This is a genomic window from Pseudomonas sp. Sample_21 (assembly GCF_004307525.1).
Taxonomy (GTDB): Bacteria; Pseudomonadota; Gammaproteobacteria; order Pseudomonadales; family Pseudomonadaceae; genus Aquipseudomonas; species Aquipseudomonas atacamensis.
The window spans coordinates 1-113,182 of sequence record NZ_RCNZ01000115.1 but is presented as its reverse complement, the minus strand read 5'-3'; the positions used below and the strand labels follow the sequence as shown (position 1 = coordinate 113,182).

Below are 113,182 nucleotides of genomic sequence, written 5' to 3'. Positions count from 1 at the left end.
CTGCCAGTCACCGCAACACAGTGATCAAACCGCCCACTGCAATATCAACCAACTGTTCGCCCCGCTGATCAACACAAACAGCCCCCAGGCCAGCACCCGCGTGGGCCAGCGATTGACGAACGGCCCCATCAACTGCCGGTCGTTGGTCATGCGAATCAGCGGGTACAAGGCAAACGGCAGTTGCAGGCTGAGCACTACCTGGCTCAACACCAGCAGCTTGCCGATAGCGCCATCACCGAGCAGCCATACGCCGATGAACGCCGGAATCAGCGCCAGCCCGCGGGTGATCAAACGCCGCTGCCAGCACGGGATGCGCAGGTTCAGATAGCCCTCCATGATCACCTGCCCGGCGATGGTCCCGGTGAAGGTCGAACTTTGCCCCGACGCGAGCAGTGCCACGCCGAACAGCACACTGGCCAGCGCACCGCCAACCAGTGGGTCGAGCAGGTGATAGGCGTCCTGAATGTCGACCACATCGGTGTGCCCGGACTGGTGAAACGCCGCCGCTGCGAGAATCAGGATCGCCGCGTTGACCAGCAGCGCCAGGGCCAGCGAACCGATGGTGTCGATGCGCGCCAGTTTCACCGCGTCCCGCTTGCTCGCCAAGTCCTTGCCGATCATCCGTGTTTGCACGATCGATGTGTGCAGATACAGGTTATGCGGCATCACTGTGGCGCCGAGGATGCCGATGGCCAGATACAGCGGCGCCGCATCGCTGATCGCGGACAGCGAGGGTTTGAAGCCCAGCGCCACGTCTGGCCAGTACGGTTTGATCAACAACAATTCGACGAAGAAACACACGCCGATGGTCGCGACCAGCACCAGCATGATCGCTTCGAGACGGCGGAAGCCCCGGTTCTGCAGGGCCAGCACCAGCAGCGTGTCGAACGCCGTCAGAGCGATACCGAAGGTCAGCGAGCAACCGAGCAGCAAGTGAAACGCGAGAGCGCAGCCAAGCACTTCGGCGAGGTCGGTGGCGATGATCGAGATTTCCGCCAGCAGCCATTGCAGGCGCGCGGTCCGCGTGCTGTAGCGCTCGCGGGACAACTGCGCCAGATCGCGACCAGTGGCGATGCCCAGCCGCGAACACAGGCACTGCACGACCATGCCGGCCAGACTCGCCAGCAACACGACGAATAAAAGACTGTAGCCAAAACGCGAACCGGCCTCGATCGCGGTCGCCCAGTTGCCCGGGTCCATGTAGCCGATCGACACCAGCAAACCGGGACCGGCGAAACGCAGCACACGTTTGAAGAACGAGGCAGTCGGATCGACCGCAACACTGCCGGCCACTTCCGGCGGGCAAAACGGCGCGGTGGCGATTTTGGGCAAACTGAATTTCACGCACACATCCAGAAACAAAAACGGGAGCCCGGCAGCTTAGTCGTTTCGCCTGATGCCTTGAAGCGCAAAGATCGCTGATCCTATGGGTTCACCCCCAACAACTGCTCGCGCAACTCGGGACTGCGTGTTCGCGGATCCAGCCAGATATCGAAAAACGCCTTGGCAAACTGTGGATCCTCAATCTCATGCTGGAGCTTCTGGCCGACAAAAAACCGCGCGCCCTGCCCCGGCAGATACACGCCGGTAATCCGCGTGCCGGCCTGAACGTCGACAAACGATTGCTGCATCTGCTTTTGCCAGCCGGCCAATTGCGCTGAAGTGACCCGAGGACCGGCCAGGCGTTTGATCTCATCGACGCTGGTGCTGACCAGATCGTCTCGCGAAATGTTGCGCCGGTAGATCAGCTCCAGGGCAAACGGCTGGCCGTCCGCCAGAGGCCGCGCGGCACTCCACAAGCGCGCGCTGTAAACATCGAAGCCGAACACGCTGAAATCGCCACTGCCGATGATTTGCGCGCCCGGCACTGCGTCCTGCCAATTGGCCCATGTCGGTGTGAGCAACAGCGCCCATAAACCGATGCCACAACAGCCACGAACGAGCTTGGGTGTTCTGTTCATCGCCGTATCGTCTCCGCTGCATTCTGATGATCAAAGCATAGCCGGATTCGCGCCTGAATTTTTGTATACAAAAATTGCGAACATAGGCAGCAATCTTTAATCGGCAGTGCTAACGTGGCTCATCCTGACCCGATGGAGACACCCGCGTGCTGATCCTGAAACTGCTGCTGATTCCCGGTTTTCTCCTGCTGATTTCCCTGGCGGGCAAACGCTGGGGGCCGAGCGTGGCCGGGTGGCTGTCGGGATTGCCGGTGGTGGTCGGGCCGATTCTGTTCTTTCTGGCGATCGAACAAGGGCCGCAGTTTGCCGCGCAATCAGCGGTCGCGGCGCTGTCGGCAATGTTCGCGATGATCGCTTTCTGCATCACCTATGCGCAGGTGGCGCAGCGGGCGAACTGGCCGTGGGCGTTGACCATTTCACTGGCGGTGTGGGCCGCGCTGGCGGCGGTGTTGTCGGTGATCCCGGCGTCCTTGCCGTTCTCGGTGATTGCGGCAGCGGTGGCACTGCTCGCTTCGCCTTATCTGTTCCCTGAGGTGCATCCAGTATTGAACGGGCCAGCACCGAAGTCGGACAAACTGATCTGGCGGATGATCGCCGGTGCGGCGCTGACGCTGGTGGTGACGATGCTCGCCAGCACCGTCGGCGAACGCTGGAGCGGCCTGCTCGCGGTGTTCCCGGTGCTCGGCAGCGTCATGGCAGTGTTCTCGCAACAAACTCGCGGCCCGGCGTTTACCGCTGCGTTATTGCGCGCAACGGCGACCGGCATGTATTCGTTCTCGGCGTTCTGCCTGGTGTCGGCCCTGACGCTGCCGAGCATGGGCCTCAGCGGTTTTGTCGTAGGCGTGGCAGTGTCGGTGGCGATGCTCGGGGTGACCCGGCGTCTGCTGGCGCGGCCAGTGGCCAAGGCGCAAGCGCAATAACCGCCCGGACGAATCGCGCTGGAACGCCCGGCACGCTCCGTGGGATGATCGCCCGCCTTGCGCGACCATTCACCGGAGATTCACATGTCATTGTTGAGCAAAAAAGCCGTCGTTCTGATGCTGGCGGCCGTCGCCGGTTTCGCCGCGATCAACGCGCACGCCGCCAAGGAAAAGGTCAAAACCGAGAAGGTTACGCTGCTCGACGGCAAATTCGCCTTCGTCCTGCCCAAAGGCTTTGTCGCTGACCCGCTGCCCACCAGCCCGAGCGGGGCCAAGGGCACGATGTACACTAACCAGACCACCAAGACCGTGGTCATCGCCGCCGAAAACCAGATCCCCGCAGGCCAGAACGTCAAGGACAACGACGGTGAGTTTCTTGACGGCAGCGTGTCGAGTTTCATCGACGATCAGCGCAAGGCCCTGCCGGACTTCAATAAACTCAGCGAGAAAAGCCTGACCCAGAAAGGTACCGGCCTGGGTCTGCGTCAGGTTGACAGCACCGCCACCCAGGGCGGTGGCCAGACGCTGAACACCACATTGCTGGCCGGCTCGGGGACGAAGATGGCGCTGGTGCAGGTGATTTCCCGCGCCAGTGACAAGAAGGGTCACGATGCCTTGGTCAAAGCCATCGTCAAGGATTGAGCCGCTGCAACCAGCCGTTCAAATCGCGCAATTCGGCCGCACTGATGCTGTGGCCGACGCCCGGATACGCGTGAAATTCGGGCTGGTAATCGAGCTTGTGCAATAGCGCGTTGGCCTCGGTGCCGTGACGGTAAGGCACCGGATCATCAGCGGTGCCGTGGCCGATGAAAATGCTCAGCGGCAGTGACGCTTGACCGGGCTTGAGTTCGGCTTTGAGCACCGGCAACAAGCGCCCGCTCAACGCGGCAAACCCGCCCACGACCGCTGGCGCGCGCAGGCCCACTTCGTAACTCATCATCGCGCCCTGGCTGAAGCCGATCAGGTACACCTTGTCCGGCGCGGCGTGATATTTCTTCGCCGCCTGGGCGATAAAGTCGCGCAGCTTCTGGCCGCTGACCTTCAGATCATCGGTCTCGCCGTTGTAGGCGCCTTCACCCTTCTTGCGAAACCACTGGAAACGTCCTTCACCCAACGTCATCGGTGCGCGCACCGACAGGTAGTTGTACTGCGCCGGCAGCTGAAATTTCATGCCGATCAGATCGGCCTCGTTACTGCCGTAACCGTGCAGGAAGATCACCAGCGGACGTGGTTCAGCGTCGGCGTGGACCTGTTCGAGGTATTTGAGCGGCAGGTCGGATTGCAGGGTGGTTTGCGCGTGGACGGCGGTGGATGCGAGCAGGGTCAGCAGGGCGAACAATTTGAGCATTGCAGCGTTCCTTCACAGAGTGTCGGGTTCGCGGGGAGCCTAACATTCTCGGCTGAGGATCCAAATTTTGTGGAGTGGCTGATGGCCCTTTCGCGAGCAGGCTCGCTCCCACCGTTAAAATGCGTTCCCCCTGTGGGAGCGAGCCTGCTCGCGAAGAGGCCCGCACCTTCACCGCAACCTGTCAGTCGTTCGTCAGCTTGCCGGTACGAAACGGCACCCGCCCCGCCACTTTCGCCTGCCAGATCCCCGGCTCGGTATAGCGCCCGCGATCAATCGCGAACAGCACCCCGCTGGTGCCGGCGCGCACGGTGGTCACGCGATCCTGCAACGGGTCAACGACCTCGAACAGCGCATCGCCCTGCTCTACCCACTCGCCGGCATTGCGCAAGAAACTGACCACGCCGTGGTGCGGGGCGAACAGGTATTCGGTGCCTTCGAACGGCAGACCTTCACAACATTCGCTCGGCGCCGCCGGCCATTCGCCGCTGATGAAACCCTGCTCGGCGAGAAAACCGAGGATCGCTTCGCAATTGGCCTGAGCCTGATCGACGCGGGTGTCGCCCATACTGCCCAGCTCCAGCGTCGTCGCCAGATTCGCCGCCGGAATCGCCGCGTTCGGGAACGCTTTGGCCAGACGCAGCCACGGCGTCGAGCACGACTCATCGAACGAGCTGCCGCCGGAGTCCTCGCAGAGCAATGCCACACCCGCCTTCAGCCGCGCCGCCAGCGATTGCCATTGCGGCCAGTGTTGCGGCAGCGCGTAGAGGTGAATCGCAGCGTCGAAGTCGCAATGCAGATCGAGGGTGATGTCGGCGTCGCAGGCGTGGCGCAGCAACAAGCGGTGCAAGGCTTCCAGTTGCGAGGCCGGCGCCGGCAATTCTTCGAAGACCTGAGCCATGGCCTGGCGGATCAGGGCGACGTTGGCCTCGGCATCCGCGCCCAGACGCTCGCCCACCAGCGCTGCGACCGGGGCGCTGAGTTCGACGAATGCGCGGTTGAAATTCTTGCCGCTGCCCAACTCGAAGCGGCCCATGTGATTGCCTTGCAAATGCTGATCCAGGCCGATCGGATTGGCCACCGGCACCAGTTCGATAACGCCCTGCAAACGGCCCTGCCGTTCCAGTTCGTTCAAGCGCAGCTTGAGTTCCCACGCGGTGCGCATGCCCGGCAGTTCATCGGCGTGCAGGCTGGCCTGGATATACACCTTGCGGCTGCCGGCGCCGTAGCGAAAAACGCTGAGGGAGCGCTCGCTGCCCAAGTGGCTCCAGGGCAGAACGTGGTCGATGCGTTGCATGGAAAACTCCTTAATAGCTGGGTTATGCAAATCCCTGTGGGAGCGAGCCTGCTCGCGAATGCGTCAGGTCAGACGATGACGAATGTCAGACCGCTTTCGCGAGCAGGCTCGCTCCCACAGAGAATTTCCATCAATAAAAGAACATAAAAAAAGTGGCCACCGCGCAAACGGGGCCACTTTTTTTTCACGGCGTATTAATGGCCGTATACGTCAAAGTCGAAGTACTTGTCCTGGACTTTCTTGTACTCGCCATTGGCGCGGATTTCGGTGATGGCTTTGTTGAATTGCTCAGCCAGTGCGGTATCGCCCTTGCGCACGGCAATGCCAGCGCCGCCGCCGAAGTACTTGGCGTCTTCGTAGGTCGGACCGACGAATTCGAAGCCTTTGCCGGCGTCGGTTTTCAGGAAACCGTCGCTGAGGTTGACCGAGTCGGCCAGCATAGCGTCGATACGCCCGGACACCATGTCGAGGTTGGCTTCCTGCTGCGAGCCGTAGCGCACCAGTTCGATCCCGGCCGGAACCAGCACTTCGGTCGCGTAACGGTCGTGAGTACTGGCGCGCAGCACGCCGACTTTCTTGCCTTTGAGTTCGGTCAGCGGGTCTTTCACGCCCGAGCCTTCCTTCATCACGAAACGTGCCGGGGTGTGGTAGTACTTGATGGTGAAATCGACGTTTTTCTTGCGATCGTCAGTGATGGTCATCGACGACAGGATCGCGTCGATCTTCTTCACTTTCAGCGCCGGGATCAGGCCATCGAACTCTTGCTCGACCCACGTGCATTTAACCTTCATCTGCGCGCACAGTGCGTCACCGATGTCCACGTCAAAACCAGTGAGTTTGCCGTCAGGGGTTTTCATCGAGAATGGCGGGTACCCGGCTTCGATACCGATGCGGATCGGCTTGGCGTCTTCGGCCACGGCGGTCAGGGACAACATCGACAGTGCCAGGGCACCGAACATCACTAGCTTTTTCATTTATTACTCCCGTGCGGAGGCTTTTATTGGCAGCTTTCGAGTCAGCGTTCGGTCATGGCGTTCTAACGGCAAAAACCGACGTGGCCGGCAGTCTATGGCGGCGCGCACGGAGGCAATTGTTTTTAAGCGACAATTACTTACAGAACATCGGCGCACGCATTGACGAGGGTCAACGCGTGCGCCGTGGTGGTGCGAAGGCTGTAGGACACTGCCCTTTTCAGGTCAGAAATATGCGTTTTTTTGTTTGGGACTCTCTATGTCCCGACACGAGATGCGGAGGGCCCATGGCGGCGAGATCGAAGCGTCAGCAGGCGCAGCTGATCGCGGTGTTGGCTGCTGAAACCGCGTTCAATTCGAAACCCTCATCGAGCCATCCGGTGACACCGCCGATCATCTCCTTGACCGGATAGCCCAATGCCGCCAGCTTCACCGCCGCCTTGTTCGCGCCGTTGCAATGCGGCCCGGCGCAATAGACCACGAACAAAGTGTGTTTCGGGTAATCGGCCAAGCGCTCCGCCGTGAGCAAGCGGGTCGGGATATTGATCGCGCCGGGCACATGGCCGCGCTCGAACGCCAATGGGCCGCGCACATCCACCAGAACAAAATCGACCTCCCCGGCCTCTTGGCTACTGAACACGTCGGAACAATCGGTTTCGAAGGTCAGACGATTGCTGAAATGCATCAGGGCAATCGCCGAAGGGGCGGCGGGAATTTCGCGAACCAGGCTGGTCATGCTGTGTTGCTCCTTTGTCTGTGGGGGATGAACAGACTTTATCGAGACGGCGCTTGCCGCTACAGTGGCGCGCAAGACACCGACCGGGAGATTTCCGCCAAATGCCCACTCACCCCAATCTGGTTGCCATTCTGGCCTACGACGGCCTCTGCACATTCGAGTTCGGCATTGCCGTCGAGATCTTCGGCCTGGCCCGGCCAGAGTTCGATTTCCCTTGGTACGAACACGCGATAGCGGCAGTCGATCAAGGCCCGATGCGCGCCATGGGCGGGATTCAGGTGCTGGCCGATGGTGGCCTGGAACTGCTCGCCGCAGCGCGCACCATCGTCATTCCGGGCTGGCGCGACCGCAACGCCCCGGTACCGCCTGCGCTGATCGACGCGTTGCGTCAGGCCCATGACCGAGGCGCGCGGTTGGTGTCGATCTGCTCGGGCGTGTTCGTGCTCGCCGCCAGCGGCCTGCTCGACGGCCACCGCGCCACCACGCACTGGCGCTACACAGGTGAACTGGCGCAACGCTTCCCGGCGATCGAGGTCGATCCGGACGTGCTCTACGTCGACGCCGGTCAACTGATCACCTCCGCCGGCAGCGCCGCCGGCATCGACGCCTGCCTGCACCTGGTAACCCGCGACTTCGGCACGCAGGTCGCCAACGCCGTCGCGCGGCGATTGGTCATGTCGCCACAACGCACCGGCGGCCAGGCCCAATTCATCCCCACCCCGGTCAGCCCGACACCCCGCAGCGACCTGTCGCGCATCATGCAATGGGCCCGCGAACGCCTGCACGAACCACTGGAAGTCCGCGATCTGGCCAGTGAAGCGGCGATGAGCGAGCGCACCTTTCTACGGCGTTTCACCGAAGCCAGCGGGCAAACGCCCAAGGCCTGGCTGCAACATGAACGCCTGGCGCGAGCGCGGGAGCTGCTCGAGAGCACCCATCAACACACCGAGCAGATCGCCCAGCGCTGCGGCTATCGCTCGGTGGAGAGTTTTCGTGTGGCGTTTCGCAGCGTGGTGGGCGTACCGCCGTCGGTTTATCGGGAGCGGTTTGGGCGGTAGGGTAAGGCGATGATGGCTTGATGCAGCGCTGGTCGACATGCAGTTTACTGGCAAACGCCGTCAACTCTGTGGGAGCGAGCCTGCTCGCGAAGGGGCGGCAGGCACACGTCTCGTCAATCCGTTAACAGCCAAAAAGGACACAGCTGCGCCAATGAAACTCACCTACCAAAACCCGTCAATAGATCATGATGAATCCGTACGATTACTGGCCAGCGGCGCTCAGGAGAATGTCATTTGCGCACTGATTTCCATTGGCTTGAATGAACCCGATGGCAGTTGGGCAGAGGAAATCTGCGCCAAGTATCTCTCCAGCGAAACCGAAGCGATCGCTGCCTCTGCCATCACCGCCCTGGGCCATATCGCGCGTCGACATGGAAGACTGAATACCGAAACCGTTTTGCCGGCGCTCGAAAACGTAAAGCGTCGGATGCCCTCGTTGCAGGGCGTCATTGAGGACACGATTGACGATATAGAGATGTTCACCTGAGCATCCGAAGTTGCAAGCGTCTGGATGAGGGTTGCTTCATCCAGACGCACGTCAGACCTCAATCCTCCCGCGTCAAAACCTCCAGCAACTCAATCTCAAACAGCAGATTCGAATTCGGCGGGATCTTGCCCATGGTCCGCTCGCCGTAGCCCAGATGCGCCGGTACCAGCAATTTGCGTTTGCCGCCGACCTGCATGCCCATCAGCCCCTGATCCCAGCCTTTGATCACGCGGCCAGTGCCGATCACGCACTGAAACGGTTTGCCCCGGCTCCAGGACGAGTCGAATTCAGTGCCGTCTTCCAGCCAGCCGGTGTATTGGGTGGTGATCAGCGCGCCTTTCACCGCGGCTTTGCCGTCGCCCGGTTGCAGGTCGATGATTTGCAGTTCGTCTGTCATGTCGTTGGCTCTTGAGATGTTCGCAGGCGGCGTTTTTCGCAGAATCCGGCGTCGATGGCAATCCATGGAACCGAAAACACGCCTTGCCGCTCACATGTGTATCGACATCGTATGACGACAAGGATGCTTAGATGACCGACTCTCGATTGCTGCGCAGTTTCATCCCGCCCTACATTCTCAACCGCATCATTGCCCACGGTTCCGAGCCGCAGCGCAACGCCGCGATGCAGACGCTCAATCATGTGCGCAGCCTGCTGCCCAACCCCGGCCGTCCTTCGCAGCCGCCGGCGCGGGCGATTCTGCCGGAGGCGAGCAAGCCTGGCCTGGCACGGCGCAGCGTGCATGATGCGCAGAACAAAATGCTCTTGCCGGGCATGCCGGTGCGTCTCGAGGGCCAGCCGGCATCGGGGGATCCGGCGGTCGACGAGGCTTACGATGCGCTGGGCGCCAGCTATGATTTCTTCTGGAAGGTGCTCGGTCGCGACTCGATCGACAATCAGGGATTCGCGCTGATCGGCAGCGTGCATTATGGCCAGGGCTACGAGAACGCATTCTGGAACGGCGCGCAGATGGTCTTCGGTGACGGGGATGGCGAAATCTTCCAGCGCTTCACCCGCTCGCTCGACGTCATCGGCCATGAATTGGCCCACGGCGTCACCGAAAGCGAAGCCGGGCTGATTTATGCCAACCAGTCCGGCGCGTTGAACGAGTCGCTCTCGGACGTATTCGGCGTGTTGACCAAGCAGTACACCCTCGGCGAGACCGCCGAACAGGCAGACTGGTTGATCGGCGCCGACCTGCTGATGCCACAGATCCAAGGCAAGGGCCTGCGCTCGATGTCGCACCCCGGCACGGCATACGACGACCCGATGCTGGGCAAGGATCCGCAACCGGATCACATGCGCAAGTTCGTCATCACCAGCGAAGACAATGGCGGCGTACACATCAACTCCGGCATTCCCAACCGCGCGTTTTACCTGGCAGCCCGAGCGTTTGGCGGCTTCGCCTGGGAAAAAGCCGGACGCGTCTGGTACGACACGCTGTGTGATGACCGTTTGAAACAGGACGCAACGTTTGACGCGTTCGCAAAACTGACGATCAACCACGCCGGCGAGCGCTTCGGCGCCGAAGCAGCCGACACGGTGCAGCAAGCCTGGGCACAGGTCGGCATCGAATAATCCGAGGAGACTGTATGAAAACGCTACCCGAGCTGGATAAAGATTCCGTTTTGCGCGTATCTCGCCAGGGTGGCGTTGCAGCAATTCACAGCCTGAGCCGCCCAAGGGAAATCGAATTCGCACAATGCGACATCAATCAGCGCTCAAGGATCTGCTCGGTGCTCGAAGGTTGCCTGCCACTGGACAGCAGCGAATCGGGCCGTGGGGATCAGCGCTTCTACCAGATTGAAGTGCGCTATCAGTCCGGGGAAATGGTGTTGAAGGTACCGGAGGACCGGGCGCCTGGGGAATTAGTGAGTCTGTGGGACAAGGGAGAGCTTGTGTAAACGCTCTCCCCCACGGTCAAGCTATTTCTCGACGGGTTGCATCTCGACAATCGTACCGTTGGTGATCATCACCATCACGTACTTGTCGTTGATCTGCACCCACTGCGCCTGCTCGATCGGTGCTTTCAGACCTTTGGCTTTCCAGTTCTTCAGCGCCTTGTCTTCGCGCTGGTACATTTCTGGCGCGCGGTCGTTGACCTTCAACTGGCGGTCGCTGGTCGGCGATTGCACGGCGGGTTCGCTGGAGGTTTGCGCCGCTTGAACAATGGGTGTGATTCCGGCAATGCCCGCAACAAGGGCCAGGCTGGCGATTAGGGTTTTGCTGTTCATCGGTGAACCTCTTTCGGATAGGTAGTACCTGAACTCCGACTGCGCGGCGCGGGAAACATTCCTTGTTTTTGTGCCGGAGGTGGCCGTAAGAGGCCTTGTCCATCAGACCGCCATCGCTGGCAACTCGAAACGTCGCATCGCAGCTCCCACAGGGTTGGTGTTACACCACAGTTTTTGACCTGAGTTCCACTCCCACAAGTCTTGGCGGACGCTGATTCTCTGATCACCACCGATCCCCTGTGGGAGCGAGCCTGCTCGCGAATACGCCGGCACATCCGCCATCGTCGCCAACTGACGGAAAGCCTTCGCGAGCCGGCCCGCTCCCACAAATGCGCCAAACACCGAAACCATTGATCCGCCCCACGCATCAATCCATGCCAACAATGCAATTAACAGATTGTTACATCTGCGCCACCATCCACCTCAATAAAAACCGTGCGCCGCCTCTCCGTAGCGCACGTCATAAAAGCGGTGGAGTACTTTTCTATGACAGCCTCAATCCCAACCAACGGCTCGCGGGCCGGTGCCATCTTCCGGGTGACCTCGGGCAACTTCCTCGAACAGTTCGACTTCTTTCTGTTCGGCTTCTACGCCACGCAGATCGCGGCGGTTTTCTTCCCGGCGAGCAGCGAGTTCGCCTCCCTGATGATGACTTTCGCAGTATTCGGCGCAGGCTTCCTGATGCGTCCGCTCGGCGCCATCGTGCTCGGCGCCTACATCGATGACGTCGGCCGTCGCAAAGGTCTGATCGTCACCCTGTCGATCATGGCCAGCGGCACGATATTGATTGTGCTGGTGCCCGGATACGAAACCATTGGCCTGTTCGCCCCGGCACTGGTGCTGATCGGGCGACTGCTGCAAGGCTTCTCGGCCGGTGCGGAATTGGGCGGTGTTTCGGTGTATCTGTCCGAGATCGCCACGCCGGGTCGCAAAGGCTTTTTCACCGCTTGGCAGTCGGCCAGTCAACAAGTGGCGATCATCGTCGCGGCCGCGCTGGGCTACGGTCTGAACCAGTGGATGGAGCCGCAAGCCGTGGCCGCCTGGGGCTGGCGCATTCCGTTTTTTGTCGGCTGCATGATCGTCCCGTTCATCTTCTTCCTGCGTCGTAATCTGGCGGAAACCGAAGAGTTCGCCGCGCGTAAACATCGCCCGAGCATGCGCGAAGTATTCCGCACCCTCGGCCAGAACTGGGGCGTGGTGCTCGGCGGAATGCTGATGGTCGCGCTGACCACCACCGCGTTCTACCTGATCACCGTGTACGCGCCGACTTTCGGCAAAACCGTGCTGCACCTGAGCACTTCCGACGCGCTGCTGGTGACGCTGCTGGTGGGTGTGTCGAATTTCTTCTGGCTGCCGATTGGTGGTGCGTTGTCTGACCGCATCGGCCGTCGTCCGGTGCTGATCGGCATGGCCTTGCTGGCGCTAGCCACGACTTATCCGGCGCTGTCGTTCCTGGTGCAGGCGCCGAGCTTCACCAACATGCTGCTGTCGCTGCTGTGGTTGTCCTTCATTTACGGCTTGTACAACGGCGCGATGATTCCGGCGCTGACCGAAATCATGCCGGTGGAAGTGCGCGTCGCCGGTTTCTCCCTGGCCTACAGCCTGGCTACCGCGATCTTCGGCGGTTTCACCCCGGCGATGTCGACTTTCCTGATCCAGTACACCGGCGACAAAGCCGCGCCAGGTTATTGGATGAGCATCGGTGCCCTGTGCGCCCTGTGCGCCACGCTTTATCTGTACCGCCGTGCCGGTGGTCGTCTACAACCTGTCGCGGCCTGAGGAATACTCGCCATGAAAAAACTCTTTACTGTCACCGCCCTGCTCGCCGGTCTCGCGTTCAACTTCGCGGCCCAGGCCGAAGAACTCAGCGTGATGACCTCCGGTGGTTTCACTGCCGCCTACAAGATCCTCGGGCCGAAATTCGCCGCCGCCACCGGTAACACGCTCACCACCAGCCTCGGCCCGTCGATGGGCAAGGCGCCGGAAGCGATTCCCAACCGTCTGGCGCGCGGCGAGCACGCCGACGTGGTGATCATGGTCGGTTACGCTCTTGATGAGCTGATCAAACAAGGCAAGGTCGACCCGGCCTCCCGCGTTGAACTGGCGGATTCGCGAATCGGCATGGTGGTGCGTGAAGGCGCGGCGAAACCGGACATCAGCAGCGTCGACGGCCTGAAGAAAACCCTGCTTGATGCGCAGTCGGTGGCCTACTCCGACAGCGCCAGCGGCGTGTACATCGAGCAGCAGCTGTTCAAGAAACTCGGCATCGAAGATCAGTTGAAACCGAAAGCCAAGATGATCGCCAGGATCCCGGTCGGCTCGGTGGTTGCCACTGGCGACTATCAGTTGGGCTTCCAGCAGGTCAGCGAATTGCTGCCGGTGCCGGGCGTGAGCTTCGTGGCGAAAATTCCGGAATCGGTGCAGTCGGTGACGCGTTTTGCCGCTGGCATTCCGGTCAAGGCCGAGCATCCAGAAGAGGCCAAAGCCCTGCTCGCCTACCTCGCTGCACCGGCCGCTCAGGCTGACGTGCAGGCCACCGGGCTGGATTCGGTCAAGCGTTGATCATTGGCGGCTGGACGCGCATTTCCACGACCAGCCGCTCCAGTTCCAAAGCCGCCGGGGTCAACGTGCGATCCCGGCGCTTGATGATGCCGACACTGCGCATCACTTGCGGCTCAATCAGTGGCACCCGCGTCAGGATCGGATGATCCGGCCCGGGCATCGCCATCAACGGCACCGCCGCCACGCCCAGCCCCGCCTCCACCAAACCGATCATCGTCGTCACATGCCGCGTCTCGCAGATGCTCTGCCGCTGCGGCACCACCCCGCCCAAGGCCTGATCGAGCAGAAAGCGATTGCCCGAAGTCTTGTCCAGCGCGATGTAATCCTGTTGATAGAACTCGTCCCAACTGACGCTGCAGCGCCCGGCCAGCGGATGATCGCGACGACAGGCGACAACGTAGCACTCCTGCACAAGCGGTTCGCACTCGACTTTGGCATCCTGCGTGCCGAGAAAACTCAAACCGAAATCCGCCTCGCCATTGACCACCGCGCTCAACACATCGTGGGCGCTGGAATCGAGGACTTTGACCTTGATCCGTGGAAACTGCTGGTGATAGCGCGCGACCACGCGGGGCATGAAGTAGTACGCCGCCGACGGCACGCAGGCGACGGTGACATGGCCCAGACGCGTCGAGGCGACTTCGCTGATGCCGAGCAAGGCAATGTCGAGATCATCCAGCAAGCGCTCGACGCTGGGCATGAAGCCGCGCCCGGCCTGGGTCAGGCTGACCTTGCGCGTGGTGCGCTCGAACAATTTCACGCCGAGGGCGTCTTCGAGCTTTTCGATGCGCCGGCTCAGCGCCGGTTGTGACAGGCGCACGGTGTCGGCAGCCTTGCGAAAACTGCCCTGCTCGACCACCGCGCGAAAGGCTTGCAGGTCGTTGAGGTCGAAGTTGATGGCCATGGCGTTTCCGGAAATTGATGCGCAGGGGTTATAAATGTAACCAGTTGATGCAAATTATTACAGACCTGATGAAAGCTGCCCTTGTGGGAGCGAGCCTGCTCGCGAATGCGGAGCATTAGTCAATGCATAGGTGACTGACCCACCGCATTCGCGAGCAGGCTCGCTCCCACATTGGATCTCGAATGGTCTGGAGACCGCGTAACCCTTATCCTTGTCGCCCCGCCGTACCCGTAGTCAGGAGTCGTTCCAATGCCCCATGAAGGCAATCTGTTGCAAGCCGCTGTCGTGTTTCTGTTCGCGGCAGTGCTCACCGTGCCTTTGGCCAAACGTCTGCAACTGGGCGCTGTGCTCGGTTATCTGTTTGCCGGGGTGATCATCGGCCCGTCGGTGCTCGGCCTGATCGGCAATCCGCAAAGCGTTGCGCATATCTCCGAGCTGGGCGTGGTGTTGCTGCTGTTCATCATCGGCCTGGAGCTGTCGCCGCGCCGCTTGTGGGTGATGCGCAAATCGGTGTTCGGCGTCGGTCTGGCGCAGGTGCTGTTGACCGCATCGGTGATCGGCGTGCTGGCGCTGTCGGTGTTCGGCCAGCCGCTGAACAGCGCCATTGTGCTGGGCCTCGGTCTGGCGCTCTCCTCCACGGCGTTCGGCCTGCAAAGCCTCGCCGAACGCAAGGAACTGACCAGCCCCCACGGGCGTCTCGCGTTTGCGATTCTGCTGTTCCAGGACATCGCCGCGATTCCATTGATTGCCCTGGTGCCGATGCTCGCCGGTGTCGATCACCACACCAGCACCGCCGACGATATTCGTCACAGCTTGCAGGTGCTCGGCGGCATTGCCGTGGTGGTGATCGGCGGGCGGTATCTGCTGCGTCCGGTGTTCCGCGTGGTGGCGAAAACCGGTCTGCCCGAGGTATCCACTGCCACCGCGTTGCTGGTGGTGATCGGCACGGCGTGGCTGATGGATCTGGTCGGTGTGTCGATGGCGCTCGGTGCGTTTCTCGCTGGTCTGCTGCTGGCGGATTCGGAATACCGGCATGAGCTGGAAGCGCAGATCGAGCCGTTCAAGGGCCTGCTGCTCGGGCTGTTTTTCATCAGCGTCGGCATGGGCGCCAACCTCAGCCTGTTGTTGAGCGCGCCGATCACCGTGTTGGGCCTGACCCTGCTGCTGATCGGTCTGAAGTTGCCGCTGCTGTTCGTCGTCGGACGTGTGGCAGGAGGATTGAACAAAATCAGCGCAATTCGCCTCGGCATCGTCCTCGCTGCCGGCGGTGAGTTTGCCTTCGTGGTGTTCAAGATCGGTCGCGATCAGGGCCTGTTCGAGCCGCGTCTGTACGACCTGCTGGTGCTGACCATAACCCTGTCGATGGCGCTGACGCCGTTGCTGCTGTTGATTTGCGCACGGCTGGTCAGCCCGAAAGTGCAGCCGGTGGAAGTGCCGGAGAAATTCCGCGAAATCGACACCGAAGCACCGCGCGTGGTGATTGCCGGCATGGGCCGGATGGGGCAGATCGTGGCGCGGATTCTGCGCGCGCAGAACATCAAGTTCGTTGCGCTGGACACCTCGGTGGAAACCATCGAACTGTCGCGCAGCTTCGGCGGTGTGCCGGTGTTCTATGGCGACCCGATGCGCCCGGAAATCCTTCACGCGGCGAAGGTTGGCGAGGCGGAGTATTTCGTCATCGCCACGGACGATCCGGAGACCAACATCAAGACTGCCGAAGTGGTGCACAAGCACTATCCGCACATGAAAATCATCGCCCGCGCGCGTAACCGTCAGCACGTGCATCGCCTGGTGGATGTCGGCGCGGAAGCAATTCGTGAGACCTATTATTCGAGCCTGGAAATGAGCCGGCGCACGCTGGTCGGCCTCGGTCTGACCCAAGCCCAGGCCGATGCGCGGATCAAGCGTTTCAAGCATCACGACGAACAGGTGCTTGAGGCGCAACACGCCGTCTACGACGACGCCGCCAAAGTCCTGCAGACCGCCCAGGAAGCCCGGGCGGAACTGGCCAAACTGTTTGAATCGGATCAGCTCGAAGAGGAAGCCCGCAAATTCTGATCGTGCCTTTCGCAGATCCAACTGTGGGAGAGAGCCTGCTCGCGAAAGCGTCGTGTCAGTCACCCAATACTTCACTGACAGATTGCATTCGCGAGCAGGCTCGCTCCCACAGGGGATTCGGTCAGGCCAGTTCCAGCGCGGGCACTGGCTCGACGCCTGCAACCGCAAACCGATCCGCCAGAAACGGTGTGATATCCAGCGGCAGCGGTTCGTCATTCACCAGTTTATCCAGCAGCACACCGGTAATCGCCGACGTCAGAATGCCGGTGCGGAAGTGCCCGCAAGCATTCAGATAACCCTCGATCCCGCGCATCGGCCCGAGGATCGGCAACTCATCCGGTGAGCCCGGACGCAGTCCCGCCCAGGTGCGTTTCAGGTTGACGTCCGCCAGCTCCGGCAAACAGCGCACCGCGCCCTGCACCAGCCCGGCGATTTCCGGGTAGGTGGTGGTGACGTCGAAGCCTTTGTCTTCGGTGGTGCTGCCGATAAGGATTTCGCCGTTATCCTTCTGCGCCACGTAGCAATCGCTGGTGGTCAGGCAGCCGTTGAGGATTTTCGGCATGCGCTCGGTCAGCAGGATCTGCCCTTTCACCGGTTTCACCGGAATGCGGATACCCGTCGCCCACTCGCTCAAGTCCGCCGCCCAGGCACCGGCGGCGTTGATCAGCGTCTTGCAGTGAAACACGCCCGCTTCTGCCGTCTGCACGCCGGTCACGCGAGTGCCGTGATGCAACACGCCGGTGACGTTGGTGTTGACGAAGATGTCGACGCCGTTCTGCCGCGCGCCTTCCATGTAGGCATCAGCGAGGCGAAACGGGCTGACCTGATGGTCGCAGAGAAACTCCAGCGCCCCGCGCGCCTCATGGCTGACACTCGGTTCAGCCGCGCGCAACGCCGCCTGATCGAGCCAGCGCACTTGATCGGCCAGATGCGGAATGCAGCCGACGATGTGCTCGGCGTAGAGCCGGTCTTCGTCGTCATAGATCACGAATTTCAATCCGGTCTTTTCGAACTTGCAATCCATGCCGTGATTGTCTTTCAGCTCGCGATGCAGCGCCGGGTACAGCGCGTTGGACTGCAAGGCAAAATCGAAAAACGACTGCGGCAGAATATGCGGCGTACTGGCGTCGACCGCCACCGCTGCGCCCTGGGTTTCGCGCTTGCGGTTGGCCGACATCATGCGAAAGAAAATCACCCCGCAGCCGAGGCCGACCGATTCGCCGATCGCCCATAAACCACCCGCCGAAGCGCGGGTCGCGTTGCCGGGGCGCTTGGCGTCGATCAGCGCAACTTTCAGATCTTTGCGCTTGGACAATTGGTAGGCGCAGGAGGCGCCGATCACGCCGCCACCGGCAATGACCACGTCGTAGAACTTACTCATGGCAAGCGCCCTCCTTGCCGAGAGTCTGGAACGCGGAAAACGGCACCGGATCAATCGGGAAGCGCGGGCGCAGCCAACCGACATCCTGACGTCCGGTGGCCTGGCGCAGGCGATCGCTGCAATAGCCGACGCACATCCGCCCCTGACAATCGCCCATGCTCACGCGGGTGCGCATTTTCAGGCTGGCGATGTCTTGCACACCCTGCTCCAGCGCCAGATCGATGTCGGCGCGGGTTGCGTGCTCGCAGCGACAGATCACCGTGTCGGCTGCGGGCAAAGCAATCTGCCCGACACCGCGTTCGGTGTAGCGATCCACCGCCGCACGAAAGCGCACGATGGCTCTGAGTTTGCTTGCGTAGCGATCACTGCGCACCCGGGCGAGCTCGGCGTCGAGCACGCCGCGTTGCAGCAGGATAGAAGTGGCGGCGATCTTGCCGGCGAGCATCGCCGCTTCGCCGCCGCGGATCCCGCCCATGTCGCCGGCCAGATGCACATGCGCGACGCTGCTTTGCTGCCAGACATTGGCGTTGGCACGCAGGTAGCCGTCGTCGCTGAAGCGGTGATCAAGGCCCATCTGCTGGCTCAATTGCGTGCGCGGAATAAAACCGTAACCCACCGCCAGCGTCTGCGCTTCGAAACGCTCGACCCGCGACAGATCCGCCTCCCACGTCGACGAATACGGCGCGACGCTGACGCTTTTCAATTCGCCCTCGCCGTGGGCTTCGACCACCCCCCAACCGTAGTTCATCGGGATGCCGTGCAACTTGAGGTAAGCGAGCATGCTCAAGCCATCGAGGAACAGCTGCGGCTTGTTCAGCAGCGCCAGACTCTCGCGGGCGATCCTGCCGAATGCGCAAGCCTCATAGACGCCGGCGACGCGCACGCCAGACGCATGTAACTGGGTCGCGACAAGCGGCAGCAACGGCCCGGTGCCGGCGATGATCACCGGCCCTTGCGGCTTTACCACGCCACTCTTGATCTGCAACTGCAGGCCGCCGAGCAGGATCACTCCCGGCAACGTCCAGCCGGGAAACGGTACGCTGCGTTCATGGCAACCGGCGGCCAGCAGCAGTTGCGGATAAGCGATCTCGTGCAGCTGTTCATCGCCATCGAGCACCACCAGAGCGCGAGTGCCTTCAGCGCCGACCACCCGATGGTTGAGGCGCACGTCGATCAGCCCTGACTGCTGCTGAAATTCACCGTGCAGTTTGTCCAGTGCTTCGGAATAACGCGGGCCGAGATAATCCAGCTGCACGCCATCGCGCAACGGCCCGCGATAGACCACGCCGCCGAGGCGCGAAGCCTCTTCGAGCAAGGTGCAGCGCACGCCGTGGCGCGCCAGTTCGATGGCCGCCGCCATCCCCGCCGGCCCGCCGCCAACGATCAACGGTTGCAGGCTCATACGACCTCCTGCGCGACGACGCGGTTGATCTGGGTTTCAATCAGCATGCCGTCGCGCACTACGGTCTGGCAGGCGCGGCGTTTGTGGCGACCGTTGATTTTCACCAGGCAGCACTGGCACACGCCCATGCCGCAATAGGCGCCGCTGATTTGGTCGTGATCGTTGCGTGCAATCTGGCGCACGCCGAGGGACTGGATGACGCTGAGAACGGTTTCGCCGATGGCGGCGCTGACCGCTTGGCCATTGATGTGCACGGTCATGTCCGCCTGCACCAAGGGCTGGATATCGAAGGTTCTTTCTAGGCAGTTCATTACGGTGTTCGTCCGTGAAGATTCAGTTGAGGTTGTGACAGCTCCTTGCTGCACTACGCCTCGTCGACGCTTTTCTTGCTGTGTTTTCAACGTCGACGCGGATACTTCGCCAGCGCAACAAGGTGCGCGACAAGCACTGTAGCTCATACCTCAGCAAAGGCCTGGATCATTTACGGTAGGCGATATCGCCAAGGGAAATATTGATCCAGGCCAGTGAAAATGGCGGGATGGAAACGGTTAGTTGGAGAAGACGAACTGGCCCCGCAGAAAGCAAAAAAGCCGCTTTCACCCGAAGATGAAAGCGGCAGAGGCATCCTGCCTCAGAGGGATCAGTGTACGAACAGGGCGATCAGGATGATGATCGGGATCGGTACGCCGAGGAAGAACAGCAGTAATGAGCGCATGGTGACTCTCCTTTTTAACGGACCGGAGTGGTAGTGGTGTAGGTGTCGACTTCAACGTACTCGACCGCATCGCGACGACGACCGCCGAAGGTGGCTGCCAGGCTGGCGAAGAACGCACCGGCCAGCAGCGCGACGAACATCCACAGCGAGGTGTAGGCAGCGACTTTCGCGGCGGTGTCGGCAGCTTGCTGGGCTTTCAGTTTCGCGTCAGCGATGGCTTTCTGGGTGTTGGCGTAGATTTCGTCGACACGACGTTCAGCATCGGCCTGGCTCAGGTTGGTACGTTGCGACACCAGTTGTGCGAGGTAGGTGCGGTCTTCGGCGCTGAGCTGACCGTTGGCCAGGCTCTGAGCGAAGATGCGGGTCACGGTGCCGCGTGCGGCGTCATCGCTGACGGCAGCCGGACGGTCGTCACGGAACAGGCTGTCGACGAAGTAGCCGTACTGATCGCTGTCAGTATTGGCTGCGGCAGAACCGGCGGCCTGGCTCATGGCACCGGCAGCACCGCCGACGACGTTAGCCCCAGCCTGCACACCGCCGCTGACGACGCTGCTGACCGAACCGACCACCAGCACAGCGGTGACCAGTGTGGCGACGCACCAGGCGAGGAAGCCGTGGGCGGTGTCGCGAAAGTAGACTTCGTCACCGTGCATGTTCGCCCATTTCACCCGCAGACGACCGGCAATGTAGCCGCCCATGCCGGAAGCAATGATCTGCGTCACCGCCAGCCAGACAATCGTCGAAATGCCCAGGCCCTTGGCGCTGACGCACTCTCCGGCCCACGGTGAAACCGCCGAAAAGCCCAGACCGAAACCGAGCAGCACGAGAATCATCGACAGCGCAGCGGCCGCCGCAGCACCGGCAAAGATCGCGCCCCAGGACACGCCTGAGACGCTGCTCGACTCTTCCACGGCAGGATAATAGCCATCAGGGGATCTATTCATTGTTGTACTGCTCCAGGCATGAAAAATGGTGTTACAACTCGTCAGGTGAGGAATTGCAGTGACCGTGCCAGTTACAGAAACTAAATAAACTCTTTATTTTCAATAGGTTAGAAAGTTTGAACTTCGCTGATCCGTGCAATTTGCAATAAATGGTCAGAGCCTGCGGGTTTTCTGCATTGATGACTGACTGGCAAATCCGATCAGTTCCGATTCACCGTCGCGACGAAGATGAAAGTTAATTTAAAGCGTCACGGTAAATTCTTGGCAAAATGCTGCCATTCCGTTTGAACCGATCAGCAGGCCTGCCTATGACTCGTATCTTGACCATCGAAGACGACGCCGTGACCGCGCGGGAAATCGTTGCCGAACTGAGCAGCCACGGGCTGGATGTCGACTGGGTCGACAATGGCCGCGAAGGCCTCGACCGCGCCGTGAGCGGCAACTACGACCTGATCACCCTCGACCGCATGCTGCCCGAGCTGGATGGTCTGGCCATCGTCACCACCCTGCGCACCATGGGCGTGGCGACGCCGATTCTGATGATCAGCGCCCTCTCCGATGTCGATGAGCGAGTGCGCGGTTTGCGAGCCGGTGGCGATGACTACCTGACCAAACCGTTCGCCACCGATGAAATGGCCGCGCGGGTCGAAGTGTTGCTGCGTCGGCAAAACAGCGTCGCCACCCAGGCCACGACATTGAACGTCGCCGACCTCGAACTCGACCTGATCAGCCATGAAGCCCGCCGCGCCGGACAGGTGCTGACGCTGCTGCCCACCGAATACAAACTGCTCGAGTTCCTGATGCGCAACAGCGGCCAGATTCTGTCGCGGATGATGATTTTCGAAGAGGTCTGGGGTTATCACTTCGACCCGGGCACCAACCTGATCGACGTGCACATCGGCCGTCTGCGCAAGAAGATCGACGCAGCCGGCAACGTTCCGCTGATCCGCACGGTACGGGGCTCCGGCTATGTCATTGCCGAACCCGTCTGACGGCTGGCGTTCCTCCAGCAGCCGCTTGCTGGCGCTGTACAGCTCGCTATTCGTGGCCTGGAGCGCGATCCTCATGGGGGTCATGTACTACGAGGTATCCGGCTACCTCGACAAACTGGCTAAACATTCGTTGATGCAACGTCAGCATCTGTTTTCGCATTTTCGCGGCGAGCAACTCGAAGACGCGCTCGCGGCCAGCATGACCTTCGATATTCGTGGTATCGACGCCTATGGTCTGTTCAGCGCTGACGGCGTTTACCTGGGCGGCGCACTTCAGCAAATTCCCGAAGGACTGCCGCTCGACGGCAAGATCCATATGCTCGCCGAGTGCGCCGATTCCGACGATCCGACTCTGCCCAGCGACAGCTGCGATGCTGTGGCCACCCAGACTCGCGACGGGCGCTGGCTGGTGCTGCTGCGTGACAATGGCTCGCTGTTCGCGGTGACGCGGATCATTTTGCACGCGTTGTTCTGGGGCGTGTCGCTGACGATTATTCCCGGGGTCGCCGGTTGGCATCTGCTGCGGCGTCGACCGCTGCAGCGCATCCGCGCGATCCAGAACAGCGCCCAGGCCATCGTTGCCGGCGACCTGACGCACCGCTTGCCGCTGTCCAATCGCCGCGATGAACTGGACATGCTCGCCGCCATCGTCAACGCCATGCTCGAGCGCATCGAGCGCTTGATGAACGAGGTCAAAGGTGTCTGCGACAACATCGCCCACGATTTGCGCACGCCGCTGACTCGCCTGCGCGCGCAGTTGTATCGGATGCAGCAACAGGCGGGCGAAGGTTCGCAAGAAGCGGCGCAACTGGATCTGGTTCTGGCTGAGGCGGACACGCTAATGGCGCGGTTTCGCGGTTTGTTGCGGATTTCCGAGCTGGAGGATCGCCAGCGCCGCTCAGGTTTCGTCGAACTTGATCCGGTGCGTTTGCTGGAGGAGTTGCACGAGTTCTATCTGCCGCTGGCCGAGGAAGGCGATCTGCGCTTTCAGTTGAACATGCCGGAGACGCTGCCGCCGCTCAATGGCGACCGCGCGTTGCTGTTCGAAGCGTTGGCGAACCTGCTGAGCAACTCGATCAAATTCACCCCGCCCGGCGGCACGGTGATGTTGCGTGGGGTCAATGCAGGTGGCCAGACGCGGATCGAGGTTCACGATTCAGGCCCGGGGATTCCCGAGGCTGAACGTGAGGCGGTGTTCCAGCGGTTTTACCGCACCGAGGGTGGCCAGCCGCAAAGCGGTTTTGGTCTGGGACTGTCGATTGTCGCAGCGATTGTGAGCTTGCACGGCTTCAGTCTTGAAGTCGGCAGCAGCGATCTGGGCGGGGCGAAACTGGTGCTGGATTGTCGGCAGAGTTTGATCAGCCAGGCCTGACGTCTCGCGCCGATCGTTCCCACGCTCCGCGTGGGAACGCCTCAAGGGACGCTCCGCGTTCCGGCTTTCGAAATGGGACGCAGAGCGTCCCGGGCTGCATTCCCACGCAGAGCGTGGGAACGATCTGCGTCTCAGGTCGGGTAATTCGCCCGCAAGGCTTCGAGCCCGCCCTGATAGATGCCGTTGAACAACGCCACCACTTCTTCATCGCTCACGCCGACCGCATTAAATCGCCCCGACCACGTCACCCGCGCGCCCTGCCCTTGGGCTTCAACCTTGATCGTCGCCAGATAATCGCTGGCCGGAAATGGTGCCTGTTCAATCGAATAGCTGTAAGTTTTTGCGGCGTTATCGAATGTCTGCAGACGTTCGACCACTACGCCGCCGTCAGCGGTGTGCAGGGTGCGCACTCGCCCGCCTTCGCTCAGTTCACTGTGGGTGATCAACGGCAGCCAGTCCGGCAGCGTGTTGAAGCCGCCGATCAATTGCCAGACCTGATCGGCCGCGGCCGGGATGTCGATGGTTGCAGATGCTGTTGGCATAAAACCTCTCTTTCGGAAATTTCAGATAGTCAGGCTGTCGACCACACCGCCATCGACGCGCAACGCTGCGCCCGTGGTGGCCGAGGACAGCGGTGAAGCAATGTACGTGACCAGATGCGCCACTTCCGAAACATCCGCCACGCGCTGGATGATCGAAGTCGGACGGGCCCTGCGCACAAAGGCGTCGGCTTCGTCGCGCACGTCGCGCCCGGATTCGGCGGCCGCGTCTCTGAGCATGTCCTGCAGGCCGTCGGTGAAAGTCGGTCCCGGCAGGATCGCATTGACCGTGACCCCGGTGCCAGCCAGACGTTTGGCCAAGCCGTGGGACACCGCGAGGTTGGCGCTTTTGGTCACGCCGTAATTGAGCATGTCCGCCGGCGTCGCCACCCCGGATTCCGATGACAGAAAGATCACCCGGCCCCAACCCTGCTCGACCATTGCCGGCACGTAATGCCGCGCCAGGCGCACGCCGGAAATCACGTTGACTTCATAGAAGCGCGTCCACTCACTGTCGGGAGTCTCGAAGAAATCGACGTCGTTGAAGATGCCGAGGTTGTTGACCAGAATGTCCGCGCGCGGCTCGGCGGCGAAAAGCTTTTCCGCGCCCTCGGCCGTGCCCAGATCGGCGCTCAGACCACGCAACTGCGCGCTGGGCACCGCTTGGCGAATGCTCGCCAGCGCCTGCTCGACCTTGGCCGTGTCGCGACCGATGACCACCACCGTCGCCCCGGCTTCGGCCAACGACTGGCTGATGCCCAGACCGATGCCGCCGGTACTGCCGCTGACAATGGCCAGTTTTCCACTCAGATCGATCTTCATGCGTTTACCTCGTTAGCAAGGAGTTCCACCGCGCTCGACTTTGGCGACGATTTCACAAGCATGGATCAGCGTAGTTGCGATATTGCCGGCATGGTTGAGCTGCCGACCGGTGACGGGGATGTTGTTTGATTGACGATCCCCTGTCTCTGGCAGACCGTAGCCCCTCACCCTAGCCCTCTCCCGGGGGAGAGGGAACCGACCGAGTTGTGCTGAATTTGCCGTCGACCTGAAAGACCATAGCGATTATGGATTCAGAGAAGACCTTTCACGTCGGCGTATTACCTGAATATCCCCCGGTCAGTCCCCTCTCCCTCCGGGAGAGGGCTAGGGTGAGGGGCATTTTGGAACAGATCAGATTTCCGTCAGACGAAGCAGACCATCGGCGCCGACCCTGACGCCGATCGCATCGTAACTGGCCAACGTCGCATGCGCCGTTTCGATCGGGTGCTGGTGCGTGGTGGTGATGATCATCAGTGCAGCGCCCGCCGCTTCCGCAGCCTGAATGCCAACCGTGGCGTCTTCAAAAATCAGACAGTCAGCCGGCTCGACTCCCAGCTTATTTGCAGCCAAGAGATACCCCGCAGGATCAGGCTTGCCAGCCTTTACATCTTCCGCCGTGATCATTACCGCCGGCTCGGGGATACCCGCCGCCGCCATCCGCCGCAACGCCAGATCGCGAGGCGCCGACGTCACCATCGCCCAACGATTTTTCGGCAGCGCGTTGAGAAAGGCTGCCGCCGCAGGAATCTCGACAATGCCTTCAACGTCATTGATTTCCGCTGCGGTGATGAACGCTGCTTGTTGCTCAGCATCCAGCCCCGGCAGATTCAGCCGAGTGATGGTGTCGATCGCCCGCGCGCCATGGATGGTCGGCAGGAACGTCTCGACATCAACGCCATGGCGCACCGCCCACGCTGACCAGATGCGCTCGGCGGCGGCGATGGAGTTGAGGACGGTGCCATCCATGTCGAACAGGAACGCGCCGAACGCGCGATCAAAAACCGATGCTTGTGCAGACAAAAGAACAAATCCTCTGACAGTTGGCCGGGCAGGCTGGCCCGGCAATGTAGCACTTGTCAGTGCAGCTGCGGGGCCTTGGATTTGAACGCGCTTTCCACACAATCGAGCAACTGACCGATCGCCCACGGCTTCTTGATGAACGCCACCGAATGCTTGACCCCGGAAGTCTCGGGCGTTTCATAGCCGGACATGACCATCACCGGTTTCTCCGGCCAGCGGTCGCCGAACAGATTGGCCAGGTCCGCGCCGTTAAGCGTGCCGGGCATGGTGATGTCGGTCAGCAACAGCGCGACGTCCGCTGCGTGCTTTTCCAGATACAAGGATGCGGCGTCGGCGCTGGTTTGCGGTTCGACCTTGAACCCTTCCTCCTGGAGAATTTCGCAAAGAAACTCCAGAATCAACGGATCGTCCTCGACAACCAGAATCAACCCGCCAGGAAGGTGCGCGCTCGACGTAGGTGTAGGGCACATGAACAGCACTCCCCCGAATTACATTTTTGATAAGCGGTTTGAATCCGCTGCTTATCAGGTATGAGCAGCGCGCCTTGTAGAAATTCACTTTTGATACAGCAGATTTCGCCAAGGTGTTGTTTTTCGAAGCGCAGCGCCCGTCGAAAACCTTCATTTGTGGTTAAAATGCCGGCCCTTTGAACGGCCGAACCGTAATCCATGAACCCTCAAGCCCTCGCTACCCTCCACGCTCATTTGCTACCCGCACTGGCAGCGGCGCCCAGCGAAACCCGTCGGTTGTTTCACGGGCGCGGACGCTGCTGGCCGGGGCTGGAGCAGTTGACCGTGGACTGGTTGCAGGGCGTGGTGCTGGTGTCGCTGTTCAAGGAACCGGCGCCTGAGCAACTGCAGGATCTGCGGGATTTACTGCTGCAACTCGCCGCCTCGGCCGAATGGCAGCAATCCGGCGCGCACACTTTGCTGATCCAGCACCGTTATCTGCCGCAAAGCACGGCCGAATGGCTGATCGGTGAGGAAATCGAAGAAATGACCATCGTCGAGGGTGGCTTGCAGTACCGCGTCGACCTGGGACGCAAGCAGAACACCGGGCTGTTTCTCGACATGCGCTACGGCCGCAACTGGGTGCGCGAACAAGCGGCGGGCAAGCGCGTGTTAAACCTGTTCGCCTACACCTGCGGCTTTTCCGTAGCGGCAATCGAGGGTGGCGCCAGCCATGTGGTCAACCTCGACATGTCCCGCGCGGCCCTGAGCCGAGGTCGCGACAATCACCGTTTGAACGGCCACGACCTGAGCAAGGTCAGCTTTCTCGGTCACGACCTGTTCAAATCCTGGGGCAAGGTGATCAACAGCGGCCCGTACGATCTGGTGATCATCGACCCGCCGTCGTTTCAGAAAGGCAGCTTTTTGCTGACCAAGGATTATCAACGGGTGTTGCGCCGCTTGCCGGAACTGCTCACCGCGCAAGGCACGGTGCTGGCGTGCATGAACGACCCGTCGTTCGGTTCCGACTTTCTCATTGATGGCGTGACCCAGGAAGCGCCCAGCCTGCGCTTCGATCATCGGCTGGACAACCCGCCAGAGTTTCCCGATATCGATCCAGAGAGCGGCCTGAAAGCCCTGGTCTTCCAGCGCATCAGCTGAAACACCAGAAACCCTTCTGTGGGAGCGAGCCTGCTCGCTCCCACACAAATTCTGTGTTGATCAAAAAGATGTCGGCCGCAGCACCAGTGCAAACAACTCACCATGCCCGGTGACGTTGAGCTTGTGATAGAGATTGCGTCGATGCACTTTCACGGTCTCCGGCGAAATCCCCATCTGCTGGGCCATCGCCTTGCTGGAAAAGCCCTGCAGGATCAGGCGCGCCGTGTCGATCTCGCGCGCGGTCAGCCGGGCATCGAAACGGTCCAGCAACGTCGCCAGATCACCCACCACCGCTTCAGCCACTGGTCCTTGCGGTGGCAGTAACTGCATGTGGCGATGCATCGCCGCCAATACCCAGTCACGAACGCACAACAGCCGGCCCTGCTCGGCCATGCCAAACGCGGTCGAGCGGCCCAGGGACAAGCCGAGTACCGCGCCTTCGACGTTGATCAGAAACTGCAATTCATCCTCGCCCACCACGGCACGAAAGTAGCTCTGGTAATACTCGCTGTGCAGAAACTGATCCGGCGCAACGGACGCCAGGCTGTGCAGGCCGTCGCTGATCCCGCTGACGGCGGCTTGATAAAACGGATCGAGCAGGTACATGCCGGCGGTATAACCGGCCAGCTCCTGCTGGTCCTCCACGTAGCCCTTGCTGTCGAAGTCGATCAGCAAACGCGGTGGCTGGCCGGCCCGCATCAGGGCGACGAGGGCATTGTCCAGCGGCACCAGGAGGCGCAGGGTGTCGACCAGCGCGCGCCAGAAACCGTCCTGCCCGAGCTGGGTAAATACCCGCGCCAGACTCTGATGCACCGGCAATTCCTGCAACAACGCGTCCACGCACTACCCCTTTCGAGTAACCCATGATGGGAATGGGGCTGGTGTGACCGGCCCGTTAGCCTGACCACTCCAGTTCATCACCGGCCTGCGACAGGCCAGGAGTGCCGCATCATGCGTCGTCACCGTGGATCTATCAACCCGGGCCTGCTGGCCTGTTTTTGTCTCTCCTCGGTCGCCATGGCGGCAGACGTACCGAGCGTGCATGTCTACAACTGGTACGACTACATCGGGCCGAACACGCTGCACGATTTCCAGCGCGACAGCGGCATCCGGCCGGTGTACGACACCTTCGACAGCGCCGAAGTGCTCGAAGGCAAACTGATGACCAGCCGCAGCGGCTACGACGTTGTAGTGGCGAGCAACTTCAGCCTGCCGACCCTGATCAAGGCCGGCGCCCTCGCCCCATTGCCTCGCGATCAACTGCCAGGCTGGCAAAACCTCGACCCCGATCTGCTGAAAAAACTCGCGGTCAACGATCCGGGCAATCAGTACGCCGTGCCTTACCTGTGGGGTACCAACGGCATTGGCTACAACGTCGACAAAGTCCGCGCCGCGCTGGGTGACAAAGCGCCGGTGGATTCCTGGGAGTTGCTGTTCAACGAAGCCAATCTGGCCAAACTGGCCGAGTGCGGCGTGGCGATGCTCGATTCGCCGTCGGAAATGCTGCCGGTCGCCCTGCATTACCTGGGCTTGCCGCCGAACAGCACCGATCCCGAGGACTACAAAAAAGCCGAAGCATTGCTGCTCAAGCTGCGCCCGCACATCGCCTACTTCAACTCTTCGAAGTTCATCAGCGATCTGTCCAACGGCAATATCTGCGTGGCGGTTGGCTGGTCCGGGGCGATGCTCGAAGCCAAGACCAACGCCGAGCAGGCCAACAACGGCGTAAAGATCGCCTACAGCCTGCCAAAGGAAGGCGCGCCAGTCTGGTTCGATACCTTGGTGCTGCTCAAGGACGCGCCCAATCGCGCCCAAGGCCTGGCGTTTATCGATTACCTGCTGCGACCGGAAGTGATCGCGCCGGTCAGTGACCACCTGTCGTACCCGAACGGCAATCGCGCCGCGACAACGCTGGTGGCAGCAGCAACTCGCGACAACCCGGCGGTCTACCCGTCCCCTGCCGCCATGGCCACGCTTTACACCCTCGAACCCTTGCCCAAAGCCGCCGAACGCGTGCGTACGCGGGTGTGGAGCAAGGTCAAGAACGGCCAGTAGCCCGCGCAAGAAATCTGCCTGCCTTATCCGAGCGGTAAGCCGCCCGACCTTTTCAATGAAGAGACTGAATCTTATGAATCCGCGTGCCCGTGATCTCGATATCCTGATTGGCCAGATGCAACCCGGCCCGCTCAACGCCATTACCGATGTGCCGGGGGTGCGCGTCGGTCACAGCAATGTACGCGGTCGCAGCAGCAGCGGCCGTGACATTTGCACCGGCGTCACGCTGATCCAGCCGCGCCCAGGCTCGACCAGCCAGCAACCGTGCTTTGCCGGCGTGCATGTACTCAATGGCAACGGTGATGCGACCGGCCTGGAATGGATTCGCGAGGCCGGTCTGCTGACCAGTCCGATTGCCTTTACCAACACCCACAGCCTCGGTGTGGTGCGGGATGCGCTGATTGTGCTGGACCGTGAGCAACAGCCGGATGACGGGCGGCTTTACTGGAATATGCCGGTGGTGCTGGAGACCTTCGATGGACTGCTCAATGACATCAACGGCTTTCACGTCAAGCCCGAGCATGTCGCCGAGGCACTGAACGGCGCCGTGGATGGGCCGGTAGTCGAAGGTGCGGTGGGCGGTGGCAGCGGCATGATCTGCCATGAGTTCAAGGGTGGCATCGGCACCGCATCGCGACGTCTGAGTGCTGCCCAGGGAGGTTGGACCGTCGGCGCGATCGTGCAGGCCAACCACGGCATTCGCAGTGAATTACGCGTCGATGGTTACCCGGTCGGGCGCTATATGGAACAGAAGGATTCACCGTTCCTGCGGGCAGCGCTGCCGCACCCGGGCATGGGCTCGATCGTCGTTTGCCTGGCGACTGATGCGCCGCTGCTGCCCCATCAATGCACGCGCCTGGCACAGCGTGCCAGCCTGGGCCTGGCGCGTACCGGCGGCGGTAACGAAGACCACAGCGGCGACATCTTCATTGCTTTCGCCACCGGCAATGATCATGTCCCGCCTGCCGCTTACGAGGCTAAACGCGCAGCCACCTGCGACGGTTTGCGCATGGTCAACAACGACCACATCAGCGAGCTGTTTCTGGCCGCGACCGAAGCCGTGGAAGAAGCGATCATCAATGCCCTGCTCGCCAGCGACAGCAGCGAGGGCAACGGTCATTCGGTGCCGGGCCTGGATGGGCAGACGCTTCTGGCGGCGCTGAAAAAATCCGGTTGGCCGGGATCGCGCCCGGCATGAACCGGCATTGTGCAAGGACGACTGCCGGTACTTGAGTCGTCCATTGCACGCTCCTAGGATGAAGCTACGCGGTGACTGGATTGATCCGGCGCTGCGTAGGCGTGGGTGTTCTGAACCCCAATCAAGCCCACGCTTTGCTTCACACGCCTCTTGAGCCTCACGGGCTCTACTTCCTCCCCATCAAAGAGCTTTGAGGCTCTTTTTTGTCTGCGTATTTCAGTCCTAGGCGAGACCTTCGGCACGAATCGAACGCCATGCCGCTTGCGCGAGCATTTCGCGATAGGCGCTCGGGCTGCCTTTGACTCGCCCTGCCAGCCAGGCTCGGCAGTAGCTGTCCGCTTGGCCAATGATCAGCGATGGCAGCAGCTCGGCAGGCAAATCCTGCAGTTCGGCGGCGCGACCCGATTGCGTCAGCCATTGGCGCAGACGCAGGTTGCGCGTCTTGTTGCGCTCGGCCAGCTCGTCCTTGAACGGGCCTTTGGTCACGGCGAACCGCGCGTGGTACTGGAATCGCGCCCACTGCGGCTGTTGCTCGACCCAGTCGACATAGCTGAAGACCAGCGCCTGCACGCCTTCTTCAGTGGTATTGGCCGCGTCCAGATACGCATCACGCAAACGCGCCTGATCCTCCAACGCGGTGAAAAACAGCGCCGCGACCAGCCCTTCCTTGTTGCCGAAATGGTGGTAGATCGCGCCGACGCTGGTGTCGCACTCGGCACGGATCATTTCGATGGTGGTGGCCTCGATCCCCTGTTCATTGAACAGGCTCAGGGCCTTGCGAAAGATATCGCGTTTGAGTTCGGCGCGGCGGCCGGGGTAGCTGCGTTCCAATAGATCGGCGGTGTCCATGCTGCTCGGGTCCAAAAACGGAGGTTGATAAAGGCGTCACGTGCCCGTGAACAAATCGCGCCTAGGTTGACAGATTTACCGTGAACAGAATACCGTTCCGTTACAGAACATTGTTCTGTAACGGAACATAATTCTGCAAACTACCCAGCGAGGCTTCCCATGAGTCAATCTCTCAGCATGTTCAACAGCGCCGGCCCGGATGCATTCAGCAAAATGGCCTGCCAGTTCGCCCCGTACTTCAGCAGCATCAATCCGCTGATTTCCGAGTTGCGCCCGAATGCCGCCACCGTGCAAGTGCCGTTTCGCAAGGAAATCACCAACCACCTCGGCACGGTGCACGCGATCGCCATGTGCAACGCGGCAGAACTGGCCGGCGGAATGATGACCGACGTGTCGATCCCGGCCGGCGCGCGCTGGATTCCCAAAGGCATGACCGTGGAATATCTGGCCAAGGCGAAAACCGACGTCACCGCTGTGGCCAGCGCTGAAGGTGTGGATTGGCAAAGCGATGGCGACAAGGTAGTCAACGTCGACATTCACGATTGCGAGGGTAAAAAAGTCTTCACCGCGCGCATCACCATGAACGTCAAGCTCGGTTGAGAAGCAGGCACAAAAAAGCCCTTGCCGCGGGATGCGCAGCAAGGGCTTTTGATTGGCCGACGATCAGTGCAGGGTCAGGCGCTGACGGACGAATTCTTCTACGTGGCGGCTGGTCTGGTCCAGATGGCGATCGCGTTGTTTTTCCGCATCGAGCATCGCGCGCTTGCCGTTCTTCTGCAGCAGATAGGTGTGAATCTGCTGCACTTCCAGCGAGCGATAGATCGGCGTGGTGTCGATGAACCCGCGCAGGCCGTTGCTGCGGTAATGCCGCGTGCTCATCAGCACCTGGGTTTCGCGCTGGCCGATCACTTCAAAACCCAGTGCCTCGAAATACGGCACCTTGCCAATGCTGCAGGCCAGTTCCGCATGCGGATAGCGCCCGACCATGTCCGTGAGCATCGCCCGCGCCACACCTTGGCGCCGATGGCCTTCACGCACCGCCATGTACGCGACGCTGCACGCCTCCCAATCGCCCTGCACCGGCAGACAGATGAGAAATCCGATGACTTGCTCCGGGTCTTCATCGTTAGTGGCCACCAGCAATTCCACCTCGGTGCCCTTCTGGCCGTTCAACGCCTCAAGGTAGAGATGCACCTCATAACCCACCGCGTACTGATAAACGTTGTACAGCAGATTGCTCGGGCCGAGGCCGACCGCACTGATGTCGGTCAGGTAGTCGACGACCATTTGCAGGATCTGGCTGTTGACGTTTTCCGGGCATGGGGAGGTGTAGTGGGTGATGCGTGGCATGGGCAAACTCCGGCGATAAAAAACGTTGCCGATGATCAGAGCCGTCGACGAACCGCGACATCATACCGTGCCGCGATAGACCACCGTTTAAAGATCCGCTGTCGAAGGCCGATGTAACGAACACCTTCATTTCACTACCAAGGACCGGGCCATGTATTACCCGCGCGAAGCCGCAAAAGATCATCTTTACAACCGCGTCGTCATGCTCACTGTCGCCTGCTGCGTGGTCTTGCTCCTCGCCGGGATGGCGCGCCATCAAGGCATTCTGTATGCGCTGCTGAATTTCAATGGCGCGCAAACCAACGGCACTGTCACGCAGCTGGAAGAGATCCTGATGAACAAGAATGGCAAAATCATTCACTATCGTTATGCCGACGAGCTGGGCCAGCTCCATGAAGGTGATTTTGTCGACGAACGCTACGCCGAACACACCCAGTACGAAGTCAATGGCCCGATTGCGCTATTGGTCTCGCCCTGGATGCCGGAAAAAAGCGCCATCGCCAGCCAGCTGCAAAGCTATCGCGCAGGTTTTTACATCATGACCGGCGGCGTGACGCTCGCCCTGCTGTTCCTGCTGATTTCCGGCCGGACGTTCTGGCAGATTCAGGCGATGAAGGAACAGGACCGATATTACTGAACGGTCACTGTTGTGGCGCCACCACTCTGAATTTGATGTTGATGTCTCTGGACACCACGCTGTCGGCCCACTCCCCTGCGCCGAGGCCGAACTCCTCTCGATTGAGCACCAACTCACCGTCGAAGATGCCGATGGCGTTGTCCGGTTTCAACTCCACCGGCACCTCGACCTCGCGAGTGATGCCCTTGAGCGTGAGCTGACCGGCGACTTGGTAACGATGCTCGTTAACTTGAGTAAAACGGCTGGACTTGAACACCGCGAGCGGGAATTTCCCGGTGTCGAACCACGCCGGTTTCACCAGTTCGGTATTGGCGTCTTCACTGCCAGCATCGATGCTGGCGAGATCGATATGCAGCGTGGTCTGGGCTTTGCCGAGGTCGTCGGTATCGAAGTCCAGCGTCGCCTCGAATCTGCCGAAGGTGCCGTACATTCGCGAGCCCATCTGGTTGTAGGTGAAACTGATCTGGCTGGCGCTGGTGTTGACCCGGTTGTATTCAGCGGCCTGCGCACCGACCATGACGCACGATGTAAACGCGGCAACCAGCAGCAATCGCAACGTCATGGAATTCTCCGGGCGGCGTGTCGTCGAGGGCCTTGGTTGACTTAAGCAAACAACCCGTTGTTATGCCAGCGCCTATATCAACCGCTCTATCTTCTGATGCTTCCACACCAATTTGTAATACAGGGTCTGCAAAATCAGCATTCCCAGATAAGCAACCGGGAACGCCATCCACACACCCTGCAAACCGAACTGCCCGTCGAGCCAGTAAGCCGCCGGCAACTGCACGCCGACCACACAGATAATCGAAATGACCACCGGCACCAGGACAGTGCCGCTGGCGCGCATGATCCCGCCGATGATGGCCTGGAAACCGAATACCAACAGGCTCCAGAGCATGATATGCAGCAGGTGCTCGGCCATCGCCCGGGTCGAGTCCTCGGTGAGGAACAGGCCCAGCAACCAGTGCGATAACAGATAACCCAGCACAATCAGGCCACCGGTCAGGCACACATTGATCAACAGCCCGGTGCGCAGGATCGGACCCATGCGTTGCAGATGCCCGGCGCCGATTGCCTGGGCACCAAGGATCGATGCGGTGATTGCAATCGACAGCGCCGGAAACTGCACATAGTTGACGATCTGCGTTACTGCGCCATACGCCGCTGTCGCTTGCGAGCCGTGCTGATTGACCAGTGCCAGGATCACCAGCTCCGATAACGACAGGACGATCATCTGTACCCCGGTGGGCAGGCCGATGCGCAGGACCTTGCCGAGAATGACCCGATCCAATCGCAGCGCGGCGAAGAACTCTCGATCCGGCGCTAGCGGATGGCGCTTGCGAATCAGCCGCCAGGCCAGCCACGCCATTGCCGACAGATTCCCCGCCAGCCCGGCATACGCCGCGCTCTGAATGCCCAATGGCGGCAAACCCAGCCAGCCGCGAATCAACGCCGGCGTCAGCGCCAGCCCCACGGCGGTGGAGACGATCAGCGCGAGCAGTGGCGACAGCGTATCGCTGACCCCACGCAGCAATTGGGTGAACAGTACGAATACCAATAGCGATGGCAGAATCCACAACATGACGTGGGCATAGTCCACCGCGTCGTCGAGTACATCCGCCGGCGTGCCCAACCCCGTCAGTGCCTGTCGCGCAAACACCGTGCCCAGCACCGCCGCGACCAAACCGATCAACACACCCAGCAGCAACGTCGCTCCGGCAATCGCCTTCACCATGTGCGTTTCGCGCGCGCCCCACGCCTGGCCGATCAACACGCCTGCGCCAGCGCCGAGGCCGATGACCAGGGCGATGAAAAAGAACACGACAGGAAACATGCCGGATACGGCCGCAAGCGCTTGGGTGCCGAGCATCTGACCGATGTAGATGCTGTTGACCGTCCCGGACATCGATTGCAGGAAGTTCGACAGCACCATCGGCGCGAGAAACAGCAGATAGGTTTGCCAGAGCGGTTTGGCGAAGGTGGCGCTATGCATTGAATGGAGGTCCATCTCGACGGCGGCAGGCCTGATTGACGATAGCTTCGGTGAGTTGCGTGCAGCGTGCAATCAACATTTCCAGACGGTGTTGATTGTCTGTTTTGCATTTGTGTAAATGCCGCGCATCGCTTTGTGTCAGTGTTGCGGCTGTGGTAAATCAGCGACTCTGTCGACACGTACTATTGAGGCTCGGTTCATGCGTAACGTTGCAAATTTTCTGCTTGGCTCCCTCCTCGCTCTGTCGGCCGCCTACGCGCAGGCAGCCGAACCCGCAGCAGCGCCTGCTTCATTGAAACCGCTACTGGCCACTTTGAATGAACGCCTGAGCATCGGTGATCTGGTTGCGTTGACCAAATGGGACAGCGGCAAGCCTATTCAGGACAGCCCGCGTGAGGCGCAGGTCATCGCCAATGCCCGAACTCTGGCCACCGAACACAAACTCGATCCGGACGACGTCGCGCAACTGATCGCCGCACAGATGGAAGCGAACAAACTGGTGCAATACGGTCTGCTCGCGCAATGGCAAGCGGCAGGTGCTGCACCGGACACACCGCGTCCGGATCTGGGCAAACAGATCCGCCCGCGCCTGGATGAACTGCAAAAGCGCTTGTTGCAGCAGTACGCCGCCTTCGCGCCCTATCGCCAGGATCCGAATTGCCCGGCCTGGCTGGCCGATGTCCGCAACGGTCTGGCCGCCGATTCGCTGCATGACCTGGCGCTGATTCGTGCCAGCGGCGAGTTGTGCATCCGGGCGAAAGCGCTCTGAATCAACGCTCCTGGCAAACATCATCGGCGTCGATGTTCACCATCACGTCAATGAAGTTCTCATAAAAACTGCGCGGCGTAACATCGGCTCCAGACAAACAAACAACTTTCTGGAGCACACGATCATGAAACGCCAAACCCTTCTCGGCATCGCTTTCTCGGTTTTCGCAGTTAACGCTTTTGCAGTAACGCCTGCTCACACCCTGGTCGCTGAAGGCGGCTCGGACAAGCTGATCGAAAGCCGTCTGGCTGAAGGTGGTTCGGACCGTCTGCTCGAACGCCGTGTTGCCGAAGGTGGTTCAGATCGTCTGCTCGAACGTCGCGTTGCTGATGGCGGTTCGGATCGTCTGATCGAACGCCGCGTTGCCGAAGGTGGTTCGGATCGTCTGCTCGAACGCCGTGTTGCCGAAGGTGGTTCGGATCGTCTGCTCGAACGTCGCGTTGCCGAAGGCGGTTCGGATCGTCTGATCGAACGCCGTGTTGCCGAAGGTGGTTCGGATCGTCTGATCGAACGCCGCGTTGCTGAAGGTGGTTCGGATCGTCTGCTCGAACGCCGCGTCGCTGAAGGTGGCTCTGATCGTCTGATCGAGCGCCGCGTCGCTGAAGGTGGCTCTGATCGTCTGATCGAGCGCCGCGTTGCATGAATCTACTGCATGACCGCAACACCCATGAAAAAGCCCGGCCTGATCAGCCGGGCTTTTTTGCATTCAGCCGTCGCTTATTGCGCGGTTTTCAGCTTGACCACGTCACCGGAGATGGTGGTGGTGTAGCCGGTCAGAACCCAGGCCCAGAACCAGTTTTCCTGAACCTGCGTGTTGATCATTGCATCGCCGCCCTTGGCTTGGATGGCCGCGTTTTGCGCGCGCACAAATCGGCTGTTCTGGCGGATCGGGATAATGCCAAACAGCAGCAGGCCGGTGGCCGATGCTTCGCTGTGGCCAACCACGGTGTATTGGTTGCTGTCGTAATGGGCGGTTTTCATCGGGGCGCCGGTGCAACCTGCCAGAACCACACCGAACAGTGCGGCGGCGACTACTTTGCTGAGGTATTTCACAGTAAAACTCCATGGGGAAACGCCCGGGATCCGTCTCTCGGGCGGCGCGCATTCTAACCAAAATGATGGCTCATTGGCATCAATCTTCTTTGTATTTACTTGAACCCGTTCGCTGGCCCGCCGTCGGCGATGTCGCATACCATGGCGCCACTTCAATAAAGACAGACACCCGCCTCCATGTTCAAAGCCAGTCTGCGTAGCCATCTCACCCTGTGGTTCGGCGGTTTGTCCCTGCTGACGTTATTGAGCGTCGGCTTTTATGTCGGTCATATCGCCACCGAACAAATGAAACAGGCCAGCGGCAACGCGTTGCTGAACACGGCGCGCTCGGCGGCGACGTTGTTGGGTGAGCAGCTGCGCGAGCGGCAACTGGAGGTCTATCTGCTCAGTCGCGCGCCGCATCTGGAGCGTGGCGATCTGGACAATCCAGCCATCCTCAAGTCGATGCAGTTGCGCACCCAGGCGCGCGCCGAATATGCGTGGATGGGCGTCACCGACGCCGAGGGCAACGTGCGCCAGGCGGTCAATGATCTGCTGGTCGGTCAATCAGTACAAAAACGCCCGTGGTTCCAGATCGGCCTGCGCCGGCAATACACCGGCGATCCCCACGAAGCAGTGTTGCTGGCCAAGTTGTTGCCGGGCCTGCCCAATGGCGAGCCGCTGCGCTTCATCGATTTCGCCGCGCCAATCCACAATGCCGAAGGGCAGGTGATTGGCGTGCTGGGCGCACATGCGCACTGGAGTTGGGTGACGCGAATCGTCGAGTCGGCGGCGTTTTCCCACAAGAACTCGGCGCCGGATATTCAGGCGCTGATCGTCGACCACGATGGCAAGGTGCTCTACCCCGAAGCGCTGATGGGCCAACAGCTGGCGATCGGCGATTCGATATTGCCGGGCTGGACGGCGGCCAACGGTTACCTGACCAGCATGGTCACCGTGCCGACGCCATCGGGCACGGCGCTATCATGGTCGATCGCCATTCGCCAGCCATTGGAGACTGCGCTGCAACCGGCGCGGATGCTGCAATATGAACTGTTGATACTCGGCGTTTTCGCCGCCATCGTTTTCGGTCTGGTGGCTTATTATCTGGCGCTGTACCTGAGCCGGCCGATCGAACAACTGGCACGCTCGGCCAAACAAGTGCAGAACAACCAGTCCGGCGCACAGTTCCAGCTCCAGCATCCGGTGCTGGAAATCGCCCAGCTCGGCCAGTCCATCGACGCAATGACGCAGTCACTGCTCGGCAAGGAACGCGAACTGCAAGAAGCCAACGCCTCGCTTGAAGCCACCGTGGCGCAACGCACCGCCGCACTCACCGAGGCCAACGCCGAGCTGCTGAGCCTGGCCACTCACGACGGCCTGACCGGCGTTTACAACCGTCGCCGGTTTGACGAAAAAATCACTGAATACTCGCTGCTGTCCCGACGCACCGGACGCCCGTTTGCCCTGCTGCTGATCGATGCCGACCACTTCAAACGCATCAATGACAGCCACGGCCACGCGGTCGGTGACGAGGTCCTGCAACAACTGGCGACCTTGATCCAGAACAGCGTACGCAGCACCGATTTCGTCGCCCGCTACGGCGGCGAAGAGTTCGCCGTACTGCTGCCGGAAGTCGCGCAACCCGACACCCCGGAAGTCGTCGCCGAAAAGATTCGCGCAGCGGTGGCCGAAGCGCAGTTTCCCGGCGTCGGCAACGTCACGGTGAGTATTGGCCTCGGCCTGGCAGATCCGGCGGACAACAACCATACGACGCTGATCAAACGTGCCGATCAGCAGCTGTATCAGGCGAAGGCTGCGGGGCGCAATCAGGTCGCGTTCCATGCCCACTGACACCGGCGTATATCAACCAGAGACAGGCCGGCTCACCGACCCCATCGCTGGCAAGCCAGCTCCCACAGGGATGGGGTAAAAGCGGAAATATGGGTCGTTTGGAGAACCGCTTTCGCGAGCAGGCTCGCTCCCACAGAAAAGCAAAAAAAGGTGACCCGCCGTAAGGGCGGAACCCTAAGCAGCCGTTACCGCAGCAATGGCTATGTACTCAATCAGCCAGGAAACCATCGCCCGACTAGGGCTCAGCACTGAACCTCTGCAGATAAGCCAACAGATTTTCCAGCTTCTCCTCATCACTCAGCCCCCAGAAAATCATCCGCGTCCCCGGCACCACCCCTTTCGGATCCTTCAGATACGCCTTCAGCGTCGCCCGATCCCAGGTAATCCCCGAGTTCTTCATCGCATCGGAATAAACATAATTTGCCGAAGTCCCCGCAGCCCGGCCAATGACGCCGTTCAACTGCGGACCAAACCCCGAACGAGCCGACTCGCCAACCTGATGGCAACCGCCGCACAGACGCGGAAAGATTTCCGCCCCGGCCTCAGGGTCGCCCTCAGCCTGTGCGCTGGTGCTGAAGATCAGGGCGAAAAGCAGTGCTGTGGTGAATTTCATTGAACAGTCCAAACCTCGCTTTGCATGGCGTGGGCGCAGTTTACAGATAAGCGCCGACAACCGTTCTGACGGTGATCAACGCCTGACGCAACACCTGCATCTCCACCGAGCCGAGCGCCAGACGAATCGCATGGGGCGTATGGGCCGACAGCGAAAACGGCTCGGCGCTGGTGACCGAAATCTGCTGCTGCATCAACTCGACCACGATCTGATCGGCACGCACATCTTCGGGCAACGGCAACCAGAGAAAATACGAGGCCGGATGAGCAATGTAGCGCAGCCCTTTGAGTACCTCGGCGGCCAAGGCCTGTCGCGCCGTAGCATCACGACGTTTCTGCGCCTCAAGCACGGTGACGGTGCCATCGTCGAGCCAGCCGCACGCGATGGCGGTCATCACCCCGGGCGTGTTCCACGTCGTCGCGCGAATGACTCGCTCCAGTGCGGGCACTTGAGGCAGCGGCGCGGCAATGAAGCCGACCCGCAATCCGGTGGCGATGTTTTTCGACAGGCCCGATACGTAAAACGTCCGTTCCGGTGCCAGTTCAATCAACGGACATGGCGGGTTTTCGACCAGAAACGCGTAGGCAGCGTCTTCAATGATTGTCAGATCGTGCCGCCGGGCAATCGCCACCAATTGCTCGCGCTGTTCCAGTGGCATGACCCAGCCCAGCGGATTGTGCAGCGTCGGCATGCTGTATACGGCGCGCACTGCACGCTGGCGGCAGAGTCTGTCCAGTGCCGGCAAATCCGGGCCGTGCTCCGTCATCGGGATCGCCAGCACTTCCAGATGCAGCGCGTCGGCCAGCACCTTGAATCCCGAATAGGTCAGCGCATCGGCGACAATCACATCGCCGGGTTTGAGCAGAGCCATCAGCGTCACCGCCAAACCTTGCTGAGCGCCATTGACGATCAGCACCTGGTCGGCTTCAACGGTCACGCCGCGTGTCGACAAATGTCGCGCGACCGAGGCGCGTTCGTGGGCACGCCCGGCGTGGGGTTGATAACGCAACAACGCTTCCAGATCACCGGACAACGCCAGTTGGCGCAACGCCGTGCGCAACAGTTCAGCCTGACCTGGCAACGAGGGATAGTTGAAATTCAGGTCGATCATGCCGACCGCCACGTCTTTCTGATCGATGCCCTGCCACGGCGCCAGCGACGTTTCCCGAACAAACGTGCCGCGCCCGGCTTCGCCACTGACCAGGCCCATCGCTTCAAGCTCGGCATAAACCCGTGAAGCGGTAACCAGCGCCAGACCTTCCTGGCTCGCCAGCTGCCGATGCGTTGGCAGTCGCGTGCCCGGCGCCAATTGTCCGCCACGAATGTCTGCCGCATAGCGATCAACCAGGGTCTTGTAACGGGAACGCGGCATGTCGGCTGTATCCATGACAATTTTTTGATTGTGCTGATTCTCGACCATAGGATCACGGCGACACAAGCCACTTTTTGAGCGCGACCGACATGCACACAACATCGACTGCGGCCCACCCGGCGCTGGAAAAAACCAGCGGCTGGATCAACGGTTTTATCGGCGTGCTGATTTTCAGCGGTTCGCTGCCGGCCACACGTTTGGCGGTGCTGGAATTCGATCCGGTGTTTCTGACCATGGTGCGAGCAGCGATCGCCGGCGCACTGGCCGTAGCACTTCTGCTGTTGTTCAAGCAACCGCGACCGTCGCGCCATCAGTGGCTGTCGCTGTTGATTGTGGCACTGGGCGTGGTGTTGGGTTTCCCGCTGCTGACCGCGTTGGCATTGCAGCACGTAACGTCAGCGCACTCGATTGTGTTTGTAGGATTGCTGCCGCTGGCCACGGCGATGTTTGGTGTCTTGCGTGGCGGTGAGCGGCCACGTCCAGTGTTCTGGATCTTTTCAGTGCTGGGCAGCGCATTGGTGGTGGGCTTTGCCCTGTCCCAAGGCGTGAGCGCCTCGCCCACCGGCGATCTGCTGATGCTCGCGGCGATCCTGGCCTGCGGCCTCGGTTACGCCGAAGGCGCGAAACTGTCGCGCAGCCTCGGCGGCTGGCAGGTGATCTGCTGGGCGCTGGTGTTGTCGTTACCGCTGATGACAGTGCTGAGCCTGTGGCTGGCGCCCGCCTCGTTCGCCGACATCAGCTTGCCTGCGTGGATGTGCCTGGGCTACGTGTCGCTGTTCAGCATGCTGATCGGCTTCGTGTTCTGGTATCGCGGTCTGGCACAAGGTGGAATCGCAGCGGTCGGGCAGTTGCAGTTGCTGCAGCCGTTTTTTGGTCTGGCACTGGCGGCGACGTTGTTGCATGAGCAGGTCAGTGTCGGCATGCTCGGCGTCACGCTGGGGGTGATTCTTTGCGTGGGCGGAGCGAAGAAATTCGCCAAGTAATGTTCAGTGTTCGGCTTTCCATTGCCGTGGACTGAGACCGGTCTTGCGCCGAAATGCCCGGGCCAGCGCCGACGGACTTTCGTATCCAACCTCCTCGGCAATCAGTGCAATCGGGCGGCCTTCGCGCAGGCGTTTCTGCGCAAGACTGACGCGCCAGCTCAGCAGGTAATCGGCCGGCGTCTGCCCGACCACACGGCGGAACTGCTCGGCAAAACCGGCGCGGGACTGGTTCGCCGCCGCCGCGAGATCAGCGACACTCCAAGGCTTGTGCGGCTGCTCGTGGATCAGGTTCAAGGCGCGAGACACGCGCGGATCAGCCAGTCCGGCCATCATGCCCGGTTGCTGATCTCGACTGCCGATGAGATGGCGCAGCAGCAGAATCACCAGCAATTCAAACAGACGATCCATCACCGCCACGCGCCCGCAATGCCCTTCAAAAGCTTCGTTGAACAGCCAGTCAAGGGTGCTGCGCAATTCCGGGATGTCGGTGAGTTTCAACACCAGATAGTCCGGTAACGCGGCGGCCAAGGCATTGCCCGAGCCACCGTCGAAGGTCAGCGAGGCGCACACCACTTGGCTGGCCATGGCCTCGTCGGCAAACATCCGGTGAGTGAAAGGCCGGGGAAAGAAAATCAGCGACGGTTCTTCCAGGCGAATTTCCCGCTCGTTGCCCGGTTTGAGCAGCAACGCCCCGGCTTGCAGAACATGCACATGGCCGACCGGTTCGCCTTCGTGAACGCTCACGCCGCAAAACGCGCCGCTATGGAAGGTGCCGGCGTTCACACCGAAATGACTAAGTAATGTGGAAAGGCGATCCATGGCTGACTCCCGAAGGCATATCTGGACGATCTGCCGCATATCCTCGACGATTTGCCGCCAAGGCGCCATTGGCAGCCCCTAAGATCTCTCCATCGCCGCTGCACTTCGCTGCGGAATTTCGGAGAATCACCATGAGCCGCATCCCTGCAATCAGCCTCGACACCGCCACCGATGCCACCCGTCCTGCACTGGAAGGCGTGAAGAAAAAAATCGGCTTCCTGCCCAACGTCTTCACCACCCTCGCCCAAGCGCCGGTTGCATTCGACACTTACCTGCAAGCCTCGGCCATCCTCGGCAAGACCTCATTGAGCGGCAGAGAGAAAGAAGCCGTTTACCTCGCCACTTCGCAGGTCAACGGTTGCGACTATTGCCTGTCCGCACACACCGTGTTTGCCGGCAAAGCCGGGCTGTCGGCGCAGGACATCATCGCAGCACGTCAAGGCGAACTGAATGCCTACGCCGCCCTCGCCCGCCAACTGACCGAAACCCGTGGCCACTTGAGCGATGAACAGTTGGCCGCTGCCCGCGCTGCCGGTATCGATGACCGCAAGATCATCGAAGTCATTGCCCTAGTGGCCGTGCAGACATTGACCAACTACCTGAACAACACGGCGCTGACCGACATTGATTTCCCGACCGTCGAGGCCTGAGCAGTCGCTCACGAACTGAAGAAAAATCCGCTGGCGAAAAGATGCTCTTTTCGCCAGCGCTGTTTTTTGCTGCCATGATGTAGGTCAGAATAATTCGCAGCGCAAACAGTGTCTGGTGCGCTGAAACCAAACACCCTGCGCGCAGGTCTTTGTTCTCAGACAAATGCCCCGGAAAGACACGAACCCCATGACAGACTGGTTGCAAGACAACGGCGAGATGGCCGGGCAGATCCGCCGTCACGACTGGGCGAATTCGCCCCTCGGCCCGTTGGAAAACTGGCCCGATGTACTCAAGACCACTGTCTCGCTCAGTCTCGCCTCGCATTTTCCTCAGGCGATCGTCTGGGGCCCGCAACTCATCACACTCTATAACGACGCCTTCGTACCGATTCTCGGCGACAAGCCGCACGCGTTGGGACGCCCTTTCAGCGACATCTGGAAGGAAGCCTGGCACGAGATCAGCCCGATTGCTGAGGCCGCGTACGCCGGCCAGGCCACTTACATCGAAAACTTCGCTCTGCAGATCGAACGCGGCAAAGGCCCGGAGCAGGCGTTCTTCACTTTTTGCTATAGCCCGATTCGTGATTCCCACGGCAATGTCGTCGGCATGATCGACACCGTCACCGAGACCACCCAGACCGTTTATCTCAACCGACGCCTGGCCGTCCTCGATGCCATCGGCGAAGCGGTGACCAATGCCACGGATGCGCAAGCAATCCTGGCGGCAAGCACGCGGCTGATGGTCGAGCAACTGCGTCTGTCCAATTGCGCCTACGCCGACATGGATGCCGACGAGGATGGCTTCACCATTCGCGGCGACTATGCAGCGCCGGGTTCGCCGAGCATCGTCGGCCACTACCGTTTGCGCGATTTCGGCGAGAAAGCCGTACGTCTTCTGCGCGCGGGTCAACCGTTGGTGATCCACGACAACCGCAGCGAATTGCCGCCGGAAGAATCAGCGACCTTTCAGGGCATAGGCATCACCGCCACCATTTGCGTGCCGCTGATCAAGCAAGGCCGTCTTACCGCGTTAATGGCCATTCACGACAAAGTGCCGCGTGTCTGGTCGAGCTTCGAACAGGCGCTGCTCAGCGAAGTCACCGAACGTTGCTGGGCGCACATCGAACGGGTGCGCGCCGATGCGAACGTGCGCGAGGGCCTGCTCGCATTGGCCGAACTCAATGCCACGCTGGAGCAACGGGTCGAAGAGCGCAGCCTGCGTCTGGCCCAGGCCGAGTCGGCGTTGCGCCAGTCGCAAAAGCTCGAAGCCATCGGCCAATTAACCGGCGGCGTCGCCCATGACTTCAACAATTTGCTGACGATCATTCGTTCGTCGGTGGATTTTCTGCGCCAGCCCAACCTGCCGGAAGAACGCCGCCAGCGCTACATGCGCGCGGTGTCCGACACCGTCGAGCGGGCCTCCAAGCTGACCAGCCAGTTGCTCGCCTTCGCCCGCCGTCAGCCGCTCAATCCGCAGGTAGTCGACGCCGGCGAACGTTTGGCAAACATCGGCGAGATGCTCGAATCGGTCACCGGCGCGCAGATTCACGTGTGCGTCGAGCGCCCGGATCACCCCTGCTACATCCGCGTCGATCTCAGTCAGTTCGAAACAGCATTGATCAACATCGCCCTGAACGCTCGCGACGCCATGAATGGTCAGGGTGAGCTGAAATTGCGCCTGGAGTGCCATAAAGCGCTGCCGCCGATTCGCGGCCACGCTGGGTCCAGCAGCCATTTCGTGTCGATTGCCCTGGCCGACACCGGTGCCGGCATCGACGCACACACCCTCGAACACATCTTCGAGCCGTTCTTTACCACCAAGGCTGTCGGCAAAGGCACGGGGCTGGGGCTGTCGCAGGTGTTCGGCTTCGCCAAGCAATCGGGCGGCAACGTCGATGTTTCCAGCGTCCTTGGTCAAGGCACCGAGTTCACCTTGTATTTGCCGCAAGTGCCGGCGATCGAGGCAGAAATGGACGAGGCAGAGGACGATGGCGAGGTGCAGCCGGCCTGCGAAAAACGCCGGGTGCTGGTGGTCGAAGACAATCTCGATGTCGGCCGTTTCGCCAACCAGATCCTCCAGGATCTGGGCTATGAAACCGCGTGGGCGACCAACGCCGAAGAAGCCCTGCAGTTGGCCGGTAGCGATGCCAGCGCGTTCGATGCGGTGTTTTCCGACGTAGTCATGCCGGGCATCACCGGCGTCGCGTTGGCCAAGGAACTGCGCCAGCGCCGCCCCGATCTGCCGGTGATTCTGACCTCCGGCTACAGCGAAGAACTGGCGCGCAGCGGGTACGAAGGTTTTGAATTTCTCGCCAAGCCCTACTCCGCCGAACAGGTCTCGCGGATTCTCGGCAAGACCTGGCTCAAGGACGCAAAACCAGCGGCGTCAGTCGTGATCGACGCCGGCGCGCTTGAGTAATTTCTTGCAGCGTTCCGACAGATGAAACACCTGTAGATGCTTGCCCGCCTTGGCGTAGCGTTCACGCAGGGTTTTCAATGCGGCGATCGCCGAGTAATCGACAAAGCTCAGGTGTCGGCAGTCGAGAGTGACTTTGGCCGGGTCGTTGGCCGGGTCGAACTGATTGAGAAACGGCGTGGTCGAGGCAAAGAACAGCGTGCCGTGCAGGCGATAGAGCTTGCTGCCGTCGGCCTCCAGATGTTCATCGGCATACAGCTCGCGGGCCTGCTGCCAGGCGAAGTTGAGCGCAGCGATGATGATCCCGCACAGCACGGCCGTGGCCAGATCGGTGAACACGGTGATGGTAGTCACGGCGATGATCACCAGCACATCGTGCAGCGGCACCTTGTTGATCACCCGCAACGACGCCCAGGCGAAGGTCTGCTGCGACACCACGAACATCACCCCCACCAGCGCGGCGAGCGGAATACGCTCGATCAGCGGTGACAGAAACAGAATGAACAACAGAATCAGCACGCCGGCAACCACGCCGGACAAGCGCCCGCGCCCGCCGGAGCTGAGATTGATCACGGTCTGCCCGATCATCGCGCAACCGCCCATGCCACCGAACGCCCCGGACACCATGTTCGCCGCGCCGAGCGCTACGCACTCGCGATCCGGATAGCCACGGGTTTCGGTGATCTCGTCGGTCAGGTTCAGCGTCAGCAGGGTTTCCAGCAGGCCGACCATCGCCATCAGGATCGCGTACGGGGCGATGATGCGCAGCGTTTCCAGGCTCCACGCAATGTCCGGCATGGCGAACGTCGGCAGACCGCCGGCAATGTGCGCCATGTCGCCGAGGGTGCGGGTCGGCAGCCCGAACAGGTAGACCAGCAGGCCGACACCAAGGATCGCCACCAGGGCCGGCGGTACCGCTTTGGTCAGGCGCGGCAGGATGTAAACGATGGCCATGGTCAGTAGCACCAGCCCGGTCATCAGATACAGCGGCGTACCGCTGAGCCAGTGCTCGCCGCTTTTGAAGTGCTCCAGTTGCGCCAGCGCAATGATGATCGCCAGGCCGTTGACGAAACCGAGCATCACCGGATGCGGCACCATGCGCACCAGTTTGCCCAAGCGCAACAGCCCGAACGCCATCATGATCAGACCGCCGAGCAGCACCGTTGCCAGCAGATATTGCACGCCGTGTTGCACCACCAGCGCGACGATCACCACCGCCATCGAACCCGCCGCACCGGAAACCATGCCCGGTCGACCGCCAAACAACGCCGTCAGCGTGCAAATGATGAACGCGCCGTACAGGCCCATCAGCGGATTGAGATGCGCGACCAGCGCGAAAGCAATGCATTCGGGCAACAGGGCGAACGAGGTGGTGAGTCCGGCGAGGACATCGGCGCGCAGACGAATCGGTTTCATGGCTTACCTGACTGAGCGGCCGCTGGGCACGGCTGCTGTTTTCGCGAAAAAAGAGGGAGGCGAATGTTACGGAATTGTTCAGCCTCGGGCCAGTGAAACGCTGACATGGGGTGGCGCGGGCCTTATCCTTGCAGGCTTGTCCATCGAATCGAGTCGCAGCATGTCAGCGTTTTTGTCCGCCCGTGATGTGTGTCAGCGCCTGCGCGAAGCTGCGCTGGGCGTGCTTGGGTTCGAAGTCTGCCAGGTAATGTCCGAGACCGGGCTGATTGCCGTTGATATCGAGGGCTGGCATCTGCGGTTGGACTTCGCCGAGGGACACTTGCATCACTGTGAATACGCGCGCAACTGCGCCGGGGATGAAGCGACGCTGGACACTTGGCAGCGTTATGGCACGGACCCGGTGAGTCTGCTCAGCACGTGGGAATTGGCGCAGATCGAGCGGTTATTGCGTGGGGCGGATGGAGTTGTGGCTCAGGGCATCATTTCCAGAACCAGAGACGACTGACTTTCGTGCATGCGGTCATACCAGCCCTGCAGCACATCGGGCAGCCGCTTCTTCCACTTCGCCACGTTGGTGTAGTACCGCAGATGTTCATGGCTCTGGTCATCGTAGCTTTTGAAGATCAGCCAGACCTGCGCATCGGCCGCGCTCATCAGGATCCCGATGCCGCCGAGACCGCGCATCCACATTTCTACAACCTGAGCATCGGGCACATCTTTTGAGTCTTCGCCGACCTGCAAGGAACCGGAGGTCTCTACCAGTTTTTGGTAGTCGGTCTTGAGCAGCGAACGCAGTACCTGATCTTCTGCGGGCGTGCGAGCCAGACCCAGGCTGAGCAGATCGTAATCCAGCTTCAGCGGTTGTTCGGAGGCGACATACCGACCGGCGTAATACACGCCCATGCCTCCGCCGCAGTCGGAGTCCGCACCGGTTTGCGTGACGTTCAGTACGCCATTGATGGGCGTGAAAGCGAGTTTGCAGGCGTCCTCGGCGTACACGGCTGTTCCATCCTTGAGTATGGCAACGCCAGTCAAGTCTCCGGAATTGGCGCCCTCGCCTGCCGAGATATCGATGGCGATATGCGTGGCATTACGACGTTGGGTGACAAGGGTCGCCGAGGTCGAGGTGCCGCGCGGAATCAGTTGCCAGGTGGCATCCCAACTGAAGGGCTGAACCGCGTGATCGAGCTCAGTGAGGCGCATCAGGTATTCGCGCCGAAGACACGCGCTCAGGGCACCGCAGGCGTTGCGGCTTTTCAGCCACTGACGCTGGTCGGTTTTCAGCATATTGGGATCGGCAACTTTGCCCAGCGTGGTCCGCCATTGCTCGGCGAGCTTGTCGTCAAGGGTTGAGAGGTAGGGATCAGTGCAGATGGCTTTTTCGGTTTTGCTGGTGGCGTCGGTGCAATCGAAACTGCTGGCATGGGCGGTGCAGGCGAGGACGAGAGATGTCAGCGCCACGGCGTGACGCAGGTAGATAGCGAACATCGAGAGATTCCATTCTTCGGGCGGCGGGGATTATGCCAGTGCTGCTGCCGTAAATCGCCGCTGTCGTAGAGCCTGCTCACCCCTGTGGGAGCGAACCTGCTCGCGAAGGCGGTATATCAGTCGGTTTGATGTTGGCTGTCACAGCGCTTTCGCGAGCAGGCTCGCTCCCACAGGGGTTTTATGTGGGTTCAGATGGTGATTTGGGCTGCCGGTTTGACGTCGATTCGTGCCACGGAACTGGTCAGGGCGGCGAAGTCCTTGTTGTGTTCGGCAATGATGTCCTCGGCGCTCATGTTGCCGTTATCGACCGTTGAATGCGCATCTCGCGCGACGACGATGTCGTAGCCCAGTGAATGCGCGCTGCGCACCGTGGCGTTGACGCAGTAATCGGTTTGCAGGCCGCAGATGATCAGGCGTTCGAAGTCCTCGCTGGGCAGCAGCTTGCCGAGATCGGTCTGGTAGAAAGAGTCCCCGGTGGTTTTGTCTACGCGCAGGTCTTTCGTAGAAGTCAGAAGGTTTTTCGCCAGTTGCCAACCCTCAGCACCGCGAACAAATGAGCCGTCCTTTTCTTCGTGCTGAATCAAAACCACCGGAACGCCAGCCGTACGGGCGCGTTGGCTGAGATCATTGATCGTGGCGATCACGCGGTCGATTTCAAAGCACTGATATTCACCAGCACACAGCGCCTGCTGGACGTCGATGATCAGTAATGCGGTGGTCATGTCGAGCCTTCCTTGATCAGTCCTTGAGAATAGGGCGGACCTGCGCCCGCCCCTTTTTACTCCGCTCAGTAACCCAAAGACAAGCCGGTATTGCGCCGTGGATCGTTGGCGCCGTAGAAGCGATTCTTGCCAACCGGTTTGCCGTCCAGTGACGGCGCGCCGACCAGAATCGCGGCGATGTGGTTGGCATCCTGCGGGCCGGCAAACTTGTGGCCCCAGCTTTCCAGGATTTTTTTCGTATCCGGGCTGGCGGCGAAGTCTTCGAGGTTGGTTTCCTCCGGCATCCACTGCTGATGGAAGCGCGGCGCGTCGACCGCTTCCTGCAAGCCCATGCCGTAATCGATGACGTTGAGCATGGTCAGCAAGGTCGCGGTGATGATCCGGCTACCACCCGGCGTGCCGACCACCATCACCACTTTGCCATCCTTGGTGACGATGGTCGGACTCATCGACGACAGCGGCGCCTTGCCCGGTGCGATAGCGTTAGCCTCGCCTTGAACCAGCCCATACATGTTCGGAACGCCGACCTTGGAGGTGAAGTCGTCCATTTCATCGTTGAGGATCACCCCGGTCTTGCTCGCCATCACGCCCGCGCCGAACCAGTCGTTGAGCGTGTACGTCACCGAAACGGCATTGCCCCACTTGTCGACAATCGAATAGTGCGTGGTGTTGCTGCCTTCGTGGGGCGCTACACCGGGCTTGAGCTCAGCCGACACGCCGGCCTTCTGCGGCTGGATGGCGTTGCGCAGTTTGGTCGCGTAATTCTTGTCCAGCAGATGCTCGATCGGATTCTTCACGAAATCCGGATCGCCGAGGTAGCTGTTGCGATCAACGTACGCGTGGCGCATCGCTTCGATCTGGTAGTGCATGCCCTGAGCGGAATGGAAGCCCAAGTCCTTCATCGGATAGCCTTCGAGGATATTCATGATCTGGCAGATCACCACCCCGCCGGAGCTCGGCGGTGGCGCCGAGACCACGTGATAGCCGCGATAATCGCACTCAACCGGGGCCAGTTCGCGAGTCTTGTATTTGTCCAGGTCGGCCTGGCTGATGATGCCTTTGTTGGCCTGGCTGGAAGTGACAATGGCATCGGCGACCCAACCTTTGTAGAAGCCGTCGGCGCCCTTGTCGGAGATTGTCCGCAGGGTTTTCGCCAGATCCTTTTGCACCAGTTTCTGCCCGACCTGCATCGGCTCGCCGTTGCTGAGGAAGATCGAGCCGGAATCGCGCATGTCCTTCTTGAACACATCCGTCGCGTATTCGAGCAGCTCGACATCGCCCTGCTGCAATTCGAAACCGTCTTCGGCCAGTTTGATCGCCGGGGCAATCATCTCCTTGCGCTGTTTGGTGCCGTATTTGCTCAGCGCCAGCTCCATGCCGGACACCGTACCCGGTACGCCGACCGCCAGGTGCCCGCGCGTGCTCAGTTCCGGAATGACATTACCGTCCTTGTCCAGATACATGTTGGCGGTCGCTGCCAGCGGCGCTTTTTCGCGGAAATCGAGGAAGGTCTTGCGCCCGTCCGCCAGTTGTATGGTCATGAACCCGCCACCGCCAAGGTTGCCCGCAGCCGGATAGACCACCGCCAGCGCATAGCCCACGGCCACTGCCGCATCCACGGCATTGCCGCCGTTTTTCAAAACGTCGACGCCGACATGGGTCGCCAGATGTTGCGCGGTGACCACCATGCCGTTTTCCGCCGCAACCGGCGCCACTGATGCCGCGTGAGCCATGAGACAGCTGAGCGCCAAGGAGGTCGCAATGAGCGATCTGGCCAAAGGTTCGTACTTCATGAGTCGATCTCTTTTTGTTTTTGGGGACTGCGCAAAACGCAGGGCAACACTTCAGGAGCAACAAGCAGTATGGCCGGCTTTGCGTATTGCGCCTCCCTGTTCAGCCAGTATGCTGAGCCATCGCAGCCGTTGGCAGCTCCTGCCCGAATCAAGCGAAGAGGTTATTCATCGCTGCGTACTGCAACAGCATGATGGTCTTGGCATCGCAGATCTCGCCGCGTTGAAACGCTGCCAGTGCCTCATCGAAGCCCCACTCGAGCACTTCCAGTTCTTCGGTTTCCTCTTCAAGGCCACCACCGTCGCTGACTTTGGACGCCGCGTCGTATTCAGCGATAAAGAAGTGCAGTTTCTCCGTCACCGAACCGGGACTCATGTACGCCTCGAATACTTTTTTCACGTCGTGCACGCGGTAACCGGTTTCCTCCTCGGCTTCGTCACGAATGCGCTGCTCGGGCGCGGCACCTTCCAGCAACCCGGCGGCCACCTCGATCAACAATCCATCGTGGCCGTTGACGAACACCGGCAAACGAAACTGGCGGGTCAGCACCACCGTGCGCTTTTCGCGGTTGAACAGCAGAATCGCCGCGCCGTTGCCCCGGTCGTATACCTCGCGGGTCTGGCGCTGCCATTCGCCGTTGTTGCGGTGGTAATCGAAAGTGATTTTCTTCAACAGATACCAGTCGTGGGACAACACCTGAGTGTCGACGATGTTGACCCGTTCGGCTGTGTTGGACATCGCGTCTGATCCTGTCTTCATGGGGGGACTGCCATGGTCGATCAATTGCGCCGACAAAAAAAGCCCGGCAGCGCTACCGGGCTCGTTCAGCCTGCGCGGTTACTGAAAGTCGACGTCGAAGGCCTGGTAGAAGGCGTTGCCGGTATTGGCGACGATCCACATCAGCACAATGACGTGATGACCCTGCTTGTTCGCAGGCAGCTTCACTTGATGATCGACCTTGGCCTTCAATTCGCCGGCATGGCTGTAATACGGCACTTGCGGGTAGAAGTCTTCGAAGAACGGCTGGGTTTCCAGCTGCGCACGGCTGATGCGTTGCTGTGGATCCCAGCCGTCTTTGGTGATCAGCCAGCGATAACCACGGGTGGTGTGCGGCGCGGTGTACGCCCAGCTGACCTCGAGAATCTGCCCCGGATCGACATTCAGCAGCGGCCAGTTGAATGAACGGCCGAGCTTCTTGCTCATCTCGTCGTCGGTGTAATTGACGCAATCGCGGGCATCGGTCTTGCCGCCGCTGAGAATGTAGCCATCGGCCGGCGGCGCGACGCTGTCCGAGTCGGTCTCGAAAGGTTGCGGGAAAGGTCCGGCGTCCATGGCCGGAAAGTTCTTGCCACCTTCCATTTCATTGACTTGCCAAGCGCCGAGCAGGCCGAGGTCGATGGCCACTGCGCCGCGACTCGCTGGCGAGATGACACGACCGTGTTTGAGTTGGGTTTGTGGGATTGCCTGATTCATCTTGCTCACTCCGTTGATTTGAGAACTCTCCTTCCCGAGGAGAGGCCTTCAAGCTAACGGAGGTGAATTTTTTGTCCATCGGCGCTTTTGTCACAGTCCCAGTGTGCAAGACGTAAAAAGCCCGGAAACACTGGATGCATAACCAGTGCTCGACGACGCATCGCACTCAACGTGTAGCTGAACACCTACACGCCGAGTCGCCTTTGGTCATTCAGACAGTTGCGCCTGATACTCCTTTTCGTACTGCCCGGCGAGTTGGCTTTTCTGTTTATCGTCGAGCAGCTTGCCGGCCATCTGGAAGAATTTGTGCTCTTCTTCCTCGAGGTGGTGATGAACCTTGTCGGAAAGCTTTTTGGCCGTGGCCAGCCAGGCCGGACTGGACATTTCGGTCTCGTCGAGCTCTTCCATCATCTCGTCCATTTCGTGGTGTTCGGCGATGGCGTGGCGGCTCAGGTCCACGCCTTCATCGATTTCCATCAACGGAATGTAGAAATGCCGCTCTTCAGCGGTTTCATGGGCTTGCAGTTCTGCTTTGAGCTGCTTGTAGGCCTCGACCCGCTCAGGGCTGTCGCCGCTGGTCGCGATCAAAGCCTTGGCGTAAGTGCGCTGGCGCTCGTGGCTTTCGCGCAGGGCTTCAAAAATATTCACGGGATTTCCTCATCAATCGCGCTCAGGGAAAGACGCGATAAAAGCCTAGACCGCAACGCTGGTTTGACGGTTCCGCTTGTTCGATCGAAGGGCTTGGAGGCGTTTGCCCGGACGGGTTAGGCTGGGCGTTCAATTACACAAGGAAGTCATGCATGAATTTGCGTATCGAGTTGACGCAGAGCCCTACCGAGGAACAGCGTCAGGCCATTCTGCAGCCGCTGATCGAATACAACGATGCTCAAACCGGCGGTTCGAAATCCGAGCCGTTCGCCTTGATGGTCAAAGACGAAAATGGCGAAATACTGGGCGGTTTGTACGGGCGAATGATTTTTCGCTGGATGTTCATCGAGCTGCTGTCCGTGCCGGAACAGGGTCGCGGACAGGGTATCGGCTCGAAATTGATGGCTCAGGCGGAAGCCCTGGCCAGGGAAAAGAATTGCTACGGCCTCTGGCTCGACACGTTCGATTTTCAGGCGCCGGAGTTCTACAGGAAGCTGGGGTTCAGCCAGTTTGGGGAAATCGTTGACTACCCACCGGGGCACAAGCGGCACTACTTTCAGAAGCGCCTGATCGATTGAGTCATGCCGTATTCGCGAGCAGGCTCGCTCCCACAGTGCAATGCATTACAACTTGTGGGAGCGAGCCTGCTCGCGAAAGCGTCAACCGCTTCACCCCATAATCACAGGCAGGTCGCCATCGCCGCCATCCGCCGCATCGCGACAAAATCACTCTTCTGCGCGTAATAGTTCAAGGTCGTACCTGACGCTTCGGTGATCACATCGACAAACGACTCTGCCGAACGCGTATAAACCGTAGTGCCGCCGGACTCGCGCGGTTCCAGATAGGCCGCCGCGTCGACGCCAAACACCGCTTCGTCCTGCCAGGCGAATTGCACGCACCGGGCGACGTCTTTCTCCGGCTTGTCCGAGGTCAGGACCTTGTCCGGGCTCTTGCTGCGAGCATCGTTCATCACCGAACCGGCGCACCCGGCCAACAGGGCCGCCGCCAGCACTACCATCAGCATTCGCATTGCATTTGCTCATCGAGAAAAAAGCGGACTGTAGCACTGCGACGCGGCAAATCGTTCTGCTTTACTGTTTTTATGCGCGACATGCGCAAGCAGGTGCGGCACCCTATGGTCATCAGTCACACAAGGAAATTACATGGCGCCTAGCGACCAGCGACATGAACAGGCTTTGAAACTGTTTCTCGATGCGCGACCCGAACTACGTGAAACCCTCGACCATCTCAACCCGCTGCTGGCTCAGGCCAAGGGCGAAACCCAGGCGCAGTATCGCGAAGAACGCTTGCATGAGGCGTTTGAGGAAGAAGCGGAGAGACAGAGGTTGTTCGCCTGGGAGCTGACGTTGCAGTTGACCGCTGCTTCGCCCGAGGAATATCAGGCGCAACGGCTGGAAGTGCATCGGGAAGTGGCGGAAATGGCGGGGATGGGCTGGATCGAGTATTGCGAGCTTTACGGCATCACCCCGTAATCGATGTAGGAGCTGCCGAAGGCTGCGATCTTTTGATTTTGCTCTTCAAGAACAAAAGATCGCAGCCTTCGGCAGCTCCTATAAAGGTATCTGCGCAAAACTCGGGTTTCGCGGCACGCGCAATAAAGCTTTATCATGGCCGCAGTTTCGCTGATCGAGTCCATCATGAAGTTCGCCATCGCGCTGTTTTCCGCCGCCCATGCGCCCTCCTCGCGCCGTGCCTTGCTGTTTGCCCAGGCCGCGCTGGCCGGCGGCCATGAGATTGTTCGGCTGTTCTTCTATCAGGACGGCGTGTTCAACGCCTCCGATGCGGTGGTGACCCCGCAGGATGAACTGGACGTGCCCAAGCAATGGCGCGCCTTTATCAACGAAAAGCAACTCGACGGCGTGGTCTGCATCGCCGCCGCTCTGCGCCGTGGTGTGTTGAACGAAGAAGAAGCCAAGCGTTACCAGCGTGAAGCGATTTCGCTCAGCACGCCGTGGGAATTGTCCGGTCTGGGTCAATTGCACGACGCCGTGCAGGACGCTGATCGGCTCATCTGTTTCGGAGGCGCTTGAACATGGCCAAATCGCTGTTGATCATCAGCCGCCAATCGCCTTGGTCCGGCCCCGGCGCGCGGGAAGCGCTGGATATCGTGCTCGCCGGTGGCGCCTTCGATCTACCGATCGGTTTGCTGTTTCTCGATGACGGCGTGCTGCAATTGGCCGCCGGGCAGAACGCCAAGGCCGTGCAGCAGAAAGACCTCAGCGCCAATCTGCAGGCGCTGCCGATGTTTGGTGTCGAAGAGCTGTTCTATTGCGCCGAAAGCGCCAATGCTCGCGGTCTTGGCAACCTGTCGCTGGACGAAGCGCAGCCGCTTGCTGCTGAACACATCACCGCCCTTATTGACCGTTACGATCAGGTGATCACCCTCTGATGTCGACTTTGCATGTGTTGTCTCATTCCCCGTTCGGCGACGATCGTCTGAGCAGTTGTCTGCGCCTGCTCGGCAGCGCCGACGCTGTGTTGTTGTCCGGCGATGCGGTGTATGCGATGCAACCGGACACTGCGCCGTTCGCTGCTCTGCAAGAGCGACCAATCAATCTGTTCGTATTGGTTGAGGACGCACAGGCGCGTGCGATCGAGGTTCCAGACTGGGCCGAGGCCATTGACTACCCGGCCTTCGTCGAACTGTCGATCCATCACGCCAAGGTCAACAGCTGGCTATGAATTCAATGACCGTCGGCGCCCGCGCCATCGAACTGGACAAGGACGGCTTTCTCGTTGACCTCAGCGACTGGTCGGCTGAAGTCGCCAGCGCCCTCGCCGCCGCCGAAGACATCGAGTTGACGCCCGAACACTGGGAAGTCCTTGAGCTTCTGCGTAGCTTCTACGCCGAATTCCAGCTATCGCCGGCCACGCGTCCGCTGATCAAGTACACCGCGTTGAAACTCGGCGCCGACAAAGGCAACAGCCTGCACCTGAACCGACTGTTCAAAGGCACCCCTGCCAAACTCGCCGCGAAACTGGCGGGCCTGCCCAAACCGACGAATTGCCTATGAACGACTTTCCAGCATTGACCCTCGAAACGCCTGCCGAGCACCCGTTCGCGCAATTCGTGCGCATTCTCGGCAAGGGCAAGCGCGGCGCCCGCGACCTGACGCGCGAGGAAGCCCGCGAGGCCATGGGCATGGTGCTCGATGACAAGGTCGAAGATACGCAACTGGGTGCCTTCCTGATGTTGCTGCGGCACAAGGAAGAAAGTGCCGAGGAAATGGCCGGTTTCACCGAAGCCCTGCGCGCACGCTTGCACGCGCCCGCATTGAATGTCGACCTGGACTGGCCGACCTACGCCGGCAAAAAACGCCACCTGCCGTGGTATCTGCTGGCGGCCAAGTGCCTGGCGCAAAACGGCGTACGCATCTTCATGCATGGCGGCGGCGCGCACACGGCCGGGCGTCTGTACAGCGAACAACTGCTGGGCGAACTGAACATTCCCCTGTGCCGCAATTGGCAGCAGGTCGGCGCGGCACTGGACAACGGCGGCCTGGCGTTTATGCCGCTGGTGGACTGGGCGCCACAGTTGCAAAAGATGATCGACCTGCGCAATACCCTGGGCCTGCGGTCGCCGATCCACTCGCTGGCGCGGATTCTCAATCCGCTCGGCGCACGTTGTGGCCTGCAAAGCATTTTCCACCCGGGCTATCAGGCGGTGCATCGCGATGCCAGCGGCTTGCTCGGCGACACGGCAATTGTGGTCAAGGGCGATGGCGGTGAAATCGAGATCAACCCCGACGCCACCAGCCACCTTTATGGCACCAGCGGCGGTCAGAGCTGGGACGAAGAATGGCCGCAGCTGTCAGCGCAGCGCCACGTCAAACCCGCCTCGCTGGACATCGAGCACTTGAAAGCCGTGTGGCGTGGCGATGTGGTCGACAGTTACCCGCAAATGGCCTTGATTGCGACCATGGCCCTCGCCCTGCGCGGTCTCGGTCAGAATCGCGAACAGGCCTTCGCAACCGCAGAACAGTACTGGGCGGCGCGCAACACATCGATCTAACCGATCATTAGCGCCCGATCTTTGCGCTTTTTGTTCGAACTCATCGGAATAGACTCGACTCCAACGAATATTGGTTTTGGGAGTCTTGATCATGGGTTTACTCGTCGACGGCCACTGGCAGGACAAGTGGTACGAAAGCAGCAAGGACGGCGCGTTCCAGCGCGAACAAGCGCAACGCCGCAACTGGGTGACCGCCGACGGTCAGCCAGGCCCCAGCGGTGAAGGCGGTTTCACTGCCGAAGCCGGGCGCTATCACCTCTATGTTTCCCTCGCCTGCCCTTGGGCGCATCGCACGCTGATCCTGCGCAAACTCAAAGGGCTGGAAAGTCTGATCGACGTGTCGGTGGTCAGCTGGCTGATGCTGGAGAACGGCTGGACTTTCGACAAAGCGCTCGGCTCGACCGGCGACAAACTCGATGGCTTCGACTTCATGCATCAGCGCTACACCGCTGACACGCCTGATTACACCGGGCGCGTGACGGTGCCAGTGCTGTGGGACAAGAAACTCAAGCGCATTGTCAGCAATGAATCGGCGGAAATCATCCGCATGTTCAACAGCGCCTTCGACGGGCTCACTGGTAACGATCTGGACTTTTATCCGGCGCCGCTACGCAACGAGATCGATGCGCTGAACGAGCGGATCTACCCGGCGGTGAACAACGGTGTCTATCGTGCCGGATTCGCCACCTCGCAACAGGCATACGAACAGGCGTTCGATGAAGTATTCGCCGAACTGGATCATCTGGAGCAACTGCTGGGTGCCAATCGCTACCTGAGCGGGGAATACCTGACCGAGGCCGACGTGCGCCTGTTTACCACGATGGTTCGCTTTGACGCGGTGTATCACGGGCACTTCAAGTGCAACCTTAGGCGGATTGCCGATTACCCGAACCTGTCGAACTGGCTGCGCGAGATGTATCAGTGGTCGGGAATTGCCGAAACCGTGGATTTCCAGCACATCAAGCATCACTACTATGGCAGCCACAAGACCATCAACCCGACCGGCGTGGTGCCGAAGGGGCCGCAGCAGGATTTCAGCGTAGCGCATGATCGCGAGCGGTTGATCGGGAAAGGGGTTTGGCGCCGGGGTTGATTAGCTCGGTGTTTTCGAGACCCCGTTCGCGAGCAGGCTCGCTCCCACACCGGATTTGTGCATGACACAGATCCAATGTGGGAGCGAGCCTGCTCGCGAAGGGAACGACGCGGTGTTTAGACCTGCGCCTGCGCCCCTTCAAACCACGCCAGCTTCTCGCGAAGTTGTACCACTTCGCCGACGATCACCAAGGTCGGTGCATGCACTTCATGCTCCGCCACCATTCGCGGAAGATCCGCCAGCGTGCCGGTGAAAACCCGCTGATTGACTGTAGTGCCCTGCTGAATCAACGCCGCCGGGGTATCCGCCGCGCGACCATGCTTGATCAACTGTTCACAGATGATCGGCAAACCCACCAGGCCCATGTAAAACACCAGCGTCTGCGCCGGGGCGACAAGATCGGCCCATGGCAGATCGGTGGAACCATCCTTCAAGTGGCCAGTGACAAACCGCACGGACTGCGCATGGTCACGGTGGGTCAGCGGAATCCCCGCATAAGCAGCGCAACCGCTGGCCGCGGTAATGCCGGGGACCACCTGGAATGGAATACCGTGGGCCGCGAGTTCTTCGATCTCTTCGCCACCGCGGCCGAAGATAAACGGATCGCCACCCTTCAACCGCACCACGCGCTTGCCGGCCTTGGCCAGATCGACCAGTTGCTGGTTGATCTGATCCTGCGGCACGGCGTGTTCGGAGCGACGCTTGCCGACATACACCCGCTCGGCATCGCGACGGCACAACTCAAGAATTGCCGGCGCCACCAGGCGGTCATAGAGCACCACATCGGCTTGCTGCATCAGACGCAGCGCGCGGAAGGTCAACAGATCCGGATCACCCGGGCCGGCACCGACCAGATAAACCTCGCCAGTGGTGACCATGGGCTCGCCATCGACCTTGGCCTGCAACAGGCGCTCGGCTTCAGCGCCCTGCCCGGCCAGTTGACGATCGGCAATCGGGCCCTGGAAAACGTCTTCCCAGAAGCCGCGACGTTGCTGAACATCCGGAAACAGGTTTTTCACCTGATGGCGAAAACGCGCAGCCAATCCAGCCAACTGACCGTAAGTCGAAGGAATCCAGGTTTCGATTTTCGCGCGGATCAGGCGCGCCAGTACCGGCGCATCGCCGCCGCTGGACACGGCGATAATCAACGGCGAGCGATCGACGATCGCCGGGAAGATCACGCTGCACAAGGCCGGCGCATCGACCACGTTAACCGGCACGCAACGGCGGTGGGCGTCGGTGGAGACTTGCGCGTTGAGCGTTTCGTCGTCGGTAGCGGCAATGATCAGCCCGCAACCGTCCAGATCCGTTTCGGCGTAACCGCGCAACAGGCATTCACCGCCGCTGGTAGCGACCAGTTCAGCCAGTTGCGTTTCGATTTCAGGTGCGACCACCCGCAGCAGCGCACCGGCATCGGCCAGCAGGCGGGATTTGCGCAAGGCAATTTCCCCCCCACCGACAACCAACACACGACTGCCGCGCAGGTTGTGAAACAGCGGCAGATATTTCATTTAGCCGATGACCTCGAGGCCACCCATGTACGGCTTGAGCACGTCCGGCACGCGGATCGAACCGTCGGCCTGCTGGTAGTTTTCCAGCACGGCAACCAGAGTACGACCGACCGCCAGGCCGGAACCGTTCAAGGTGTGCACCAGCTCGGGCTTGCCGGTTTCCGGGTTGCGGAAACGCGCCTGCATGCGCCGCGCCTGGAAGTCACCGCAGTTGGAGCACGAGGAGATTTCGCGGTACTTGTCCTGGCTCGGAATCCACACTTCCAGGTCATAGGTCTTGACCGCGCTGAAGCCCATGTCGCCGGTGCACAGCGCCAGGGTGCGGTAAGGCAGACCGAGCAGTTGCAGAACCTTTTCGGCGTTGGCGGTCAGGCCTTCCAGCGCTTCCATCGATTGCGATGGCTCGACGATCTGGACCATTTCGACTTTGTCGAACTGGTGCTGGCGGATCATGCCACGCGTGTCGCGGCCCGACGCACCGGCTTCGCTGCGGAAGCATGGGGTATGGGCGACGAACTTGATCGGCAGCAGTTTCGAATCGACGATTTCGCCGGCAACGATGTTGGTCAGCGACACTTCGGCAGTCGGGATCAGGTACAGATCGGCTTCGCCTTCGCGGGCGATCTTGAACAGATCCTCTTCGAACTTTGGCAACTGGCCGGTGCCTTGCAGCGCCGGAGCCTGAACCAGATAAGGCGTGTAAGCCTCTTCGTAGCCATGTTCGGTGACATGCAGGTTGATCATGAACTGCGCCAGTGCGCGATGCAGCCGCGCGATCGGGCCACGCAACAGCGCAAAGCGCGCGCCGGACAGCTTGGCGGCGGTTTCAAAGTCCAGCCAGCCGAACTTTTCGCCGAGGGCAACGTGGTCTTTGACTTCGAAATCGAACTGAGTCGGCGTGCCCCAGCGGCGCACTTCGACGTTGTCGTCTTCGTCCTTGCCGACCGGAACCGACTCGTGCGGCAGGTTCGGGATACCGAGCAGGATCGAATCGAGTTCGGTCTGGATCGCATCCAGCTCGACCTTGCCAGCGCTCAGCTCGCCCGCCATGCGCTCGACGTCCGCCATCAGCGGCGCGATGTCTTCGCCACGCTGCTTGGCCTGCCCGATGGATTTGGAACGCGCGTTACGCTCAGCCTGCAGTGCTTCAGTGCGGGTCTGGACGGTCTTGCGCTGTTCTTCCAGCGCTTCGATGCGCGCGGTGTCCAGGGCAAAGCCACGGGAAGCCAGGCGGTCCGCTACGTCCTGAAGGTTGCTACGTAACAGTTTGGAATCGAGCATGTCGGTTTCTCGTTATCAAAGTTTGGTCAGGGACAGGCCGGCCCACGTCGCGAGCAGCCCGCCGAATACGCTGAGTGCGGCATAGCCCAGGGCCAGCAACACTTGCCCGCTTTCCAGCAGGCGCACCGTATCCAGTGAAAAGGATGAAAAAGTCGTCAGCCCCCCGAGGAAGCCGACCATCAACCCGGCGCGCACTTCGATCGGCACCTCCGGGCGTATCAGAAACAGGCCGTACAACACGCCAATCAGCAGGCAGCCCACGATATTAACGGCCAGCGTCGCGGTATAGAAGTGCCGCGGCCAATTGGCGCTGACCCAATTACCGGTGGCGAAGCGCAACAAGGTGCCGGCAACACCGCCGACCGACACTGCAAGGATCAATGGAAGCACTATTTTCTCCGCTGCCGAGGGCTCAGACGATCGAGCTGAGCGAGGTGATTGAGCTTCTCGCCGATCTTCAACTCCAGGCCACGGGGCACTGGCTGATAGAACGGAATCGGCTCGAGTTCTTCCGGAAAATAGTCTTCGCCGGCGGCATAGGCGTCCGGCTCGTCGTGGGCGTAGCGGTATTCGTCGCCATAACCCAATTGCTTCATCAGCTTGGTCGGTGCATTGCGCAAATGCAGCGGGACTTCCAGCGAGCCGTTCTCAGCCGCTGCGCGCAGCGCGGTTTTGAAGCCCATGTACACCGCATTGCTTTTCGGTGCGCAGGCCAGATAAGTAATGGCCTGGGCGACTGCCAATTCGCCCTCGGGGCTGCCGAGACGCTCCTGCACTTCCCACGCCGCCAGGCACAGGCTCAGCGCACGCGGATCGGCATTGCCGATGTCTTCGCTGGCCATGCGCACCACGCGGCGGGCCAGATAAAGCGGATCGCAGCCGCCGTCGATCATCCGCGCAAACCAGTACAACGCGCCGTCAGGGTTGGAGCCGCGCACCGATTTGTGCAAGGCCGAGATCTGGTCGTAAAACGCTTCACCGCCCTTGTCGAAACGTCGACGGGTGTCGCCGAGCAGGCTTTGCAGCAGCTCGATGCCGATTTCGCTGTTGTCTTCGGCCAGATCGGAGGCGTTTTCCAGCAGATTGAGCAGACGCCGGCCATCGCCATCGGCGGCCGACAGCAGCATCTGGAAGCCTTCATCGCTCAGGGTCAGGTTGCGCTTGCCCAGCCCGCGCTCTTCGGTGAGTGCGCGGTGCACCAGTTTGCGCAGCGCCGCCTCGTCGAGGCTTTTCAGCACGTAGACGCGGGCACGCGACAACAGGGCGTTGTTGAGTTCGAACGAAGGGTTTTCAGTGGTGGCGCCGATGAAGATCAGCGTGCCGTCTTCAACGTAGGGCAGAAACGCGTCCTGCTGCGACTTGTTGAAGCGGTGCACTTCATCGACAAACAGGATCGTGCGCTTGCCGTACTGGCCGGCCTGCTGCTTGGCGATTTCAACGGCCTGGCGGATTTCCTTGACCCCGGCGAGCACCGCCGAAACCGTTTCGAAGTGCGCATCGGAGACTTCTGCGAGCAAGCGCGCCAGGGTGGTCTTGCCCACGCCCGGCGGCCCCCAGAAAATCATCGAATGCAGCGCGCCCTGCTCCAGCGCCTCACGCAGAGGCTTGCCGCGAGCGAGCACGTGTTCCTGACCGACGTACTCATCCAGATTGGCCGCACGCAAACGCGCGGCCAAGGGTTGGGCAATCGGTGCACTGCGAAACAGATCCATCACGTAGCGTTGAAACCTCTGATTTTCTGAAATCTGCTGAAGAACCTGTGGTGAGGGGATTTATCCACGTTGGGCTGCGAAGCGGCCCCAAAAGCGACGACTGCTGCGCAGCCGGACGGGGTTAAATCCCCTCGCCACAATAGCCCCTCAATAGCAGGCCCTCACCACAAAGGCCCTGACACAAAAGGCTGGTGTTTATTCCTGGATAACGTCGGCACCCTTGGGAATGTCGAATTTGAATTTCGACGCTGGCACCGCTTCGTTGGCCTTGACCCCGGTAAACAGGATATTGGTGCGCTGGCCGACACTGTCGATCAGTTGCATGTCATTGAGCAGACCGTTACGGAACGACAGGCGCAGGTTGTCGAACAGGGTGTCCTTGGTTTTCGGCTTGAGAGTGAAGTCGATCACGCCGCCCGCCTCTTTCGCGCTGATATCGAAGCTCTGGCTGATCTTCGAGACATCGCCGGACAGCAGCAGCGCCGGCGTCTGGGTCAGACGCTCGTCGAGCTTCTTGATGGTCGCCTGTTCCAGGTCCGGGTCCCACAAGGTGACTTTCTTGCCATCGGAGACCATGGTCTGCTCGGCCGGCGCGTTGGTGTGCCAGTAGAACAGACCCGGACGCTGCAGGGTCATGTTGCCGGTGGTTTCTTGCAACTGGGTGCCGGTGCCGTCGAGGGTCAACTGCGAAAAGTTCGCCGACAGGGTTTTCGATGTTTCGAGCAATTGGGTCAGACGCGCCACGTCCTTTTCATCGGCGTGGGCCGTGAGTGTGGTCAGCGCCAGTACTGGCAACAGCATGCGGATAAGGCGCATGAGAGTCCTCTTGAATAATCGTGGGAGAGCGAGTGACGCGTCATTGCGCCACCCGCGTCGTTGCGTTTCAGTCGCGTACCGGGCCCGGGGCCAGGACTTCACGCGAACCGTTAGTGTTCATTGAGGTAACAACGCCGGCCATCTCCATCGCCTCGATCATCCGCGCGGCGCGGTTGTAGCCGATCTTCAGCTTGCGCTGCACAGCGGAAATCGACGCGCGACGGCTTTCGAGGACGAACTGCACCGCTTCGTCATACAGCGCGTCGGCTTCCGGATCATCACCGTCACCACCACCGCTACTGCCTTCAAAGCCGCTGCCTGCCTCTTCGACACCGTTGAGGATATCGTCGTTGTATTCCGGCGCGCCGCGCAGCTTCCACGCTTCGACCACGCGGTGAACCTCATCGTCGGAGACGAATGCGCCGTGGACGCGGATCGGCAGACTGGTGCCCGGCGGCATGTAGAGCATGTCACCGTGACCGAGCAGTTGCTCGGCGCCACCCTGATCGATGATGGTCCGCGAGTCGATCTTGCTCGATACCTGAAACGCCATACGGGTCGGGATGTTGGCCTTGATCAGACCGGTGATCACGTCCACCGACGGGCGCTGGGTCGCGAGAATCAAGTGAATCCCTGCCGCACGCGCCTTTTGCGCAATACGGGCGATCAGTTCTTCAACCTTCTTGCCGACGATCATCATCATGTCGGCGAATTCGTCCACCACTACGACGATGGTAGGCAGTTTCTGCAGCAGCGGCGCTTCGTCATGAATGCTTTCGCGCTTGTACAGCGGATCGCTCAACGGCTCGCCGGCATCCTGGGCTTCCTTGACCTTGGCGTTGAAGCCGGACAGGTTACGCACGCCCATTTTCGCCATCAGTTTGTAGCGACGCTCCATCTCGGCAACGCTCCAGCGCAAGGCGTTGGCAGCGTCCTTCATGTCGGTCACAACCGGACAGAGCAGGTGCGGAATGCCTTCGTAGATCGACAGCTCAAGCATTTTCGGGTCGATCATGATCAGCTTGGCGTCGTCAGGCCCGGACTTGAACAGGATCGACAGGATCATCGCGTTCACGCCCACCGACTTACCGGAACCGGTGGTACCGGCCACCAGCAAGTGCGGCATCTTCGCCAGGTCAGTGATGACCGGCTTGCCGCCGATGTCATGACCGAGCGCCAGGGTGACCGGCGATTTGAAGTTGTCGTACTCGGGGGTCGACAGCACCTCGGAGAAACGCACGATCTGGCGGTCTTCGTTGGGAATCTCGATACCGACGGTGGTCTTGCCCGGAATCACCTCGACGACCCGCACACTGGTCACCGCCAGCGAACGCGCCAGGTCTTTCGCCAAGTTGGCGATACGGCTGACTTTTACCCCGGCGGCGGGCTGGATTTCGTAACGGGTAATCACCGGGCCCGGGTGGATAGAGTCAACGGTGACTTCGACGCCGAATTCCTTGAGCTTGATTTCCAGCAAGTGGCCGACCGCTGCCAAGGATTCAGGCGAATAGTTGAGCTGTTTCTTTTCCGCAGGATCAAGAATGGAGATCGGCGGCAAGGTGCCTTCGACCGCGCTGTCGACGAACAACGGCGCCTGCTTCTCTTTCTGTACGCGCTTGCTCGGTTCTGGGGCCTTGGCCGGTGCCGGCGCGATCACCGGTGGCACCTGCTTCTCGCGGTCGGACATGTGCTTGCTCAGCGCTTGCTCACGCTCGATCAGGCGTTCCTTGACCTTGGCCTGTTCACGCTTGTCGGTGACAGTCGGTGCGACCACATCGTGGACGCGGTCATCAACCTCACGCAGTTGCGCGACCAGTTGCTTGCGCTCGGTGCGCGCCGACCACCAGCGGTTGAGCGCGCCTTGGAACAGTTCGAACAGATCGAGGGTGATCTTGCCGGTGACGTCCATCACCTTGAACCACGACAGGTCGGTGAATACGGTCAGGCCGAACAGGAACAGCGCGATGAACAGCAGCGTGCTGCCTTGAATGTTCAGCGCATTCTTCGCCAGATCGCCAAGGCTTTCGCCCAGGGCACCGCCAGCGCCGGCCGGCAGACCGGTCGCGGCATGGAAATGAATGTGCGCCAGCGCAGCACCGGAGAGCACGAGGAACACCAGACCGATCAGGCGCCAGGAAAACAGCCAGCCGCTCCACTGCCATGGTTCGTGGCGTTGACGGAAGATCTGGTACGCCTTGACCGCCAGCAGCAACGGAAAAATATAGGCGAAGTAGCCGAGCACCATGAACAGGATATCGGCGCTGTACGAGCCGGCCGGGCCGCCGAAGTTCTGCACATCGTCGATCTTGCTGTTATGGCTCCAGCCCGGGTCGTCCTTGCCGTAAGTCAGCAAAGCCATCATCAGGAACAGGCACAAGGCGCCGATGGCGATCAATGCACCTTCCTTGAGCCGGTAGTGCAGTTGCTGGCGCCAGAGCGGAACGACTGTTTTGGGTGCTTCGGTGGTCTTCTTCAAAACGCTTCTTTTCCTGCGCCCGAGGCGCGTCCATCTATTGAATGACGATAAAAAACTGCCCAATCCAGGCAGGTAAAAAAGGTGAAAAGCTCAACTGGGACTACTTTTAACACTGTGCCACTGGTTTTATAAACACAGCCATAAACACTGTGCGCAGCGAAAAGGCCGTCACAACCCGGCATTGTACGGGTTTGTGCGCCCGACGCCATGTTTCAGACCCCAGCCTTGAGCATAGCCAATCGCACACGCAGTGCCTTGCAATTGGAGCATGCATTGCCTTTTGTGACAAAGGCTTATGAGCTGTATTTGATGAACGTAGCGAACCTGGCCGGATCGGGCTCACAGGAATGCTCAACAGCATCGACACGGCGACGCTTACGACCACGGGCGACACATCAAGTTGCAGCTCAATGCTCGCTGCACCAGACAACTGTGCAGGACAGCGGCGCCGTTTCGCGGCAAACTCTTTCGCGGGGCCTGCACGCCCCCTGACCGCCCTCCCCTTCTGCAAGCCTGGATGCCATGCTGACTTGGTTACAACGTAATTCCCTGACCTTTCCGCCACTGGAAAAAGCCATGCGCGAGCCGAACGGATTGCTCGCCGCCGGCGGCGATCTGTCCGCCGACCGCCTGATCCAGGCCTATCGCCATGGCTGCTTTCCCTGGTTCTCCGAAGGCCAACCCATTCTCTGGTGGTCGCCAGACCCTCGCACCGTGCTGTTTCCCGACGAACTGCACGTCTCGCGCAGTCTCGGAAAGCTGCTGCGCAAGCAACGCTATCAAGTGACTTTCGATCAGGATTTCGACGCCGTCATCCGCGCCTGCGCTGCCCCGCGTGACTACGCCGACGGCACCTGGATCACCGAGGCCATGCAGGATGCTTACGTAGAATTGCATCGGCGCGGTTTCGCTCATTCGGTTGAGGTCTGGGACGAGGGACAGCTGGTCGGCGGCCTGTATGGCCTGGCAATGGGCCAACTGTTTTTTGGCGAGTCGATGTTCAGCCGTGCCGACAACGCGTCCAAATACGGCTTTGCCACGCTGGTCCAGCATTTGAAAGCCGCCGGGTTTGTGCTGATCGATTGCCAGATGCCGACCGATCACCTGCACAGCCTCGGTGCACGATCCATTCCGCGCGGCGAATTCGCCGACTATCTGCAACGCCATCTCGACCAACCGAATTCGGCGACCTGGGTTTGCTGAGCGACTTTTGCGCAGGTGGCTTACACTTAATCCACCAGCTTATCCCGAGGGTTGATTCATGACCGAGTTGGCGCGTTTGAAGTTTTATGCCACTCAGCCCCACTCTTGCAGTTATCTGCCCGAGGAGCAGGCCACGACGCTGTTTCTCGACCCGAGTCAGCCCATGGATGTGCATGTCTACGCAGACCTGTCGGAAATGGGCTTTCGTCGCAGCGGCGATCATCTGTACCGGCCGCATTGCCAGAATTGCAATGCGTGCGTGCCTGCGCGCATTCCTTCCGCCCAGTTCATCGCCAATCGCCAGCAGAAGCGTATCTACAAACGCAACACCGACCTGCAAGTGCAACCGGTCAAACCGCACTTCAGCGAAGAATATTTCGACCTGTACCAGCGCTATATCGAACAGCGCCATGCCGACGGCGACATGTACCCGCCAAGCCGTGATCAGTTCTCGACGTTCCTGGTGCGTGACCTGCCCTTCTCGCGCTTCTACGAATTTCGACTCGACGGACGGTTGCTCGCGGTAGCAGTCACCGATTTGCTGCCTAACGGGTTGTCGGCGGTGTACACCTTCTACGAACCGAACGAAGAACGCCGCAGCCTCGGCCGTTACGCAATTCTCTGGCAAATCGCCGAGAGCCAGCGTCTGGGCCTTGAGGCCGTGTACCTGGGTTACTGGATCAAGAACTGCAAAAAGATGAATTACAAGACGCAATATCGGCCCATCGAATTGCTGATCAATCAGCGCTGGGTCATCCTGAACTGAACCTGCGGCCTAAACCCCTTGGCGTAAACACCATTTTTCGGGCACAATGCACGCCGCTTTTGCCTGGCGCAGTTGCACCGGGCCATTCATTGGATACCGAGGGCTTTACTGCATGTCGAAAGAAGACAGCTTCGAAATGGAAGGCACTGTCGTCGACACCCTGCCCAACACCATGTTTCGTGTGGAGTTGGAAAATGGGCACGTCGTAACCGCGCATATTTCCGGCAAGATGCGCAAGAACTACATTCGTATTCTTACCGGTGACAAAGTGCGCGTCGAGCTGACGCCCTATGACTTGAGCAAAGGGCGGATCACTTACCGCGCTCGTTAATCAAGTCAATACAGAACGCCCGGGTAATGCCGGGCGTTTTTGTGTCTGCGTTTTGAGGTTTTGGGGCTGGCGGTTTCGCGCTTACAGCATGCAAATCAAAAGATCGCAGCCTTCGGCAGCCCCTACGATTGGATCGCGCGTATTAGACAGAAACGGGTTGACCTGCGGGCCGCCTTCGCGAGCAGGCTCGCTCCCACAGAAAAGCAAGCAGCGCAGCTGCCCGCGGCAAAGCCGCCCCACTCAACAATGAGCGCAAGCTCGAGTGCTTTTTGATCTTGATCCACCGGCGACGTCGGAAGGCTGAGCGGAGGGATTGATCCGGGGGTGGGAGCGTAGCGACCGTCTGGCGCAGCCAGACACAGCGGAAGGAGGTGCAGCGAAGCAAACCGTAGCCGCTGCGCCCGGATCAGTTCCGGAGCGAAGGAACCCGAGCCTGCGAGGGCCGAACGTAGGAGCAAGCGTTTTGGGTTACCTTTTTGGCGCTTGAAAAAGGTGACTCGCCGTAAGGGCGAAACCTTAATAAGCCATTACCGCAGCAACGGATATACACCCAAAGCCCAAAAACACTGGACAACAAAAAGGCGCCCGAAGGCGCCTTTCCAATCCACATCAAGCCGTCAGGCCATTTCTGCAGTGGTTTCGAAGTCGAACGTCAACTCCCCATCCTTGATGTCGATGTGCACCACACCGCCATGCTCGGCCAGTTCGCCAAACAGAATCTCCTCCGCCAGCGGACGCTTGATCTTGTCCTGGATCAGACGCGCCATTGGACGTGCGCCCATCGCCGAGTCATAACCACCCGCCGCCAGCCAACTACGCGCCGCATCGGTAACCTCAAGCAACACACGCTTGTCTTCCAACTGCGCCTGAAGCTCGGTGAGGAACTTGTCCACCACACTCTTGATGACCTCATGACTGAGGCGACCAAACTGGATAATGGTGTCCAGACGGTTACGGAATTCCGGCGTGAAGCTCTTCTTGATCACTTCCATCGCATCGGACGAGTGGTCCTGATGGGTGAAACCGATCGAAGCCCGCGCGGCCGTCTCGGCACCGGCGTTGGTGGTCATGATCACGATCACATTGCGGAAGTCCGCTTTGCGCCCATTGTTGTCGGTCAGCGTGCCGTGATCCATGACCTGCAACAGCAGGTTGAAGACTTCCGGATGCGCCTTCTCGATTTCATCAAGGAGCAATACGCAATGTGGCTGCTTGGTAATGGCTTCGGTCAACAGACCGCCCTGGTCGAAACCGACATAGCCTGGAGGCGCACCGATCAGACGCGAAACGGTGTGCCGCTCCATGTACTCGGACATGTCGAAACGCACCAGTTCAATGCCCAGGGCCTTGGCCAGTTGTCGCGCGGCCTCGGTTTTACCGACACCGGTAGGCCCGGCAAACAGGAACGAACCGACCGGTTTGTCCGGCGATTTGAGGCCAGCGCGTGACAGCTTGATCGCAGTCGACAGCGAATCGATCGCCGCGTCCTGACCAAACACCGTCAGCTTCAGGTCACGCTCCAGGTTACGCAGCAGCTCCTTGTCGGAACTGGTCACGTGCTTTGGCGGAATCCGCGCGATTTTCGCGACGATGTCCTCGACCTGTGGCACTTCGATTCGCTTGACGCGCATCTCTACCGGTTGCAGACGCTGGTAGGCGCCCGCTTCGTCGATCACGTCGATGGCCTTGTCCGGCATGTGCCGATCATTGATGTAGCGCGACGCCAGTTCGGCAGCGGCACGCAACGACTCATCGCTGTATTCGATATTGTGATGCTGCTCGAAACGTCCTTTCAGGCCACGCAGGATGCCAATAGTGTCTTCCACCGATGGCTCGACGACATCGACCTTCTGGAAGCGACGCGCCAAGGCACGATCCTTCTCGAAGATGCCGCGAAATTCCTGGAACGTGGTCGAACCGATGCAGCGAATGTCGCCAGACGACAGCAGCGGCTTGAGCAGATTGGACGCATCCATCACGCCACCGGACGCAGCACCCGCACCGATGATGGTGTGGATCTCGTCGATAAACAGAATCGCCTGCGGACGCTTTTTCAGCTCATTGAGCAGCGCCTTGAAGCGCTTCTCGAAATCACCGCGATACTTGGTACCCGCAAGCAGAGCGCCGAGGTCGAGCGAATAAACCACCGCATTGGCCAGCAGATCCGGCACTTGGTTGTCGACGATGCGCTTGGCCAGGCCTTCGGCAATCGCGGTCTTACCCACGCCTGCCTCGCCCACCAGCAGCGGATTGTTCTTGCGCCGGCGCGCAAGAATCTGCGCGACACGCTCGACTTCCGACTCACGACCAACCAACGGATCAATGCGACCCTGGCGCGCGAGTTCGTTGAGGTTGCTGGCATAAGCATCCAGAGGATTGCCTGAAGAAGAAGACTCACCGCCCTCGTCGTCCTGCATATCTTGTTCACCTTCAGAGTGATCGCCGTGCCCCGGTACTTTCGAAATGCCGTGGGCGATGTAGTTGACGACATCGATGCGCGCCACGCTCTGCTGTTTCAGCAGGAACACGGCCTGACTCTCTTGCTCACTGAAGATGGCGACCAGCACGTTGGCGCCGGTCACTTCGCGTTTGCCCGAGCTCTGTACGTGAAAAACAGCACGCTGCAGGACACGCTGGAAGCCCAGGGTTGGCTGGGTTTCGCGATCCTCGTCATGCACGGGGATCAATGGCGTGGTGGAGTCGATGAACTCCTGCAGATCATGCTTGAGTTTGTCGAGGTTTGCGCCGCAGGCACGCAAAACGGTGGCGGCAGCCTCATTATCCAATAGGGCCAGCAGGAGATGTTCGACAGTCATGAACTCATGACGCTTCGAACGAGCCTCCTTGAAGGCAAGATTGAGGGTGACTTCGAGCTCGCGGTTTAACATAGCTTCACCTCATACCCAAGTGGTCGGCGATTAACCGTCCTTCTCGATTTCACAGAGTAGCGGATGCTGGCTTTCCCTGGCGTACTGGTTGACCTGCATGGCCTTTGTCTCGGCGATGTCGCGGGTAAACACTCCACATACTGCCCGTCCTTCTGTATGGACGGCCAGCATGACCTTGGTCGCCAGCTCGCGATTCAGGTTAAAAAACACCTCGAGCACTTCGACGACGAAATCCATCGGTGTGTAGTCATCGTTGAACAAAACCACCTTATACATCGGCGGCGCCTGTAACGCGGGCTTTGCTTCCTGAACAGCAACGCCTGCCGAATCGTCGTCGTGCTCCTGTGGAAGATCCTTTTGGAGAAGCGGGCGATCCTGATTGAATGTTAGTCGAATCTGGCTGATTGCATGCATGGAAAAAAAGGTTCGTCAGTTGTGCGAATACAGTGGTGGGGGCGGTTGCACACGTTTTCAACTACGACTGCCCGGTCACCTTGACTATCGGGAAAACGGTGTTACAACCAATAGAGCCCACAGTGGGTAAAAAAGATCCGCGGAGTCAATTCTTTTATCGAATTCGATTGCGGATGTCGTGGATGATACTCCAGCGATGGAGTCTGTTGCAGAGGGATTTGAGCATGGCTGTCGGCAAGGTGAAATGGTTCAACAATGCCAAGGGATTCGGCTTTATCAATACCGACGCCCGGGAAGGTCGCGATGAGGATGGCAAGGACATTGATTTCTTTGCCCACTACTCGGCCATTGAAATGGAAGGGTACAAAACCCTGAAAGCGGGTCAGGCGGTGAACTTCGAGATCGTTCAAGGCCCCAAAGGCTTGCATGCCGTGAAGATAAATTCGGTCGAAGCAGCTCCGACGCCAAGCTCGATTGCCAAAGAAAAACAAACGGCAACCAGTTGAAGCCTCAAAACATTCGGTCATAAAAAACCGCCTGACTCAACCCATCGAGTCAGGCGGTTTTTGCGTGCCTGCAACTTTTACATATGCGAAATCAACGCATCCCCGAACCCGGAAGACGACACCAGCTTCGCGCCATCCATCAAGCGCTCGAAATCATAAGTAACAGTCTTGGCGCCGATCGCACCGTTGGTGCCCTTGATGATCAGGTCCGCCGCTTCGGTCCAGCCCATATGACGCAACATCATCTCGGCCGAGAGAATCAGCGAGCCCGGGTTGACCTGGTCCTTGCCGGCATATTTCGGCGCGGTACCGTGGGTCGCTTCGAACATCGCCACGGTGTCGGACAGGTTGGCGCCCGGCGCGATGCCGATACCGCCCACTTCCGCCGCCAGGGCGTCCGACAGGTAGTCACCATTGAGGTTGAGGGTGGCGATGACATCGTATTCGGCCGGGCGCAGCAGGATCTGCTGGAGCATGGCGTCGGCGATGGCGTCCTTGACCACAACGTTCTTGCCGGTTTTCGGATTCTTGAACTGCATCCACGGACCGCCGTCCAGCAGTGTCGCGCCGAACTCTTCGGCGGCCACTTCGTAGGCCCATTCCTTGAAGGCACCTTCGGTGAACTTCATGATGTTGCCTTTGTGCACGATGGTCAGCGAGTCGCGGTCATTGTCGACCACATATTGCAGAGCCTTGCGCGCCAGACGCTTGGTGCCTTCGCGGGAGACCGGCTTGACGCCGATGCCGCAGTTTTCGTCGAAACGGATCTTGGTGACGCCCATTTCTTCTTTAAGGAATTTGATGACCTTGGTGGCTTCCGGCGAACCGGCCTTCCATTCGATACCCGCGTAGATGTCTTCGGAGTTCTCGCGGAAGATGGTCATGTCGACGTCGCCGGGCTTTTTCACCGGGCTTGGCACACCCTCGAACCAGCGCACCGGGCGCAGGCAGACGTACAGGTCGAGCTGCTGACGCAGGGCCACGTTCAGCGAGCGGATACCGCCACCGACCGGAGTGGTCAGCGGGCCTTTGATGGAGACCACGTAATCCTTGACCGCGTCGAGAGTTTCCTGCGGCAGCCAGGTGTCCTGGTCATAAACCTGAGTGGCCTTTTCGCCGGCGTAGACTTCCATCCAGGAAATCTTGCGCTTGCCGCCGTAGGCCTTTTCAACAGCAGCATCGACAACCTTGATCATCACCGGACTGATGTCAACACCAATACCGTCACCTTCGATGAAGGGGATGATCGGGTTATCAGGAACATTGAGAGAATGGTCTGCATTGACAGTGATTTTGTCACCGACGGCTGGAACCTGAATCTTCTTGTAACCCATGCTGAACTCCATTGTTTGGATTGAACACCTGGCTTGCTTCGAGCGTAACCCAGTTGAATCAACACGCAAACCCTATGTTCCTGCGCCGCGCACATCTCGTTTCCTACAAGCCTGAAAGCAAAGGGAAAAGCGCCAAACTCCAGCATTCGTAACGAGTCTTTGCCCGGTCGCGCCCTGCGACCTTTAGACCAATGGACGAGAATCGTTGCATATGAACCATCGGCAGATTGCCAGCTACCTATGTATAATGCCGCCCGCTGACCACAGGGTCACGACGGCTGGCCTCTCTAGCACGAGACTTTCCGCCTGATTGGTCGGGTTGTTACCGCAGCCTGACTGCTTGACGCTCTACTGATGCACCCAACATCACCGCGAAGAATCTCGACATTCGGTTCATGGATGACTTTGAACGAACGCGCTTACCCGGCGCCCCTCGAGTTTCTGCGCACGCTTTAGCAAAGAAGAGAGAGTTAATCCGAATATGCCCACCCGCTCGAAGATCATCTATACCTTCACCGACGAAGCTCCTGCCCTCGCCACCTATTCCCTGCTGCCGATCATCGAGGCTTACACCGCCTCGGCCGATATCGCCGTGGAAACCCGCGATATCTCTCTTGCAGCGCGCATCCTGGCAAGCTTCCCCGAGCAACTGGGCGACAAAGCCGTAGCCGACCACCTCGCCGAACTGGGCGACCTGGCCGTTACGCCTGAAGCCAACATCATCAAGCTGCCGAACATCAGTGCTTCGGTGCCACAGCTGCAAGCCGCGATCAAAGAGCTGCAGGCGCAGGGCTACAACCTGCCGGACTACCCGGAAACCGTGACCAGCGACGCCGACAAAGACGCCAAGGCGCGTTACGACAAGGTCAAGGGCAGCGCCGTGAACCCGGTTCTGCGTGAAGGCAACTCCGACCGCCGCGCTCCGCTGTCGGTGAAGAACTACGCGCGCAAGCACCCGCACAAAATGGGCGCCTGGGCCAAGGACTCCAAGTCTCACGTCGCGCACATGAGCACCGGCGATTTCTACGGCAGCGAAAAAGCTGTCCTGATCGACGCCGCTGACGCTGTGAAGATCGAACTGATCGCCAAGGACGGTGCTGCCACCGTTCTGAAAGAAAAAACCACCGTTCAGGCTGGCGAGATCCTCGACTGCGCCGTGATGAGCAAAAACGCCCTGCGTGCGTTCATCGCTGCCGAGATCGAAAGCGCCAAGGCCCAGGGCGTGCTGCTCTCGGTTCACTTGAAAGCGACCATGATGAAGGTCTCCGACCCGATCATGTTCGGCCAGATCGTTGCCGAGTTCTATAAAGACGCACTGACCAAGCACGCTGACGTGCTGAACCAGATCGGCTTCAACCTGAACAACGGCATCGGCGATCTGTACGCACGCATCAAGGCCCTGCCGGCCGAGCAGCAAGCGCAGATCGAAGCCGATATCGCAGCGGTCTACGCCGTTCGTCCGTCGCTGGCGATGGTCAACTCCGACAAAGGCATCACCAACCTGCACGTACCGAGCGACGTCATCGTTGACGCCTCGATGCCAGCGATGATCCGTGACTCCGGCAAGATGTGGGGCACCGACGGTCAGCTGCACGACACCAAGGCTGTGATCCCGGATCGTTGCTACGCGACCATCTACCAGGCTGTGATCGAAGATTGCAAAGCCAACGGCGCTTTCGATCCGACCACCATGGGCAGCGTGCCGAACGTCGGCCTGATGGCGAAGAAAGCCGAAGAGTACGGCTCCCACGACAAGACCTTCCAGATCAAGGCTGACGGCGTTGTTCGCGTCACCGACAGCAAAGGCAAGCTGCTGATGGAACAGGCTGTCGAAGCCGGCGACATCTTCCGCATGTGCCAGACCAAAGACGCGCCGATCCAGGACTGGGTCAAACTGGCCGTCAACCGTGCCCGCGCGAGCAGCACGCCGGCGATCTTCTGGCTCGACCCGATGCGCGCTCACGATGGCGTGGTGATCGAGAAGGTTCAGGCCTACCTGAAGGATCACGACACCAGCGGTCTGGACATCCAGATCATGGCGCCGGTCGACGCGATGAAGTACACCCTGCAGCGCACCCGCGAAGGCAAGGACACCATTTCGGTGACCGGCAACGTACTGCGCGACTACCTGACCGACCTGTTCCCGATCATGGAACTGGGCACCAGCGCCAAGATGCTGTCGATCGTACCGCTGATGAATGGCGGTGGTCTGTTCGAAACCGGCGCCGGCGGTTCGGCGCCGAAGCACGTGCAGCAACTGGTTGAAGAAAACTTCCTGCGCTGGGATTCGCTGGGTGAGTTCCTTGCCCTCGCCGCTTCCCTTGAGCACCTGGGTGTGAACTACAACAACCCGAAAGCACTGGTGCTGTCGAAAACCCTGGACCAGGCCACCGGTCAGTTCCTCGACAACAACAAGTCGCCATCGCGCAAAGTCGGCAACATCGACAACCGCGGCAGCCACTTCTACCTGGCGATGTACTGGGCTCAGGCCCTGGCCGCCCAGACTGAAGACGCTGCACTGCAAGCGCAGTTCGCGACTCTGGCCAAAACCCTGACCGAGAACGAAGCGACCATCGTTGCCGAGCTCAACGCCGTGCAGGGCAAGCCAGTCGACATCGGCGGTTACTACCACGCCGACGCCGAGTTGATCAGCAAGGCCATGCGCCCAAGCGCAACCTTCAACGCGGCGATTGCTGCGCTGGTTTAAGGTTGTAATGCGGTAAACAAACCCCGGCCGAGTGCCGGGGTTTGTGTTTCTACTGACAACATAAATCCCTTGTGGGAGCGAGCCTGCTCGCGAATGCGGTTTATCATTCAGCACCTTCGTTGACTGACCCACCGCTTTCGCGAGCAGGCTCGCTCCCACAGTTGACCGCGCTACCGTCGAGGAAATCTTATGGAATGGCTCCCCCACATCACCGTCGCCACCATCGTCGAGGACAACAGCCGCTTCCTGATGGTCGAAGAGCACAAGGGCGGGCGCAATGTGCTCAACCAGCCCGCCGGGCATCTCGATCCGGATGAAACCCTGATCGACGCGGCCATTCGCGAAACCCTCGAAGAGACCGGTTGGGACGTCGAACCCACCGGCGTGATCGGCATTTATCTGTACACCGCACCGAGCAACGGCGTGACTTACCAGCGCATATGCTTCAGCGCCAAAGCCGTGCAGCATCATCCGGATTACCAGCTCGACGACGGCATTGTCGGCGCCAAGTGGCTGACCCGCGACGAATTAATCGCCCAGCGTGACAACTGGCGCAGCGAGCTGATCATCCGCTGCATCGACGATTATCTGGCCGGTCATCACTTCAGCCTCGAACTGATCCGCCCTTCTCTTTAGCCTTGCGGCCGTGAGCCTGATAGAATCGCGCCCTTTTCCAAGACACTCATTGAATCCCTATGCGTGATCCAGCCCCTTCTGACACATCCAAGAAGCGCGTCATTGTCGGCATGTCCGGCGGCGTGGACTCTTCCGTTTCTGCCCTTCTGCTGATCGAGCAGGGTTATGAAGTGGAAGGCCTGTTCATGAAGAACTGGGAAGAAGACGACGGAACGGAATACTGCACCGCCATGGACGACCTGGCGGATGCTCAGGCTGTCTGCGACAAGATCGGCATCAAGCTGCACACCGCCAACTTTGCCGCCGAGTACTGGGACAACGTGTTCGAGCACTTCCTCGCCGAGTACAAGGCCGGGCGTACGCCGAACCCGGACATCCTGTGCAACCGCGAGATCAAGTTCAAAGCGTTTCTCGACTACGCGATGATGCTCGGTGCCGACCTGATCGCCACCGGTCACTACGTGCGCCGCCGCGACATCGATGGCCGCACCGAACTGCTCAAGGGCCTCGATCCGAACAAGGATCAGAGCTATTTCCTGCACGCCGTTGGTGGCGAACAGATCGCCAAGACCCTGTTCCCGGTCGGCGAACTGGAAAAGCCTGAAGTCCGCGCGATTGCCGAGAAATACGAACTGGCCACCGCCAAGAAGAAGGATTCCACCGGGATCTGCTTCATCGGCGAGCGCCGTTTCAGCGATTTCCTCAAGCAGTACCTGCCGGCACAACCGGGTGAGATCAAGACCACCGAAGGCGAAGTCATCGGCCGTCACCACGGCTTGATGTACCACACCATCGGCCAGCGTCAGGGCCTCGGCATCGGCGGCTTGAAGGATGCCGGCGATGAGCCGTGGTATGTGCTGCGCAAGGATCTCGACACCAACGAACTGATCGTCGGCCAGGGCAACAACCATCCGTGGCTGTTCTCCAGCGCCCTGCTTGCTTCGGAAATCTACTGGGTCAATCCAATCGATCTGAGCCAGCCGCTGCGCCTGACGGCGAAAGTGCGCTATCGCCAGAGCGATCAGGCCTGCACCCTGGAAAAAACCGCCAGCGGCTACCGCGCCGTGTTTGACGAACCGCAACGCGCGGTGACGCCGGGCCAGTCGGTCGTTTTCTATGACGGTGAAATCTGCCTCGGCGGCGGCGTGATCGAAGTGGCCGAGCCGTGGAGCGGCCAGGCATGAGCCCGACTCAGGAACAACTGACAGCGCTGGGCGGTGTGTTTCTCGCCGCCGTGCTGGTCGATCGCATCGCCAAGACTGGCCAGACCAACGAGGCCGGCCTGAGTTGCATGCTCGGCAGCCTGCTGGTCCGCGACCCAAAAGATACGCTGGATGTATACGGCGGCGACGACATCAATCTGCGCGAGGGTTACCGCGCATTGATCGGCGCGCTGGAGCGCGATCCGAGCACCTTGCAGCGCGAGCCGTTGCGCTACGCGCTGTCGATGCTCGGTCTGGAGCGGCAACTGGCCAAGCGTGACGACATGCTTGAGACGATTGCCAAACGCCTGCCGCAGATTCAGTCGCAGGTGGAGCATTTTGGCCCTGCGCACGAAAACGTCGTCGCCGCTTGCGGTGCGTTGTATCAGGACACGTTAAGCACCCTGCGCCAGCGCATTCAGGTGCACGGCGACATGCGCAACCTGCAGCAGCCGAGCAATGCCTCGAAGATCCGCGCCCTGCTCCTCGCGGGTATCCGCTCGGCGCGCCTGTGGCGTCAGCTCGGTGGCCATCGCTGGCAGTTGGTGATCAGCCGTCGCAAGCTGCTTAAAGAGCTTTATCCGTTGATGCGCAGCGAGTAAACGCCGCGTCATGAAGGCTTTGTAGTCTGTAACGCGTAATACGCCGGTCAGTTGGCGACGGACCGGCGGATTTTTTCATGTATGATACGCGCCCCATTTCGTTGCCCGACTGTCCGAGAACACCCCATGCAGCTCTCTTCGCTCACTGCGGTTTCCCCTGTTGACGGCCGCTACGCCGGCAAAACCCAGGCCCTGCGCCCGATTTTCAGCGAGTACGGCCTGATCCGTGCCCGCGTTCTGGTTGAAGTGCGCTGGCTCCAGCGCCTGGCCGCCCACGCTGGCATCCCTGAAGTGCCAGCCTTCTCCGCCGAGGCCAACGCCGTTCTCAACGAACTGGCTGAAAACTTCTCGCTGGAGCACGCCGAGCGCGTCAAAGAGATCGAGCGCACCACCAACCACGACGTCAAAGCGATCGAATACCTGCTCAAAGAGCAGGCGGCCAAGCTGCCGGAGCTGGCCAAGGTCAGCGAATTCATCCACTTTGCCTGCACCAGCGAAGACATCAACAACCTGTCCCACGCCCTGATGCTGCGCGAAGGCCGTGACGACGTGATGCTGCCGCTGATGCGCCAGACCGCCAACGCCATCCGCGAACTGGCCATCCGTTTCGCCGACGTGCCGATGCTGTCGCGCACCCACGGTCAGCCGGCTTCGCCGACCACTCTGGGTAAAGAGCTGGCCAACGTGGTTTACCGTCTCGAGCGTCAGATCGCTCAGGTCGCTGCCGTGCCGCTGCTGGGCAAGATCAACGGCGCCGTCGGCAACTACAACGCGCACCTGTCGGCCTACCCGCAGATCGACTGGGAAGCCAATGCCCGCGCCTTCATCGAAGACGAGCTGGGCCTGGGCTTCAACCCGTACACCACGCAGATCGAACCACACGACTACATCGCCGAGCTGTTCGACGCCATTGCGCGTTTCAACACCATCCTGATCGACTTCGACCGCGACATCTGGGGCTACATTTCCCTGGGTTATTTCAAGCAGCGCACCATCGCTGGCGAAATCGGTTCGTCGACCATGCCGCACAAGGTCAACCCGATCGACTTCGAAAACTCCGAAGGCAACCTGGGTATCGCCAACGCACTGTTCCAGCACCTGGCGAGCAAGCTGCCGATTTCCCGCTGGCAGCGCGACCTGACCGACTCCACCGTCCTGCGCAACCTCGGTGTCGGCTTCGCTCACAGCGTGATCGCTTACGAAGCCAGCCTCAAAGGCATCAGCAAACTTGAGCTCAACGAGCAGAAAATTGCCGCCGACCTCGATGCTTGCTGGGAAGTATTGGCTGAGCCGATCCAGACCGTGATGCGTCGCTACAACATCGAAAACCCGTACGAAAAGCTGAAAGAACTGACCCGTGGCAAGGGCATCAGCCCTGAAGCGTTGCAGACTTTCATCGATGGCCTGGACATGCCAGCCGAAGCCAAAGCCGAGCTCAAGCAACTGACCCCGGCCAACTACATCGGCAACGCAGTGGCACAAGCCAAACGCATCTGATCGTCCGTTTGCCCCGCTTGAGACGCCCGGCCGCGCCGGGCGTTTTTATTCCCGTCTGAAAAGTGCTTTTTTTCAATAGGTTACATATGAATTCCGATATTCCTCTTCAACTTCTGGGCGGCCTCACAGCACGCGAATTCCTGCGTGACTACTGGCAGAAAAAACCGCTGCTGATCCGTCAGGCGATTCCTGACTTCGAAAGCCCGATCGACGCCGACGAACTGGCCGGCCTGGCCCTGGAAGAAGAAGTCGAATCGCGCCTGGTGATCGAGCACGGCGAGCGCCCATGGGAACTGCGTCGCGGCCCGTTTGCCGAAGACGAGTTCAGCAAATTGCCAGAAAAAGAGTGGACGCTGCTGGTGCAGGCGGTTGACCAGTTCGTGCCGGAAGTCAGCGAACTGCTGGAAAACTTCCGCTTCCTGCCGAGCTGGCGCGTCGACGACGTGATGATCAGCTTTGCCGCACCGGGTGGCAGCGTCGGCCCGCATTTCGACAATTACGATGTTTTCCTGCTGCAGGGCCACGGCAAGCGCAACTGGAAAATCGGCCAGATGTGCGATTCCGAGAGCCCGCTGCTGCAACACGCCGACCTGCGCATCCTCGCTGAATTCCACGAAACCGAAGAATGGGTGCTGGAACCGGGCGACATGCTCTACCTGCCGCCGCGCCTGGCCCATTGCGGTGTCGCGGTCGACAACTGCATGACCTACTCGGTCGGCTTCCGCGCGCCGAGCGCCGCTGAAGTGCTGACCCACTTCACCGACTTCCTCAGCCAGTTCCTGACCGACGAAGAGCGCTACACCGATGCCGACGCCAAGCCGGCGGTCGATCCGCACCAGATTCAACACGATGCGCTGGATCGCCTGAAAAGCCTGCTCGCCGAGCACATGAGCGACGAGCGTCTGCTGCTGACCTGGTTCGGCCAGTACATGACCGAGCCGCGCTACCCGGAACTGGTGGTCGGCCCGGAAGACGTCGAAGAAGAAGACTTCCTCGCCGCCCTGCAGGATGGCGCCGTGCTGATCCGCAACCCGAGCGCGCGCCTGGCCTGGTCGGAAGTCGACGACGATCTCCTGCTGTTCGCCAGTGGCCAGAGCCGCTACCTGCCGGGCAAGCTGCGCGAACTGCTGAAGCTGATCTGCGCCGCTGACGCCCTGCATGCCGATAACCTCGGCGAGTGGCTGAGCGACGAAGACGGCCGCAGCCTGCTCTGCGAACTGGTCAAGCAAGGAAGCCTGGGGTTCGCCGATGAATAAAATTCGCGTTCGTGTCGCAGACTGGCAGAAGGATATCGCCGAGATCCGGCGCATTCGTGAAACGGTGTTCGTCGCCGAACAATCGGTGCCACCCGAGCTTGAGTGGGACGCCGATGACGCGACCGCCGTGCATTTTCTGGCGTTCGAAGGCGACTTCCCGATCGGCACGGCGCGGCTGTTGCCCGACGGGCACATCGGCCGCGTTTCAGTACTCAAAGACTGGCGCGGAATGAAGGTCGGTGATGCGCTGATGCAAGCGGTCATCGCCGAAGCTGAAGCGCGCGGTTTGAAGCAGCAGAAGCTCAGCGCTCAGGTGCAAGCCACGGCGTTCTACGAGCGCCTGGGTTTCAGCCTGGTCAGCGAAGAGTTTCTTGAGGCCGGGATTCCGCATGTCGACATGGTTCGGCATTCGGCCTGACTCCGAGATCTCTAGATCCCTGTGGCGAGGGGATTTATCCCCGCTGGGGTGCGAAGCAGCCCCAAATCCAGCAAACTCGGTGAGTCAGTTAAATCGAGCGCGCTGGGTCGGCGACTGCTGCGCAGCCGAGCGGGGATAAATCCCCTCACCACAAAAGGCCGCAAGAACACCACCAAACGCCCCGCCATCCACCGATGCCGGGGCGTTTTGCTGTCTACGATTCAACTTGCCCCACCCCGGGCCGACAAACTGGCAATATCAAGCCTTTCGAACGCGGAGATAACGGACATGTCCCTACGCACCCTGCTCACCACCCTACTGCTCGGCTGCAGTTTTTCGGTGCTGGCAGCCACAGAAATCGTTCCCCTCAAATACCACACCAGCGCTGACATGCTGCCAGTGGCGCAGGACTTCATCGGCCAGGACGGTCAGGTCAGCGCTTACGGCAATCAGCTGATCGTCAAGGCCGAGCCGGGCAAGATTCAGGAGTTGAAGGATCTGCTGGCGCAACTCGATACCGCACCGAAGCGCTTGCTGATCACCGTCGACACCAACGAAAACAACGGCCGTGGCGACGAAGGTTATGCGGTCAATGGCGCCCAGCCGAGCCAGACCCGGATCATCAGCCGCAGCACCACCAGCCGCAACGGCGGCGTTCAGCAAGTGCAGACCAGCGAAGGCACTCCGGCGCTGATCCAGGTCGGCCAGAGCGTGCCGATCACCAACACCCAGAGCGATTCCTACGGCGGTTACAGCAGCGAGACCCAATACCGCAACGTCACCCAGGGTTTCTACGTCACCGCCAGCGTCACCGGCGAGACCGTTCATCTGGCGATCAGTACCAACCGTGACCGCATGAGCCAGGAACGTCCCGATGTAGTGAACGTGCAAAGCACCGACACAACCGTCACCGGGCGCCTCGGTGAATGGATCACTCTGGCAGGCGTCAATAGCCAGACTCAGGCCGATAAACAGGGCCTGACCCGCAGCTACTCGACTCAAGGCCGGGATGACATGACCTTGCGGGTGAAAGTCGACACGCTGGACTAAAGCGCCGAAAACTGACTGATTAGTCGTATTAGACGAAAGATGTAGTGCTTGAAAAAAAGCACTACAAAACGTTTGACGCGAAAAAAAAGCGAAGGCATGATGGCCTCGCTCCCGCTAATCAGAGGCCCTGGCAAGGGCCTTCGAAGCGCCGCTCGCACCTACCCCGCGAGCCGTTTCGTGTCTGTACCGCCCACAAGGTGTGTTTGACGAGGTTGCCGACTGGAACGAAGTTGTCCCGAGGGACGGAAGCGTATTTAGGTAACCCGGCTTCACGCTGTTGTCCGTATAAAGGCCCACGACGCCCGCATGCGCCCCGCAGTCCGCCACTACCTGCTCACTTCCCCTCGAGCCCATCGTTCATCCCGTCGCCTACCCCGCCGAATCCGACTTGACCACCTAAGCTTCTGGTCAGCGAGCGCAGGAATTTTCCACCGCAGAACAACTTTTCATAAAAGACGCGACGAGGTTTATCTCCATGGCACTGACACGCGAACAGCAAATTGCAGCCCTCGAAAAAGACTGGGCCGAGAACCCGCGCTGGAAAGGCGTGACTCGCACTTACTCCGCTGCCGACGTGGTCCGCCTGCGTGGCTCGGTTCAGCCAGAGCACACCTTCGCGAAGATGGGCGCCGAGAAGCTGTGGAACCTGGTCACCCAGGGTGCCAAGCCGTCCTTCCGTCCAGAGAAAGATTTCGTCAACTGCATGGGCGCCCTGACCGGCGGCCAGGCTGTTCAGCAGGTCAAGGCCGGTATCCAGGCGATCTACCTGTCCGGCTGGCAGGTGGCTGCGGACAACAACTCCGCAGAATCGATGTACCCGGACCAGTCGCTGTACCCGGTGGACTCGGTGCCAACCGTGGTCAAGCGCATCAACAACTCGTTCCGTCGCGCTGACCAGATCCAGTGGAAAGCCGGCAAAAACCCGGGCGACGACGGCTACATCGACTACTTCGCGCCAATCGTGGCCGACGCTGAAGCCGGTTTCGGCGGCGTACTCAACGCCTACGAGCTGATGAAGAGCATGATCGAAGCAGGCGCCGCTGGCGTTCACTTCGAAGACCAACTGGCTTCGGTGAAGAAATGCGGCCACATGGGCGGCAAGGTTCTGGTGCCAACCCAGGAAGCCGTGCAGAAGCTGACCGCTGCCCGTCTGGCCGCTGACGTTGCCGGCACGCCGACCATCATTCTGGCCCGCACCGACGCCAACGCGGCTGACCTGCTGACTTCCGACTGCGACCCGTACGATCAGCCATTCGTGACCGGCGAGCGTACTCAGGAAGGTTTCTACAAGGTACGTGCCGGCCTGGATCAAGCGATCGCCCGTGGCCTGGCTTACGCGCCGTATGCCGATCTGATCTGGTGCGAAACCGCCAAACCGGATCTGGAAGAAGCCCGTCGCTTCGCTGAAGCGATCAAGAAGGAATACCCGGACCAGCTGCTGTCGTACAACTGCTCGCCTTCCTTCAACTGGAAGAAGAACCTGGACGACGCGACCATCGCCAAATTCCAGCGCGAACTGTCCGCCATGGGCTACAAGCACCAGTTCATCACCCTGGCCGGCATTCACAACATGTGGCACAGCATGTTCAACCTGGCGCACGACTACGCCCGCAACGACATGACTGCCTACGTGAAGCTGCAAGAGCAGGAATTCGCTGACGCCGCCAAGGGTTACACCTTCGTTGCGCACCAGCAGGAAGTGGGCACTGGCTACTTCGACGACATGACCACCGTGATCCAGGGCGGCTCGTCCTCGGTGACCGCGCTGACCGGTTCGACCGAAGAAGAACAGTTCCACTGATTCGGCCTCACCTGAGCAAACGGCCTTTGCGGATCGAATAAAAAGCTAACCGCAGAGCCGCAAAACTGACGCCCCGACTGGATCGGGGCGTTTTTTTGCCTGTTGGAATCTCAAAGACACTACAAATCCCCTGTGGGAGCGAGCCTGCTCGCGAAGGCGATAAGTCAGCTTGCACATCTGGAGGCTGATCCTTCGCTTTCGCGAGCAGGCTCGCTCCCACAGGGCTACCGTCAGCCGCGAGACGAAGCATTGATCTGAAGCGCTACAAGCGTCAGAAATTTCCGTTAAAACGGTAGGCTTCGCTACTTGCAGTAACGCGCAAGTAAGACAACTTCCCAGCCACTCACTCGTTAAACAGTTACAAAACCACGCCAAACGATATCAATTATCATTTAGCCGCAACTATGTTCGTTACAAACTCTACAAAACATAATTGATGGAAACCCGGCTAATGCCCGCAACGCATGGGCCGCAGCGCCTTCAGGAGACGCTATGTCCTTAATCCGGTAAATAATTTCGCCTTTGGAATTTTACTTGCCGGGTGTTTAGCCATAAAATCAGCCCGATTGATTGCTGCGACATATCGTCACTGCCTTATTTCTTTATCAAGCTCAGAGACCTTTGCTCTCTGTTAAGGATTACCAGCATGCCCGAAGCGACAGGACTCATGGCCCACAACTGGGGCTTTGCCATTTTCCTTCTGGGTGTCGTCGGCCTGTGTGCCTTCATGCTTGGCGTCTCCAGCCTCCTCGGGTCAAAAGCCTGGGGTCGCAGCAAAAACGAACCGTTCGAGTCGGGCATGCTACCTACCGGTGGCGCCCGCTTGCGGCTCTCAGCCAAATTCTATCTGGTCGCGATGCTCTTCGTGATCTTCGATATCGAAGCCCTCTTTCTCTTTGCATGGTCTGTGTCCGTCCGCGAAAGCGGCTGGACCGGATTCGTCGAAGCTCTCGTTTTCATAGCAATTCTGTTGGCAGGTCTTGTCTACCTGTTCCGAGTGGGCGCCCTTGACTGGGCTCCGGAAGCTCGTCGCAAGCGGCAGGCGAAGCTGAAACAATGAGGCTTTGGCAATGCAATACAATCTCACCAGGATCGACCCCGATGCTCCTAACGAGCAGTATCCGATTGGCCAGCGGGAAACCGTTGCCGATCCGTTAGAAGATCAAGTCCACAAAAACATTTTCATGGGCAAGCTGGAAGACGTGCTGAGTGGCGCGGTCAACTGGGGGCGTAAGAACTCCCTGTGGCCGTACAACTTCGGCCTGTCGTGCTGCTACGTGGAAATGACCACCGCCTTCACGGCGCCCCACGACATCGCGCGCTTTGGCGCCGAAGTGATCCGGGCCTCGCCGCGTCAGGCCGACTTCATGGTTATCGCCGGTACCTGCTTCATCAAGATGGCGCCGATCATCCAGCGTCTCTACGAGCAAATGCTCGAACCGAAATGGGTTATCTCCATGGGTTCGTGCGCCAACTCCGGCGGCATGTACGACATCTACTCCGTGGTTCAAGGGGTGGACAAGTTCCTGCCCGTGGACGTCTACGTACCTGGCTGCCCGCCCCGTCCGGAAGCATTTCTGCAAGGCTTGATGCTGTTGCAGGAATCGATTGGACAGGAGCGTCGTCCGCTTTCCTGGGTCGTTGGTGATCAAGGCGTGTACCGCGCCGACATGCCATCGCAGAAGGAACAGCGCCGCGAACAGCGAATCGCAGTCACCAATCTGCGCAGCCCTGACGAAGTCTGATCCAGTTCTGTTCCAAGTAACGAGAAGCTGGCTTCATTCTTTACGTTGACCGAAAGCGAAAAAATAACCATGACTACAGGCAGTGCTCTGTACATCCCGCCTTACAAGGCAGACGACCAGGATGTGGTCGTCGAACTGAACAACCGTTTTGGCGCCGAAGCGTTCACCGCGCAGGCAACCCGCACCGGCATGCCGGTGCTGTGGGTGGCCCGTGCCAGACTGGTTGAAGTCCTGACTTTCCTGCGCAACCTGCCCAAGCCGTACGTCATGCTCTATGACCTGCACGGCGTGGACGAGCGTCTGCGCACCAAGCGTCAAGGGCTGCCGACCGGCGCCGATTTCACCGTGTTCTATCACCTCATGTCGCTGGAGCGTAATAGTGACGTGATGATCAAGGTGGCCTTGTCCGAAGGCGACCTCAGCATGCCTTCCGTCACCAGCATCTGGCCGAACGCCAACTGGTACGAGCGCGAAGTCTGGGACATGTTCGGCATCGACTTCAAAGGCCACCCGCACCTGTCGCGCATCATGATGCCGCCGACCTGGGAAGGTCACCCGCTGCGCAAGGACTTCCCGGCGCGCGCCACCGAATTCGATCCGTACAGCCTCAACCTAGCCAAGCAGCAGCTGGAAGAGGAAGCCGCGCGCTTCCGTCCGGAAGACTGGGGCATGAAGCGTTCCGGTGCCAACGAGGACTACATGTTCCTCAACCTGGGCCCGAACCACCCTTCGGCGCACGGTGCGTTCCGCATCATCCTGCAGCTGGACGGCGAAGAGATCGTCGATTGCGTCCCGGACATCGGTTACCACCACCGTGGCGCCGAGAAGATGGGCGAGCGTCAGTCCTGGCACAGCTACATCCCGTACACCGACCGCATCGACTACCTCGGCGGCGTGATGAACAACCTGCCGTACGTGCTCTCGGTCGAGAAGCTGGCCGGCATCAAGGTGCCGCAGAAAGTCGACGTCATCCGCATCATGATGGCCGAGTTCTTCCGGATCACCAGTCACCTGCTCTTCCTGGGTACCTACATCCAGGACGTCGGCGCCATGACCCCGGTGTTCTTCACCTTCACCGACCGCCAGAAGGCGTACACGGTGATCGAGGCGATTACCGGTTTCCGTCTGCACCCGGCCTGGTACCGCATCGGCGGCGTCGCCCACGACCTGCCGCGCGGCTGGGAAAAACTGGTCAAGGATTTCGTCGAGTGGATGCCCAAGCGTCTGGACGAATACACCAAGGCCGCCCTGCAGAACAGCATCCTCAAGGGTCGTACCATCGGCGTTGCCGCCTACAACACCAAAGAGGCCCTGGAATGGGGCGTTACCGGTGCCGGCCTGCGTTCGACCGGTTGCGATTTCGACCTGCGTAAAGCGCGTCCGTACTCGGGCTACGAGAACTTCGAATTCGAAGTGCCGCTGGCCGTCAACGGCGATGCCTACGACCGCTGCATGGTTCGCGTCGAAGAGATGCGCCAGAGCATCAAGATCATCGATCAATGCATGCGCAACATGCCGGAAGGCCCGTACAAGGCGGATCACCCGCTGACCACGCCGCCGCCGAAAGAGCGCACGCTGCAGCACATCGAAACCCTGATCACGCACTTCCTGCAGGTTTCGTGGGGCCCGGTCATGCCGGCCAACGAATCCTTCCAGATGATCGAAGCGACCAAGGGCATCAACAGTTATTACCTGACGAGCGACGGCGGCACCATGAGCTACCGTACCCGGATCCGTACTCCAAGCTTCCCGCATCTGCAACAGATCCCTTCGGTGATCAAAGGCAGCATGGTCGCGGACTTGATTGCGTACCTGGGTAGTATCGACTTCGTTATGGCCGACGTGGACCGCTAAGCATGAACAGCACGCTTATCCAGACAGACCGTTTCACTTTGAGTGAAACCGAGCGCTCGGCCATCGAGCACGAGCTGCATCACTACGAAGACCCGCGCGCGGCGTCGATCGAAGCCCTGAAGATCGTTCAGAAGGAACGCGGCTGGGTGCCGGATGGCGCCCTGTACGCGATCGGCGAGATCCTCGGCATCCCGGCCAGCGACGTTGAAGGCGTGGCGACGTTCTACAGCCAGATCTTCCGTCAACCGGTCGGCCGCCACATCATTCGCGTCTGCGACAGCATGGTCTGCTACATCGGTGGCCATGAGTCGGTGGTCAGCGAAATCCAGAACAATCTGGGCATCGGCCTGGGTCAGACCACCGCCGACGGTCGTTTCACCCTGCTGCCCGTCTGCTGCCTCGGCAACTGCGACAAGGCACCGGCGCTGATGATCGACGACGACACCTTTGGCGACGTGCAGCCTGCTGGCGTGGCCAAACTGCTCGAGGGCTACGTATGACCCTGACATCTTTTGGTCCAGCCAACCGCATCCAGCGCTCGGCCGAGACACACCCGCTGACCTGGCGTCTGCGTGATGACGGCGAAGCCGTGTGGCTCGACGAGTACCAGGCCAAGAATGGTTACGCCGCTGCGCGCAAAGCCTTCGCCGAGATGGATCAGGACGCGATCGTCCAGACCGTCAAAGACGCTGGCCTCAAGGGTCGCGGCGGCGCCGGCTTCCCCACTGGCGTGAAGTGGGGCCTGATGCCCAAGGACGAATCCATCAACATCCGCTACCTGCTGTGCAACGCGGATGAAATGGAGCCGAACACCTGGAAAGACCGCATGCTGATGGAGCAACTGCCCCATCTGCTGATCGAAGGCATGCTGATCAGTGCCCGCGCGCTGAAAACCTACCGTGGCTACATCTTCCTGCGCGGCGAATACACCACCGCCGCCAAGCACCTCAACCGTGCTGTAGAAGAAGCCAAGGCGGCCGGCCTGCTGGGCAAGAACATTCTCGGTTCGGGTTTCGATTTCGAGCTGTTCGTCCACACCGGCGCCGGACGTTACATCTGCGGTGAAGAAACCGCACTGATCAACTCCCTCGAAGGCCGCCGCGCCAACCCGCGCTCCAAGCCGCCCTTCCCCGCCGCCGTCGGCGTGTGGGGCAAGCCGACCTGCGTGAACAACGTCGAAACCCTGTGCAACGTGCCGGCGATCATTGCCGACGGCGTTGACTGGTACAAATCGTTGGCCCGCGAAGGTTCCGAAGACATGGGCACCAAGCTCATGGGCTTCTCCGGCAAGGTCAAGAACCCGGGCCTGTGGGAACTGCCCTTCGGCGTCACCGGTCGTGAACTGTTCGAAGACTACGCCGGCGGCATGCGCGACGGCTTCAAGCTCAAGGCCTGGCAGCCAGGCGGTGCCGGTACCGGTTTCCTCCTGCCCGAGCACCTCGACGCACAAATGTACGCCGGCGGCATCGCCAAAGTGGGCACCCGTATGGGTACCGGTCTGGCGATGGCGGTGGATGACAGCGTCAACATGGTCTCGCTGCTGCGCAACATGGAGCAGTTCTTCGCTCGCGAATCCTGCGGTTTCTGCACCCCGTGCCGCGATGGTCTGCCATGGAGCGTCAAGCTCCTGATGGCCATCGAACAGGGCAAGGGCCAGCCGGGCGACATCGAGACCCTGCTGGGTCTGGTCGGTTTCCTCGGCCCGGGCAAGACCTTCTGTGCTCACGCACCGGGTGCCGTGGAGCCATTGGGCAGCGCCATCAAATACTTCCGTCCAGAGTTCGAAGCCGGTATCGCGCCAGTCAGCGCCGCCGTCCCGCCTCTGGCAAGGCCGATCGTAGTCGGCGCGTAAACGCTTAAAAAGGCGAAGGGTTCGTGCCCTTCGCCTTTCGTCCGATGACGCCCTTCGGGGCTGTTTGGATTCGGACGCATAACAAGATTCCATTAGCCACGCCCGCTGACACCGGGCCAACGAAGACCTTTGAACCATGGCCACTATCCACGTAGACGGCAAAGCGCTCGAAGTCGACGGGGCAGACAACCTGTTACAGGCATGTCTGTCGCTGGGCCTCGACATTCCATATTTCTGCTGGCACCCCGCGCTTGGTAGCGTCGGGGCCTGCCGCCAGTGCGCGGTCAAGCAGTACACCGACGAGAACGACACCCGTGGTCGTATCGTCATGTCCTGCATGACCCCCGCCACCGACAACACCTGGATCTCCATCGACGATGAAGAATCCAAGGCGTTCCGCGCCAGTGTTGTCGAATGGCTGATGACCAACCACCCGCACGACTGCCCGGTGTGCGAGGAAGGCGGTCACTGCCACCTGCAAGACATGACAGTGATGACCGGCCACAACGAGCGCCGTTATCGCTTCAGCAAACGCACCCACCAGAACCAGCAACTCGGCCCGTTCATTTCCCACGAAATGAACCGCTGCATCGCTTGCTACCGCTGCGTGCGTTTCTACAAGGACTACGCCGGCGGCACCGACCTCGGTGTGTTTGGCGCCCACGACAACGTGTACTTCGGTCGTGTTGAAGACGGCACCCTCGAAAGCGAGTTCTCCGGCAACCTCACCGAGGTCTGCCCGACCGGTGTGTTCACCGACAAGACTCACTCCGAGCGCTACAACCGCAAGTGGGACATGCAGTTCGCCCCGAGCATCTGCCATGGCTGCTCGAGCGGTTGCAACATCTCCCCGGGCGAGCGTTACGGTGAACTGCGTCGTATCGAAAACCGTTTCAACGGTTCGGTGAACCAGTACTTCCTCTGCGACCGTGGCCGTTTCGGCTACGGCTACGTCAACCGCACTGACCGTCCACGTCAGCCGCTGCTGGCCGATGGCACCAAGCTCGGCCTCGACGCTGCGCTGGACAAAGCCGCTGACCTGCTGCGCGGACGCAACATCGTCGGCATCGGTTCGCCGCGTGCCAGCCTCGAAAGCAACTACGCGTTGTGCGAACTGGTTGGTGCCGAGCACTTCTATTCGGGTATCGAAGCCTCCGAGCTGGAGCGCATCCGTCTGGTCCTGCAGGTGCTGAACGACAGCCCGCTGCCAGTGCCGAACATGCGCGACATCGAAGACCACGACGCGATTTTCGTCCTCGGCGAAGACCTGACCCAGACCGCCGCGCGTATGGCGCTGGCTCTGCGTCAGTCGGTCAAGGGCAAGGCTGAAGACATGGCCGAAGCCATGCGCGTCCAGCCTTGGCTCGACGCGGCGGTGAAGAACATCGGCCAGCACGCGCTGAACCCGCTGTTCATCGCCAGCCTCGCCGAAACCAAGCTCGACGACGTCGCTGAAGAATGCGTACACGCAGCTCCCGACGATCTGGCGCGCATCGGTTTCGCCGTTGCGCATGCTCTGGATGCCAGTGCCCCGGCCGTTGAAGGTCTGGACACCGAAGCCCTGGAACTGGCGCAGCGCATCGCCGATGCCCTGCTCGCCGCCAAGCGTCCGCTGATCATCGCCGGTACTTCGCTGGGCTCCAAAGCCTTGATCGAAGCTGCCGCGAACATCGCCAAGGCCCTGAAGCTGCGCGAGAAGAACGGTTCGATCAGCCTGATCGTGCCGGAAGCCAACAGCCTCGGTCTGGCCATGCTCGGTGGCGAATCGGTCGACGCCGCGCTGCAAGCGGTCATCGATGGCAAGGCCGACGCGATCGTCGTGCTGGAAAACGATCTGTACACCCGCACCGCCAAAGCCAAGGTCGATGCCGCACTGAACGCTGCAAAAGTAGTGATCGTCGCTGACCATCAGAAAACCGCCACCACCGATCGCGCGCACCTGGTTCTGCCAGCGGCGAGCTTCGCCGAGGGCGACGGTACGCTGGTCAGCCAGGAAGGCCGCGCCCAGCGCTTCTTCCAGGTTTTCGATCCGCAATACCTGGACGCGAGCATTCTGGTGCACGAAGGCTGGCGCTGGCTGCACGCCCTGCGCGCGACCCTGCTGAACCAGCCGATCGACTGGACGCAACTCGACCACGTCACCGCTGCCGTTGCCTCGAGCACCGCGCAACTGGCGCGCATCGTCGATGCTGCACCGTCGGCGGCTTTCCGCATCAAGGGTCTGAAACTGGCCCGTGAGCCGCTGCGTTATTCCGGTCGCACCGCCATGCGCGCCGACATCAGCGTTCACGAACCACGCACCCCGCAAGACCAGGACACCGCGTTCGCCTTCTCCATGGAAGGTTACTCGGGCTCCGCCGAACCGCGTCAGCAGGTGCCATTCGCATGGTCGCCGGGCTGGAACTCGCCACAAGCGTGGAACAAGTTCCAGGACGAAGTCGGTGGTCATCTGCGTGCTGGCGACCCGGGCACACGCCTGATCGAAAGCACCGGTGATTCGCTGAACTGGTTCGCCGCTGCGCCGCGTGCGTTCAACCCGGCGCCGGGTACCTGGCAAGCCGTGCCGTTCTTCCACCTGTTCGGCAGCGAAGAAAACTCTTCGAAAGCCGCCCCGGTACAGGAACGCATCCCGGCACCTTACGTCGCGCTGGCGAAATCCGAAGCGGATCGCCTCGGCGTCAACGACGGTGCCCTGCTGAGCCTGAACGTGGCCGGCCAGACATTGCGTCTGCCGCTGCGCATCAATGAAGAACTGGGCGCCGGTCTGGTGGCATTGCCTGCGGGCATCGCCGGCATTCCACCGGCATTCGCCGGCGTGTCCGTCGACGGTCTGCAGGAGGCAGCGCAATGACCTGGTTCACCCCTGAAGTGATCGATGTGATCCTGACGGTCATCAAAGCCATCGTGATCCTGCTGGCCGTGGTGGTCGCAGGCGCCTTGCTCAGCTTTGTCGAACGTCGCCTGCTGGGCTGGTGGCAGGACCGTTACGGTCCGAACCGTGTTGGCCCGTTCGGCATGTTCCAGATCGCCGCCGACATGCTGAAGATGTTCTTCAAGGAAGACTGGACCCCGCCGTTCGCCGACAAGGTGATCTTCACCCTGGCGCCGGTGGTGGCCATGTCCGCCCTGCTGATCGCCTTTGCGATCATCCCGATCACCCCGACCTGGGGCGTGGCGGATCTGAACATCGGCCTGCTGTTCTTCTTCGCCATGGCCGGTCTGTCGGTCTACGCGGTGCTGTTCGCCGGCTGGTCGAGCAACAACAAGTTCGCCCTGCTCGGCAGCTTGCGTGCCTCGGCGCAGACCGTGTCCTACGAAGTGTTCATGGGCCTGGCCCTGATGGGCATCGTGGTCCAGGTCGGCTCGTTCAACATGCGCGACATCGTCGAGTACCAGGCGCAGAACCTGTGGTTCATCATTCCGCAGTTCTTCGGTTTCTGTACCTTCTTCATCGCTGGCGTCGCCGTGACTCACCGTCACCCGTTCGACCAGCCGGAAGCGGAACAGGAACTGGCCGACGGTTACCACATTGAATACGCCGGTATGAAATGGGGCATGTTCTTCGTCGGTGAATACATCGGCATCATCCTGATCTCGGCGCTGCTGGTCACCCTGTTCTTCGGTGGCTGGCATGGTCCGTTCGGCATCCTGCCGCAACTGTCCTTCGTCTGGTTCGCACTGAAGACCGCGTTCTTCATCATGCTGTTCATCCTGCTGCGCGCTTCCATCCCGCGTCCGCGTTATGACCAGGTGATGGATTTCAGCTGGAAATTCTGCCTGCCACTGACCCTGATCAATTTGCTGGTGACCGCTGCGGTTGTGTTGATGAACACGCCTGCGGTTGCGGTTCAGTGAGGATTTGACCCATGTTCAAATATATTGGCGACATCGTTAAGGGTACCGGTACCCAGTTGCGCAGCCTGGTCATGGTCTTCGGCCATGGCTTTCGCAAGCGCGACACCCTGCAATACCCCGAGGAGCAGGTCTACCTGCCGCCGCGCTACCGTGGCCGCATCGTCCTGACCCGCGACCCCGATGGCGAAGAACGCTGCGTGGCCTGCAACCTGTGCGCCGTGGCTTGCCCGGTGGGTTGCATCTCGCTGCAGAAAGCTGAAACCGAAGACGGTCGCTGGTACCCGGACTTCTTCCGGATCAACTTCTCGCGCTGCATTTTCTGCGGTCTCTGCGAGGAAGCCTGCCCGACCACCGCGATCCAGCTGACCCCGGATTTCGAGATGGCCGAGTTCAAACGTCAGGACCTGGTGTACGAGAAAGAAGATCTTTTGATCTCCGGCCCCGGCAAAAACCCTGATTACAACTTCTATCGTGTTGCAGGTATGGCAATCGCTGGCAAGCCGAAAGGCGCTGCGCAGAACGAAGCCGAACCGATCAACGTGAAGAGCTTGCTGCCTTAAGGAAGAACGATGGAATTCGCTTTCTATTTCGCATCGGGTATTGCTGTGGTGTCCACGCTGCGTGTGGTCACCAACACCAACCCTGTGCACGCCCTGCTCTACCTGATCATCTCGTTGATCGCCGTGGCCATGACCTTCTTCGCCCTCGGCGCGCCCTTCGCCGGCGTGCTGGAAGTGATCGCCTACGCCGGCGCCATCATGGTGCTGTTCGTGTTCGTGGTGATGATGCTCAACCTCGGTCCCGCCTCGGTGCAGCAGGAACGCACCTGGCTCAAGCCCGGCATCTGGGCAGGACCGGTGATTCTTGCCGCGCTGCTGCTGGCCGAACTGCTGTATGTGCTGTTCGCTCACCAGAGCGGCCAGGCCATCGGCCACACCACCGTAGACGCGAAAGCCGTGGGCATCAGCCTGTTCGGCCCGTATCTGCTGGTGGTCGAACTCGCCTCGATGCTGCTGCTCGCCGCAGCCGTCACGGCGTTCCATTTGGGCCGTAACGAGGCGAAGGAGTAAGACATGCCTGCTATCCCTCTCGAACATGGTTTAGCCGTCGCCGGCATCCTGTTCTGCCTTGGTCTGGTCGGCCTGATGGTCCGCCGCAACATTTTGTTCGTGTTGATGAGTCTGGAAGTGATGATGAACGCCTCTGCCCTGGCCTTCATCGTCGCGGGCGCCCGCTGGGCGCAGCCGGATGGACAGATCATGTTCATCCTGGTGATCAGCCTTGCAGCGGCCGAGGCCAGTATTGGCCTGGCGATCCTGCTGCAACTGTATCGCCGCTTCCACACGCTCGATATCGACGCTGCCAGTGAGATGCGCGGATGAACCTACTCTTTCTGACTTTCGTATTCCCTCTGATCGGGTTCCTGTTGCTGTCGTTCTCGCGCGGCCGCTTCTCGGAAAACCTCTCGGCGCTGATCGGTGTCGGTTCGATCGGCCTGTCGGCCATCGTCACCGCTTACGTGATCTGGCAATTCAACGTCGCACCGCCGGAGGGTGGCGTGTACACCCAGGTGCTGTGGCGCTGGATGTCGGTGGAAGGCTTCCAGCCGAACTTCGCGCTGTACCTGGATGGCCTGTCGGTGACCATGCTCGGCGTGGTCGTCGGCGTCGGCTTCCTGATCCACCTGTTCGCGTCCTGGTACATGCGTGGCGAAGACGGTTACTCGCGCTTCTTCTCGTACACCAACCTGTTCATCGCCAGCATGCTGTTTCTGATCCTCGGCGATAACCTGCTGTTCATCTACTTCGGCTGGGAAGGCGTGGGCCTGTGCTCGTACCTGTTGATCGGTTTCTACTACAGCAACCGCAACAACGGTAACGCGGCACTCAAGGCGTTCATCGTCACCCGCATCGGCGACGTGTTCATGGCCATCGGCCTGTTCATCCTGTTCCAGCAACTGGGCACGCTGAACGTCCAGGAACTGCTGGTACGTGCGCCGGAGCACTTCAAGGTCGGCGACTTCTGGATCGTTCTGGCAACCCTGATGCTGCTCGGTGGTGCTGTCGGTAAATCGGCGCAACTGCCGCTGCAAACCTGGCTCGCGGATGCGATGGCCGGCCCTACCCCGGTTTCGGCACTGATCCACGCCGCGACCATGGTCACCGCCGGTGTCTACCTGATCGCCCGTACCCATGGTCTGTTTGCCTTGGCGCCGGACATCCTGCACCTCGTCGGCATCGTCGGTGGCGTGACCCTGGTACTGGCCGGTTTTGCCGCGCTGGTGCAGACCGACATCAAACGTATCCTCGCCTACTCGACCATGAGCCAGATCGGCTACATGTTCCTGGCGCTGGGCGTTGGCGCCTGGGAAGGCGCGATCTTCCACCTGATGACCCACGCCTTCTTCAAGGCCCTGCTGTTCCTTGCTTCCGGTGCGGTGATCGTTGCCTGCCACCACGAGCAGAACATCTTCAAGATGGGCGGTCTGTGGAAAAAATTGCCACTGGCCTACGCCAGCTTCATCGTCGGCGGTGCTGCACTGGCCGCTCTGCCACTGGTTACCGCAGGCTTCTACTCAAAGGACGAAATCCTCTGGGAAGCGTTCGCCAGCGGTAACCAGGGTCTGCTTTACGCAGGTCTGGTCGGTGCGTTCATGACGTCGCTGTACACCTTCCGCCTGATTTTCATCGCGTTCCACGGTGAAGCCAAGACCGAAGCCCACGCCGGCCACGGCATTGCCCACTGGCTGCCACTGTCGGTGTTGATCGTGCTGTCGACTTTCGTCGGCGCGATGATCGTGCCACCGCTGCACGGCGTACTGCCGCAAAGCGTTGGCCATGCTGGTGGCGAAGCCAAGCACAGTCTGGAAATCGCCTCGGGCGCCATCGCCCTGGCCGGTATCCTGCTGGCAGCGCTGCTGTTCCTTGGCAAGCGTCGCTTCGTCACGGCGATCGCCAACAGCGGCATCGGCCGTTTCCTTTCGGCCTGGTGGTTCGCTGCCTGGGGCTTCGACTGGATCTACGACAAACTGTTCGTCAAGCCGTACCTTGCGATCAGCCATGTACTGCGCAAAGACCCGCTCGACCAGACCATCGGTCTGATCCCGCGTATGGCCAAGGGTGGTCACACTGCCCTGAGCCGCACCGAGACCGGTCAACTGCGTTGGTACGCCGCCTCGATGGCTGCTGGTGCCGTGCTGGTGATCGGCGCCATCGTGCTGGTAGCGGTCTGATATGAACCTTGCGAATTTGCGAAAGGAAACGAGCCCGTCATGATTCTGCCTTGGCTAATCCTGATCCCCTTCATCGGCGGCCTGCTGTGCTGGATGGGTGAGCGCTTCGGCGCTACCCTCCCGCGCTGGATTGCGCTGTTGACCATGACCCTGGAACTCGCGCTCGGCCTCTGGCTGTGGGCCCACGGTGACTATTCATTCGCACCGGCGCCGGGCGCCGATCCGACCTGGGCGCTTGAGTTCAAGCATGTCTGGATCCAGCGTTTCGGCATCAACGTGCACCTGGCCCTCGACGGCCTGTCGCTGTTGATGATCCTGCTGACCGGCCTGCTGGGTATCCTCTCGGTACTCTGCTCGTGGAAAGAGATTCAACGTCACGTTGGCTTCTTCCACCTCAACCTGATGTGGATCCTGGGCGGTGTGGTCGGCGTGTTCCTCGCCCTCGACCTGTTCATGTTCTTCTTCTTCTGGGAAATGATGCTGGTGCCGATGTACTTCCTCATCGCGCTCTGGGGTCACAGTTCTTCGGACGGCAAGAAAACCCGGATCTACGCGGCGACCAAGTTCTTCATCTTCACTCAGGCGTCCGGCCTGATCATGCTGGTGGCGATCCTCGGTCTGGTGCTGGTCAACTTCAACAATACCGGCGTGATCACCTTCAACTACGCCGACCTGTTGAAAACCAAGATGTCGATGACCACCGAGTACATTCTGATGCTCGGCTTCTTCATCGCTTTCGCGGTCAAGCTGCCCGTCGTACCGTTCCACTCCTGGCTGCCTGACGCTCACGCCCAGGCACCGACTGCCGGTTCCGTCGACCTCGCCGGTATCCTGCTGAAAACTGCGGCCTACGGTCTGCTGCGTTTCGCCCTGCCGCTGTTCCCGAACGCTTCGGCGGAGTTCGCGCCGATCGCCATGAGCCTCGGTCTGATCGGGATCTTCTACGGCGCGTTCCTCGCGTTCGCACAAACCGACATCAAGCGTCTGATTGCCTTCTCTTCCGTTTCCCACATGGGCTTCGTGTTGATCGGCATCTACTCCGGCAGCCAACTGGCGCTGCAAGGTGCAGTGATCCAGATGCTGGCGCACGGTCTGTCGGCAGCGGCGCTGTTTATCCTCAGCGGTCAGTTGTACGAGCGTCTGCACACTCGTGACATGCGTGAGATGGGCGGTCTGTGGTCGCGTATCGCTTACCTGCCGGCGATCAGCCTGTTCTTCGCTGCGGCGTCGCTGGGCTTGCCGGGCACCGGTAACTTTGTCGGCGAATTCCTGATCCTGATCGGCTCCTTCGCCAGCGCTCCATGGGTCACGGCGATTGCCACGTCCGGTCTGGTGTTCGGTTCGGTCTACTCGCTGATCATGATCCACCGTGCCTACTTCGGCCCGTCGAAATCCGACGCGGTGCTGCACGGCATGGATGCGCGCGAACTGATCATGGTGCTCGGTCTGGCGGTATTGCTGATTTACCTCGGCGTCTACCCGCAACCGTTCCTCGACACCTCTGCCGCCACCATGCATGGCGTGCAGCAGTGGCTCGGCACCGCCTTCTCTCAACTCGCTTCGGCCCGGTAAGAGCGCTATGGAATTCACGATTCAACACTTTATTGCGCTTGCGCCACTGTTGATCACCAGCCTCACCATTATCGTGGTGATGCTGGCAATCGCCTGGCGCCGCAACCACTCGCAGACCTTCCTGATTTCGGTGGCGGGTCTGAACCTGGCCCTGCTGTCGATCCTGCCTGCGTTGAAAGTCGCGCCTCTGGCCGTGACCCCATTGCTGCAAATCGATGCCTTCGCCTGCCTGTACATGGCGATGATCCTGGTCGCCACCCTCGCCTGCGTCACCCTCGCCCACGCTTATCTGGGTGATGGCGGTTCGGGCTACCCGGGCAACCGCGAAGAACTGTACCTGCTGATCCTGATGGCCGCCGCCGGTGGTCTGGTTCTGGTCAGTGCGCAGCACCTGGCCGGTTTGTTCATCGGTCTGGAACTGCTCTCGGTACCGGTCTACGGTCTGGTGGCTTACGCCTTCTTCAACAAGCGTTCGCTGGAAGCCGGCATCAAGTACATGGTGCTGTCGGCCGCCGGTTCTGCGTTCCTGCTGTTCGGTATGGCGCTGCTCTACGCCGACGCCGGTTCGCTGAGCTTCGTCGGCATTGGTCAGGCCCTGGCCGCGACCGGCCTGCCAAGCCCGCTGGCGCAACTGGGCCTGGGCATGATGCTCATCGGTCTGGCGTTCAAGCTGTCGCTGGTACCGTTTCACCTGTGGACGCCGGACGTCTACGAAGGTGCTCCGGCACCGGTGGCGGCGTTCCTCGCTACCGCTTCGAAGGTCGCAGTGTTTGCGGTGATGGTGCGTCTGTTCCAGCTCTCCCCTGCCGCCAGCAGTGGCGTGCTGAGCGATGTGCTGAGCGTGATCGCGGTCGCCTCGATCCTGTTCGGTAACCTGCTGGCCCTGACCCAGAGCAACCTCAAGCGTCTGCTCGGTTACTCGTCGATTGCGCACTTCGGCTATCTGCTGATCGCGCTGGTGGCGAGCAAGGGTCTGGCGGTGGAAGCCATCGGCGTCTATCTGGTGACTTATGTCATCACCAGCCTCGGCGCGTTCGGCGTGATCACCCTGATGTCGTCGCCGTACAACGGCCGCGACGCTGACGCGCTGTACGAGTACCGAGGCCTGTTCTGGCGCCGTCCGTACCTGACCGCCGTGCTGACCGTGATGATGCTGTCCCTGGCCGGCATCCCGCTGACCGCCGGCTTCATCGGCAAGTTCTACATCATCGCCAGCGGCGTCGAAACGCGTCAGTGGTGGCTGGTCGGCGCACTGGTACTGGGCAGCGCCATCGGCGTCTTCTACTACCTGCGCGTGATGGTCACCCTGTACCTGATCGAGCCTAACCTGCGTCGCCACGACGCCCAGCTGCACTGGGAACAGAAGGCAGGCGGCGTGATGCTGCTGGCCATCGCCCTGGTCGCATTCTTCCTGGGCGTGTACCCGCAGCCATTGCTGGTGCTGGTACAGCAGGCGGGTCTGGCGGGCTGATTGCTCGGCTGATCTGGCTGGAATGGAAACGGCACCTTCGGGTGCCGTTTTTTGTTTGTAGCAGAAGTCGATATCGCCGGCGTTTGTGCAAGCGTCATCGCGGGCAAGCCCGCTCCCACAGGTGTGTGTGTCGCTCATAGCATCCGGGTGCATCGCACACCCAGCAGGAGTGAGCCTGCTCGCGATGGCGTCCTACAAGTCGACGGATATGCTAACCGACCCTCCGCTTTCGCGAGCAGGCTCGCTCCCACAGGGATCTCGGGTGCCACCAATTTTGAGTAGCACCGCTCCAATGTGGGAGTGAGCCTGCTCGCGAAAGCGGCAGATCCGGCAGCAAAAAAAACGGCACCTTCCGGTGCCGTTCGCTTCTCACATTTCCAACATCATTTGCGCGCATCCGCCCAGGATTTCAGCAGTTCGCTATAGCTCACGGTTTCACCCTTCGGCTTCTCGTTGGCCAGTTTCGGCTTCGGTGCGCCCGGTTGATCGAACCAGTATTGCGCATCGCGTTCCGGGTTCATCTTCGGCGCGCAAGTGGCCTGGGCCTTGGAGCGCTCGAGGCGTTCCATGATGCGGTCCTGATCCTTGGCCAGGCCATCGAGCGCTTGTTGCGGTGTTTTTTCGCCGCTGGCGGCTTCGGCGATATGGCTCCACCACAGCTGAGCGAGACGTGGATAGTCGGGCACGTTGGTGCCGGTCGGCGACCATTGCACGCGGGCCGGGCTGCGATAGAACTCGACCAGACCACCGAGTTTCGGCGCCAGATCGGTCATGGCCTGCGAGTTGATGTCCGACTCGCGAATAGGTGTCAGACCGACGATGGTTTTCTTCAGCGAAACAGTTTTCGAGGTCACGAACTGCGCGTACAGCCACGCCGCGAGTTTCTGTTTCTCAGGCGTGGATTTCATGAACGTCCACGACCCCACATCCTGATAGCCGAGCTTCATGCCCTCTTCCCAATACGGGCCTTTAGGCGACGGCGCCATGCGCCATTTCGGTGTGCCGTCGGCGTTGACCACCGGCAGGCCGGGTTTGGTCATGTCGGCGGTGAACGCGGTGTACCAGAAAATCTGCTGGGCGATGTTGCCCTGCGAGGGCACCGGGCCAGACTCGGAGAAGGTCATGCCGGCCGCTTCCGGTGGCGCATATTTCTTCAGCCAGTCGACGTATTTGGTGGTGGCAAACACCGCCGCCGGGCCGTTGGTGTCGCCGCCACGGGTCACGCTGGAGCCGACCGGATGGCAGTCCTCGACGCGGATCCCCCACTCGTCCACCGGCAAGCCGTTGGGCAGTCCCTTGTCGCCGCCACCGGCCATGGAGAACCAGGCGTCGGTGAAGCGCCAGCCCAGCGACGGGTCTTTTTTGCCGTAATCCATGTGGCCGTAGACGCGTTTGCCGTCGATTTCCTTGACGTCCTCGCTGAAGAATTTGGCGATGTCTTCATAGGCCGACCAGTTCACTGGCACGCCCAACTCGTAACCGTACTTCTCCTTGAACTTGGCTTTCAGATCGGCGCGTTCGAACCAGTCGGCACGGAACCAGTACAGGTTGGCGAATTGCTGGTCGGGCAGCTGATAGATCTTGCCGTCGGGCGCGGTGGTGAAGGAAATGCCGATGAAGTCCTTGATGTCGAGAGTTGGCGAGGTGAAATTCTTGCCTTCGTTGGCCATCAGGTCGGTGATCGATTCGGTCTTGCCGTAGCGAAAGTGCGTGCCGATCAGGTCGGAGTCGTTGACCCAGCCGTCGTAGATGTTCTTGTCCGACTGCATCACCGTCTGCATTTTCTCGACCACGTCGCCTTCCTGCAGCAGGTCGTGGGTGAGTTTGATCCCGGTGATTTCGCTGAAGGCCTTGGCCAGCACCTTGGACTCGTATTCGTGGGTGGTCAGGGTTTCGGAAACGACCTTGATGTCCATGCCGCGAAACGGCTCGGCGGCCTTGATGAACCACTTCAGTTCTTCGAGCTGCTGTTCGGCCGTCAGGGTCGAGGGCTTGAACTCGCTGCCGATCCATTTTTTTGCAGCATCTTCGTAGGCGTCGGCCCAGGCAGATGCGCTCAAACCGCTGAGTGCCAGCATGGCTGCCAATGAAATGCTATGTCGCAGCTTATTGTTTTTATCGAACATAGAGACCTCCTGTTTAAGTTGTGGAGCCGCGTTGCCGAACGATTCGACTAGCCCCAACGCATCACAGCCAACAGCCACACCAGGGACAACGCGGACGCCACCCAGATGCTCCAGTCGGTGACGCCGATTACCAGCAAATGCAGGTAGGCGCTGCCGAGAAGACCGATAAACAAGCGATCGCCACGGGTCGTGGCAATCGGCAGAAACCCGCGCCGCAGAATGCTCGGCGAGTGCAATTCCCAGGTGGTCATGCCCACCAGAATCAGACCGATGCCGATGAAGAACGCGGCGGTCGGTGTCGTCCAGCTCATCCATTCCATCATCAGCTCCTCAGACTCGACCGAGGGCAAAGCCCTTGGCCACGTGGTTGCGTACAAACCAGATCACCAGCATGCCCGGCAGGATGGTCAACACCCCCGCCGCTGCCAGCACGCCCCAATCGATCCCCGACGCCGACACCGTGCGCGTCATCACCGCCGCAATCGGCTTGGCGTTGACCGAGGTCAGCGTGCGCGCCAGCAGCAGCTCGACCCAGGAAAACATGAAGCAGAAAAACGCCGTGACGCCGATACCGGAACCGATCAACGGGATGAAAATCTTCACGAAAAACTTGGGGAAACTGTAGCCGTCGATGTAGGCCGTTTCGTCGATCTCCTTGGGCACGCCAGACATGAAACCTTCGAGAATCCACACCGCCAGCGGCACGTTGAACAGGCAGTGCGCCAAAGCCACGGCGATATGCGTGTCGAAAAGACCGATCGACGAATACAACTGAAAGAACGGCAGCAAGAACACCGCCGGCGGCGCCATGCGGTTGGTCAGCAGCCAGAAGAACAGATGCTTGTCGCCGAGGAAACGATAGCGTGAAAACGCGTAAGCCGCCGGTAACGCCACGCTCAGGGAAATCACCGTGTTGAGGCTGACGTAATACAGCGAGTTCAAGTAGCCGGTGTACCAGCTCGGATCAGTGAAGATCACCTTGTAGTTCGCCAGCGTGAAATCCTGTGGGAAAAGCGTCAGGCCGCCGAGGATTTCGGTGTTGCTCTTGAACGACATGTTCAGCAGCCAGTAGATCGGCACCAGCAGGAACAGGATGTACACCAGCAACGGAATAAGTTTTCTCTTGCTCATGGCCGGGCCTCAACGGTTGGCGTCGGAGTGCGTCATGGCGGTATAGAACAGCCAGGACACCAACAGGATGATCAGGAAGTACACTAGCGAAAACGCCGCTGCCGGACCGAGGTCGAATTGCCCTACAGCCATCTGCGTCAACGTCTGACTCAAGAAGGTCGTGGCATTGCCCGGCCCGCCGCCGGTGAGCACGAAAGGCTCGGTGTAGATCATGAAACTGTCCATGAAGCGCAGCATCACCGCGATCAGCAGCACGCTTTTCAGCTTGGGCAACTGAATGTGGCGGAACACCGCCCAGGCCGAGGCGCGATCAATGCGCGCGGCCTGGTAATAGACGTCGGGAATCGCCCGCAGGCCGGAGAAACACAGCAGCGCGACCAGCGAAGTCCAGTGCCAGACGTCCATCACCAGCACTGTCACCCAGGCGTCCATGGTGTTGGCCGCGTAGTTGTAACTGATGCCCATCGCGTTGAGGCTGGAACCGAGCAGGCCGATGTCGGCGCGGCCGAAGATCTGCCAGATGGTGCCGACCACGTTCCACGGAATCAGCAGCGGTATCGCCAGAATGATCAGCACCACCGAAGACCAGCGGCCCTTGGTCGGCATGGTCAGCGCGACGGCGATGCCCAGCGGGATTTCGATCAGCAGCACGCAGGCCGAATAGATGAACTGGCGCAGCAGCGAATCATGCAGACGCGGGTCAAGCAGCACTTGCTTGTACCAGTCAGCGCCGACGAAGTAGCGGCTGGACTGGTCGAAGATGTCCTGCACCGAATAGTTGACCACGGTCATCATCGGGATCACCGCACTGAACGCCACCAGCAGGAACACCGGCAGCACCAGCCACCAGGCCTTGTTGTTCTGCACCTTGTTCATGGCTGCACCTCCTCGTCGCTGGCTTCCAGGAGAAATTCATCGGCATAGACCATCAGCCATTGCGCCGGGAAACTGATGTAAGCCGTGCCCTGAGGCACCGGTTTGTCTTCAGCCAGACGCACCTTCAACGGTGCGCCGTCGAGGTTGAGGGTCATGATTTTGTAGGTGCCGAGGTCTTCGACGTGTACGACTTTTGCCTGCATCGCGTCGTCAAATGGCTCGTCCCACACATGAATGAACTCGGGGCGGATGCCGACCTTGAGATTTTTCCACTGGCCGTGCTCGATATGGCGCTGCAAGGCGTCGGACAGCGGCAGGTGCGTCGAGGCGAAACCGACGCCACCGGGCTGCGGCTGCACCTCGATCAGATTCATCCCCGGGCTGCCGATGAAATAGCCGACAAAGGTGTGGCTCGGCCGTTCGAACAACTCCCGTGGCGTGCCGAACTGGACGATCTGGCCGCCGTACATCACCGCGATCTTGTCAGCGAAGGTCGAGGCTTCGAGCTGATCGTGGGTGACGTAGACCATGGTGATATTGAACTGCTCGTGGATCTGCTTGAGCTTGCGCCGCAGTTTCCACTTCAGGTGCGGGTCGATCACCGTCAACGGCTCATCGAACAGGATCGCCGAGACGTCATCGCGCACCAGACCACGGCCCATGGAGACTTTCTGCTTTTCGTCGGCGGTGAGATTGCGCGCCTTCTTGCTCAGCAGATTCTGCAGGTCGAGCACCTCGGCAATTTCCTGCACCTTGCTGTGCACTTTCGCCTCGGCCATGCCCTGGTTTCGCAGCGGGAAGGCGAGGTTGTCGAACACCGTCATGGTGTCGTAGACCACCGGAAACTGGAAAACCTGGGCGATGTTGCGCTTCTCCGGCGTCAGGTCATTGACCGCTTTGCCGTCGAACAACACATGGCCCTGGGACGGGCTGAGCAGGCCGGAAATGATGTTGAGCAAGGTCGACTTGCCGCAACCGGACGGGCCGAGCAAGGCGTAGGCGCCGCCCTGCTCCCAGACGTGATCCATCTCGCGGATCGCATAATCCTCGGCGCCGCTCGGGGTTTTGCTGTAGCTGTGGGCGAGGTGCTGCAAACGGATTTCGGCCATCAGGCAACCCTCGCGACACGCCGGCCCGGTGCTTGCACCAGACGGCCCTGCGCATCGAAAACGAACAGTTTGTGGGTCGGGATATAAATGCGGATCGGCGCATCGACGTCGTATTCGTGAACCCCCGGCAAGTGCAGCACCAACAGAAAGTGCTCGTTGCGTACATGCAGGAAGGTTTCCGAGCCGCTGATCTCGGCCACCTCGACGGTCACCGCCAGTTCGAGATCGTCATCGTTGCTCGGCACCAGCGAGATATGGCTGGGGCGCACGCCGAAGCGGAACTCGCCCTCGCCCACCGGGCGCAGATCGACGTTCAACGGAAAGTGTACAAAGTTGGCGAAACTGACTTCGTTGCCGGCAATGCGTCCCGGCATCAGGTTTATCGGCGGCTCGGAGAACAGTTCAGCAGCGAGCACCGATTGCGGCTGGTGATAGACCTCGGTCGACGGCCCGCTCTGGATCACCCGGCCTTCGTGCAGGATGGTGGTGGTGCCGCCGAGGGCCAGCGCTTCGTTGGGCTCGGTGGTGGCGTAGATGGCGATGGTGTGGCGGGCCTTGAACAGCTCGCGCATTTCCTGACGCAGCTCTTCGCGCAGCTTGTAGTCGAGGTTGACCAGCGGCTCGTCGAAGAGGATCAGTTCAGCATCCTTGACCAGCGCGCGGGCCATGGCCGTGCGCTGTTGCTGCCCACCGGACAGCTCCAGCGGATAGCGCTGCAAGAACTTCTCGATGCGCAGCATGCGTGCGGTTTCCTGCACCTTGCTGTGGATGATCTCTTTCGAGATGCCGGCCTGACGCAGTGGCGAGGCGATGTTCTCAAATACCGTCATGGTCGGGTAATTGATGAACTGCTGATAGACCATCGACACGTTGCGCAGCCGCACCGGGCGCTGGGTGACATCGACGCCGTTCATCAGCACGCGGCCGCTGTCGGGCTTGTCGAGGCCGGCCATCAGGCGCATGAGACTGGTCTTGCCGGACAGCGTGCGCCCGAGCAGAACGTTGAAGGATCCGGGTTCGAATTTCAGGCACGCATCGTCGATCCAGATCTGGCCCTCGACGGTACGGCTGACGTGCTCCAGGGTGAGTGACATGGCTCGGCCTTTGTTATTTTTGGAGTCAAGCGACCGGAGCAACAGAGCGACATTCGTGCCAGAAATGGCAAGTGCTTGATTTGTCTTGAGAAGCAGTGTTTACGGGGACATGCGGCGTTCACAGCTGAACACTTTTGAACAGTCGGGGTGATTGACAATGAACAATAGTGAACAACACTCTATGCACGCTTTTGCCCAATCCTCAATGCAAATGGATCCCCTGTGGGAGCGAGCCTGCTCGCGAAAGCGGTGTGTCATTCAATGAATCCATTGACTGAACCGACGCTTTCGCGAGCAGGCTCGCTCCCACAGGGGGTTTGTGGAGTTTTGAAGATCGGGTTCATAACAATAATAAAATCGCTGCACTCAGAGGCTCGCCCCATGGCCGCACCTGCTTCGCCGCTGTCCCACGACGCGATCGTCCAGACCTCCTGGCAACGTTGCCGCGCGTTCGGCCTCGACCACCAAAGCGCCCCGGCCTTCGATCAATTGCCCGCCGCCGGCATTGCGCGGTTGCTCGACAGCCATCATTCGCTGGTGCAGACAACGCATCAGGAAGTCCTGCCCTACTACGAAAACATCCTCAGCAACTCCAACTGCCTGATCATGCTCGCCGACAATCAGGGCCAAGTGCTGACCTCGTGGGGCACACAGCGCTTTATCGAGCCGAATCTGGCCCGGGGCTTTCAGGCCGGGGCGAGCTGGATGGAGCGCAGCAGCGGCACCAATGCGATCGGCACCGCACTGGCCTGTGAGCAGGCGGTGCACATCGAACACGACGAACACTTTCTCAAGGCCAACCGCTTCATGACCGGCTCCGCCGCGCCGATTTTCGACGCCGAGCGCAAGGTCATCGCCGTGCTCGATGTCTCCAGCGACAGCTACCTGCCGCCCTCGCACACCCTGGGCATGGTCAAGATGATGAGCCAGACCGTGGAGAACCGGCTGATCCTCAACCTGTTCCATGGCCAGCATTTTCAACTGACCTTCAACACCGGGTTGAACAACCTCGACAGCCAGTGGGCCGGGCTGTTGATTTTCGATGAGAGTGGACAGGTGCTGTCGGCCAATCGCCGCGCCGACAATCTGCTCGGTGTGCGTTTGTCGCGCGTCAGCGTTGAAAGCCTGTTCAAGGTGTCGCTGCTGGAGTTGATCAATCAGCCCGAGGGTCTGCCGTTTGCCTTGCAGACCTCCGGACGCAACCGTTTCCAGTGCTTGCTGAAACGGCCGAAACAGGCTCCGGTGCAAGCGCGGGTGTTTGTCGCCGAGGACAAGCCTGCGCCAGCCAGCGCGATCAGCCTCAATACGCTGCATTTCGGCGACAGCCGTGTGGAAAAAGCCGTGCGCCAGGCCGAGCGCTTGCTGGAGAAAGACATTCCATTACTGATTCACGGTGAGACCGGCGTCGGCAAGGAAGTCTTCGTCAAAGCCTTGCACCAGGCCAGCTCGCGGAGCAAACAGGCATTCATCGCGGTGAATTGCGCAGCGATCCCCGCTGAACTGGTCGAGTCCGAGTTGTTCGGTTACGAGAAAGGCGCGTTCACCGGGGCCAACCAGAAAGGCAGCATCGGCCTGATCCGCAAGGCCGACAAAGGCACGCTGTTTCTCGACGAGATCGGTGACATGCCGCTGCCAACTCAGGCGCGTTTGTTGCGCGTGTTGCAGGAGCGCTGCGTGCAGCCAGTGGGCAGCAGCGAGTTGTTTCCGGTGGACTTGCGGATCATTTCCGCGACCAACCGATCATTGCGCGAGCAGGTACAACTGGGCCGCTTTCGCGAGGATTTGTACTACCGCATCGGCGGCCTGACCTTGGAGCTGCCGCCGTTACGCGAGCGCAGTGACAAGCATGCGCTGTTCAAACGGCTGTGGGAGCAACATCGCGAGCCGACGCAATGGGCGGGGCTAAGCCCGGAGGTATTGGAGCTGTTTGAAAAGCATCCGTGGCCGGGGAATCTGCGTCAGGTCAGCAGCGTGATGCAGGTAGCGCTGGCCATGGCCGAGGAACAACCAGTGCGGCCGGAGCATTTGCCGGATGATTTTTTTGTCGATCTGGAGATGGAGCCGGTGGAGACGGCGGCGCCGCTGGGGCTGGATTTGAATGATGTTGAGGCGTTGAACAGGGAGTTGAAGGCGGCTGGAGGGAATATCTCGCATCTGGCGCGGCGTTTGGGGGTTAGTCGGAATACTCTCTATAAGCGATTGCGGCAGATTGGCAACTGAGTACACCCCTTCCCCTCACCCCAGCCCTCTCCCCGAGGAGAGGGAGCCGATTGGGGGATATTCGAGAGATACGCCGACCTGACCTTGCTTCATCGAATCCATAATCGACTCGATCGTTCAGGTCGGCGTATAGCAAAAGACACCTCGGTCAGTCCCCTCTCCCTCCGGGAGAGGGCTAGGGTGAGGGGCTTTTGACTTTTGGCTTTTGAGTCAGTCAGCCAGACGCCAGGTAGTCCCACCCTTGCCATCTTCCAGCACCACACCCATCGCCGTCAGCTGATCACGAATCCGGTCCGACTCGGCCCAGTCTTTCGCCGCCCGAGCTGCCAGGCGCGCCGCAATCAGTGCATCGACTTCAGCCGCATCGACCCGCCCTTCAGCGCCCGCCTGCAAAAAGTCATCCGCCTCCAACTGCAACACACCCAACACGCTCGCCAGTTCTTTCAGACGTGCCGCCAGCCCCGCCGCTGCATCGAGATCGCTCTCACGCAGACGGTTGATCTCGCGCACCATCTCGAACAGCACGGCGCAGGCTTCCGGGGTGCCGAAGTCGTCGTTCATCACCGTGGTGAAACGCTCGACAAACGCTTCGCCGCCCGCCGGCGCCACGCTCGGCAGGCCTTTCAGCGCATGGTAGAAACGCTCCAGTGCGCCCTTGGCGTCCTTGAGGTTATCTTCCGAATAGTTGATCGCGCTGCGGTAGTGGCTCGATACCAGCAGGTAACGCACGACTTCCGGGTGGTACTTGTCGAGCACGTCGCGGATGGTGAAGAAGTTGTTCAAGGACTTGGACATCTTCTCGCCATTGATGCGAATCATCCCGCAATGCATCCACGCATTGGCGTAGGTCTTGCCGGTGGCCGCTTCGCTCTGGGCGATTTCGTTTTCATGGTGCGGGAACTCCAGGTCGCTGCCGCCGCCATGAATATCGAAAGTCTCGCCGAGGCAGCAGGTCGACATCACCGAGCACTCGATGTGCCAGCCCGGACGTCCGGCGCCCCATGGCGATTCCCAGCTCGGCTCGCCCGGCTTGGCGGCTTTCCACAGGACGAAGTCGAGCGGGTCTTGCTTCGACTCGTCGACTTCGATACGCGCACCGATGCGCAAATCTTCGATCTTCTTGCGCGACAGCTTGCCGTAGCCCATGAACTTGGCGACGCGGTAGTACACGTCGCCATTACCTGGAGCGTAAGCGTAGCCCTTGTCGATCAGGGTCTGGATCATCGCGTGCATGCCGGCGATGTGATCGGTGGCGCGCGGTTCCATGTCCGGCTTCTGGATGTTCAGGCGCGCTTCGTCTTCGTGCATCGCGGCGATCATGCGCTCGGTCAGCGCTTCGAACGACTCACCGTTCTCGCGCGCGCGATTGATGATCTTGTCGTCGATGTCGGTGATGTTGCGCACGTAGGTCAGGTCGTAACCGCTGAAGCGCAGCCAGCGCGTCACGAGGTCGAACGCGACCATGCTGCGGCCGTGGCCAAGGTGGCAGTAGTCGTACACGGTCATCCCGCAGACGTACATGCGCACCTTGTTGCCATCCAGCGGCTTGAAGACTTCTTTGCTCTTGCTGAGCGTGTTGTAGATCGTTAGCACGTTAGTTCCTTGACTCACTCACTGGCCCCACGAATCACGCAGGGTCACGGTACGGTTGAATACCGGCTGACCGGGTTTCGAGTCCTTCAGGTCCGCGACGAAGTAGCCTTCGCGCTCGAACTGGAAACGGTCTTCCGGCTGTGCGTTGCCGAGCGATGGCTCAGCGCGACAACCGGTCAGCACTTGCAGCGAGTCAGGGTTGATGTTGTCGAGGAAGCTGGCGCTGTCTTCGGCCTTCTCCGGGTTCGGCGAACGGAACAGGCGATCGTACAGACGCACTTCGCACTCGACGCTGGCGGCGGCCGGCACCCAGTGGATCACGCCTTTGACCTTGCGCCCTTCCGGGTTCTTGCCGAGGGTGTCCGGGTCGTACGAGCAACGCAGTTCGACGATGTTGCCGTCGGCGTCCTTGATCGCTTCGTCGGCGCGGATCACGTAGCTGCCGCGCAGACGCACTTCACCGGCCGGTTCCAGGCGCTTGTAGCCCTTCGGCGGCTCTTCCATGAAGTCTTCACGATCGATGTAGATTTCCCGGGCAAACGGCAGCGCGCGCACGCCCATGTCTTCTTTCGGATGGCGTGGCAGTTCGAGGTTTTCGACCTGGCCTTCCGGGTAGTTGGTGATGACTACTTTCAGCGGACGCAGCACGCACATGGCGCGCGGGGCGCTGTGGTCGAGATCGTCACGGATGCTGAATTCGAGCATGCCGAAATCGACCACGCCGTCGGAACGGTTGGTGCCGATCATTTCGCAGAAGTTGCGGATCGATTTCGGCGTGTAGCCACGGCGGCGGAAGCCCGACAGCGTGGACATGCGCGGATCGTCCCAGCCATTGACGTGCTTCTCGTCAACCAGTTGCTTGAGCTTGCGCTTGCTGGTGATCGTGTAGTTCAGGTTCAGGCGGCTGAATTCGTACTGGCGCGGGTTCGCCGGCACCGGCAGGTTCTCCAGGAACCATTCGTATAGCGGGCGATGGCTTTCGAACTCGAGGGTGCAGATCGAATGGGTGATGCCTTCGATGGCGTCCGACTGCCCGTGGGTGAAGTCGTAGTTCGGGTAGATGCACCACTTGTCGCCGGTCTGGTGGTGATGGGCGTGGCGGATGCGATACATGATCGGGTCGCGCAGGTTCATGTTCGGCGAGGCCATGTCGATCTTCGCCCGCAGCACGCGCGCGCCGTCCGGGAATTCACCGGCCTTCATGCGCGCGAACAGGTCGAGGTTTTCCTCAACCGAACGGTCACGGAACGGGCTGTTCTTGCCCGGCTCGGTGAGGCTGCCACGGTATTCCTTGGCCTGCTCCGGGGTCAGGTCGTCGACGTAGGCCTTGCCGGCCTTGATCAGCTCGACGGCCCAGTCGTGCAATTGATCGAAATACTGCGAGGCGTAGCGCACTTCACCGGACCATTCGAAGCCCAGCCATTTGACGTCGCTTTCGATCGCGTCGATGTATTCCTGATCTTCCTTGGCCGGGTTGGTGTCGTCGAAACGCAGGTGCGTGACGCCACCGAACTCCTGGGCCAGGCCGAAGTTGACGCAGATCGACTTGGCGTGGCCGATGTGCAGGTAGCCGTTGGGCTCCGGCGGGAAGCGAGTCACGATCTGGGTGTGCTTGCCCGAGTCCAGGTCTGCCTGGATGATCGGCCGCAGGAAGTTGACCGGCACGGCAGGGCCGGACTTGGCATTCGAGGTAGGGTCGACAGTGGGCTTGCTCATAGGATCCTTGACGTACAGGTGCGCGGCCGCAAAGAGGGGCCAGACAAAACAAAGCCGCTATCATAGCCGATGCTGTCAAGGGCCTGACAGAGCAGCTCTTATAAAGGCACGCATTTAATCGCCGGGAAATGAAAAACCGCCTCGAAATTCGCGCCTGTCACGCTAAACTGCGCACCTTGGCCGAAGCAGGCTGAACCGGTTGTGGGGCTCAATGTCCCAGAACCACGAATTCCCTATGAAGAGTAATGACCATGACTCAAGTCAAACTGACCACCAACCATGGCGACATCGTCATCGAACTGAACGCTGAAAAGGCGCCGATCACCGTTGCCAACTTCATCGAGTACGTCAACGCCGGTCACTACACCAACACCGTATTCCACCGCGTCATCGGTAACTTCATGATCCAGGGCGGCGGTTTCGAGCCAGGCATGAAAGAGAAGAAAGACAAGCGTCCAAGCATCCAGAACGAAGCGGACAACGGTCTCTCCAACGACAAATACACCGTCGCCATGGCCCGCACCATGGAGCCGCATTCGGCATCGGCGCAGTTCTTCATCAACGTCGCCGACAACACTTTCCTCAACCACAGCGGCAAGAACGTCCAGGGCTGGGGCTACGCGGTATTCGGTAAAGTGACCGCCGGCACCGACGTTGTCGACAAGATCAAAGGCGTGTCGACCACTTCCAAGGCCGGCCACCAGGACGTACCAGCAGACGACGTGATCATCGAGAAAGCCGAGATCAT

At 60.3% G+C, this 113,182-nt stretch carries 110 protein-coding genes and 1 pseudogene; 59 read left to right on the top strand and 52 right to left on the bottom strand.

The window, feature by feature from the left end; translation table 11 throughout:
* Positions 1-24: 24 nt before the first annotated feature.
* Complete coding sequence (locus D8U71_RS22490; protein ID WP_241664251.1) at positions 25-1,293, bottom strand: Nramp family divalent metal transporter; 1,269 nt, start codon at positions 1,291-1,293, stop codon at positions 25-27.
* A 131-nt stretch (positions 1,294-1,424) separates the two neighbouring features.
* Positions 1,425-1,961, bottom strand: coding sequence for a chalcone isomerase family protein (locus D8U71_RS22485; RefSeq protein ID WP_041476996.1), 537 nt, complete (start codon positions 1,959-1,961; stop codon positions 1,425-1,427).
* A 146-nt stretch (positions 1,962-2,107) separates the two neighbouring features.
* Between D8U71_RS22485 and D8U71_RS22480 the strand changes: the two genes are divergently transcribed.
* Together D8U71_RS22480 and D8U71_RS22475 are read left to right on the top strand one after the other, a co-directional pair.
* Positions 2,108-2,881, top strand: a complete 774-nt coding sequence (locus tag D8U71_RS22480) for a hypothetical protein (protein ID WP_130888714.1) — start codon at positions 2,108-2,110, stop codon at positions 2,879-2,881.
* Between the two features lie 84 nt (positions 2,882-2,965).
* Positions 2,966-3,523 carry a hypothetical protein gene (locus tag D8U71_RS22475; RefSeq protein ID WP_024013356.1) on the top strand — a complete coding sequence of 186 codons (558 nt, stop codon included), beginning with the start codon at positions 2,966-2,968 and terminating at the stop codon, positions 3,521-3,523.
* Here D8U71_RS22475 and D8U71_RS22470 read toward each other — a convergent pair.
* From D8U71_RS22470 to D8U71_RS22450, 4 genes are all read right to left on the bottom strand, one after another.
* On the bottom strand, positions 3,513-4,229 hold the full coding sequence (locus D8U71_RS22470; RefSeq protein WP_130888713.1) for a dienelactone hydrolase family protein: 717 nt from the start codon (positions 4,227-4,229) through the stop codon (positions 3,513-3,515). The genes D8U71_RS22475 and D8U71_RS22470 overlap by 11 nt on opposite strands.
* 181 nt (positions 4,230-4,410) lie before the next feature.
* A complete protein-coding gene (locus D8U71_RS22460) occupies positions 4,411-5,523 on the bottom strand; it encodes a succinylglutamate desuccinylase/aspartoacylase family protein (RefSeq protein ID WP_073471250.1) in 1,113 nt (370 codons plus the stop codon).
* 194 nt (positions 5,524-5,717) lie between these two features.
* Positions 5,718-6,497: an ABC transporter substrate-binding protein gene (locus D8U71_RS22455; RefSeq protein ID WP_024013359.1), complete on the bottom strand. Its 780-nt coding sequence runs from the start codon at positions 6,495-6,497 to the stop codon at positions 5,718-5,720.
* A 304-nt stretch (positions 6,498-6,801) separates the two neighbouring features.
* On the bottom strand, positions 6,802-7,230 hold the full coding sequence (locus D8U71_RS22450) for a rhodanese-like domain-containing protein (protein WP_130888711.1): 429 nt from the start codon (positions 7,228-7,230) through the stop codon (positions 6,802-6,804).
* 101 nt (positions 7,231-7,331) lie between these two features.
* On the opposite strand from D8U71_RS22450, the gene ftrA reads away from it, so the two are divergent.
* Positions 7,332-8,288: a transcriptional regulator FtrA gene (gene ftrA, locus D8U71_RS22445; RefSeq protein ID WP_130888710.1), complete on the top strand. Its 957-nt coding sequence runs from the start codon at positions 7,332-7,334 to the stop codon at positions 8,286-8,288.
* Positions 8,289-8,439: 151 nt separating this feature from the next.
* A complete protein-coding gene (locus D8U71_RS22440) occupies positions 8,440-8,775 on the top strand; it encodes a hypothetical protein (RefSeq protein WP_130888709.1) in 336 nt (111 codons plus the stop codon).
* Positions 8,776-8,833: 58 nt separating this feature from the next.
* Here D8U71_RS22440 and D8U71_RS22435 read toward each other — a convergent pair whose 3' ends face one another.
* Positions 8,834-9,172, bottom strand: coding sequence for an FKBP-type peptidyl-prolyl cis-trans isomerase (locus tag D8U71_RS22435; RefSeq protein WP_110600909.1), 339 nt, complete (start codon positions 9,170-9,172; stop codon positions 8,834-8,836).
* Between the two features lie 131 nt (positions 9,173-9,303).
* Here D8U71_RS22435 and D8U71_RS22430 point away from each other — a divergent pair, with 131 nt between their 5' ends.
* The gene (locus tag D8U71_RS22430; protein WP_130888708.1) at positions 9,304-10,350 is read left to right on the top strand and encodes a M4 family metallopeptidase; all 1,047 of its coding nucleotides are present in this window, start codon (positions 9,304-9,306) and stop codon (positions 10,348-10,350) included.
* Between the two features lie 14 nt (positions 10,351-10,364).
* Positions 10,365-10,676, top strand: coding sequence for a protealysin inhibitor emfourin (locus D8U71_RS22425; protein WP_130888707.1), 312 nt, complete (start codon positions 10,365-10,367; stop codon positions 10,674-10,676).
* A gap of 21 nt (positions 10,677-10,697) precedes the next feature.
* On the opposite strand, the gene D8U71_RS22420 is transcribed toward D8U71_RS22425, so the two are convergent.
* Positions 10,698-11,006, bottom strand: a complete 309-nt coding sequence (locus tag D8U71_RS22420) for an RcnB family protein (protein WP_024013366.1) — start codon at positions 11,004-11,006, stop codon at positions 10,698-10,700.
* Positions 11,007-11,492: 486 nt separating this feature from the next.
* Between D8U71_RS22420 and D8U71_RS22415 the strand changes: the two genes are divergently transcribed.
* Both D8U71_RS22415 and D8U71_RS22410 read left to right on the top strand, forming a co-directional pair.
* On the top strand, positions 11,493-12,785 hold the full coding sequence (locus D8U71_RS22415; RefSeq protein ID WP_016775219.1) for an MFS transporter: 1,293 nt from the start codon (positions 11,493-11,495) through the stop codon (positions 12,783-12,785).
* Between the two features lie 12 nt (positions 12,786-12,797).
* A complete protein-coding gene (locus tag D8U71_RS22410; protein WP_122612173.1) occupies positions 12,798-13,568 on the top strand; it encodes a substrate-binding domain-containing protein in 771 nt (256 codons plus the stop codon).
* Here D8U71_RS22410 and D8U71_RS22405 read toward each other — a convergent pair.
* Positions 13,558-14,472 (bottom strand): LysR family transcriptional regulator, encoded by a 915-nt coding sequence (locus D8U71_RS22405; protein ID WP_130888706.1) that lies wholly within the window; start codon positions 14,470-14,472, stop codon positions 13,558-13,560. The two genes, D8U71_RS22410 and D8U71_RS22405, sit on opposite strands and share 11 nt — an antisense overlap.
* A gap of 249 nt (positions 14,473-14,721) precedes the next feature.
* On the opposite strand from D8U71_RS22405, the gene D8U71_RS22400 reads away from it, so the two are divergent.
* The gene (locus tag D8U71_RS22400; RefSeq protein WP_130888705.1) at positions 14,722-16,530 is read left to right on the top strand and encodes a monovalent cation:proton antiporter-2 (CPA2) family protein; all 1,809 of its coding nucleotides are present in this window, start codon (positions 14,722-14,724) and stop codon (positions 16,528-16,530) included.
* A gap of 121 nt (positions 16,531-16,651) precedes the next feature.
* Here D8U71_RS22400 and hcnC read toward each other — a convergent pair whose 3' ends face one another.
* From hcnC to D8U71_RS22380, 4 genes are all read right to left on the bottom strand, one after another.
* The gene (hcnC, locus tag D8U71_RS22395; RefSeq protein ID WP_130888704.1) at positions 16,652-17,911 is read right to left on the bottom strand and encodes a cyanide-forming glycine dehydrogenase subunit HcnC; all 1,260 of its coding nucleotides are present in this window, start codon (positions 17,909-17,911) and stop codon (positions 16,652-16,654) included.
* The gene (gene hcnB, locus D8U71_RS22390) at positions 17,904-19,313 is read right to left on the bottom strand and encodes a cyanide-forming glycine dehydrogenase subunit HcnB (protein WP_130888703.1); all 1,410 of its coding nucleotides are present in this window, start codon (positions 19,311-19,313) and stop codon (positions 17,904-17,906) included. The genes hcnC and hcnB overlap by 8 nt, the downstream gene beginning before the upstream one ends.
* Positions 19,310-19,624 carry a (2Fe-2S)-binding protein gene (locus tag D8U71_RS22385; RefSeq protein ID WP_095182029.1) on the bottom strand — a complete coding sequence of 105 codons (315 nt, stop codon included), beginning with the start codon at positions 19,622-19,624 and terminating at the stop codon, positions 19,310-19,312. The genes hcnB and D8U71_RS22385 overlap by 4 nt, the downstream gene beginning before the upstream one ends.
* Positions 19,625-20,042: 418 nt before the next feature.
* Positions 20,043-20,972 carry a hypothetical protein gene (locus tag D8U71_RS22380; RefSeq protein ID WP_130888702.1) on the bottom strand — a complete coding sequence of 310 codons (930 nt, stop codon included), beginning with the start codon at positions 20,970-20,972 and terminating at the stop codon, positions 20,043-20,045.
* Positions 20,973-21,280: 308 nt separating this feature from the next.
* Here D8U71_RS22380 and D8U71_RS22375 point away from each other — a divergent pair, with 308 nt between their 5' ends.
* Complete coding sequence (locus tag D8U71_RS22375) at positions 21,281-21,964, top strand: response regulator transcription factor (RefSeq protein ID WP_016775228.1); 684 nt, start codon at positions 21,281-21,283, stop codon at positions 21,962-21,964.
* Positions 21,942-23,336, top strand: coding sequence for a HAMP domain-containing sensor histidine kinase (locus D8U71_RS22370; protein ID WP_041477024.1), 1,395 nt, complete (start codon positions 21,942-21,944; stop codon positions 23,334-23,336). The genes D8U71_RS22375 and D8U71_RS22370 overlap by 23 nt, the downstream gene beginning before the upstream one ends.
* A 131-nt stretch (positions 23,337-23,467) precedes the next feature.
* Here D8U71_RS22370 and D8U71_RS22365 read toward each other — a convergent pair whose 3' ends face one another.
* The 4 genes from D8U71_RS22365 to D8U71_RS22350 form a co-directional block, all read right to left on the bottom strand.
* Complete coding sequence (locus D8U71_RS22365; protein ID WP_130888701.1) at positions 23,468-23,878, bottom strand: SRPBCC family protein; 411 nt, start codon at positions 23,876-23,878, stop codon at positions 23,468-23,470.
* A 21-nt stretch (positions 23,879-23,899) separates the two neighbouring features.
* A complete protein-coding gene (locus D8U71_RS22360; protein WP_130888700.1) occupies positions 23,900-24,697 on the bottom strand; it encodes an SDR family oxidoreductase in 798 nt (265 codons plus the stop codon).
* 351 nt (positions 24,698-25,048) lie between these two features.
* The gene (locus D8U71_RS22355; protein ID WP_125927904.1) at positions 25,049-25,717 is read right to left on the bottom strand and encodes an HAD-IA family hydrolase; all 669 of its coding nucleotides are present in this window, start codon (positions 25,715-25,717) and stop codon (positions 25,049-25,051) included.
* A gap of 56 nt (positions 25,718-25,773) precedes the next feature.
* Positions 25,774-26,187 carry a response regulator gene (locus D8U71_RS22350; protein WP_016775233.1) on the bottom strand — a complete coding sequence of 138 codons (414 nt, stop codon included), beginning with the start codon at positions 26,185-26,187 and terminating at the stop codon, positions 25,774-25,776.
* 198 nt (positions 26,188-26,385) lie between these two features.
* Between D8U71_RS22350 and D8U71_RS22345 the strand changes: the two genes are divergently transcribed.
* Positions 26,386-27,327 (top strand): class I SAM-dependent methyltransferase, encoded by a 942-nt coding sequence (locus D8U71_RS22345; protein ID WP_130888699.1) that lies wholly within the window; start codon positions 26,386-26,388, stop codon positions 27,325-27,327.
* 60 nt (positions 27,328-27,387) lie between these two features.
* On the opposite strand, the gene D8U71_RS22340 is transcribed toward D8U71_RS22345, so the two are convergent.
* Complete coding sequence (locus tag D8U71_RS22340; RefSeq protein WP_130888698.1) at positions 27,388-28,167, bottom strand: helix-turn-helix transcriptional regulator; 780 nt, start codon at positions 28,165-28,167, stop codon at positions 27,388-27,390.
* A gap of 111 nt (positions 28,168-28,278) precedes the next feature.
* On the opposite strand from D8U71_RS22340, the gene D8U71_RS22335 reads away from it, so the two are divergent.
* Both D8U71_RS22335 and D8U71_RS22330 read left to right on the top strand, forming a co-directional pair.
* Positions 28,279-29,382, top strand: a complete 1,104-nt coding sequence (locus D8U71_RS22335; protein ID WP_130888697.1) for a polyamine ABC transporter substrate-binding protein — start codon at positions 28,279-28,281, stop codon at positions 29,380-29,382.
* 73 nt (positions 29,383-29,455) lie between these two features.
* A complete protein-coding gene (locus tag D8U71_RS22330) occupies positions 29,456-30,580 on the top strand; it encodes a P1 family peptidase (RefSeq protein WP_130888696.1) in 1,125 nt (374 codons plus the stop codon).
* 222 nt (positions 30,581-30,802) lie between these two features.
* On the opposite strand, the gene D8U71_RS22325 is transcribed toward D8U71_RS22330, so the two are convergent.
* The gene (locus D8U71_RS22325; RefSeq protein WP_130888695.1) at positions 30,803-31,429 is read right to left on the bottom strand and encodes a TetR/AcrR family transcriptional regulator; all 627 of its coding nucleotides are present in this window, start codon (positions 31,427-31,429) and stop codon (positions 30,803-30,805) included.
* Positions 31,430-31,588: 159 nt separating this feature from the next.
* On the opposite strand from D8U71_RS22325, the gene D8U71_RS22320 reads away from it, so the two are divergent.
* On the top strand, positions 31,589-32,029 hold the full coding sequence (locus D8U71_RS22320) for a hotdog fold domain-containing protein (protein WP_130888694.1): 441 nt from the start codon (positions 31,589-31,591) through the stop codon (positions 32,027-32,029).
* Between the two features lie 63 nt (positions 32,030-32,092).
* On the opposite strand, the gene D8U71_RS22315 is transcribed toward D8U71_RS22320, so the two are convergent.
* Positions 32,093-32,779, bottom strand: coding sequence for a GNAT family N-acetyltransferase (locus D8U71_RS22315; protein ID WP_016775237.1), 687 nt, complete (start codon positions 32,777-32,779; stop codon positions 32,093-32,095).
* A 151-nt stretch (positions 32,780-32,930) separates the two neighbouring features.
* Here D8U71_RS22315 and D8U71_RS22310 point away from each other — a divergent pair, with 151 nt between their 5' ends.
* Entirely contained in the window at positions 32,931-33,416 is a 486-nt protein-coding gene (locus D8U71_RS22310) for a DUF3592 domain-containing protein (RefSeq protein WP_076563476.1), read from the top strand.
* A 4-nt stretch (positions 33,417-33,420) separates the two neighbouring features.
* Here the strand turns inward: D8U71_RS22310 and D8U71_RS22305 are convergent, their stop codons facing one another.
* Positions 33,421-33,978 (bottom strand): YceI family protein, encoded by a 558-nt coding sequence (locus tag D8U71_RS22305; protein WP_130888693.1) that lies wholly within the window; start codon positions 33,976-33,978, stop codon positions 33,421-33,423.
* Between the two features lie 72 nt (positions 33,979-34,050).
* Positions 34,051-35,409 (bottom strand): MATE family efflux transporter, encoded by a 1,359-nt coding sequence (locus tag D8U71_RS22300; RefSeq protein WP_130888692.1) that lies wholly within the window; start codon positions 35,407-35,409, stop codon positions 34,051-34,053.
* 199 nt (positions 35,410-35,608) lie between these two features.
* On the opposite strand from D8U71_RS22300, the gene D8U71_RS22295 reads away from it, so the two are divergent.
* Both D8U71_RS22295 and D8U71_RS22290 read left to right on the top strand, forming a co-directional pair.
* Positions 35,609-36,178, top strand: coding sequence for a chorismate mutase (locus D8U71_RS22295; RefSeq protein WP_130888691.1), 570 nt, complete (start codon positions 35,609-35,611; stop codon positions 36,176-36,178).
* A 124-nt stretch (positions 36,179-36,302) separates the two neighbouring features.
* Positions 36,303-36,821: a phage infection protein gene (locus tag D8U71_RS22290; protein ID WP_130888690.1), complete on the top strand. Its 519-nt coding sequence runs from the start codon at positions 36,303-36,305 to the stop codon at positions 36,819-36,821.
* A gap of 74 nt (positions 36,822-36,895) precedes the next feature.
* Here D8U71_RS22290 and D8U71_RS22285 read toward each other — a convergent pair whose 3' ends face one another.
* Complete coding sequence (locus D8U71_RS22285; RefSeq protein WP_024013386.1) at positions 36,896-37,231, bottom strand: hypothetical protein; 336 nt, start codon at positions 37,229-37,231, stop codon at positions 36,896-36,898.
* 177 nt (positions 37,232-37,408) lie between these two features.
* Between D8U71_RS22285 and D8U71_RS22280 the strand changes: the two genes are divergently transcribed.
* On the top strand, positions 37,409-39,064 hold the full coding sequence (locus D8U71_RS22280) for a diguanylate cyclase (protein ID WP_130888689.1): 1,656 nt from the start codon (positions 37,409-37,411) through the stop codon (positions 39,062-39,064).
* Positions 39,065-39,299: 235 nt separating this feature from the next.
* Here D8U71_RS22280 and D8U71_RS22275 read toward each other — a convergent pair whose 3' ends face one another.
* Positions 39,300-39,677, bottom strand: coding sequence for a cytochrome c family protein (locus D8U71_RS22275; RefSeq protein WP_130888688.1), 378 nt, complete (start codon positions 39,675-39,677; stop codon positions 39,300-39,302).
* Between the two features lie 40 nt (positions 39,678-39,717).
* The gene (locus tag D8U71_RS22270) at positions 39,718-41,049 is read right to left on the bottom strand and encodes a PLP-dependent aminotransferase family protein (protein ID WP_130888687.1); all 1,332 of its coding nucleotides are present in this window, start codon (positions 41,047-41,049) and stop codon (positions 39,718-39,720) included.
* An 89-nt stretch (positions 41,050-41,138) separates the two neighbouring features.
* Between D8U71_RS22270 and D8U71_RS22265 the strand changes: the two genes are divergently transcribed.
* Positions 41,139-42,032 carry a DMT family transporter gene (locus tag D8U71_RS22265; RefSeq protein ID WP_130888686.1) on the top strand — a complete coding sequence of 298 codons (894 nt, stop codon included), beginning with the start codon at positions 41,139-41,141 and terminating at the stop codon, positions 42,030-42,032.
* A gap of 3 nt (positions 42,033-42,035) precedes the next feature.
* On the opposite strand, the gene D8U71_RS22260 is transcribed toward D8U71_RS22265, so the two are convergent.
* Positions 42,036-42,851, bottom strand: a complete 816-nt coding sequence (locus D8U71_RS22260) for an AraC family transcriptional regulator (RefSeq protein WP_123442139.1) — start codon at positions 42,849-42,851, stop codon at positions 42,036-42,038.
* A gap of 131 nt (positions 42,852-42,982) precedes the next feature.
* Between D8U71_RS22260 and D8U71_RS22255 the strand changes: the two genes are divergently transcribed.
* Together D8U71_RS22255 and D8U71_RS22250 are read left to right on the top strand one after the other, a co-directional pair.
* On the top strand, positions 42,983-43,501 hold the full coding sequence (locus tag D8U71_RS22255; protein ID WP_130888685.1) for a carboxymuconolactone decarboxylase family protein: 519 nt from the start codon (positions 42,983-42,985) through the stop codon (positions 43,499-43,501).
* Between the two features lie 187 nt (positions 43,502-43,688).
* The gene (locus D8U71_RS22250) at positions 43,689-45,920 is read left to right on the top strand and encodes a response regulator (RefSeq protein WP_016775250.1); all 2,232 of its coding nucleotides are present in this window, start codon (positions 43,689-43,691) and stop codon (positions 45,918-45,920) included.
* On the opposite strand, the gene D8U71_RS22245 is transcribed toward D8U71_RS22250, so the two are convergent.
* Positions 45,888-47,333 carry a SulP family inorganic anion transporter gene (locus D8U71_RS22245; protein WP_130888684.1) on the bottom strand — a complete coding sequence of 482 codons (1,446 nt, stop codon included), beginning with the start codon at positions 47,331-47,333 and terminating at the stop codon, positions 45,888-45,890. The two genes, D8U71_RS22250 and D8U71_RS22245, sit on opposite strands and share 33 nt — an antisense overlap.
* Before the next feature lie 160 nt (positions 47,334-47,493).
* Here D8U71_RS22245 and D8U71_RS22240 point away from each other — a divergent pair, with 160 nt between their 5' ends.
* The gene (locus tag D8U71_RS22240; protein ID WP_130888683.1) at positions 47,494-47,838 is read left to right on the top strand and encodes a hypothetical protein; all 345 of its coding nucleotides are present in this window, start codon (positions 47,494-47,496) and stop codon (positions 47,836-47,838) included.
* Here D8U71_RS22240 and D8U71_RS22235 read toward each other — a convergent pair.
* The 6 genes from D8U71_RS22235 to D8U71_RS22210 form a co-directional block, all read right to left on the bottom strand.
* A complete protein-coding gene (locus D8U71_RS22235) occupies positions 47,805-48,821 on the bottom strand; it encodes a lysozyme inhibitor LprI family protein (protein ID WP_130888682.1) in 1,017 nt (338 codons plus the stop codon). The genes D8U71_RS22240 and D8U71_RS22235 overlap by 34 nt on opposite strands.
* Positions 48,822-49,009: 188 nt before the next feature.
* Positions 49,010-49,543: a cysteine hydrolase family protein gene (locus D8U71_RS22230; protein WP_110600826.1), complete on the bottom strand. Its 534-nt coding sequence runs from the start codon at positions 49,541-49,543 to the stop codon at positions 49,010-49,012.
* A 65-nt stretch (positions 49,544-49,608) separates the two neighbouring features.
* On the bottom strand, positions 49,609-51,336 hold the full coding sequence (gene ggt / locus D8U71_RS22225) for a gamma-glutamyltransferase (protein WP_024013396.1): 1,728 nt from the start codon (positions 51,334-51,336) through the stop codon (positions 49,609-49,611).
* A 148-nt stretch (positions 51,337-51,484) separates the two neighbouring features.
* A complete protein-coding gene (locus D8U71_RS22220; protein WP_024013397.1) occupies positions 51,485-52,072 on the bottom strand; it encodes an NUDIX domain-containing protein in 588 nt (195 codons plus the stop codon).
* Positions 52,073-52,171: 99 nt separating this feature from the next.
* Positions 52,172-52,807, bottom strand: coding sequence for a lytic polysaccharide monooxygenase auxiliary activity family 9 protein (locus D8U71_RS22215; RefSeq protein ID WP_016775256.1), 636 nt, complete (start codon positions 52,805-52,807; stop codon positions 52,172-52,174).
* 207 nt (positions 52,808-53,014) lie between these two features.
* The gene (locus tag D8U71_RS22210; RefSeq protein WP_024013399.1) at positions 53,015-53,455 is read right to left on the bottom strand and encodes a hemerythrin domain-containing protein; all 441 of its coding nucleotides are present in this window, start codon (positions 53,453-53,455) and stop codon (positions 53,015-53,017) included.
* Between the two features lie 152 nt (positions 53,456-53,607).
* On the opposite strand from D8U71_RS22210, the gene D8U71_RS22205 reads away from it, so the two are divergent.
* Positions 53,608-54,033: a GNAT family N-acetyltransferase gene (locus D8U71_RS22205; protein WP_130888681.1), complete on the top strand. Its 426-nt coding sequence runs from the start codon at positions 53,608-53,610 to the stop codon at positions 54,031-54,033.
* Between the two features lie 101 nt (positions 54,034-54,134).
* On the opposite strand, the gene D8U71_RS22200 is transcribed toward D8U71_RS22205, so the two are convergent.
* Positions 54,135-54,485 (bottom strand): hypothetical protein, encoded by a 351-nt coding sequence (locus tag D8U71_RS22200; protein ID WP_024013401.1) that lies wholly within the window; start codon positions 54,483-54,485, stop codon positions 54,135-54,137.
* 133 nt (positions 54,486-54,618) lie between these two features.
* On the opposite strand from D8U71_RS22200, the gene D8U71_RS22195 reads away from it, so the two are divergent.
* The 7 genes from D8U71_RS22195 to D8U71_RS22160 all read left to right on the top strand — a co-directional run bounded on the left by D8U71_RS22195 (position 54,619) and on the right by D8U71_RS22160 (position 58,581).
* Entirely contained in the window at positions 54,619-54,948 is a 330-nt protein-coding gene (locus tag D8U71_RS22195; protein WP_073471290.1) for a DUF6388 family protein, read from the top strand.
* Between the two features lie 165 nt (positions 54,949-55,113).
* Positions 55,114-55,506, top strand: a complete 393-nt coding sequence (gene tusD, locus D8U71_RS22185) for a sulfurtransferase complex subunit TusD (protein ID WP_122691927.1) — start codon at positions 55,114-55,116, stop codon at positions 55,504-55,506.
* Between the two features lie 2 nt (positions 55,507-55,508).
* On the top strand, positions 55,509-55,865 hold the full coding sequence (gene tusC, locus D8U71_RS22180; RefSeq protein WP_130888679.1) for a sulfurtransferase complex subunit TusC: 357 nt from the start codon (positions 55,509-55,511) through the stop codon (positions 55,863-55,865).
* On the top strand, positions 55,865-56,158 hold the full coding sequence (gene tusB / locus D8U71_RS22175) for a sulfurtransferase complex subunit TusB (RefSeq protein ID WP_130888678.1): 294 nt from the start codon (positions 55,865-55,867) through the stop codon (positions 56,156-56,158). The genes tusC and tusB overlap by 1 nt, the downstream gene beginning before the upstream one ends.
* Positions 56,155-56,490 (top strand): TusE/DsrC/DsvC family sulfur relay protein, encoded by a 336-nt coding sequence (locus D8U71_RS22170; protein WP_016770652.1) that lies wholly within the window; start codon positions 56,155-56,157, stop codon positions 56,488-56,490. Before tusB ends, D8U71_RS22170 begins: the two co-directional genes overlap by 4 nt.
* Complete coding sequence (locus D8U71_RS22165) at positions 56,487-57,488, top strand: glycosyl transferase family protein (RefSeq protein ID WP_024013405.1); 1,002 nt, start codon at positions 56,487-56,489, stop codon at positions 57,486-57,488. The genes D8U71_RS22170 and D8U71_RS22165 overlap by 4 nt, the downstream gene beginning before the upstream one ends.
* 91 nt (positions 57,489-57,579) lie before the next feature.
* Entirely contained in the window at positions 57,580-58,581 is a 1,002-nt protein-coding gene (locus D8U71_RS22160; protein WP_130888677.1) for a glutathione S-transferase family protein, read from the top strand.
* 116 nt (positions 58,582-58,697) lie between these two features.
* On the opposite strand, the gene cysG is transcribed toward D8U71_RS22160, so the two are convergent.
* From cysG to ftsK, 6 genes are all read right to left on the bottom strand, one after another.
* On the bottom strand, positions 58,698-60,092 hold the full coding sequence (gene cysG / locus D8U71_RS22155) for a siroheme synthase CysG (RefSeq protein WP_024013407.1): 1,395 nt from the start codon (positions 60,090-60,092) through the stop codon (positions 58,698-58,700).
* Complete coding sequence (gene serS, locus D8U71_RS22150; protein ID WP_024013408.1) at positions 60,093-61,373, bottom strand: serine--tRNA ligase; 1,281 nt, start codon at positions 61,371-61,373, stop codon at positions 60,093-60,095.
* Positions 61,374-61,388: 15 nt separating this feature from the next.
* Positions 61,389-61,763 carry a fluoride efflux transporter CrcB gene (gene crcB / locus D8U71_RS22145; RefSeq protein WP_123442126.1) on the bottom strand — a complete coding sequence of 125 codons (375 nt, stop codon included), beginning with the start codon at positions 61,761-61,763 and terminating at the stop codon, positions 61,389-61,391.
* Entirely contained in the window at positions 61,763-63,085 is a 1,323-nt protein-coding gene (locus D8U71_RS22140; protein WP_051600478.1) for a replication-associated recombination protein A, read from the bottom strand. The genes crcB and D8U71_RS22140 overlap by 1 nt, the downstream gene beginning before the upstream one ends.
* Before the next feature lie 195 nt (positions 63,086-63,280).
* The gene (gene lolA / locus D8U71_RS22135) at positions 63,281-63,901 is read right to left on the bottom strand and encodes an outer membrane lipoprotein chaperone LolA (RefSeq protein WP_016775262.1); all 621 of its coding nucleotides are present in this window, start codon (positions 63,899-63,901) and stop codon (positions 63,281-63,283) included.
* A gap of 67 nt (positions 63,902-63,968) precedes the next feature.
* Positions 63,969-66,377 (bottom strand): DNA translocase FtsK, encoded by a 2,409-nt coding sequence (gene ftsK, locus D8U71_RS22130; protein ID WP_041477069.1) that lies wholly within the window; start codon positions 66,375-66,377, stop codon positions 63,969-63,971.
* Between the two features lie 522 nt (positions 66,378-66,899).
* Between ftsK and aat the strand changes: the two genes are divergently transcribed.
* The 3 genes from aat to infA all read left to right on the top strand — a co-directional run bounded on the left by aat (position 66,900) and on the right by infA (position 68,677).
* Positions 66,900-67,580, top strand: a complete 681-nt coding sequence (aat, locus tag D8U71_RS22125; protein WP_076563519.1) for a leucyl/phenylalanyl-tRNA--protein transferase — start codon at positions 66,900-66,902, stop codon at positions 67,578-67,580.
* A 58-nt stretch (positions 67,581-67,638) separates the two neighbouring features.
* Positions 67,639-68,346, top strand: coding sequence for an arginyltransferase (locus D8U71_RS22120; RefSeq protein ID WP_110600808.1), 708 nt, complete (start codon positions 67,639-67,641; stop codon positions 68,344-68,346).
* 112 nt (positions 68,347-68,458) lie between these two features.
* Positions 68,459-68,677, top strand: coding sequence for a translation initiation factor IF-1 (gene infA, locus D8U71_RS22115; protein ID WP_002553999.1), 219 nt, complete (start codon positions 68,459-68,461; stop codon positions 68,675-68,677).
* A 617-nt stretch (positions 68,678-69,294) separates the two neighbouring features.
* On the opposite strand, the gene clpA is transcribed toward infA, so the two are convergent.
* The gene (gene clpA, locus D8U71_RS22110; protein WP_016775266.1) at positions 69,295-71,565 is read right to left on the bottom strand and encodes an ATP-dependent Clp protease ATP-binding subunit ClpA; all 2,271 of its coding nucleotides are present in this window, start codon (positions 71,563-71,565) and stop codon (positions 69,295-69,297) included.
* A gap of 30 nt (positions 71,566-71,595) precedes the next feature.
* Positions 71,596-71,979, bottom strand: a complete 384-nt coding sequence (clpS, locus tag D8U71_RS22105) for an ATP-dependent Clp protease adapter ClpS (RefSeq protein WP_011334948.1) — start codon at positions 71,977-71,979, stop codon at positions 71,596-71,598.
* Positions 71,980-72,203: 224 nt separating this feature from the next.
* Between clpS and D8U71_RS22100 the strand changes: the two genes are divergently transcribed.
* Positions 72,204-72,485 carry a cold shock domain-containing protein gene (locus tag D8U71_RS22100; RefSeq protein WP_130888676.1) on the top strand — a complete coding sequence of 94 codons (282 nt, stop codon included), beginning with the start codon at positions 72,204-72,206 and terminating at the stop codon, positions 72,483-72,485.
* 77 nt (positions 72,486-72,562) lie between these two features.
* Here D8U71_RS22100 and icd read toward each other — a convergent pair whose 3' ends face one another.
* A complete protein-coding gene (icd, locus tag D8U71_RS22095) occupies positions 72,563-73,819 on the bottom strand; it encodes an NADP-dependent isocitrate dehydrogenase (RefSeq protein WP_024013414.1) in 1,257 nt (418 codons plus the stop codon).
* A 481-nt stretch (positions 73,820-74,300) separates the two neighbouring features.
* On the opposite strand from icd, the gene D8U71_RS22090 reads away from it, so the two are divergent.
* From D8U71_RS22090 to nuoN, 22 genes are all read left to right on the top strand, one after another.
* The gene (locus D8U71_RS22090) at positions 74,301-76,526 is read left to right on the top strand and encodes an NADP-dependent isocitrate dehydrogenase (protein ID WP_071172899.1); all 2,226 of its coding nucleotides are present in this window, start codon (positions 74,301-74,303) and stop codon (positions 76,524-76,526) included.
* A gap of 189 nt (positions 76,527-76,715) precedes the next feature.
* Entirely contained in the window at positions 76,716-77,162 is a 447-nt protein-coding gene (locus tag D8U71_RS22085) for an NUDIX hydrolase (RefSeq protein ID WP_130888675.1), read from the top strand.
* 59 nt (positions 77,163-77,221) lie between these two features.
* Entirely contained in the window at positions 77,222-78,346 is a 1,125-nt protein-coding gene (gene mnmA / locus D8U71_RS22080) for a tRNA 2-thiouridine(34) synthase MnmA (RefSeq protein ID WP_003223826.1), read from the top strand.
* Positions 78,343-78,966: a high frequency lysogenization protein HflD gene (gene hflD, locus D8U71_RS22075; RefSeq protein WP_039763308.1), complete on the top strand. Its 624-nt coding sequence runs from the start codon at positions 78,343-78,345 to the stop codon at positions 78,964-78,966. Before mnmA ends, hflD begins: the two co-directional genes overlap by 4 nt.
* A 126-nt stretch (positions 78,967-79,092) precedes the next feature.
* Positions 79,093-80,463 carry an adenylosuccinate lyase gene (purB, locus tag D8U71_RS22070; RefSeq protein WP_003223822.1) on the top strand — a complete coding sequence of 457 codons (1,371 nt, stop codon included), beginning with the start codon at positions 79,093-79,095 and terminating at the stop codon, positions 80,461-80,463.
* Positions 80,464-80,549: 86 nt separating this feature from the next.
* Positions 80,550-81,719 (top strand): cupin domain-containing protein, encoded by a 1,170-nt coding sequence (locus D8U71_RS22065; protein WP_016775274.1) that lies wholly within the window; start codon positions 80,550-80,552, stop codon positions 81,717-81,719.
* Positions 81,712-82,137: a GNAT family N-acetyltransferase gene (locus tag D8U71_RS22060; RefSeq protein WP_130888674.1), complete on the top strand. Its 426-nt coding sequence runs from the start codon at positions 81,712-81,714 to the stop codon at positions 82,135-82,137. Before D8U71_RS22065 ends, D8U71_RS22060 begins: the two co-directional genes overlap by 8 nt.
* A gap of 288 nt (positions 82,138-82,425) precedes the next feature.
* The gene (locus D8U71_RS22055) at positions 82,426-83,187 is read left to right on the top strand and encodes a secretin N-terminal domain-containing protein (protein ID WP_073471299.1); all 762 of its coding nucleotides are present in this window, start codon (positions 82,426-82,428) and stop codon (positions 83,185-83,187) included.
* A gap of 475 nt (positions 83,188-83,662) precedes the next feature.
* Positions 83,663-84,988, top strand: coding sequence for an isocitrate lyase (aceA, locus tag D8U71_RS22050; protein ID WP_016775277.1), 1,326 nt, complete (start codon positions 83,663-83,665; stop codon positions 84,986-84,988).
* A 646-nt stretch (positions 84,989-85,634) separates the two neighbouring features.
* A complete protein-coding gene (locus D8U71_RS22040; RefSeq protein ID WP_003223812.1) occupies positions 85,635-86,048 on the top strand; it encodes an NADH-quinone oxidoreductase subunit A in 414 nt (137 codons plus the stop codon).
* Positions 86,049-86,058: 10 nt separating this feature from the next.
* Positions 86,059-86,733: an NADH-quinone oxidoreductase subunit B gene (locus tag D8U71_RS22035; RefSeq protein ID WP_016775278.1), complete on the top strand. Its 675-nt coding sequence runs from the start codon at positions 86,059-86,061 to the stop codon at positions 86,731-86,733.
* 69 nt (positions 86,734-86,802) lie between these two features.
* Complete coding sequence (gene nuoC / locus D8U71_RS22030; RefSeq protein ID WP_016775279.1) at positions 86,803-88,587, top strand: NADH-quinone oxidoreductase subunit C/D; 1,785 nt, start codon at positions 86,803-86,805, stop codon at positions 88,585-88,587.
* A 2-nt stretch (positions 88,588-88,589) separates the two neighbouring features.
* The gene (nuoE, locus tag D8U71_RS22025; RefSeq protein ID WP_003223804.1) at positions 88,590-89,087 is read left to right on the top strand and encodes an NADH-quinone oxidoreductase subunit NuoE; all 498 of its coding nucleotides are present in this window, start codon (positions 88,590-88,592) and stop codon (positions 89,085-89,087) included.
* Positions 89,084-90,439 carry an NADH-quinone oxidoreductase subunit NuoF gene (gene nuoF / locus D8U71_RS22020; RefSeq protein WP_024013417.1) on the top strand — a complete coding sequence of 452 codons (1,356 nt, stop codon included), beginning with the start codon at positions 89,084-89,086 and terminating at the stop codon, positions 90,437-90,439. The genes nuoE and nuoF overlap by 4 nt, the downstream gene beginning before the upstream one ends.
* A 136-nt stretch (positions 90,440-90,575) precedes the next feature.
* On the top strand, positions 90,576-93,290 hold the full coding sequence (gene nuoG / locus D8U71_RS22015) for an NADH-quinone oxidoreductase subunit NuoG (RefSeq protein ID WP_130888673.1): 2,715 nt from the start codon (positions 90,576-90,578) through the stop codon (positions 93,288-93,290).
* Positions 93,287-94,294, top strand: coding sequence for an NADH-quinone oxidoreductase subunit NuoH (nuoH, locus tag D8U71_RS22010; RefSeq protein WP_016775282.1), 1,008 nt, complete (start codon positions 93,287-93,289; stop codon positions 94,292-94,294). Before nuoG ends, nuoH begins: the two co-directional genes overlap by 4 nt.
* Positions 94,295-94,305: 11 nt before the next feature.
* Positions 94,306-94,854, top strand: a complete 549-nt coding sequence (nuoI, locus tag D8U71_RS22005) for an NADH-quinone oxidoreductase subunit NuoI (RefSeq protein ID WP_016775283.1) — start codon at positions 94,306-94,308, stop codon at positions 94,852-94,854.
* A gap of 9 nt (positions 94,855-94,863) precedes the next feature.
* On the top strand, positions 94,864-95,364 hold the full coding sequence (nuoJ, locus tag D8U71_RS22000; RefSeq protein ID WP_007951462.1) for an NADH-quinone oxidoreductase subunit J: 501 nt from the start codon (positions 94,864-94,866) through the stop codon (positions 95,362-95,364).
* Between the two features lie 3 nt (positions 95,365-95,367).
* Complete coding sequence (gene nuoK / locus D8U71_RS21995; RefSeq protein ID WP_003180046.1) at positions 95,368-95,676, top strand: NADH-quinone oxidoreductase subunit NuoK; 309 nt, start codon at positions 95,368-95,370, stop codon at positions 95,674-95,676.
* Entirely contained in the window at positions 95,673-97,526 is a 1,854-nt protein-coding gene (gene nuoL / locus D8U71_RS21990; RefSeq protein ID WP_024013419.1) for an NADH-quinone oxidoreductase subunit L, read from the top strand. The genes nuoK and nuoL overlap by 4 nt, the downstream gene beginning before the upstream one ends.
* A gap of 39 nt (positions 97,527-97,565) precedes the next feature.
* Positions 97,566-99,098, top strand: coding sequence for an NADH-quinone oxidoreductase subunit M (gene nuoM / locus D8U71_RS21985; RefSeq protein ID WP_123442121.1), 1,533 nt, complete (start codon positions 97,566-97,568; stop codon positions 99,096-99,098).
* Positions 99,099-99,105: 7 nt separating this feature from the next.
* Entirely contained in the window at positions 99,106-100,569 is a 1,464-nt protein-coding gene (gene nuoN / locus D8U71_RS21980) for an NADH-quinone oxidoreductase subunit NuoN (RefSeq protein ID WP_024013420.1), read from the top strand.
* A gap of 383 nt (positions 100,570-100,952) precedes the next feature.
* Here the strand turns inward: nuoN and D8U71_RS21975 are convergent, their stop codons facing one another.
* From D8U71_RS21975 to D8U71_RS28670, 7 genes and pseudogenes are all read right to left on the bottom strand, one after another.
* On the bottom strand, positions 100,953-102,695 hold the full coding sequence (locus tag D8U71_RS21975; RefSeq protein ID WP_016775286.1) for an ABC transporter substrate-binding protein: 1,743 nt from the start codon (positions 102,693-102,695) through the stop codon (positions 100,953-100,955).
* Positions 102,696-102,742: 47 nt separating this feature from the next.
* Positions 102,743-103,015, bottom strand: a complete 273-nt coding sequence (locus D8U71_RS21970; protein WP_125927402.1) for a DUF2160 domain-containing protein — start codon at positions 103,013-103,015, stop codon at positions 102,743-102,745.
* Positions 103,016-103,025: 10 nt separating this feature from the next.
* On the bottom strand, positions 103,026-103,826 hold the full coding sequence (locus D8U71_RS21965) for a carbohydrate ABC transporter permease (protein ID WP_003192012.1): 801 nt from the start codon (positions 103,824-103,826) through the stop codon (positions 103,026-103,028).
* A gap of 9 nt (positions 103,827-103,835) precedes the next feature.
* A complete protein-coding gene (locus D8U71_RS21960) occupies positions 103,836-104,702 on the bottom strand; it encodes a sugar ABC transporter permease (RefSeq protein ID WP_007912484.1) in 867 nt (288 codons plus the stop codon).
* Positions 104,699-105,811 carry an ABC transporter ATP-binding protein gene (locus tag D8U71_RS21955; RefSeq protein WP_125927401.1) on the bottom strand — a complete coding sequence of 371 codons (1,113 nt, stop codon included), beginning with the start codon at positions 105,809-105,811 and terminating at the stop codon, positions 104,699-104,701. Before D8U71_RS21955 ends, D8U71_RS21960 begins: the two co-directional genes overlap by 4 nt.
* On the bottom strand, positions 105,811-106,905 hold the full coding sequence (locus D8U71_RS21950; RefSeq protein WP_016775291.1) for an ABC transporter ATP-binding protein: 1,095 nt from the start codon (positions 106,903-106,905) through the stop codon (positions 105,811-105,813). The genes D8U71_RS21955 and D8U71_RS21950 overlap by 1 nt, the downstream gene beginning before the upstream one ends.
* Positions 106,906-107,125: 220 nt before the next feature.
* Positions 107,126-107,215, bottom strand: a pseudogene (locus D8U71_RS28670) (metal ABC transporter ATP-binding protein); the annotation flags it as partial.
* A gap of 71 nt (positions 107,216-107,286) precedes the next feature.
* Between D8U71_RS28670 and D8U71_RS21945 the strand changes: the two are divergent.
* Positions 107,287-109,125: a sigma-54-dependent Fis family transcriptional regulator gene (locus tag D8U71_RS21945; protein WP_130888672.1), complete on the top strand. Its 1,839-nt coding sequence runs from the start codon at positions 107,287-107,289 to the stop codon at positions 109,123-109,125.
* Between the two features lie 210 nt (positions 109,126-109,335).
* Here the strand turns inward: D8U71_RS21945 and cysS are convergent, their stop codons facing one another.
* Positions 109,336-110,718: a cysteine--tRNA ligase gene (cysS, locus tag D8U71_RS21940; protein ID WP_122612129.1), complete on the bottom strand. Its 1,383-nt coding sequence runs from the start codon at positions 110,716-110,718 to the stop codon at positions 109,336-109,338.
* A gap of 18 nt (positions 110,719-110,736) precedes the next feature.
* Positions 110,737-112,434 (bottom strand): glutamine--tRNA ligase/YqeY domain fusion protein, encoded by a 1,698-nt coding sequence (locus D8U71_RS21935; protein ID WP_024013424.1) that lies wholly within the window; start codon positions 112,432-112,434, stop codon positions 110,737-110,739.
* A 251-nt stretch (positions 112,435-112,685) separates the two neighbouring features.
* On the opposite strand from D8U71_RS21935, the gene D8U71_RS21930 reads away from it, so the two are divergent.
* Positions 112,686-113,182 (top strand): peptidylprolyl isomerase (locus D8U71_RS21930; protein ID WP_130888671.1); only part of this gene is annotated, 497 nt, incomplete at its 3' end.

Excerpts from the sequence above, each read along its gene's own strand:
- D8U71_RS22485 (WP_041476996.1), bottom strand. The coding sequence starts at position 1,961 with ATGAACAGAACACCCAAGCTCGTTCGTGGCTGTTGTGGCATCGGTTTA.
- D8U71_RS22475 (WP_024013356.1), top strand. The coding sequence starts at position 2,966 with ATGTCATTGTTGAGCAAAAAAGCCGTCGTTCTGATGCTGGCGGCCGTC.
- D8U71_RS22470 (WP_130888713.1), bottom strand. The coding sequence starts at position 4,229 with ATGCTCAAATTGTTCGCCCTGCTGACCCTGCTCGCATCCACCGCCGTC.
- D8U71_RS22460 (WP_073471250.1), bottom strand. The coding sequence starts at position 5,523 with ATGCAACGCATCGACCACGTTCTGCCCTGGAGCCACTTGGGCAGCGAG.
- D8U71_RS22455 (WP_024013359.1), bottom strand. The coding sequence starts at position 6,497 with ATGAAAAAGCTAGTGATGTTCGGTGCCCTGGCACTGTCGATGTTGTCC.
- D8U71_RS22450 (WP_130888711.1), bottom strand. The coding sequence starts at position 7,230 with ATGACCAGCCTGGTTCGCGAAATTCCCGCCGCCCCTTCGGCGATTGCC.
- ftrA (WP_130888710.1), top strand. The coding sequence starts at position 7,332 with ATGCCCACTCACCCCAATCTGGTTGCCATTCTGGCCTACGACGGCCTC.
- D8U71_RS22440 (WP_130888709.1), top strand. The coding sequence starts at position 8,440 with ATGAAACTCACCTACCAAAACCCGTCAATAGATCATGATGAATCCGTA.
- D8U71_RS22435 (WP_110600909.1), bottom strand. The coding sequence starts at position 9,172 with ATGACAGACGAACTGCAAATCATCGACCTGCAACCGGGCGACGGCAAA.
- D8U71_RS22430 (WP_130888708.1), top strand. The coding sequence starts at position 9,304 with ATGACCGACTCTCGATTGCTGCGCAGTTTCATCCCGCCCTACATTCTC.
- D8U71_RS22425 (WP_130888707.1), top strand. The coding sequence starts at position 10,365 with ATGAAAACGCTACCCGAGCTGGATAAAGATTCCGTTTTGCGCGTATCT.
- D8U71_RS22420 (WP_024013366.1), bottom strand. The coding sequence starts at position 11,006 with ATGAACAGCAAAACCCTAATCGCCAGCCTGGCCCTTGTTGCGGGCATT.
- D8U71_RS22415 (WP_016775219.1), top strand. The coding sequence starts at position 11,493 with ATGACAGCCTCAATCCCAACCAACGGCTCGCGGGCCGGTGCCATCTTC.
- D8U71_RS22410 (WP_122612173.1), top strand. The coding sequence starts at position 12,798 with ATGAAAAAACTCTTTACTGTCACCGCCCTGCTCGCCGGTCTCGCGTTC.
- D8U71_RS22405 (WP_130888706.1), bottom strand. The coding sequence starts at position 14,472 with ATGGCCATCAACTTCGACCTCAACGACCTGCAAGCCTTTCGCGCGGTG.
- D8U71_RS22400 (WP_130888705.1), top strand. The coding sequence starts at position 14,722 with ATGCCCCATGAAGGCAATCTGTTGCAAGCCGCTGTCGTGTTTCTGTTC.
- hcnC (WP_130888704.1), bottom strand. The coding sequence starts at position 17,911 with ATGAGTAAGTTCTACGACGTGGTCATTGCCGGTGGCGGCGTGATCGGC.
- hcnB (WP_130888703.1), bottom strand. The coding sequence starts at position 19,313 with ATGAGCCTGCAACCGTTGATCGTTGGCGGCGGGCCGGCGGGGATGGCG.
- D8U71_RS22385 (WP_095182029.1), bottom strand. The coding sequence starts at position 19,624 with ATGAACTGCCTAGAAAGAACCTTCGATATCCAGCCCTTGGTGCAGGCG.
- D8U71_RS22380 (WP_130888702.1), bottom strand. The coding sequence starts at position 20,972 with ATGAATAGATCCCCTGATGGCTATTATCCTGCCGTGGAAGAGTCGAGC.
- D8U71_RS22375 (WP_016775228.1), top strand. The coding sequence starts at position 21,281 with ATGACTCGTATCTTGACCATCGAAGACGACGCCGTGACCGCGCGGGAA.
- D8U71_RS22370 (WP_041477024.1), top strand. The coding sequence starts at position 21,942 with ATGTCATTGCCGAACCCGTCTGACGGCTGGCGTTCCTCCAGCAGCCGC.
- D8U71_RS22365 (WP_130888701.1), bottom strand. The coding sequence starts at position 23,878 with ATGCCAACAGCATCTGCAACCATCGACATCCCGGCCGCGGCCGATCAG.
- D8U71_RS22360 (WP_130888700.1), bottom strand. The coding sequence starts at position 24,697 with ATGAAGATCGATCTGAGTGGAAAACTGGCCATTGTCAGCGGCAGTACC.
- D8U71_RS22350 (WP_016775233.1), bottom strand. The coding sequence starts at position 26,187 with ATGTGCCCTACACCTACGTCGAGCGCGCACCTTCCTGGCGGGTTGATT.
- D8U71_RS22345 (WP_130888699.1), top strand. The coding sequence starts at position 26,386 with ATGAACCCTCAAGCCCTCGCTACCCTCCACGCTCATTTGCTACCCGCA.
- D8U71_RS22335 (WP_130888697.1), top strand. The coding sequence starts at position 28,279 with ATGCGTCGTCACCGTGGATCTATCAACCCGGGCCTGCTGGCCTGTTTT.
- D8U71_RS22330 (WP_130888696.1), top strand. The coding sequence starts at position 29,456 with ATGAATCCGCGTGCCCGTGATCTCGATATCCTGATTGGCCAGATGCAA.
- D8U71_RS22325 (WP_130888695.1), bottom strand. The coding sequence starts at position 31,429 with ATGGACACCGCCGATCTATTGGAACGCAGCTACCCCGGCCGCCGCGCC.
- D8U71_RS22320 (WP_130888694.1), top strand. The coding sequence starts at position 31,589 with ATGAGTCAATCTCTCAGCATGTTCAACAGCGCCGGCCCGGATGCATTC.
- D8U71_RS22315 (WP_016775237.1), bottom strand. The coding sequence starts at position 32,779 with ATGCCACGCATCACCCACTACACCTCCCCATGCCCGGAAAACGTCAAC.
- D8U71_RS22310 (WP_076563476.1), top strand. The coding sequence starts at position 32,931 with ATGTATTACCCGCGCGAAGCCGCAAAAGATCATCTTTACAACCGCGTC.
- D8U71_RS22305 (WP_130888693.1), bottom strand. The coding sequence starts at position 33,978 with ATGACGTTGCGATTGCTGCTGGTTGCCGCGTTTACATCGTGCGTCATG.
- D8U71_RS22300 (WP_130888692.1), bottom strand. The coding sequence starts at position 35,409 with ATGCATAGCGCCACCTTCGCCAAACCGCTCTGGCAAACCTATCTGCTG.
- D8U71_RS22295 (WP_130888691.1), top strand. The coding sequence starts at position 35,609 with ATGCGTAACGTTGCAAATTTTCTGCTTGGCTCCCTCCTCGCTCTGTCG.
- D8U71_RS22290 (WP_130888690.1), top strand. The coding sequence starts at position 36,303 with ATGAAACGCCAAACCCTTCTCGGCATCGCTTTCTCGGTTTTCGCAGTT.
- D8U71_RS22280 (WP_130888689.1), top strand. The coding sequence starts at position 37,409 with ATGTTCAAAGCCAGTCTGCGTAGCCATCTCACCCTGTGGTTCGGCGGT.
- D8U71_RS22275 (WP_130888688.1), bottom strand. The coding sequence starts at position 39,677 with ATGAAATTCACCACAGCACTGCTTTTCGCCCTGATCTTCAGCACCAGC.
- D8U71_RS22270 (WP_130888687.1), bottom strand. The coding sequence starts at position 41,049 with ATGCCGCGTTCCCGTTACAAGACCCTGGTTGATCGCTATGCGGCAGAC.
- D8U71_RS22265 (WP_130888686.1), top strand. The coding sequence starts at position 41,139 with ATGCACACAACATCGACTGCGGCCCACCCGGCGCTGGAAAAAACCAGC.
- D8U71_RS22260 (WP_123442139.1), bottom strand. The coding sequence starts at position 42,851 with ATGGATCGCCTTTCCACATTACTTAGTCATTTCGGTGTGAACGCCGGC.
- D8U71_RS22255 (WP_130888685.1), top strand. The coding sequence starts at position 42,983 with ATGAGCCGCATCCCTGCAATCAGCCTCGACACCGCCACCGATGCCACC.
- D8U71_RS22250 (WP_016775250.1), top strand. The coding sequence starts at position 43,689 with ATGACAGACTGGTTGCAAGACAACGGCGAGATGGCCGGGCAGATCCGC.
- D8U71_RS22245 (WP_130888684.1), bottom strand. The coding sequence starts at position 47,333 with ATGAAACCGATTCGTCTGCGCGCCGATGTCCTCGCCGGACTCACCACC.
- D8U71_RS22240 (WP_130888683.1), top strand. The coding sequence starts at position 47,494 with ATGTCAGCGTTTTTGTCCGCCCGTGATGTGTGTCAGCGCCTGCGCGAA.
- D8U71_RS22235 (WP_130888682.1), bottom strand. The coding sequence starts at position 48,821 with ATGTTCGCTATCTACCTGCGTCACGCCGTGGCGCTGACATCTCTCGTC.
- D8U71_RS22230 (WP_110600826.1), bottom strand. The coding sequence starts at position 49,543 with ATGACCACCGCATTACTGATCATCGACGTCCAGCAGGCGCTGTGTGCT.
- ggt (WP_024013396.1), bottom strand. The coding sequence starts at position 51,336 with ATGAAGTACGAACCTTTGGCCAGATCGCTCATTGCGACCTCCTTGGCG.
- D8U71_RS22220 (WP_024013397.1), bottom strand. The coding sequence starts at position 52,072 with ATGTCCAACACAGCCGAACGGGTCAACATCGTCGACACTCAGGTGTTG.
- D8U71_RS22215 (WP_016775256.1), bottom strand. The coding sequence starts at position 52,807 with ATGAATCAGGCAATCCCACAAACCCAACTCAAACACGGTCGTGTCATC.
- D8U71_RS22205 (WP_130888681.1), top strand. The coding sequence starts at position 53,608 with ATGAATTTGCGTATCGAGTTGACGCAGAGCCCTACCGAGGAACAGCGT.
- D8U71_RS22200 (WP_024013401.1), bottom strand. The coding sequence starts at position 54,485 with ATGCGAATGCTGATGGTAGTGCTGGCGGCGGCCCTGTTGGCCGGGTGC.
- D8U71_RS22195 (WP_073471290.1), top strand. The coding sequence starts at position 54,619 with ATGGCGCCTAGCGACCAGCGACATGAACAGGCTTTGAAACTGTTTCTC.
- tusD (WP_122691927.1), top strand. The coding sequence starts at position 55,114 with ATGAAGTTCGCCATCGCGCTGTTTTCCGCCGCCCATGCGCCCTCCTCG.
- tusC (WP_130888679.1), top strand. The coding sequence starts at position 55,509 with ATGGCCAAATCGCTGTTGATCATCAGCCGCCAATCGCCTTGGTCCGGC.
- tusB (WP_130888678.1), top strand. The coding sequence starts at position 55,865 with ATGTCGACTTTGCATGTGTTGTCTCATTCCCCGTTCGGCGACGATCGT.
- D8U71_RS22170 (WP_016770652.1), top strand. The coding sequence starts at position 56,155 with ATGAATTCAATGACCGTCGGCGCCCGCGCCATCGAACTGGACAAGGAC.
- D8U71_RS22165 (WP_024013405.1), top strand. The coding sequence starts at position 56,487 with ATGAACGACTTTCCAGCATTGACCCTCGAAACGCCTGCCGAGCACCCG.
- D8U71_RS22160 (WP_130888677.1), top strand. The coding sequence starts at position 57,580 with ATGGGTTTACTCGTCGACGGCCACTGGCAGGACAAGTGGTACGAAAGC.
- cysG (WP_024013407.1), bottom strand. The coding sequence starts at position 60,092 with ATGAAATATCTGCCGCTGTTTCACAACCTGCGCGGCAGTCGTGTGTTG.
- serS (WP_024013408.1), bottom strand. The coding sequence starts at position 61,373 with ATGCTCGATTCCAAACTGTTACGTAGCAACCTTCAGGACGTAGCGGAC.
- D8U71_RS22140 (WP_051600478.1), bottom strand. The coding sequence starts at position 63,085 with ATGGATCTGTTTCGCAGTGCACCGATTGCCCAACCCTTGGCCGCGCGT.
- lolA (WP_016775262.1), bottom strand. The coding sequence starts at position 63,901 with ATGCGCCTTATCCGCATGCTGTTGCCAGTACTGGCGCTGACCACACTC.
- aat (WP_076563519.1), top strand. The coding sequence starts at position 66,900 with ATGCTGACTTGGTTACAACGTAATTCCCTGACCTTTCCGCCACTGGAA.
- D8U71_RS22120 (WP_110600808.1), top strand. The coding sequence starts at position 67,639 with ATGACCGAGTTGGCGCGTTTGAAGTTTTATGCCACTCAGCCCCACTCT.
- infA (WP_002553999.1), top strand. The coding sequence starts at position 68,459 with ATGTCGAAAGAAGACAGCTTCGAAATGGAAGGCACTGTCGTCGACACC.
- clpA (WP_016775266.1), bottom strand. The coding sequence starts at position 71,565 with ATGTTAAACCGCGAGCTCGAAGTCACCCTCAATCTTGCCTTCAAGGAG.
- clpS (WP_011334948.1), bottom strand. The coding sequence starts at position 71,979 with ATGCATGCAATCAGCCAGATTCGACTAACATTCAATCAGGATCGCCCG.
- D8U71_RS22100 (WP_130888676.1), top strand. The coding sequence starts at position 72,204 with ATGGCTGTCGGCAAGGTGAAATGGTTCAACAATGCCAAGGGATTCGGC.
- icd (WP_024013414.1), bottom strand. The coding sequence starts at position 73,819 with ATGGGTTACAAGAAGATTCAGGTTCCAGCCGTCGGTGACAAAATCACT.
- D8U71_RS22090 (WP_071172899.1), top strand. The coding sequence starts at position 74,301 with ATGCCCACCCGCTCGAAGATCATCTATACCTTCACCGACGAAGCTCCT.
- D8U71_RS22085 (WP_130888675.1), top strand. The coding sequence starts at position 76,716 with ATGGAATGGCTCCCCCACATCACCGTCGCCACCATCGTCGAGGACAAC.
- mnmA (WP_003223826.1), top strand. The coding sequence starts at position 77,222 with ATGCGTGATCCAGCCCCTTCTGACACATCCAAGAAGCGCGTCATTGTC.
- hflD (WP_039763308.1), top strand. The coding sequence starts at position 78,343 with ATGAGCCCGACTCAGGAACAACTGACAGCGCTGGGCGGTGTGTTTCTC.
- purB (WP_003223822.1), top strand. The coding sequence starts at position 79,093 with ATGCAGCTCTCTTCGCTCACTGCGGTTTCCCCTGTTGACGGCCGCTAC.
- D8U71_RS22065 (WP_016775274.1), top strand. The coding sequence starts at position 80,550 with ATGAATTCCGATATTCCTCTTCAACTTCTGGGCGGCCTCACAGCACGC.
- D8U71_RS22060 (WP_130888674.1), top strand. The coding sequence starts at position 81,712 with ATGAATAAAATTCGCGTTCGTGTCGCAGACTGGCAGAAGGATATCGCC.
- D8U71_RS22055 (WP_073471299.1), top strand. The coding sequence starts at position 82,426 with ATGTCCCTACGCACCCTGCTCACCACCCTACTGCTCGGCTGCAGTTTT.
- aceA (WP_016775277.1), top strand. The coding sequence starts at position 83,663 with ATGGCACTGACACGCGAACAGCAAATTGCAGCCCTCGAAAAAGACTGG.
- D8U71_RS22040 (WP_003223812.1), top strand. The coding sequence starts at position 85,635 with ATGCCCGAAGCGACAGGACTCATGGCCCACAACTGGGGCTTTGCCATT.
- D8U71_RS22035 (WP_016775278.1), top strand. The coding sequence starts at position 86,059 with ATGCAATACAATCTCACCAGGATCGACCCCGATGCTCCTAACGAGCAG.
- nuoC (WP_016775279.1), top strand. The coding sequence starts at position 86,803 with ATGACTACAGGCAGTGCTCTGTACATCCCGCCTTACAAGGCAGACGAC.
- nuoE (WP_003223804.1), top strand. The coding sequence starts at position 88,590 with ATGAACAGCACGCTTATCCAGACAGACCGTTTCACTTTGAGTGAAACC.
- nuoF (WP_024013417.1), top strand. The coding sequence starts at position 89,084 with ATGACCCTGACATCTTTTGGTCCAGCCAACCGCATCCAGCGCTCGGCC.
- nuoG (WP_130888673.1), top strand. The coding sequence starts at position 90,576 with ATGGCCACTATCCACGTAGACGGCAAAGCGCTCGAAGTCGACGGGGCA.
- nuoH (WP_016775282.1), top strand. The coding sequence starts at position 93,287 with ATGACCTGGTTCACCCCTGAAGTGATCGATGTGATCCTGACGGTCATC.
- nuoI (WP_016775283.1), top strand. The coding sequence starts at position 94,306 with ATGTTCAAATATATTGGCGACATCGTTAAGGGTACCGGTACCCAGTTG.
- nuoJ (WP_007951462.1), top strand. The coding sequence starts at position 94,864 with ATGGAATTCGCTTTCTATTTCGCATCGGGTATTGCTGTGGTGTCCACG.
- nuoK (WP_003180046.1), top strand. The coding sequence starts at position 95,368 with ATGCCTGCTATCCCTCTCGAACATGGTTTAGCCGTCGCCGGCATCCTG.
- nuoL (WP_024013419.1), top strand. The coding sequence starts at position 95,673 with ATGAACCTACTCTTTCTGACTTTCGTATTCCCTCTGATCGGGTTCCTG.
- nuoM (WP_123442121.1), top strand. The coding sequence starts at position 97,566 with ATGATTCTGCCTTGGCTAATCCTGATCCCCTTCATCGGCGGCCTGCTG.
- nuoN (WP_024013420.1), top strand. The coding sequence starts at position 99,106 with ATGGAATTCACGATTCAACACTTTATTGCGCTTGCGCCACTGTTGATC.
- D8U71_RS21975 (WP_016775286.1), bottom strand. The coding sequence starts at position 102,695 with ATGTTCGATAAAAACAATAAGCTGCGACATAGCATTTCATTGGCAGCC.
- D8U71_RS21970 (WP_125927402.1), bottom strand. The coding sequence starts at position 103,015 with ATGGAATGGATGAGCTGGACGACACCGACCGCCGCGTTCTTCATCGGC.
- D8U71_RS21965 (WP_003192012.1), bottom strand. The coding sequence starts at position 103,826 with ATGAGCAAGAGAAAACTTATTCCGTTGCTGGTGTACATCCTGTTCCTG.
- D8U71_RS21960 (WP_007912484.1), bottom strand. The coding sequence starts at position 104,702 with ATGAACAAGGTGCAGAACAACAAGGCCTGGTGGCTGGTGCTGCCGGTG.
- D8U71_RS21955 (WP_125927401.1), bottom strand. The coding sequence starts at position 105,811 with ATGGCCGAAATCCGTTTGCAGCACCTCGCCCACAGCTACAGCAAAACC.
- D8U71_RS21950 (WP_016775291.1), bottom strand. The coding sequence starts at position 106,905 with ATGTCACTCACCCTGGAGCACGTCAGCCGTACCGTCGAGGGCCAGATC.
- D8U71_RS21945 (WP_130888672.1), top strand. The coding sequence starts at position 107,287 with ATGGCCGCACCTGCTTCGCCGCTGTCCCACGACGCGATCGTCCAGACC.
- D8U71_RS21935 (WP_024013424.1), bottom strand. The coding sequence starts at position 112,434 with ATGAGCAAGCCCACTGTCGACCCTACCTCGAATGCCAAGTCCGGCCCT.